General features: G+C 63.2%; 106 protein-coding genes, 2 tRNA genes and 1 pseudogene (1 of these 109 cut by a window edge). 68 read left to right on the top strand and 41 right to left on the bottom strand.

The genetic code is table 11. The features are described 5' to 3' along the window. Positions 1-532: the start of an ABC transporter substrate-binding protein gene (locus NKJ57_RS15375; RefSeq protein WP_023751596.1), read on the bottom strand. The gene continues 944 nt to the left of window position 1, outside the view; 532 of the gene's 1476 nt are visible here — the first part of the coding sequence; its start codon is at positions 530-532; its stop codon lies beyond the left edge, outside the window. A gap of 121 nt (positions 533-653) precedes the next feature. Then, positions 654-1934, bottom strand: coding sequence for an acetylornithine deacetylase/succinyl-diaminopimelate desuccinylase family protein (locus NKJ57_RS15370; RefSeq protein ID WP_023706064.1), 1281 nt, complete (start codon positions 1932-1934; stop codon positions 654-656). 222 nt (positions 1935-2156) lie between these two features. On the opposite strand from NKJ57_RS15370, the gene NKJ57_RS15365 reads away from it, so the two are divergent. Beyond that, a complete protein-coding gene (locus NKJ57_RS15365; protein WP_023681747.1) occupies positions 2157-2588 on the top strand; it encodes a L,D-transpeptidase in 432 nt (143 codons plus the stop codon). 13 nt (positions 2589-2601) lie between these two features. Here the strand turns inward: NKJ57_RS15365 and NKJ57_RS15360 are convergent, their stop codons facing one another. The 7 genes from NKJ57_RS15360 to NKJ57_RS15330 form a co-directional block, all read right to left on the bottom strand. Next, a complete protein-coding gene (locus NKJ57_RS15360) occupies positions 2602-3609 on the bottom strand; it encodes a lipid A biosynthesis lauroyl acyltransferase (protein ID WP_031196351.1) in 1008 nt (335 codons plus the stop codon). Positions 3610-3613: 4 nt separating this feature from the next. Further along, positions 3614-4642 carry a zinc-binding dehydrogenase gene (locus NKJ57_RS15355; RefSeq protein ID WP_023815478.1) on the bottom strand — a complete coding sequence of 343 codons (1029 nt, stop codon included), beginning with the start codon at positions 4640-4642 and terminating at the stop codon, positions 3614-3616. 36 nt (positions 4643-4678) lie between these two features. Then, positions 4679-5950, bottom strand: a complete 1272-nt coding sequence (locus tag NKJ57_RS15350) for a beta-ketoacyl-ACP synthase (protein ID WP_023696480.1) — start codon at positions 5948-5950, stop codon at positions 4679-4681. 42 nt (positions 5951-5992) lie between these two features. Beyond that, on the bottom strand, positions 5993-7186 hold the full coding sequence (locus NKJ57_RS15345) for a beta-ketoacyl-ACP synthase (RefSeq protein WP_352511764.1): 1194 nt from the start codon (positions 7184-7186) through the stop codon (positions 5993-5995). Between the two features lie 55 nt (positions 7187-7241). Continuing rightward, positions 7242-7523: an acyl carrier protein gene (locus NKJ57_RS15340; RefSeq protein WP_010909964.1), complete on the bottom strand. Its 282-nt coding sequence runs from the start codon at positions 7521-7523 to the stop codon at positions 7242-7244. Positions 7524-7732: 209 nt separating this feature from the next. Then, positions 7733-8281 carry a histidine phosphatase family protein gene (locus NKJ57_RS15335; RefSeq protein ID WP_023670442.1) on the bottom strand — a complete coding sequence of 183 codons (549 nt, stop codon included), beginning with the start codon at positions 8279-8281 and terminating at the stop codon, positions 7733-7735. Positions 8282-8380: 99 nt separating this feature from the next. Then, positions 8381-11431 carry a caspase family protein gene (locus NKJ57_RS15330; RefSeq protein WP_023735254.1) on the bottom strand — a complete coding sequence of 1017 codons (3051 nt, stop codon included), beginning with the start codon at positions 11429-11431 and terminating at the stop codon, positions 8381-8383. Positions 11432-11574: 143 nt separating this feature from the next. On the opposite strand from NKJ57_RS15330, the gene NKJ57_RS15325 reads away from it, so the two are divergent. The 3 genes from NKJ57_RS15325 (at position 11575) to NKJ57_RS15315 (ending at position 15453) form a co-directional block, all read left to right on the top strand. Continuing rightward, on the top strand, positions 11575-12525 hold the full coding sequence (locus NKJ57_RS15325; protein WP_023735255.1) for an AEC family transporter: 951 nt from the start codon (positions 11575-11577) through the stop codon (positions 12523-12525). A gap of 251 nt (positions 12526-12776) precedes the next feature. Next, complete coding sequence (locus tag NKJ57_RS15320; protein WP_023670445.1) at positions 12777-14234, top strand: NAD-dependent succinate-semialdehyde dehydrogenase; 1458 nt, start codon at positions 12777-12779, stop codon at positions 14232-14234. A 193-nt stretch (positions 14235-14427) separates the two neighbouring features. Beyond that, the gene (locus NKJ57_RS15315) at positions 14428-15453 is read left to right on the top strand and encodes an aldose epimerase family protein (RefSeq protein ID WP_023681740.1); all 1026 of its coding nucleotides are present in this window, start codon (positions 14428-14430) and stop codon (positions 15451-15453) included. 9 nt (positions 15454-15462) lie between these two features. Here NKJ57_RS15315 and NKJ57_RS15310 read toward each other — a convergent pair whose 3' ends face one another. Beyond that, a complete protein-coding gene (locus NKJ57_RS15310; protein WP_352511762.1) occupies positions 15463-16383 on the bottom strand; it encodes a sugar kinase in 921 nt (306 codons plus the stop codon). 152 nt (positions 16384-16535) lie between these two features. Here NKJ57_RS15310 and NKJ57_RS15305 point away from each other — a divergent pair, with 152 nt between their 5' ends. After that, positions 16536-16979 carry a FixH family protein gene (locus tag NKJ57_RS15305; RefSeq protein ID WP_023735257.1) on the top strand — a complete coding sequence of 148 codons (444 nt, stop codon included), beginning with the start codon at positions 16536-16538 and terminating at the stop codon, positions 16977-16979. Between the two features lie 4 nt (positions 16980-16983). Continuing rightward, positions 16984-18183 (top strand): cytochrome-c peroxidase, encoded by a 1200-nt coding sequence (locus NKJ57_RS15300; protein ID WP_023739070.1) that lies wholly within the window; start codon positions 16984-16986, stop codon positions 18181-18183. A 1-nt stretch (position 18184) separates the two neighbouring features. Here NKJ57_RS15300 and NKJ57_RS15295 read toward each other — a convergent pair whose 3' ends face one another. Then, on the bottom strand, positions 18185-18646 hold the full coding sequence (locus NKJ57_RS15295; RefSeq protein WP_023670450.1) for an Lrp/AsnC family transcriptional regulator: 462 nt from the start codon (positions 18644-18646) through the stop codon (positions 18185-18187). 156 nt (positions 18647-18802) lie between these two features. Between NKJ57_RS15295 and putA the strand changes: the two genes are divergently transcribed. Together putA and NKJ57_RS15285 are read left to right on the top strand one after the other, a co-directional pair. Next, positions 18803-22411, top strand: coding sequence for a bifunctional proline dehydrogenase/L-glutamate gamma-semialdehyde dehydrogenase PutA (gene putA / locus NKJ57_RS15290; RefSeq protein WP_023706055.1), 3609 nt, complete (start codon positions 18803-18805; stop codon positions 22409-22411). 87 nt (positions 22412-22498) lie between these two features. Then, positions 22499-23563 (top strand): glycosyltransferase, encoded by a 1065-nt coding sequence (locus NKJ57_RS15285; RefSeq protein WP_023706054.1) that lies wholly within the window; start codon positions 22499-22501, stop codon positions 23561-23563. A gap of 45 nt (positions 23564-23608) precedes the next feature. On the opposite strand, the gene hmuQ is transcribed toward NKJ57_RS15285, so the two are convergent. The 4 genes from hmuQ to NKJ57_RS15265 form a co-directional block, all read right to left on the bottom strand. Continuing rightward, on the bottom strand, positions 23609-23923 hold the full coding sequence (gene hmuQ, locus NKJ57_RS15280) for a heme-degrading protein HmuQ (protein WP_352511759.1): 315 nt from the start codon (positions 23921-23923) through the stop codon (positions 23609-23611). 50 nt (positions 23924-23973) lie between these two features. Next, positions 23974-24933 (bottom strand): energy transducer TonB family protein, encoded by a 960-nt coding sequence (locus NKJ57_RS15275; RefSeq protein ID WP_023706052.1) that lies wholly within the window; start codon positions 24931-24933, stop codon positions 23974-23976. A gap of 127 nt (positions 24934-25060) precedes the next feature. Continuing rightward, positions 25061-25495, bottom strand: coding sequence for a hypothetical protein (locus NKJ57_RS15270; protein ID WP_023706051.1), 435 nt, complete (start codon positions 25493-25495; stop codon positions 25061-25063). A 5-nt stretch (positions 25496-25500) separates the two neighbouring features. After that, positions 25501-27630: a TonB-dependent hemoglobin/transferrin/lactoferrin family receptor gene (locus NKJ57_RS15265; protein WP_352511758.1), complete on the bottom strand. Its 2130-nt coding sequence runs from the start codon at positions 27628-27630 to the stop codon at positions 25501-25503. Between the two features lie 273 nt (positions 27631-27903). On the opposite strand from NKJ57_RS15265, the gene hemP reads away from it, so the two are divergent. Genes hemP through NKJ57_RS15240 form a run of 5 tightly spaced genes read left to right on the top strand, consistent with a single transcriptional unit; the run spans position 27904 to position 32018 of the window. Beyond that, positions 27904-28110 carry a hemin uptake protein HemP gene (gene hemP / locus NKJ57_RS15260; RefSeq protein ID WP_023673860.1) on the top strand — a complete coding sequence of 69 codons (207 nt, stop codon included), beginning with the start codon at positions 27904-27906 and terminating at the stop codon, positions 28108-28110. A 36-nt stretch (positions 28111-28146) separates the two neighbouring features. Next, positions 28147-29208, top strand: a complete 1062-nt coding sequence (locus NKJ57_RS15255) for a hemin-degrading factor (RefSeq protein WP_023706049.1) — start codon at positions 28147-28149, stop codon at positions 29206-29208. An 11-nt stretch (positions 29209-29219) separates the two neighbouring features. Then, entirely contained in the window at positions 29220-30107 is an 888-nt protein-coding gene (locus tag NKJ57_RS15250; protein ID WP_031196346.1) for a heme/hemin ABC transporter substrate-binding protein, read from the top strand. A gap of 4 nt (positions 30108-30111) precedes the next feature. Next, positions 30112-31206, top strand: coding sequence for a FecCD family ABC transporter permease (locus NKJ57_RS15245; protein ID WP_286438808.1), 1095 nt, complete (start codon positions 30112-30114; stop codon positions 31204-31206). A gap of 23 nt (positions 31207-31229) precedes the next feature. Further along, positions 31230-32018 (top strand): heme ABC transporter ATP-binding protein, encoded by a 789-nt coding sequence (locus tag NKJ57_RS15240; RefSeq protein ID WP_023707864.1) that lies wholly within the window; start codon positions 31230-31232, stop codon positions 32016-32018. A 108-nt stretch (positions 32019-32126) separates the two neighbouring features. On the opposite strand, the gene rirA is transcribed toward NKJ57_RS15240, so the two are convergent. Then, positions 32127-32588: an iron-responsive transcriptional regulator RirA gene (rirA, locus tag NKJ57_RS15235; RefSeq protein WP_023672640.1), complete on the bottom strand. Its 462-nt coding sequence runs from the start codon at positions 32586-32588 to the stop codon at positions 32127-32129. Positions 32589-32883: 295 nt separating this feature from the next. Here rirA and NKJ57_RS15230 point away from each other — a divergent pair, with 295 nt between their 5' ends. The 3 genes from NKJ57_RS15230 to NKJ57_RS15220 all read left to right on the top strand — a co-directional run bounded on the left by NKJ57_RS15230 (position 32884) and on the right by NKJ57_RS15220 (position 35367). After that, positions 32884-34179, top strand: a complete 1296-nt coding sequence (locus tag NKJ57_RS15230; protein ID WP_023691056.1) for a DUF445 domain-containing protein — start codon at positions 32884-32886, stop codon at positions 34177-34179. Positions 34180-34286: 107 nt separating this feature from the next. Next, entirely contained in the window at positions 34287-34709 is a 423-nt protein-coding gene (locus NKJ57_RS15225; RefSeq protein WP_023672638.1) for a phasin family protein, read from the top strand. A gap of 160 nt (positions 34710-34869) precedes the next feature. Next, positions 34870-35367, top strand: coding sequence for a MaoC family dehydratase (locus NKJ57_RS15220; RefSeq protein WP_023681725.1), 498 nt, complete (start codon positions 34870-34872; stop codon positions 35365-35367). A gap of 15 nt (positions 35368-35382) precedes the next feature. Here the strand turns inward: NKJ57_RS15220 and NKJ57_RS15215 are convergent, their stop codons facing one another. Then, entirely contained in the window at positions 35383-36852 is a 1470-nt protein-coding gene (locus NKJ57_RS15215; RefSeq protein WP_352511756.1) for an MFS transporter, read from the bottom strand. 131 nt (positions 36853-36983) lie between these two features. Between NKJ57_RS15215 and NKJ57_RS15210 the strand changes: the two genes are divergently transcribed. After that, a complete protein-coding gene (locus tag NKJ57_RS15210; RefSeq protein WP_023833811.1) occupies positions 36984-37877 on the top strand; it encodes a LysR family transcriptional regulator in 894 nt (297 codons plus the stop codon). Between the two features lie 4 nt (positions 37878-37881). On the opposite strand, the gene NKJ57_RS15205 is transcribed toward NKJ57_RS15210, so the two are convergent. Continuing rightward, positions 37882-39300, bottom strand: a complete 1419-nt coding sequence (locus NKJ57_RS15205) for an aminotransferase-like domain-containing protein (protein WP_352511755.1) — start codon at positions 39298-39300, stop codon at positions 37882-37884. A gap of 106 nt (positions 39301-39406) precedes the next feature. Between NKJ57_RS15205 and NKJ57_RS15200 the strand changes: the two genes are divergently transcribed. Continuing rightward, on the top strand, positions 39407-40270 hold the full coding sequence (locus tag NKJ57_RS15200; protein ID WP_352573721.1) for a DMT family transporter: 864 nt from the start codon (positions 39407-39409) through the stop codon (positions 40268-40270). 28 nt (positions 40271-40298) lie between these two features. On the opposite strand, the gene NKJ57_RS15195 is transcribed toward NKJ57_RS15200, so the two are convergent. The 3 genes from NKJ57_RS15195 to NKJ57_RS15185 are packed head-to-tail and all read right to left on the bottom strand — an operon-like array spanning position 40299 to position 42750. Continuing rightward, entirely contained in the window at positions 40299-41339 is a 1041-nt protein-coding gene (locus NKJ57_RS15195; RefSeq protein ID WP_352511752.1) for a zinc-dependent alcohol dehydrogenase family protein, read from the bottom strand. Between the two features lie 33 nt (positions 41340-41372). Beyond that, positions 41373-42023: a maleylacetoacetate isomerase gene (gene maiA, locus NKJ57_RS15190; RefSeq protein WP_023688172.1), complete on the bottom strand. Its 651-nt coding sequence runs from the start codon at positions 42021-42023 to the stop codon at positions 41373-41375. A 4-nt stretch (positions 42024-42027) separates the two neighbouring features. After that, on the bottom strand, positions 42028-42750 hold the full coding sequence (locus tag NKJ57_RS15185; RefSeq protein ID WP_352511750.1) for a fumarylacetoacetate hydrolase family protein: 723 nt from the start codon (positions 42748-42750) through the stop codon (positions 42028-42030). Between the two features lie 205 nt (positions 42751-42955). Here NKJ57_RS15185 and NKJ57_RS15180 point away from each other — a divergent pair, with 205 nt between their 5' ends. Further along, complete coding sequence (locus NKJ57_RS15180) at positions 42956-43639, top strand: response regulator (protein WP_023805428.1); 684 nt, start codon at positions 42956-42958, stop codon at positions 43637-43639. A 123-nt stretch (positions 43640-43762) separates the two neighbouring features. Here the strand turns inward: NKJ57_RS15180 and NKJ57_RS15175 are convergent, their stop codons facing one another. Both NKJ57_RS15175 and NKJ57_RS15170 read right to left on the bottom strand, forming a co-directional pair. Further along, a complete protein-coding gene (locus tag NKJ57_RS15175) occupies positions 43763-45106 on the bottom strand; it encodes an ATP-binding response regulator (RefSeq protein WP_352511749.1) in 1344 nt (447 codons plus the stop codon). 3 nt (positions 45107-45109) lie between these two features. Beyond that, complete coding sequence (locus NKJ57_RS15170; RefSeq protein ID WP_352511776.1) at positions 45110-46201, bottom strand: FIST N-terminal domain-containing protein; 1092 nt, start codon at positions 46199-46201, stop codon at positions 45110-45112. A gap of 342 nt (positions 46202-46543) precedes the next feature. Here NKJ57_RS15170 and NKJ57_RS15165 point away from each other — a divergent pair, with 342 nt between their 5' ends. The 4 genes from NKJ57_RS15165 to NKJ57_RS15150 all read left to right on the top strand — a co-directional run bounded on the left by NKJ57_RS15165 (position 46544) and on the right by NKJ57_RS15150 (position 51732). Further along, positions 46544-47044, top strand: a complete 501-nt coding sequence (locus NKJ57_RS15165) for a (2Fe-2S)-binding protein (protein ID WP_023681712.1) — start codon at positions 46544-46546, stop codon at positions 47042-47044. 122 nt (positions 47045-47166) lie between these two features. Continuing rightward, positions 47167-49512, top strand: a complete 2346-nt coding sequence (locus tag NKJ57_RS15160) for a xanthine dehydrogenase family protein molybdopterin-binding subunit (protein WP_023688177.1) — start codon at positions 47167-47169, stop codon at positions 49510-49512. Between the two features lie 112 nt (positions 49513-49624). Further along, a complete protein-coding gene (locus NKJ57_RS15155) occupies positions 49625-50422 on the top strand; it encodes an FAD binding domain-containing protein (protein WP_352511747.1) in 798 nt (265 codons plus the stop codon). Between the two features lie 317 nt (positions 50423-50739). Beyond that, positions 50740-51732 (top strand): acyltransferase family protein, encoded by a 993-nt coding sequence (locus NKJ57_RS15150; RefSeq protein ID WP_352573719.1) that lies wholly within the window; start codon positions 50740-50742, stop codon positions 51730-51732. 66 nt (positions 51733-51798) lie between these two features. On the opposite strand, the pseudogene NKJ57_RS15145 reads toward NKJ57_RS15150, so the two are convergent. From NKJ57_RS15145 to NKJ57_RS15125, 5 genes and pseudogenes are all read right to left on the bottom strand, one after another. Next, a pseudogene (locus tag NKJ57_RS15145) lies at positions 51799-52306 on the bottom strand (GNAT family N-acetyltransferase). Further along, the gene (locus NKJ57_RS15140) at positions 52306-53076 is read right to left on the bottom strand and encodes a copper homeostasis protein CutC (protein WP_488377191.1); all 771 of its coding nucleotides are present in this window, start codon (positions 53074-53076) and stop codon (positions 52306-52308) included. The pseudogene NKJ57_RS15145 and the gene NKJ57_RS15140 overlap by 1 nt, the downstream one beginning before the upstream one ends. A gap of 109 nt (positions 53077-53185) precedes the next feature. Next, on the bottom strand, positions 53186-53620 hold the full coding sequence (locus NKJ57_RS15135; protein WP_352499603.1) for a cupin domain-containing protein: 435 nt from the start codon (positions 53618-53620) through the stop codon (positions 53186-53188). A 77-nt stretch (positions 53621-53697) separates the two neighbouring features. Continuing rightward, positions 53698-54084 carry a hypothetical protein gene (locus NKJ57_RS15130; protein WP_352499604.1) on the bottom strand — a complete coding sequence of 129 codons (387 nt, stop codon included), beginning with the start codon at positions 54082-54084 and terminating at the stop codon, positions 53698-53700. Positions 54085-54148: 64 nt separating this feature from the next. Next, positions 54149-54745, bottom strand: a complete 597-nt coding sequence (locus tag NKJ57_RS15125; RefSeq protein ID WP_352499605.1) for an alpha-ketoglutarate-dependent dioxygenase AlkB — start codon at positions 54743-54745, stop codon at positions 54149-54151. A 151-nt stretch (positions 54746-54896) separates the two neighbouring features. Here NKJ57_RS15125 and NKJ57_RS15120 point away from each other — a divergent pair, with 151 nt between their 5' ends. The 8 genes from NKJ57_RS15120 (at position 54897) to apnL (ending at position 63653) form a co-directional block, all read left to right on the top strand. Then, complete coding sequence (locus tag NKJ57_RS15120; RefSeq protein ID WP_023681706.1) at positions 54897-55124, top strand: KTSC domain-containing protein; 228 nt, start codon at positions 54897-54899, stop codon at positions 55122-55124. A 217-nt stretch (positions 55125-55341) separates the two neighbouring features. Continuing rightward, on the top strand, positions 55342-56169 hold the full coding sequence (locus tag NKJ57_RS15115) for a phosphogluconate dehydrogenase C-terminal domain-containing protein (RefSeq protein ID WP_023681705.1): 828 nt from the start codon (positions 55342-55344) through the stop codon (positions 56167-56169). Positions 56170-56498: 329 nt separating this feature from the next. Then, entirely contained in the window at positions 56499-57440 is a 942-nt protein-coding gene (locus tag NKJ57_RS15110) for a D-ribose ABC transporter substrate-binding protein (protein WP_023691074.1), read from the top strand. A gap of 91 nt (positions 57441-57531) precedes the next feature. Next, positions 57532-58176: a DUF2291 family protein gene (locus NKJ57_RS15105; RefSeq protein WP_352511743.1), complete on the top strand. Its 645-nt coding sequence runs from the start codon at positions 57532-57534 to the stop codon at positions 58174-58176. Then, positions 58173-59720 (top strand): sugar ABC transporter ATP-binding protein, encoded by a 1548-nt coding sequence (locus NKJ57_RS15100; protein ID WP_352511742.1) that lies wholly within the window; start codon positions 58173-58175, stop codon positions 59718-59720. The genes NKJ57_RS15105 and NKJ57_RS15100 overlap by 4 nt, the downstream gene beginning before the upstream one ends. Further along, positions 59717-60781, top strand: a complete 1065-nt coding sequence (locus tag NKJ57_RS15095) for an ABC transporter permease (RefSeq protein WP_352511740.1) — start codon at positions 59717-59719, stop codon at positions 60779-60781. The genes NKJ57_RS15100 and NKJ57_RS15095 overlap by 4 nt, the downstream gene beginning before the upstream one ends. A gap of 2 nt (positions 60782-60783) precedes the next feature. After that, entirely contained in the window at positions 60784-61818 is a 1035-nt protein-coding gene (locus tag NKJ57_RS15090; protein ID WP_023681700.1) for a Gfo/Idh/MocA family protein, read from the top strand. Further along, complete coding sequence (apnL, locus tag NKJ57_RS15085; protein ID WP_352511738.1) at positions 61815-63653, top strand: D-apionate lactonase; 1839 nt, start codon at positions 61815-61817, stop codon at positions 63651-63653. The genes NKJ57_RS15090 and apnL overlap by 4 nt, the downstream gene beginning before the upstream one ends. Before the next feature lie 2 nt (positions 63654-63655). Here apnL and NKJ57_RS15080 read toward each other — a convergent pair whose 3' ends face one another. Continuing rightward, positions 63656-64369 carry a transcriptional regulator NanR gene (locus NKJ57_RS15080; RefSeq protein ID WP_023672607.1) on the bottom strand — a complete coding sequence of 238 codons (714 nt, stop codon included), beginning with the start codon at positions 64367-64369 and terminating at the stop codon, positions 63656-63658. A gap of 187 nt (positions 64370-64556) precedes the next feature. On the opposite strand from NKJ57_RS15080, the gene oiaX reads away from it, so the two are divergent. From oiaX to derI, 15 genes are all read left to right on the top strand, one after another. Beyond that, on the top strand, positions 64557-65807 hold the full coding sequence (gene oiaX, locus NKJ57_RS15075; RefSeq protein WP_023681698.1) for a 3-oxo-isoapionate-4-phosphate decarboxylase OiaX: 1251 nt from the start codon (positions 64557-64559) through the stop codon (positions 65805-65807). 4 nt (positions 65808-65811) lie between these two features. Then, the gene (locus NKJ57_RS15070) at positions 65812-67146 is read left to right on the top strand and encodes a four-carbon acid sugar kinase family protein (protein WP_023681697.1); all 1335 of its coding nucleotides are present in this window, start codon (positions 65812-65814) and stop codon (positions 67144-67146) included. Positions 67147-67379: 233 nt separating this feature from the next. Beyond that, positions 67380-68903 (top strand): FGGY-family carbohydrate kinase, encoded by a 1524-nt coding sequence (locus NKJ57_RS15065; RefSeq protein ID WP_352511735.1) that lies wholly within the window; start codon positions 67380-67382, stop codon positions 68901-68903. Next, complete coding sequence (locus NKJ57_RS15060; protein WP_023672603.1) at positions 68900-69676, top strand: DeoR/GlpR family DNA-binding transcription regulator; 777 nt, start codon at positions 68900-68902, stop codon at positions 69674-69676. The genes NKJ57_RS15065 and NKJ57_RS15060 overlap by 4 nt, the downstream gene beginning before the upstream one ends. Beyond that, entirely contained in the window at positions 69673-71385 is a 1713-nt protein-coding gene (locus NKJ57_RS15055; RefSeq protein ID WP_023714400.1) for a glycerol-3-phosphate dehydrogenase/oxidase, read from the top strand. The genes NKJ57_RS15060 and NKJ57_RS15055 overlap by 4 nt, the downstream gene beginning before the upstream one ends. Before the next feature lie 318 nt (positions 71386-71703). Further along, positions 71704-72717: a sugar-binding transcriptional regulator gene (locus tag NKJ57_RS15050; protein ID WP_023739042.1), complete on the top strand. Its 1014-nt coding sequence runs from the start codon at positions 71704-71706 to the stop codon at positions 72715-72717. 33 nt (positions 72718-72750) lie between these two features. Then, complete coding sequence (locus NKJ57_RS15045; protein WP_502902042.1) at positions 72751-73398, top strand: DUF2291 family protein; 648 nt, start codon at positions 72751-72753, stop codon at positions 73396-73398. Beyond that, positions 73395-74933, top strand: coding sequence for a sugar ABC transporter ATP-binding protein (locus NKJ57_RS15040; protein WP_023815455.1), 1539 nt, complete (start codon positions 73395-73397; stop codon positions 74931-74933). The genes NKJ57_RS15045 and NKJ57_RS15040 overlap by 4 nt, the downstream gene beginning before the upstream one ends. A 25-nt stretch (positions 74934-74958) precedes the next feature. Continuing rightward, positions 74959-76092, top strand: a complete 1134-nt coding sequence (locus tag NKJ57_RS15035) for an ABC transporter permease (RefSeq protein ID WP_352511733.1) — start codon at positions 74959-74961, stop codon at positions 76090-76092. A gap of 39 nt (positions 76093-76131) precedes the next feature. After that, positions 76132-77073 (top strand): D-ribose ABC transporter substrate-binding protein, encoded by a 942-nt coding sequence (locus tag NKJ57_RS15030; RefSeq protein ID WP_081726801.1) that lies wholly within the window; start codon positions 76132-76134, stop codon positions 77071-77073. A 110-nt stretch (positions 77074-77183) separates the two neighbouring features. Continuing rightward, positions 77184-78743 carry an FGGY-family carbohydrate kinase gene (locus tag NKJ57_RS15025; protein WP_352511731.1) on the top strand — a complete coding sequence of 520 codons (1560 nt, stop codon included), beginning with the start codon at positions 77184-77186 and terminating at the stop codon, positions 78741-78743. Then, entirely contained in the window at positions 78740-80257 is a 1518-nt protein-coding gene (locus NKJ57_RS15020; RefSeq protein WP_352511729.1) for a glycerol-3-phosphate dehydrogenase, read from the top strand. Before NKJ57_RS15025 ends, NKJ57_RS15020 begins: the two co-directional genes overlap by 4 nt. Next, positions 80257-81195 (top strand): sugar phosphate isomerase/epimerase family protein, encoded by a 939-nt coding sequence (locus NKJ57_RS15015; protein WP_352511728.1) that lies wholly within the window; start codon positions 80257-80259, stop codon positions 81193-81195. Before NKJ57_RS15020 ends, NKJ57_RS15015 begins: the two co-directional genes overlap by 1 nt. A gap of 65 nt (positions 81196-81260) precedes the next feature. Continuing rightward, on the top strand, positions 81261-82028 hold the full coding sequence (locus tag NKJ57_RS15010; protein ID WP_023725672.1) for a triose-phosphate isomerase: 768 nt from the start codon (positions 81261-81263) through the stop codon (positions 82026-82028). A 26-nt stretch (positions 82029-82054) separates the two neighbouring features. Beyond that, positions 82055-82492 (top strand): D-erythrulose-4-phosphate isomerase, encoded by a 438-nt coding sequence (gene derI / locus NKJ57_RS15005; protein WP_023672592.1) that lies wholly within the window; start codon positions 82055-82057, stop codon positions 82490-82492. 15 nt (positions 82493-82507) lie between these two features. On the opposite strand, the gene dhaL is transcribed toward derI, so the two are convergent. After that, on the bottom strand, positions 82508-83149 hold the full coding sequence (gene dhaL / locus NKJ57_RS15000) for a dihydroxyacetone kinase subunit DhaL (RefSeq protein ID WP_023706016.1): 642 nt from the start codon (positions 83147-83149) through the stop codon (positions 82508-82510). 26 nt (positions 83150-83175) lie between these two features. Continuing rightward, on the bottom strand, positions 83176-84183 hold the full coding sequence (locus tag NKJ57_RS14995) for a dihydroxyacetone kinase subunit DhaK (protein ID WP_352511727.1): 1008 nt from the start codon (positions 84181-84183) through the stop codon (positions 83176-83178). A gap of 397 nt (positions 84184-84580) precedes the next feature. Between NKJ57_RS14995 and NKJ57_RS14990 the strand changes: the two genes are divergently transcribed. From NKJ57_RS14990 to NKJ57_RS14945, 10 genes are all read left to right on the top strand, one after another. Beyond that, positions 84581-85351: an integrase arm-type DNA-binding domain-containing protein gene (locus NKJ57_RS14990; RefSeq protein ID WP_352511726.1), complete on the top strand. Its 771-nt coding sequence runs from the start codon at positions 84581-84583 to the stop codon at positions 85349-85351. Next, complete coding sequence (locus tag NKJ57_RS14985) at positions 85339-85884, top strand: tyrosine-type recombinase/integrase (protein ID WP_352511772.1); 546 nt, start codon at positions 85339-85341, stop codon at positions 85882-85884. Before NKJ57_RS14990 ends, NKJ57_RS14985 begins: the two co-directional genes overlap by 13 nt. After that, on the top strand, positions 85881-86447 hold the full coding sequence (locus NKJ57_RS14980; RefSeq protein WP_352511725.1) for a hypothetical protein: 567 nt from the start codon (positions 85881-85883) through the stop codon (positions 86445-86447). Before NKJ57_RS14985 ends, NKJ57_RS14980 begins: the two co-directional genes overlap by 4 nt. A gap of 317 nt (positions 86448-86764) precedes the next feature. Then, positions 86765-86911, top strand: coding sequence for a helix-turn-helix transcriptional regulator (locus NKJ57_RS14975; RefSeq protein WP_352511724.1), 147 nt, complete (start codon positions 86765-86767; stop codon positions 86909-86911). Then, positions 86911-87093, top strand: a complete 183-nt coding sequence (locus tag NKJ57_RS14970; protein ID WP_031197728.1) for a hypothetical protein — start codon at positions 86911-86913, stop codon at positions 87091-87093. Before NKJ57_RS14975 ends, NKJ57_RS14970 begins: the two co-directional genes overlap by 1 nt. Then, entirely contained in the window at positions 87090-88010 is a 921-nt protein-coding gene (locus NKJ57_RS14965) for a hypothetical protein (protein ID WP_352511723.1), read from the top strand. The genes NKJ57_RS14970 and NKJ57_RS14965 overlap by 4 nt, the downstream gene beginning before the upstream one ends. After that, the gene (locus tag NKJ57_RS14960) at positions 88007-88468 is read left to right on the top strand and encodes a hypothetical protein (RefSeq protein ID WP_352511721.1); all 462 of its coding nucleotides are present in this window, start codon (positions 88007-88009) and stop codon (positions 88466-88468) included. Before NKJ57_RS14965 ends, NKJ57_RS14960 begins: the two co-directional genes overlap by 4 nt. A gap of 18 nt (positions 88469-88486) precedes the next feature. Then, positions 88487-88900 (top strand): DUF6074 family protein, encoded by a 414-nt coding sequence (locus tag NKJ57_RS14955; protein WP_352511720.1) that lies wholly within the window; start codon positions 88487-88489, stop codon positions 88898-88900. 313 nt (positions 88901-89213) lie between these two features. Next, entirely contained in the window at positions 89214-89570 is a 357-nt protein-coding gene (locus tag NKJ57_RS14950; RefSeq protein WP_352511718.1) for a hypothetical protein, read from the top strand. Between the two features lie 77 nt (positions 89571-89647). Then, entirely contained in the window at positions 89648-89803 is a 156-nt protein-coding gene (locus tag NKJ57_RS14945; protein ID WP_352511717.1) for a hypothetical protein, read from the top strand. Positions 89804-90002: 199 nt separating this feature from the next. On the opposite strand, the gene NKJ57_RS14940 is transcribed toward NKJ57_RS14945, so the two are convergent. From NKJ57_RS14940 to NKJ57_RS14920, 5 genes are all read right to left on the bottom strand, one after another. Further along, positions 90003-91025 carry an acyltransferase family protein gene (locus NKJ57_RS14940; RefSeq protein WP_352511716.1) on the bottom strand — a complete coding sequence of 341 codons (1023 nt, stop codon included), beginning with the start codon at positions 91023-91025 and terminating at the stop codon, positions 90003-90005. Beyond that, the gene (locus NKJ57_RS14935) at positions 91025-92116 is read right to left on the bottom strand and encodes an acyltransferase family protein (protein WP_352511715.1); all 1092 of its coding nucleotides are present in this window, start codon (positions 92114-92116) and stop codon (positions 91025-91027) included. Before NKJ57_RS14935 ends, NKJ57_RS14940 begins: the two co-directional genes overlap by 1 nt. Then, positions 92107-92406, bottom strand: a complete 300-nt coding sequence (locus tag NKJ57_RS14930; RefSeq protein ID WP_352511713.1) for a hypothetical protein — start codon at positions 92404-92406, stop codon at positions 92107-92109. The genes NKJ57_RS14935 and NKJ57_RS14930 overlap by 10 nt, the downstream gene beginning before the upstream one ends. A gap of 1076 nt (positions 92407-93482) precedes the next feature. Next, on the bottom strand, positions 93483-94424 hold the full coding sequence (locus NKJ57_RS14925; protein WP_352511712.1) for a hypothetical protein: 942 nt from the start codon (positions 94422-94424) through the stop codon (positions 93483-93485). A gap of 45 nt (positions 94425-94469) precedes the next feature. Continuing rightward, positions 94470-94544 (bottom strand) — tRNA-Asn (locus tag NKJ57_RS14920). A 231-nt stretch (positions 94545-94775) separates the two neighbouring features. Here NKJ57_RS14920 and NKJ57_RS14915 point away from each other — a divergent pair. From NKJ57_RS14915 to NKJ57_RS14890, 6 genes are all read left to right on the top strand, one after another. Then, positions 94776-95036 (top strand): PGPGW domain-containing protein, encoded by a 261-nt coding sequence (locus NKJ57_RS14915; RefSeq protein ID WP_027050334.1) that lies wholly within the window; start codon positions 94776-94778, stop codon positions 95034-95036. A gap of 336 nt (positions 95037-95372) precedes the next feature. Then, a tRNA-Cys gene (locus NKJ57_RS14910) sits at positions 95373-95446 on the top strand. Positions 95447-95555: 109 nt separating this feature from the next. Next, positions 95556-96230 carry a protein-L-isoaspartate O-methyltransferase family protein gene (locus tag NKJ57_RS14905; protein ID WP_023667707.1) on the top strand — a complete coding sequence of 225 codons (675 nt, stop codon included), beginning with the start codon at positions 95556-95558 and terminating at the stop codon, positions 96228-96230. Positions 96231-96414: 184 nt separating this feature from the next. After that, positions 96415-97800, top strand: a complete 1386-nt coding sequence (locus tag NKJ57_RS14900) for a TolC family outer membrane protein (protein WP_023691095.1) — start codon at positions 96415-96417, stop codon at positions 97798-97800. Positions 97801-98130: 330 nt separating this feature from the next. After that, positions 98131-99027 (top strand): PopZ family protein, encoded by an 897-nt coding sequence (locus NKJ57_RS14895; protein WP_352511711.1) that lies wholly within the window; start codon positions 98131-98133, stop codon positions 99025-99027. Between the two features lie 266 nt (positions 99028-99293). Further along, on the top strand, positions 99294-102077 hold the full coding sequence (locus tag NKJ57_RS14890; protein WP_023706012.1) for a valine--tRNA ligase: 2784 nt from the start codon (positions 99294-99296) through the stop codon (positions 102075-102077). Here the strand turns inward: NKJ57_RS14890 and NKJ57_RS14885 are convergent. Next, positions 102026-102355 (bottom strand): hypothetical protein, encoded by a 330-nt coding sequence (locus NKJ57_RS14885; RefSeq protein WP_156932363.1) that lies wholly within the window; start codon positions 102353-102355, stop codon positions 102026-102028. The genes NKJ57_RS14890 and NKJ57_RS14885 overlap by 52 nt on opposite strands. A gap of 81 nt (positions 102356-102436) precedes the next feature. Here NKJ57_RS14885 and NKJ57_RS14880 point away from each other — a divergent pair, with 81 nt between their 5' ends. From NKJ57_RS14880 to NKJ57_RS14870, 3 genes are all read left to right on the top strand, one after another. Beyond that, positions 102437-103696 (top strand): OmpP1/FadL family transporter, encoded by a 1260-nt coding sequence (locus NKJ57_RS14880; protein ID WP_023706011.1) that lies wholly within the window; start codon positions 102437-102439, stop codon positions 103694-103696. A gap of 290 nt (positions 103697-103986) precedes the next feature. Continuing rightward, positions 103987-105711, top strand: a complete 1725-nt coding sequence (gene ilvD, locus NKJ57_RS14875) for a dihydroxy-acid dehydratase (protein WP_023688211.1) — start codon at positions 103987-103989, stop codon at positions 105709-105711. Beyond that, a complete protein-coding gene (locus tag NKJ57_RS14870; RefSeq protein WP_023714413.1) occupies positions 105698-106522 on the top strand; it encodes a tetratricopeptide repeat protein in 825 nt (274 codons plus the stop codon). Before ilvD ends, NKJ57_RS14870 begins: the two co-directional genes overlap by 14 nt. A gap of 201 nt (positions 106523-106723) precedes the next feature. Here the strand turns inward: NKJ57_RS14870 and NKJ57_RS14865 are convergent, their stop codons facing one another. From NKJ57_RS14865 to erpA, 4 genes are all read right to left on the bottom strand, one after another. Further along, positions 106724-106978: a hypothetical protein gene (locus tag NKJ57_RS14865; RefSeq protein ID WP_245271807.1), complete on the bottom strand. Its 255-nt coding sequence runs from the start codon at positions 106976-106978 to the stop codon at positions 106724-106726. Positions 106979-107094: 116 nt separating this feature from the next. After that, positions 107095-107889, bottom strand: a complete 795-nt coding sequence (gene xth, locus NKJ57_RS14860) for an exodeoxyribonuclease III (RefSeq protein ID WP_023706008.1) — start codon at positions 107887-107889, stop codon at positions 107095-107097. An 8-nt stretch (positions 107890-107897) separates the two neighbouring features. Then, entirely contained in the window at positions 107898-108290 is a 393-nt protein-coding gene (locus NKJ57_RS14855) for a VOC family protein (protein ID WP_023667697.1), read from the bottom strand. Between the two features lie 4 nt (positions 108291-108294). Continuing rightward, positions 108295-108642, bottom strand: coding sequence for an iron-sulfur cluster insertion protein ErpA (gene erpA, locus NKJ57_RS14850; protein ID WP_031242581.1), 348 nt, complete (start codon positions 108640-108642; stop codon positions 108295-108297). A gap of 76 nt (positions 108643-108718) precedes the next feature. On the opposite strand from erpA, the gene NKJ57_RS14845 reads away from it, so the two are divergent. The 3 genes from NKJ57_RS14845 (at position 108719) to NKJ57_RS14835 (ending at position 115270) form a co-directional block, all read left to right on the top strand. After that, a complete protein-coding gene (locus NKJ57_RS14845; RefSeq protein ID WP_023821442.1) occupies positions 108719-109933 on the top strand; it encodes a deoxyguanosinetriphosphate triphosphohydrolase in 1215 nt (404 codons plus the stop codon). A gap of 62 nt (positions 109934-109995) precedes the next feature. After that, the gene (gene argS, locus NKJ57_RS14840; protein ID WP_023667694.1) at positions 109996-111759 is read left to right on the top strand and encodes an arginine--tRNA ligase; all 1764 of its coding nucleotides are present in this window, start codon (positions 109996-109998) and stop codon (positions 111757-111759) included. A 103-nt stretch (positions 111760-111862) separates the two neighbouring features. Beyond that, a complete protein-coding gene (locus NKJ57_RS14835) occupies positions 111863-115270 on the top strand; it encodes an SPOR domain-containing protein (RefSeq protein WP_352511709.1) in 3408 nt (1135 codons plus the stop codon). The last annotated feature ends 73 nt before the right edge of the window (positions 115271-115343 follow it).

Below are 115343 nucleotides of genomic sequence, written 5' to 3'. Positions count from 1 at the left end.
CGATGGGCTTTTCCTTGTTGGTGTCGGCGCTCTCGGGCGCCACAATCACCGCGTCGCCCCAGCCCAGATTGTAGAGGAACGACCCCTGCGGGTTCTTCAGCGTCACCTTGACCGTCGTCGGATCGACGACTTCGACCGTATCGATGGAGGCGAACAGGGCTTTTTGCGCGTTGACCGAATTGTCGGCGCGGGCGCGGTCGAGCGAGAACTTCACGTCGCCGGCGTCGAAATCGCTGCCGTCATGGAATTTGACGCCGGTGTGCAGCTTGAAGGTGTAGACCTTGCCATCGTCGGAAATGGCCCAGCTCTCGGCAAGGTCGGGCAGCACTTCGCCATTCGGACCGATGCGGGTCAGGCCCTCGAAGACGTTGGCGTAGAGCACTTCGTCGATCGCCGCGGCAGCACCGGCGGTCGGATCGAGATGTGGCGGCTCGAGCGTAATGCCGATCACCAGGTCGGTGCGTGCGGCAAATGCCTGACTGCCGGCCAGTGCCAGCACCGCGGCGGCAAGAATGGTTTTCCACAATTTCATCGTGCAACTCCCAAATGCTCGAACCCTGGTGCGATAGAAGCGTGATTTCGAGGTGGAGTAAATTGCGTTTCGTGCTCCGCAGCGGCGCGGGGAGGAATGTTTTTTCAGCGAAGTCGATGGTTCAGTCCGCGGCCGTGCCCCTGAGCAGCACATTCAGCCCGATCGCCATCACCTTGGCCGACTCCACCATATCAGAGATACCGACCCATTCGTCGGGCCGGTGGGCGAGGTCCAAAATGCCCGGGCCATAGGCGATGCAATCATAGATGTGGCCGATGCGGGCGATGTGCTTCTGGTCGTAAGTGCCTGGTGAAATGACATAATCCGGCTCACGGTCGAAGATCGCCATGATGCCTTGCGCCACCGCCTTGACCACCGGCGCGTCGCGCTCGGTCATCAGCGGCAGCACCTCCATCAGGTCGCGAATCTCGTAGTCGAACTTTTTGCGCTCGCGCTTCAGCCGGTCGAGGATATCGGTCACCTCGCTCTTGACCGTGGCAAGGTCCTCCTCGAGCAGGAAGCGGCGGTCGATGGTCAGCCGGCAGGCGTCGGGCACGTTGGGTGAGGGCAGGCCGGGGCGGAAATCCTCGGTCTGGCCGCCATGGATCGAGTTGATGTTCATGGTCGAGCGCTTTGCGCCTTGGGGCACGACAGGCATGCGCGTCACCTTGCGGTCGAGCGCCGGAAACAGTTCATCCTCGAAGGCCTGCAGCACGGCGCCCATGTGGCGCACCGCATTGTCGCCGAGGAACGGCATCGAGCCATGCGCGATCTCGCCCTTGGTCTCGATCTCCGCCCACCAGACGCCGCGATGGCCAAGACAGATGCGGTCCTTGTTCAGCGGCTCCGGGATGATGACGTGGTCGACCTTGGGTTTCGAGAAATAGCCAAGCTTCGCCAGATGGGCGACGCCGCCGAAGCCGCCGGACTCCTCATCGACCGTGCCCGAAATTTCGATGGCGCCGGGAAAGTCGGGGAATACCTCCATGAAGGCTTCCGCCGCGATGATCGAGGCGGCCATGCCCCCTTTCATGTCGCAGGCGCCGCGGCCGTAGACCTTGCCGTCCTTCACCACCCCGGCAAAGGGATCGACGCTCCAGCCTTCGCCGGCTTCGACCACATCGATGTGCGAGTTGAAATGGACACAGGCTCCAGGCGAGCGGCCGTCGAAGCGGGCGACGACATTGACGCGGGGATAGCGGTCGGTGTCGCCGGGCGTGCCTTCGGCGCGGATGAATTCGGTTTCGAAGCCAAGCCTGCCTAGGCGCGCACCGATATATTCGGCGCAGGGGCGATAGGCTTCGCCAGGCGGGTTGATGGTCGGGAAGCGGATCAGGTCGGCGGTCAGTGCGACCAGGTCATCAACACGGGCGTCTATCGCTTTGAAGAGTCGTTTGTTCATTCCCGGATTTGAGCAGGCAAGGGGGTGGTTTTGCAAGCATCGCGCCACTGGCGCCGAAACTTCGTGTCGCAGCGGCAACTATGGCGGAAAATCGTTCAAATTCGCTGCTTTAGATTGGCGAATTTATCAAGGAGTGTGTGTTAGATCACTCACCTGTCGTTAAAAAGATGAAAAACCGCGTGATGACAGGGCAGGCAAGGGGCATCAAAGGGGTTTGATCTCATGACTAAAATCGTTCTCATGGCAGCTGCTTTTGCGGCGATGCTGTTCGGCACGTCCATCGAAAGCAGGGCTGCCTCGCTGGTGGCCAGCATCGACGTCTCGTCGCAGACCATGACCGTCAGCCAATACGGCCAGGTGCTTTATCGCTGGAGCGTGTCGACCGCCCGCAGTGGCTATTTCACGCCGCGCGGCACCTATCGGCCGCAACGCACGGCGCGGATGTGGTATTCGAAGAAATACCACATGTCGCCAATGCCTTACTCGGTGTTCTTCCATGGCGGCTACGCCATCCACGGCACCGGCGCGGTCAGGCAGCTAGGGCGTCCGGCATCGCATGGCTGCGTGCGGCTGCACACCGCCAATGCCGCGATGTTCTATGCGATGGTGCGCGAAGTCGGCTTCGGCAATACGCGGATCGTTGTGACGAACTGAGGCTTTCGACGACTTAAGATTGACGCTGCCCCTGGCCGGTGGCGTTGGCCTGTCCGCGCCGGCGGCGACGCCGGCCTGAGATTTCCCACCTTTTGTGGAACCACATCCACTGTCCCGGATCTTCGCGCACCCAGCGCTCGACCACGTCGGCGAGCAGTTGGGTGGTGGCCGCGACATCGACGCTGCCGCTTTCATTGCGCGGCAAGGTCAGCTTGTCCTCGATCTCGAGGCGGAAGCGGTTGCCTGGCAGCCGCACACATCGCGCCGGATAGACGTCGCAATCATAGTGACGGGCGAGCATGCCCAGAACCGGATTGCTCTGGCATGGGCGATTAAAGAAGATCGTCTCCAGTCCGCTGGAGAATTTCTGGTCGACCAAAACGCCGATATTGCCGCCTTTCTCCAGAATCGACGCCAACGCGAAGGAGGCGCCGGTCGAAGACGGCAGCAAGGCGCCCATGCTCGAACGCCGCGTCGAATGGATATAATCGGCGAGGTAGGGATTGTTCGGCGGACGAAACAGCGCCGTGATCTTCATGCCGAACGTCGCGGCAGCCACCGGCAGCAATTCAAAATTGCCGAGATGGCCGGTGAACAGGATATGCGGTTTGTCCTCGCCAGCTATCTGATGGAAATGATCGGCGCCACCGACTTCGACGCGGCCGGGCGTCGCTGCGTTCGGATCATAGTCGAAGAGGGCGTCAAGAAAGATGTATTCGGCGGCGAGCCGGGCCATGTTGCCCCACATGTCGGAGGCGATGGCCTCGATCTCGACATCGCTCTTTTCGGGATAGGCAAGGCGCAGATTGTTGATGGCGACACGGTGGCGCCCGACCCACGGACCGATGCGCCGTGCCGCCCGGTCGGCGAAATTGAGCGCCCTGTCCGCGGGCAAGAGGCGCAGCAGCGAGATGATCGTCATCGCCACGCGCGCCACCAGCCAGTGCTCCATCTGGCGCAGTCTTCGGCCATAGCGGAACATGAAGTCCCGGCGGGCTTTCTTGAACACCTTGCCGACCATAGTCCTAAGAAACGCGCAGGATGATCTTGCCGAACACGTCGCGGCCTTCCATGCGCTTCAACGCGGCGTCGATGCCGTCGAAGCCGACTTCGGTGTCGATGACAGGTGCGACCTGTCCCGCCGCCATCTTCTGCATGGCGTTGGCCATGTTCTCCATGCGGCAGCCGAAGGACCCAAGCAGCTTCAGCTGCTGCTGGAACAGCTGCATCAGATTGATCTGCGTCGACACGCCGGAGGTCGAGCCGCAGGTGACCAGGCGGCCGCCGCGCTTGAGGCACAGCATCGAGGCGGCAAAGGTGTCGGCGCCGACATGTTCGAAGACGACGTCGACGCCCTTCTTCCTGGTGAGCTTGCGCACGACGCCTTCGAAACGATCGTCGCGGTAGTTGATGACATGGTCGGCGCCGAGCGCCTTGGCCTTGTCGATCTTGTCGTTGGAACCGACCGTGGTGATGATGGTGCAACCCATGCGCTTGGCCAGCTGGATCGCCGCCGAGCCGATGCCGGAGCCGCCGGCATGGATGAGGATGGTTTCGCCGGGCTGCAGCTTGGCATTGTCGAACAGCATGTGCTCGACGGTGCCGAAGGTGACGGGGGCGACAGCCGCGCCGACATCGGTCACGCCGGGAGGAGCAGGGACCAGCAGGCGCGCCGGCAGGTTGATCTTCTCCTGGGCAAAGCCGTCGAGATGGAAGCCGTGGACGCCCGAGACATGTTCGCAGAGATTGTCGCGGCCTTCGCGGCAGGCGCGGCAAAGGCCGCAGGTGCGCGCGCCGTAGATCGACAGCAATTGTCCGGGCAGCAGGCTGGAGACGCCGGGGCCGACAGCTTCGACCTCGCCGGAGGCTTCGGCGCCGACGACCAGCGGCAGCTTACGCTTGGCGAAGGCCATGCCACGCCAGCCCCAGACGTCGATATGGTTCAGCGCCACCGCCTTGATGCGCAGCGTGACTTCGCCCAATGCGGGGGGCGGCGGGGGCGGCAGGTCCACCGTTTCAAGACGGCGGTCCTCGATAAGTTGCAGTGCGCGCATGGAGCCTGTCAGTTCAGTCTGGCTGAAAAAGGTCGCTTAGACCGGTTCCCGCGCCATGACAAGGCAAGTGTTCTGGCCGCCGAAGCCGAACGAGTTCGAGAGCACGGTGCCGACTTCGGCATTGCGCTTCTTGTTGGGCACCACGTCGAGCACGATTGCCGGGTCGGGATTGTCGTAGTTGATGGTCGGCGGAATGACGCTTTCGCGCATGGTCATCAGCGAAAACGCCGCTTCGACAGCACCCGCCGCCGACAGCGTGTGGCCGATCATCGACTTGTTGGACGAGACCGGCATCGAGCCGATGCGATCGCCGAACACGGTCGACAGCGACAGATGCTCCATCTTGTCGTTTTCCGGCGTCGAGGTGCCGTGAGCGTTGACGTAGTCGATCTCGTCCTTGCTCAGGCCGGCATCCGCAAGGGCGGCGCGGACTGCTGCGATCGCCGGGGAACCGTCGGGCTTGGAACGGGTGCGATGGAAATCGTCGGCCTTTTCACCGCAGCCGCGCAGGATGCCGAGAACGCTGGCGCCCCGGGCAAGGGCTGCCTCAAGCGATTCCAGCACCAGAGCGCCGGAGCCTTCGGCCAGCACAAAGCCGTCGCGGTCCTTGGAGAAGGGTTTTGACGCCTTTTCAGGGATGTCATTGTGGGTCGACAGCGCCGAGAGCAACGAAAAGCGGATCAGCGCCTCGGCGGTTGCCGAACCGTCGGCGCCGATGGACAGCGCCCGGTCGCATTCGCCGCGGCGGATCGCTTCGACGCCGAGCTGGATGGCGGTGGCGCCCGAAGCGCAGGCCGTCGACAGTGTGATCGGCAGGCCGCGCGTGCCAAAGCGGTCGGCCAGCCGGTCGGCGATCGCGCCGAACTGCGTGCTTGCGAACGTATCTGTTTCCTTCAGCCCGCGCGCCACCCTGAGCAGCCTTTCGGCGCCGGCGCCTTTGCCGTCGGAATTGTAGAGCGCGAAGCGATCCTGCCAGTCGAGTTCGACCGGCGGCGAGGCGAGGAACAGAGGCCCGCCAAAATCAGAGGAATCGAGGCCGGATTCGGCCACCGCCTCATTCGCGGCGGTTTCGGCCAGTTCGTAGGTCAGCAGGCTGGCGCCTTTCGAGCTTGAGTCGAGGAAATCGACCATGCCGGAGATGCGGGTGTTGAGGTGGTCGACGGGAAAGCGGGTGATCGGGTGGATGCCCGATTTGCCGGAGGTCAGTGCCGCCCAGTTATCGGCCTTGCCGATGCCGAGCGACGTTACCACGCCGATGCCGGTGACGGCGACGATCGGCCTGCCCATGTGATCTCTGAGATTGGCCATCCGGAACCTCTTAACTTTGCAGCATGATCGCGCAGCGCTGCTTCAAGCAGCAGCGTTGACCAGAGCCATGCCCTCGAATTGGTGATAGCCGATCGCCGTTGCGAGCACGGTTTCGGGAATGCCTTCGAACGGCTTCTCGGCCGCGGCGTCGAAAACGGGGTAGGCGGCCTTGCGGTCGACGGCCAGGGCGGCGAGGGCGACCGCGAATGGAAACTGCGCTTCCTTCATATGTCCGGTCAGCGTCGCGAAGCCGCGCGCCGATATCGCCGGATTGGCATCCAGCGCTGCCTTTTCGGCTGACGTTGCGGTATGCGCCCCGGATGCGCCCGACAGGGCCAGCAACTTGCCGTTCGGGAGAGTTGCCTGTTTGAGCAGTGTCGCGATCTCGGCGTCAAGCTCGCCGCGCGAACGCCGGGCGCGGCCTGAGACGACCGGTCCGAGCTCGGCATAGATCTTGCGGCCACGGCTTTGCGCGTGTTCGCGCTGCTCCAGCACCAGGAAAGCGCCGCCGGAGCCGGAGACCAGGCCGCCGCCCTCGGCGCCCTGTCTCTGCCAGACCGGCATCCATGGGCCGCGATGCAGATAGCCGGCCAATTCATAGCCGAGCAGCATGTCGGAATGTTCGGTCTGGAAGGCGCCGCCGACCAGTATGTGCGTCGACTGTCCGGAGCGGATGCGCGCGGCGGCGGTCTCGACGGCGGCGACGCCGGCACCTTCCTCGCCCATGAAGGTCCTCGACGATCCCGTCACCTTGTGGACGATGGAGATGTTGCCGGCGAGCAGATTGGAGAGCTGGGCCAGGAAAAGCGTCGGCCGCAATTCGGTGGTCAGCTTCTCGTTGAGCAGCACGTCGCGGTCGTTGCGGCTCTCGGACGCGGCGAGGATGGCGGCATCGACCGCCTCGTCTCGCTCGCCGCCGCCGGCAGCGACAACCATGTCCATGGTCGTGCAGAGCTCGTCATTGCCCTTGATGCCGGCGTCGTCCAGCGCCATGCCGGCCGCATAGGTGCCGAGCCGCTGCCATGTTTCCATCTGCCGCTGGTCGCCTCGCTTGGCGATCTGCAGGTTCCAGTCGATCTCCGGCAGTGGATGCACGGTGTAGGGCGCAAAGCGCGCGGATTCGAGCACCGGCTGCAGGCCGGGCTGCGCCAGCTTCTGCCAGTGGGTATCCGGACCCTCTCCCAGCGAGGAGACAAGGCCGATACCGGTGATGACGACGTCGCGAGGGCTGCTCATGAGCGGCTTTGTGGGTCAGGCGGCGCAGCCCGTCAAGGCCGCGCGCCAGCCGATATCAGGCGGTCTTGGCGGCGACCAGCGCGTCGATCTTGGCGCACAGGTTCTTCATGACGAAGTAATCGTCGGTCGAAGCCTTGCCGTCATTGACTTCCTGGGTCCACTTTTCCAGCGGCACCTTGATGCCGAATTCCTTGTCGATGGCAAAGACGATATCGAGGAAATCGAGACTGTCGATGCCGAGATCGTCGATCGTGTGGCTCTCGGGAGTGATGGTATCGATGTCGATCTCGCTGGTGTCGGCAATGATCTTGGCGACTTTGTCGAACGTGGTGGACAAGGGCTCTTCCTTCGGTTGCGGGCGGAATCTGTCCGCATCTGGTTTGGGCGCTGTCTAATCGGTTTTTCCCGGCAGGAAAAGGCCTGATGCGCCGGGCGCAGATGGGATGGCCTTCCCATAAAGACAAGAAGGGCCGCCCGACAAGCCGGCGGCCCTCCCAGTTGACGTTACGTCAGCTCAGTTTTCACGGAGCTTGACCACTGGCTTTCTCAGAACGTGACGCGGCCGAGCACGCGCAAGCCATCGCCCTGCGGCTCGACCACCACCGCTTCGCCCTCGCGCGGCGAGACGCCGGTCAGCGCGACGATGTTTTCGAGATGCGTGACCATGACCAGATTGTCGGAACCGGTGTAGGCGCGGATTTCCTTCATCACCGCGTCGAGCTGCGCGGCCTTCTCGGTCGGATCGCTCCTCAGGAGGTCGAGCGGCGCAAAAAGCTCCGGCTCCGCCTCGAAGGCGATGCGGGCAGTGTCGAGGCAGCGGCAATAGCGGCTGGACAGCACCCGCTCGATGGGGGCGGCGCGGGCGCCGAACAAGGCGCCGATCTTGCTCGCCTGCTGCTTGCCGCGCGCCGATAGGTTGACCTGGGTGGCGCAGTTGTCGATGACGAAATTGGCGGGGTCGGTGGTGCCGGTGACCAGCGCGTGGCGAAGCAGCACGACATGGCCGCCGTCACGCAGCAGCGCCCAGCCGGCGTCGGTCGCGTGGGCGACGGCGGGAACAGCAAGCAGGAACAGCGACAGCACAAATCGAATCATCGAAACCTTTTCCGGGAGCCTGATGCCGCTCCGGTCATTCTGATATAGGGATCGGAAAGCCGGCACAAAGACAAGCGAAAGGCGAACCCTCGGTTCGCTTCACATTTTCGCCATTTGCTTCTTCGCCAGCTCGATCTTCTGATCGGTGAGCGGGATAGGGATCGTGTAGCCGGCTTCGGTGAAGCCCTGCTTGGCGTTCTCGAAGAATTCGATCGCCTTGAGATATTCCGGCTTGCCCGCGCCATAGCTGGCGCGGTTCCAGTGGACGTCGCCGATATTGTTCTGCTCGAAGGCCCACTGCAGCGGCTGACTTTCGCGCGTAAACACCTTCAGCGCCGCCGTGAACGCCGCTTCGGCGTCGTTGAGATATTTGTCGGTCCGCTGGAGATTGCCGAGATTGAGCAGGCTCATACCGATGCCATTTTGAGCGTTGGCCCAGTCGACCGGCGCGGCCTCGATGGTGAGTATTTCGAGCGCTGCCCGCCGCGCCGCAATCGAATCCTGCAGCGTCTTGGCATCGCCATTGCTCATGCTCAACCAGTGCAGCGTCGAGCCCAGGCCGGCCTGGGCCATTGCCCATTGCCGCGGGTTCGTCTCGCGCTTGTACTCGCGCAACGCATTGCCGTAGGCGTCGACCGCCTCGCTGTAATGCTCGGGCTTGTCGGTGACGCCGCCGAGAAGCTGCAGCGTGTTGCCGAGATTGTAGTAGCTCATCGCCCAGTCCTGCGGGAACTTCCGCCTGACATAGACCTGCCGTGCCGCCTGGAAGGCTGCCGCCGACTGTTCCAGCTTGGCCGCATCACGGGTGCGCTGACCAAGGGTCTGATAGATCGATCCAAGATTGTTCTGGGCTGACGCCCAGTCCATCGGGAAGCGCTTGCGGGTAAACACCGTCAGAGCGTCGTTGTAGGCAGCTGCAGCTTCTTCCAGCGTAGCCGTGCCCATATCGAAGCGGGCGATACCGCTCAGCGCATTGCCCAGGTTGAGGCGGCTGGTCGCCCAGGACACCGGGAAGGTTTCGCGGGTTCGCACTTCCAGCGCGGCGCGGAAAGCGTTGGCCGCCTCATTGATCTTGGCCTTATCGTTGAGCTGGATGCCAAGGGTGACCAGCGTGTTGCCGAGATTGTTCTCGATCATCGCCCATTCTACCGGCGCTTTTTCGCGCGTGTATTCCTCAAGCGCCAGCCGGTAGGCGGCTTCGGCCTGCTTAAGATGCTCGCCGGTGGGTTCGCGTTCGGAGAGCGCATAGAGGGCGAGGCCAAGATTGTTCTGCGAAGAGGCCCAGTCCAAAGGCAGCTTGTCGCGCGGGCGCCTCTCCAGCGTGGCGCGCATTGCCGCCACCGCATCGTTCAGGCGCTTGGGGTCGCTTTCGCGTTCCCCGATCTTCAGCAGCACATTGGCCAGGTTGTTCTGCGCAGCGGCCCAGTTGCGATCATCTTTCTCGCGCTCGAAAACGGCAAGCGAACCGCGGAAGATCTGCGCTGCCTCTTCCAGATGCGCGGTCTCGGTTTCGCGTTCGCCGATGGTTTGCAGCACGACCGCCATGTTGTTGCGAGTGATTGCCCAATCGCGGTTCTGTTCGCCATTGGGAATGAAGTTCAAGATGACATGATAGGCCTCGATGGACTGTTGTAGTGCATCGAGGTCGCCGGTGGCGTAGCCATAAGCGTTCAGCGCCTCGGCCTCCTGGTTCTTGTAGTTCCAGCGCAGCTTTTCGTCCCACTTCTCGACCAGCGAAAACGCCTTGGCGTAGTCGGTGGCGGCGGATTTGTAGTCGAAGACCAGCGCGGCGGCGTCGGCGCGTTTGGCATAGATGGCGGCGTCGGCGATGCGCTTTTGCCGGAGCAGGTCCTCGGCCTCATCCACCGCACCGCTGTTTTCCTCGATCCGGCCGACCGCGTCGTCGAGGAATTTGCGCGCCGTCACCATGGCGCCCTGGCCTATGGCCTTGTCGGCGGATGCGACCAGGCGACTGATCTCGGGATCGTCGGTGCGTAATGCGGCGCGCTCGGCCATCATCTTCTTCAGACGCTCGGCCTGGCTGTCCAGCACCTTCTGCAGGTCGTTGGGATCCTCAGGGATCTTTTCCGTGCCGAGCGCCTTGAGCACGCCGTAGAGCGCGTCAAGGGGCACGCCGTCCTGGAGAGAAGCCAACTCCACCTGAGCCCGTTTGGGATCGGGCAGGTCGGAAATGGTCAGCAGCAATTGCCGCCTCTCGCCGGTGATCAGCCCGTCGTCGCCGGTCGGTTCGGGCGGCGCGACGCCGAAATAGAGCAGGCGACGCAGGCTCTCGCTGACCCAGGGGCGCTGCTTTGCCTTGGTGTCGAGATAGACCTCCTCGGTTACCATGCGCATGACCGAGCCGAACTCGGTGCCTTTCATCGCGGTGAGGTGGCGCAGCAGGGCGGCGGCGTAGGGGCTGTTTTCGCCGGCGACGCCATCGAGCGCCGGTCGGCCCGGCTCGGCGGCGAAGCCGACCACGGTTCCCAGGCTGGCATCATCCACTGAGGCATCGGCGAGGGCTTTTGCGCCGCGCACCGGTTCCAGCCCGCCGGCGCCGACGGGCTCGGCGGAAGCCGTCGGCCCGCGTCGCACGACCGCGTCCGGCGGAAACGGGTTGGTGCGGCAGGCGTCAAGCAGCACGATCGTCACCGGCATGGTCTTTTTCAGCTCGTCCATGACGGCTGAAATCGGCACCAGCGCCTCACCAGCATTTTTCAACGACGAGACGTCGGCGTCGACCGGCACCAGATAGTTCTCGCCGCCGGCCTCGATGCCGTGGCCGGAATAATAGATGAAGGCTACGTCGGCGCCTTCGGCGTCCTCGACAAACCGATCGAGATCGCGCTTCAGCTTGGCGGCATCGCGATCGGTGACGTTGCGGGCGTCGAAGCCGAGGTCGGTCAGCATCTTGGCCATGTCGCGGGCGTCGTTGGCCGGGTTGGCAAGGGCTGCGATGTGTTCGTATTTCGACTGGCCGATGATCAGCGCCACGCCCTTGAGACTTTTGGTCTCGGCGGCCTGGGCCTCAGATACGCCAAGGCAAAGCAGTATAACGACGAAACCCGCCAGCCACCCCTGTCTGACCAGCCACCCCTGTCTGACCAGCCACTCCCGTCTGAAATGACGCTGTTTCGGCGTCGCGACCATTCTTTGTGTCCGCCCTAATGATCCCAAGCCTGTATAGCGCTGTCACCCGACCATGATCAAATTCAGGCGCCGGCCGGATCGAGGATCGATTTCTGAAGATCAGGGCGATTGCACTGCAATCCGGGCTCGCCTATCCCTGAAAAATGTCGCCGCTCACGGAAACCGTTCTTTTCGTCTTCAGCCTTGTCGCGCTCGGCTATCTCGCCGGGCTCACCGGCTATCTAAAGCCGGCGAGCGGCGAGGGTATCGCCGAGTTCGCCATCAACGTGGCGATGCCGCTGCTGCTGTTTCGGACGATGGTGAATTCGGATTTCCACGGCGTGGCGCCCTGGTCGCTGTGGGGTGCTTATTTCGCGGCGGTTGCAATGACATGGGCCGCCGGCCATCTGGTGACGACACGGATCTTCGGGCGGGACGCGCGCACCGGCATCGTCGGTGGAGTGTCGTCATCCTTCTCGAATGTGGTGTTGCTGGGCATTCCCTTCGTTCTCGGCGTATTCGGGTCCAGCGGATTCGAAGTGCTGTCGCTGCTCGTTTCCGTGCATCTGCCGACCATGATGATGGCTTCGATCATCATGTTCGAGATATTTGGCCGCGGCGGCAGCGAGCCCGTACACCCGCTGCGCATCATCCAGAGCTTTCTGAGAAGACTGTTCACCAATCCGTTGATCATCGGCATCCTGGCCGGGCTGGCATGGCGCCTCACCGGCGCGCCGCTGCCGAACCTTGCCATGCGACTGGCCGATGCGCTGGCTAACACCGCCGGGCCGGTGGCGCTGTTCGCCATGGGGCTCAGCCTGCGCCGTTTCGGCATTTCCGGTAACATCCGACCGGCGCTGGCGCTGTCGACGCTGAAACTGTTCCTGATGCCGGCGCTGGTGCTCGGCCTGGTCTGGCTGTTTGGCCTGCCGCCCTTGACGGCCAAAGTGGCGGTCGTGGTGGCGGCGCTGCCGTCCGGCATCAATTCCTATCTCATCGCCGTGCAGTTCAACACCGGCCAGGCGCTGGCGTCGAACCAGATGACCATCGCCACGGCAAGCGCGGTTGTTACAACCGCCTTTTGGCTGACGGTGGTGGTGCATGTCTTTGGGTAGGCTTGGTCTTCTGTAAGGCTGGTCTTTGGCAAGGCTGGTCTTTGACAAGGCTGCGGCCCAAACTAATTTACATGTGAATTTTCTCTGGCGTTGGGCTGGCCCAAAGCCTATATGCCATCTTGCAATTGCTTGCCGGGCTTGCCCTAGGTAAAGAGCAGTGGCTTCAGCGTGTCGGCTCCGCCGCCATTGTGCACGCTCGTTCAAGAGATCCAGGAAACCGGCCCGTCAGTGCGCCGAACGGAGGCTAGACCATGCTGCAGAAAACCAGCCATTTCATGCGCCAGGCCAATCTCATCAACGGCGAATGGGTGCAGGCCGACAGCGGCCAGACGGTCGACGTCAACAACCCGGCCACCGGTCTCAAGATCGGCACCGTGCCGAAGTCGGGCAAGGCGGAAACCCGCCGCGCCATCGAAGCCGCAAGCGAAGCCTTCAAGACCTGGCGCAAGACGACCGCGCTCGAGCGCTCGAAGCTGTTGCGCAAGCTGCATGACGCGATGATGGACAATCAGGATGTGCTGGCCGAACTGCTCACCATCGAGCAGGGCAAGTCGCTCGCCGAATCCAAGGGCGAGATCGGTTCGGCCGCCGCCTATATCATGTGGTTTGCCGAGGAAGGCCGCCGCACCTATGGCGATGTCGTGCCATCGCCATGGGGCGATCGCCGCATCCTGGTGACCAAGGAGCCGGTCGGCGTCATTGCCGCCATCACGCCGTGGAATTTCCCCTCCTCGATGCTTGCCCGCAAGCTTGGCCCCGCGCTTGCCGCCGGCTGCACCGCCGTGGTCAAGCCGGCCTCGCAGACGCCGTATTCCGGCCTTGCATGGGGCGCGCTCGCCGAGGAAGTCGGCTTCCCCAAGGGCGTCATCAACATCCTGACGGGTGCTGCCGGCGAAATCGGCGACGAGATCTGCGCCAATCCGCTGGTGTCGAAGATCACCTTCACCGGCTCGACCGAGATCGGCAAGCTGCTGATTCAGAAGTCGTCCGTCACCGTCAAGAAGGTCTCGATGGAACTCGGCGGCAATGCGCCGTTCCTGGTCTTCGACGATGCCGACCTCGATCGCGCCGTCGCCGGCGCCATCACCGCCAAATACCGCAATTCAGGCCAGACCTGCGTGTGCACCAACCGCTTCCTGGTGCAGGCCGGCATCTACGACAAGTTTGTCGAGAAGCTGGCCGCTGCCAGCAATGCGCTGAAGGTTGGCTCGGGCCTGGAAGAGGGCGTGCAGCAGGGACCGCTGATCGACGTGAAGGCGGTCGAGAAGGTCGAGGAATTCATCGCCGACGCCACGTCGAAGGGCGGCAAGGTCGTTGCCGGCGGCAAGCGCCACGCGCTTGGCGGCTCATTCTTCCAGCCGACCGTCATCGCCGATGCGAAGCCCGACATGCGCTTCATGAAGGAAGAGATTTTTGGCCCGATCGCCCCGGTGTTCAAGTTCGAGACCGAGGAGGAAGCCATTGCGCTCGCCAACGACACCGAGTTCGGCCTGGCCGCCTATTTCTACACCGGCGACCTCGGCCGCGCCTTCCGGGTCATGGAAGGCCTGAAATACGGCATGGTCGGCGTCAATGAAGGCCTGATCACCACGCCGGAAGCGCCGTTCGGCGGCGTCAAGGAATCGGGCCTCGGCAAGGAAGGCGGACATCAGGGCATCGAGGATTATCTCGACACCAAATATGTCTGCATCGGGGGTCTCGGCCTCTAAATCATTCACGGGCAGGGCAGGCCGCGCGCCTGCCCTTGCCAGACGACATTCAGCCGGACTGGAGCGGTTCAGCGTTTCACGGAAACGCCGAACCGCTCCAGTTCTTTGTTTTTTGCAATTCCGGACGGAAAACCGTTTCACACTTTTCCTGGAATTGCTCTAAGTCGACAGATCGATGAATTAGCATTTGGACATAGCGATGAAGGACGGCGAAGTCTTCGGCACGACGCAGGCAGGCGAACCCGTTCGCCGTTTCACCATCCGGGGCGGCGGCGTCAGCGCCAACATCATCGGGCTCGGCGCAATCATCCAGGATCTGCGGCTCGCCGGGCACGACGCGCCGCTGGTGCTGGGCTACGATCGCTTCGAGCCTTACGAGACTGACCGGGCCTTCTTCGGCGCGGTCGTCGGCCGCTATGCCAACCGCATCCGCGACGGCCGCTTCACCATTGCCGGCCAGCGCTACCAGACCGAGCGCAATTTCCTCGGCAAGCACACGCTGCATGGCGGCTCGGAGGGCTTCTTCCATCGGCCGTGGACGGTTTCGCTGCACGGCCGGGATTTTGTCACCCTGACCCTGCACGATCCTGAGGGCACGATGGGCTTTCCCGGCGCGCTCGACGTCACCTGCACCTACCGGCTGAAGATTCCCGGCACGCTCTCGATGGAACTGACCGCCACCTGCGAGGAGCCGACGCTGTGCAATCTGGCGCAGCATTCCTATTTCAATCTCGACGATGGCGGCGCCGGCGACATTCTCGACCACCGGCTGATGCTGAACGCCGGCGCCTATACGCCTGTCGATGGCGAGATGATCCCGACCGGCGTCGTCAAACCTGTCGACGGCACGCCCTTCGACTTCCGCCAGGCGCGGCCGCTGCGGATGGAAACGGAAGGCGAGCAGCTTCCCTACGACGTCAATTTCTGCCTGGCGTCAGCCCGGGGCCCGCTTCACCAGGTGGCGTGGGCGCAAGGCGCCAATTCCGGCGTCGAGATGGAAGTCTGGACCACCGAGCCGGGCCTGCAGCTTTACACCGGCCAGTATGTCGCGCCGACCTCGGGCGGCCTGGACGGACGGCGCTACAAGGCGTTTTCCGGCTTTTGCCTGGAAGCGCAGACCTGGCCCGACGCGCCGAACCGGCCCTATTTCCCGCAGGCCACGCTGTGGCCGGGCCAGATCTATCATCAGGTGACGGAATATCGTTTCAGGCTTCCCTAAGGTCTTAGACTAGCCCTCGAAAGCGGTTCTTAGAACCTCGAACGGCGCCAGCGCGCCTCGCACCTGCACGACAGCGGCGGCGACGCGATGCGCGCGCTGCACGGCATCCGCCGGGGCATGGCCGGCAAGCCGGGCGGCGAGATAGCCGCCATTGAAGGAATCGCCGGCGCCGGTGGTGTCGACCGGGGTGGCGACATGCTGGGCCGGAACCGGCTGCAGGGCTCCGCCAGTGGCGATCAGCGCGGGTTCCTCGCCATTCTTGACGACGACTTCGCCGACCAGTTTTCCGAACCGCTCGGCGGTCGCTTGCGGTGCCGAGTCGCCGAACAGCATCTGCTCGTCGGGAAAGGTCGGTAGCGCGATGTCGGCGACGGCAAGCGCGTCGAGGATCGCGGCTTGCGCCTCCTCGCGGCTCTGCCACAGGCGCGGCCGGTAGTTGGGGTCGAAGGCGACGAGCGAACCGGCAGCCCGCGCCTTGGACACTTCCGCCAGCAACGTCTTGCGCGCGGCGGCATCCAGAATTGCCAAGGTGATTCCGGAAAAATACACAAGAGCTTGGTTTTCAAGGCTTTTTGCCAAGGCGGGCGGGTCCGAGGCGAGCCGCCTGGCCGCCGCGTCGCTGCGCCAGTAGGTGAAGGCGCGTTCGGCGCCGGTCAAGGTGATGGCGTAGAGGCCGGGCCGCGCGCCTGGGATGACCGGGCTGGCGCCGATGTCAATGCCGTTTTCGGCGAAGAACGAAATCTGGCCCTGCGAGAAGGGATCGTCGCCGAAGGCCGAGACATAGGTCGCCGGCCGCTCGCCGCTCAGCGCATGCAGCGCCCACAGCGTGTTGAACGTGTCGCCGGCAAAGCCCATGCGCCAGTTCGGCCCGGCCTGGCCGGACAGTTCGAGCATGCATTCACCGATCGAAGCGACGCCGTCTGCTGCCATGTATCTGTCTCCGGATCAGTTCGCTGCTGTAGCTTTTTGCGGCCGGCAGCGCCATGCTTGGCGGCGGCGGTTTTTTGCGCCAGAAGCGTTTTCCCACAGAAGCGGGGACGCGAATTGCTTCCCGAGACGTTATGCCCAGAAGAGGAACCGGTTTGGCATCGATATGGCGTTATCTTCTTGCGGGCGTTGGTCTGGCCGCCTTGCTGGCTGGCATATTGGCGATCGTCTATCTGACCGCGCCGCAGTCGGCGCCGGGCCCCGATGTTTCGCGCTCGAAGAAGACGGCGAACGGCTTGTTTGTCGCCAGCATTCAGCCGGAACGCGGCGTTATCCGGCAAGGCGAACTGCAATCCTGGTTGCTGACCCTGAAGACGGTCAACGGCGATTCCGTGGAAGGTGCGGCGATCTCGGTGTCCGGCGGCATGCCGCAGCACAATCACGGCTTGCCGACCAGTCCGCAGGCGACCGATTATCTTGGCGAGGGGCGCTACAGGATCGAGGGGCTGAAATTCACCATGAGCGGCGTGTGGCAGTTGCGCTTCGCCATTTCGGCGGCGGCCGGTTCCGACACGGTCGTCTTCAACGTGGTGCTGTGAGCGGATGAACGGCCTGTTGCGCCTTCTGGCATTGGCGGCGGTCGTGCTCGTTGCCGGCTGCGGCAAACCGGATTTTTCCGATGCCGAGAAGAAGACCATCGCTTCGCTGGCGCTGAACACCTTGCCGGCGCTCAAACCCGACACCACCAACCGGTTCGCCGACGTGCCGGCCGCCGCCGCCTTGGGCTCCACTCTGTTCTTCGACCAGGGCATGAGCCGCGACGGTAACGTATCCTGCTCGACCTGCCACAAGATCGACCGGCAGTTCCAGGATGACCTGCCGCAATCCGTCGGCGTCGGCCGAACCAACAGGCGCTCGATGCCGCTGGCCGGCATTGCCCGCAATCCGTGGTTCTTCTGGGATGGACGGCGCGACAGCCTGTGGGCGCAGGCGCTGACGCCGCTGGAAAACCCGCTCGAGCAGGCGGGGAACCGCGCGGCCTTCGCGCATTACATCCAGAAGCGGTTCGGCGAGCGCTACGAGCGCATCTTCGGGCCACTGCCGGATCTTTCCGCCGTGCCGGCCAACGCCAGCCCGCTTGGCAACGAGGCCGAGCAGGCGGCGTGGAAGGCAATGACCGCGGCCCAAATGGACGACGTCAACCGCGTCTTTTCCAATATCGGCAAGGCGATCGCCGCCTTCGAACGGTCGATCGAACCGGCACAGACGCGCTTTGACCGCTTTGCCATCGATCTTGCGTCAGGCGCCAAGCCGAAAGCCGACGATGCCTTTTCGCCGGAGGAGATGCTCGGGCTGAAACTGTTCATCGGCAAGGCCAATTGCGTCACCTGCCATAACGGCCCGCGCTTCACCGACAACGCTTTCCACAACACCGGCGTGCGGCCGGTCAGGGATTTGCCATTGGATCGCGGCCGTTTCGATGCGGTGGCCCAGGTTCAGGCCGACCCATTCAACTGCTTCGGCGCCTTCCGCGATGGCGACGCCGGCGCCTGCGGAGAACTGCGCTTCATCGTCAAGGCAGCACCCGAACTGATGCGTGCCTACAAGACGCCGTCGCTGCGGGGCGCGGCGACACGGCCGCCCTATATGCATGCCGGACAGTTCTCCACGCTGGAGGAGGTGGTGGCGCACTACGCGAAGGCGGAGGCGGCCGTTGAAGGCACCTCCGAAGTGCACCCGTTGCAACTGTCGGACCGCGAACGCGCGGCGCTGGTGGCGTTTTTGAAGACGCTGTCGGAGTGAGCTAGCGATCCTTCACCGTCTCCATGGCCACGAAGGTCGAGGTCTGCGCAACATGCGGCAGTGCCGAGATGCGCTCGCCGAGCACGCGGCGATAGGCGGCGATGTCGGTGGTACGGACTTTCAGGAGATAATCGAAGCTCGACGCCATCATGTGGCACTGCTCGATCTCCGGCACGGCCTGCACCGCGCGATTGAAAGCATCGAGCGCGGCCGAGCGTGTGTCCGACAGTTTGACCTGGACGAAGGCGACATGGCCTTCGCCCATGCGCTCGCGATCGATGATCGCCTGATAGCCCCTGATATAGCCGTCCTTCTCCAGGCGCTTCACCCGCGCCTGCACCGGCGTCTTCGACAGGCCGACCTTGCCGGCCAGTCCAGACATGGATAGCCGCCCGTCGCGCGCCAGCGCCGACAGGATGTTTCTGTCGATGCGGTCCAATTGGTCTTCTGTCACGGATATCATAGTCCACCTGATAACGATTCAACCGTAATGATAGACCGATCGGCCTGCCATGTCGATTTCTTTGGACCGGCCGAAAATGCGGCTCTGTGCTAGCTTGCGCCATTCGGTCCGGCGACCGCCGGCCCGCTCCCAGATGCTTGCTCAGCAGGGACCGCCATGCCGCTCGACACCATTCGCCAGCAGATCCGCGCCAACTACCTGCCCGACGAAGACGCGGCTGTGAAGCGCCTGGCTGCGGCGACAGAACTTTCGGCCGATGACCGCAAAGCCGTCTCGGCCCGTGCCGCGGATCTGGTGCGCGCGGTGCGCGGCTCGTCCGACCCGCGGCTGATGGAGGTTTTTCTCTCGGCCTACGGCCTCTCCACCAAGGAAGGCGTGGCGCTGATGTGCCTGGCCGAGGCACTGCTGCGCGTGCCTGACACCGAGACCATGGACGACCTGATCGCCGACAAGATCGCACCGCATGACTGGTCGGCGCATTCGGGCGGTTCGAGCTCGATCTTCGTCAACGCCTCGACCTGGGCGCTGATGCTGACCGGCCGTGTGCTCGACGAAGGCGAGGGCGGCATTGAAGGCACGCTGCGCTCGATGGTTCGCCGGCTGGGCGAGCCGGTTATCCGCAAGGCGGTCGCCGCCGCCATGCGCGAAATGGGCGAGCAGTTCGTGCTCGGCCGCACCATTGCGGAAGCCGTCAAGCGCGGCAAGTCGATGATCCAGAAAGGTTATCTCTATTCCTTCGACATGCTGGGCGAGGCCGCCCGCACCGAGGCCGACGCGCTGCGCTACCTCAAAGCCTATGCCGATGCGATCTCCTCGCTCGATTCAGGCTCCAACGGTCCCGATATCCGCCAGAACCACGGCATCTCGGTCAAACTGTCGGCGCTGCATCCGCGCTACGAAGAGGCACAGAAGGAAAAGATGCTGCCGGTGATGGCCGAGCGGCTGCTGTCGCTGGCGCTGGCCGCACGCCATTCGCGCATGGGCCTCAATATCGACGCCGAGGAGGCCGACCGGCTCGACCTGTCGCTCGACGTCATCGAGCGTGTGTTGTCCGAGCCGGAGCTTGCCGGCTGGAATGGCTTTGGCGTCGTCGTCCAGGCCTACGGCCCGCGCGCGGCCTTCACCATCGACTGGCTCTATGCGCTGGCGAAAAAGTACGACCGCAACATCATGGTGCGGCTGGTCAAGGGCGCCTATTGGGACACCGAGATCAAGCGGGCACAGACGCTCGGGCTTTCCGGCTACCCTGTCTTCACCCGCAAGGCCAACACCGATGTTTCCTACATGGCCTGCGCCAGGAAGTTGCTGTCGATGACCGACCGCATCTATCCGCAATTCGCCACGCACAACGCCCATACAGTCGCTGCCGTCCTGTCGATGGCTGACAACCGTGACGCTTTCGAATTCCAGCGCCTGCACGGCATGGGCGAGGCGCTGCATGAGACGGTGCGCCAGGCCGAAGGCACGCGCTGCCGCATCTATGCGCCGGTCGGCGCGCACTCCGACCTCTTGGCTTATCTGGTGCGACGTCTGCTGGAGAATGGCGCCAACTCCTCCTTCGTTCATCAGCTCACCGATGAGGATGTCGAGCCGGAGGATATTGCGCGCGATCCGCTCGAGACGGTCGAGAGCCAGGGCTCCGCCGCCAATCCGGCAATCGCTCGTCCGGCGACGATCTTCGGCACTGGGCGGCGCAATTCGAAGGGATTCGACATCACCGACCCGGTGACGCTGGCGGCGATCGACAAGGCCAAGGCGGCCTTTGCCGGGCCCGAGCGCTGGCATGCCAAGCCGATCACGCGCGCCGCCGGCTACGGCAAGCAGCGCCCGGTGGTCAATCCGGCAAAGCCTGCCGAGATCGTCGGCACGGTCGCCGAAGCCGCTGCCAAGCAGGTAGCGACCGCGGTGCGCTTCGCGGTGGAGGCGCAGCCGGCCTGGGCAAAACGCCCCGTCGCCGAGCGCGCCGCCATCATCAACCGCGCGGCCGACCTCTATGAGGCCAACGCGGTCGAGTTCTTTGCGCTGGCTACCAGGGAAGCCGGCAAGTCGCTGGCCGACGGCGTGGCCGAAGTGCGCGAAGCTGTCGACTTCCTGCGCTACTACGCTGCCCAAGCGGCCAACAACGAAGCGGGCACCGAGGCACGCGGCGCGATCGTGTGCATTTCGCCGTGGAATTTCCCGCTCGCCATCTTCACCGGCCAGATCGCGGCAGCGCTCGTCACCGGCAATTCGGTCATCGCCAAGCCAGCCGAACAGACCCCGCTGATCGCCTTCCGCGCCGTCGAGCTGCTGCGCGAGGCCGGCGTGCCGGAAGATGTCATCCAGCTTCTGCCGGGCGACGGTCCGTCGGTCGGCGGACCGCTAACTGCGGATCCGCGCATTGCCGGCGTCTGCTTCACCGGCTCGACCGAGGTTGCAAAGCTGATCGAGAAGCAACTGGCCGAGACGGCCGCGCCGGACGCCATGCTGATCGCCGAGACCGGCGGTCTCAATGCCATGATCGTCGATTCCACAGCACTGCCCGAACAGGCGGTGCGCGACATACTGGCATCGGCTTTCCAGAGTGCAGGCCAGCGCTGTTCGGCGCTTCGCGTGCTCTACGTGCAAAAGGATGTCGAGAAGAAGATGCTGGAGATGCTGAAGGGCGCCATGGAAGCGCTCACCATCGGCGATCCCTGGCAGATTTCGACCGATGTCGGGCCGGTCATCGATGACGAGGCGCAGAACTCGATCCGCGAGTATTGCACCAAAATGGGGCTGCAGGGCCGGCTGATCGCCAAGCTCGAAGCACCCAAAGATGGCCGCTTCGTTGCGCCGCATGTGTTCCGGGTCAAAGGCATCGAGGAGATGGAGCGCGAAGTGTTCGGTCCGGTGCTGCATGTCGCCAGCTTCGACGCCGACGGGATCGACGCCGTCATCGCCGCCATCAACCGCAAAGGCTATGGCCTGACCTTCGGCCTGCACACCCGCATCGAAGGCCGCGTCCAGCATTTCGTCGACGGCATCCATGCCGGCAACATCTATGTCAACCGCAACCAGATCGGCGCCGTCGTCGGCTCGCAGCCCTTTGGCGGCGAGGGGCTTTCGGGCACCGGGCCGAAGGCCGGCGGGCCGCATTATCTCCGGCGGTTCCGCAAGGGGCCGGAGGCGGGCACGGAGATTGCCGAGGGCCACAAGGTGACGGCGACCGAACTGGCCGACAATCTGCCCGATCCGACGCTTGGCGGCTGGTCGACGCGGCCGGACCGCATCGCCATTTTGAGAAAGCATCTGCGCGGCAAGGGCGCTGCAGCGATCGGCGCTGCAGCCGCCATCGATTTCGGCCAGGTCGACCTGCCGGGACCGACCGGCGAGGCCAACACGCTGTCGCTGTCGCCGCGCGGCCGGGTGCTGTGCCTCGGTCCGGACGCCGAAACGCTGCTTGCCCAGACGATCCAGGCGCTGGCCGCCGGCAATGCGGTGCTGGCCGTGGCGCCGGGCGCGCCGGCAGCACTGTCGGCGCTGACCGGCAAGGGGTTGCCGCTGGCGGCCATAGACGGTCGGCCAGACCCAGTCGAAGCGCGTTCGCTGCGCGTCGATGTCGTCGCCTTCTCGGGCAGGCCCGAGGCGGCGCGGATCGTGCGCAAGGTCATTGCCGACCGCGGCGGGCCGATCGTGCCGCTGGTCAGCGAGGTGCTCAACCCGGCGGCCTATGCGCATGAACGCGCTGTCTGCGTCGACACCACGGCTGCCGGCGGCAATGCCAGCCTGCTCGCGGCGGCCTAGGGGGCTTTTCGCGGCTCGCTTGCCTGCGTCGGGTTGCAAGGGTATGCGCAAGGGATAGAGAGCAACTCGAGCGGGGCAGCCGAACAGATGGAAGACACGTCCCGACCGTTTGAGCTGCCGCGCGTGGCGGTGGTCATCACTTGCTTCAACTATCGGCCGTACGTCGAACAGGCGATCCGCTCGGTGCTTGCGCAGACCTACCGGAATTGGGAATGCGTCATCGTCGACGATGCCTCGACGGACGGCTCGGCCGACCATGTCCGACAGCTTCTAAGGGATATAGACGACCCGCGCCTGCGCCTGTTGGCGCGCACGGAGAATGGCGGCCAGACCGCGGGATTCCGCGACGGCTTTGCCGCAACCGACGCGCCCTTCGTCGCGTTTCTCGACGCCGATGACGTGTGGCTGCCGGATTTTCTCCTCGCGCATCTGTCCGCCCACCTCAACACGACGCATTCGGCCGCACTGTCGAGTTCCGATGTGTTCCTTGTCGATGGCGACGGCACCTTGCTGGGCGGTACCTTCCTTGCCTTGCGCAAACCGCGGTCCGGAGCGGATCGCAGTGGCGTCGCCATCGCGCCCGGTGGCCGGCTTGCCGGCATGGCGCCCGGGATCGCCTACGCATCGGAGCATCCGGTAACCTATTTCACACCTGCGGTGACGGGCTGGCTGTGGTCGCAATGCTCGGCGATCATGTACCGGCGTGGCGCGCTGGAACCGGTATTGTCCTTCCCGTTCAAGGCCAAGGTCGGGACGGATTATCTGACGGCGACACTCGCGCACCAGGCCGGCGGCAGCCTCATCCTGTCAGAAGGTCTCGGCCTCTATCGCCTGCATGGCTCCAACCTGTCCACCGGAACTGCCTTTGCTGGCGGCAATGTGCGGCAAACGCCTGCATACAGGAGCTACAGGAGCGTGTTGGCGGCGGATGCCGCAGACTATTTGCTGGCGAATTCTGCCTGGCTCAGCGATCTCAACGGGCGCAATTTCATACCTGCATTCCTGACGCAGCATGTGCGCCAGTTCCCGGAGTTGGCCGGTGATCCGCGGTTGGCGCGCTACCTGACACGCGGACAGCCCTGGCGGCGGCTGCGCCTGCACATTGCCCAGTGGCTTCGGCGACTGGGCGGCCGGAATTCAACCGGAACCTGACGGCATCTGCCCGTCGTCAGATCTCGTCGACGGGTGAAATCTCAATCAGGCGCCTTCGACGACCGAAAAGCCTTCGAACTGCGGATGGCCGAGATAGTGCACCTTCGACGTGCCGGCGTTGCGGTGGGCGGCGCGAAAATTCTCGGATTTGGTCCAGCCGACGAAATCCTCATGGCTTGCCCACACCGTGTGCGAGGCAAACAGCGTGTAACCCTCGGCCTCGTTGACCGGGCCGCGCAGCAAGTGGAATTCTCTGAAGCCTTTCATCTCCGAGAGGCTCGAATCGCGGTTCTTCCAGACATCCTCGAAAGCGGTCTCCGAGCCGTTCTGGACCTTGAAGCGGTTCATGGCGATGTACATTGGGCTTCCTCTTGAATTGATGGACGATTTGGCGAAGGTCTGCGAGCTGGTTAAAACGGACCGATCCGCGCCCTGAACACCCAACTTGATAATCCGGTCTCGGGTGGAATGGGCGGGAACGGGGCTTGCTGGCGCACCAGTTTCAAAGCGAATTGGTCTAGTTCGGCAGACCCTGAACTTTCGACAAGCTGCAAGTCGCTGACGCTGCCGTCGGCCATGACGACGAAATAGACCCTGGCATTGTTGCGAGCCTTGGCTTGAATTTCCTTCGAAACGCGCCGGTTAGCGCGGGCAAGCTTCTTTTGAATTTCACCGCCGTAACGAGATTCCATCGCATTGCCAGCCGCGTCCTGGTTTTTACCCTTGCTGGCAACCGCCGGTGCGTCGCGTTCTTCGCCATCTGCCGCACCGCGGGTATCTCCAGATCCGGCTGGAGGGGTCGGCCGCGGGCTCGGGACTGGTGGTTTGGCAGCAGGCAAATCAACGGCGGGCTCGTCGGCGGGCGGTGCCTCTGAACTTTGCGTTTGAACCCCTGGCGGAGTCGACGTCTCAGCGCTTGGGGCGACAGTTTGATCATTCGGGATGGCGGCCGTCAGTGTATCTGGCGCGGCGGTCGCCTGTTCGGCGGCTTCCGGCGCAGGCTTGGGCGCCGCCGGCTCCTTTACCGGTTGAGGCGCCTCGGTCGGCGGCACGGGTCGAACGGCCTCGGGCTTGGCCGGCCGCGGATCGGTTACCAAGGTAACATCGACCGCGTCGGGAGCCTGGCTGTCCAAGGCGCTGCCGACCACCTCGGCGCCCGATTGCTCGGTGCCTTCGGATTGTATCGCGTTACTGGAATCGAATGTCCCTGCGGGTCCGATGAAGAACGCCGCTGCGGCAGCGGCATGGAGCAGGCAGGACGCGACGATCGCCACAGTCCATTTGCGGTCCGCGGCTGCCGGCTGTGCGAGCTCGTCCATCGTAATCGCCGGTTCGTTGCCGGCGTCGGGGAGGGGGGTGATGTCCTGCATGGTTCGCGGCGAGACCTGCCGCGAGCGGGGTGGGATTGTCAAATCAAGATCGGTTGCCGGCCATGACGGCGGAGCTGCGACGGGTCGTGTCGCATTGTCGTGCAGGAAGGCGGGATGCAGGCCCACCTCAGACGCCGAATGCGATACCGGTCTTGGTCTGCGTCTTCAGGCCGCGCATGCAGGCGCCCGGTTTGACGCCGGCGCATTCGGTGGCGCTGTTGATCAGCACGCGGCTGAGTTTGGTGCACTCGGTGCCGGCGAGGTCGAAGCGGATCACCTTGGTCTTGCCGGCCGGCAGGTCCTTGAAGTCGAGCACGCTCAGGCGGTCGACAATGCCGGCCTCGTTGAACAGCGCGATTTCGAATGCCGCCTTGGAAAGATCGGCGCCGAGCGCATTGTTGACCACGAAGGTCAGCCGGCAACCCTTGTCCGAGGGCTGCACGGCATTGAGCTCGAGGCTGAGTTGCGGAGCCGGCGCGGACTGAGCCCACGCCGGCATCAAGCCAAGCGACATCGCCAGCGTCGAGGTCAGGAGGCGAAGCGATGCCGTCAAACTTGTCATCGGTGTCAGCCTCCAAAGCGCATGGTTGCGGCGAGCTTCAGCGTGATGCCGGGTTCATAGATGACGGCGGTGGTGCCGCCGTTCAGCGGGTTGGTGTATTTGACGTCGAACAAATTGTCGGCGCGGAAGTCCACCTTCAGATTGTCGGTGGCCTGGTAACTGGCGAAGGCGTTGACCAGAGTATAATCCTTGGCTACGGGGTTGCCCTTCGGCTTGCCGTTGTACTGCACCTCGCCGCCGACGGTCAGCTTGTCCTGAAGGAAGCGGAAGCCGAGCTGCCCGGTGACCTGCGAGGACGGCATGGTGGCAAGGTCGGCGCGCTCACCTTCATCGGAGATGGTGTGGCCGTTGGTGATCGAGGCGGAGAGCCCGGCATAACCCCAGGCGGCATCGTAGACGCTTTCCAGTTCGAAGCCGTTTATCTTGGCCTGGGCGACGTTCTGGTACTGGAAGCAGATCGGAATGCCGGGGCCGAACGGGCAGCCGCTGGTCGGGTCGAATGCCGACAGTGTGACGCCTTCTATGTAGTCGTCGACATCGTTGTGGAAGTAGGCGGCCTTGAGCCGGAACGCGTCGCCGGCCTCGATAAGGTCGTTCAGCTTGTAGTTGACGCCGAACTCGGTGGTCTTGCCGGTTTCAGGCCGCAGGTTTGGGTTGGGCAGGAACGGGAAGGTGACGCCTGCCGGATGGTTGCCGCTGATCAGCGTTTCGGTCAGCGACGGCGAGCGGTAGCCTTCCGCGTAGGTGCCATAGAACTGCAGGCCCGCCAGGCTGGCGCTTTCGAAAGGCGTGACACCAACGGTGATGCGCGGCGACAGACGATCACCTGACGTTTCGTGGGTGCTGTCTTCGAGGCTGTAATTGTCGTAACGCAGCCCGGCAATGACCTCGAGCCAGTCCCAGGTGAGCTTGTCCTGGATGTAGGCGCCCGAAACACTACGCTTGCCCGATGGGGTGTAGAAGCTGTCGCCGCCGGCGGTGCCGCCGGTCTCGACATCGTCACCCACCCAGTCGCCGCCATAGGTCAATTCGTGCGCAACACCGGCTGTTTCGAAGCGCGACGTGTTCCAGATGTCGACGCCGGCCGTGCCAACGTCGAAGGTCGAGGTCGAACCGACGGGCAGCAGCACGGGAAGGCCGGTCGACGGATCGAAGCGGTTCTGCGGGACCAGCGTGGTGAGGTCGAGATTGGTCTTGTTGTAGGAGGCGTTGATGTGGAGATCGAGCCAGCTCCTGGCGTCGTCGGTGATGTTGTAGCGGGCGGTGAAGGTGTTCGACTTCAGGTCGACGTCGTTGGCCGGCACGCCGCCGCTGGTTTCCGTCCAGCCGTCGCTCGAGCCGACCCAGCCGAGCTTCAATTCGCTGTCTTCGCTGGGGCGGATTGTGGTCTTGAGCAGGCCGCTCAGCAGGTCGAAGCCGGTGCCGTCGACGGTGTCGCCGCTGCCATTCTTGTAGTCGCCGTAGTCGCGGTAGACGATGTTGCCCAGCACATCCAAATCGTCGTTGAATTTGTAGGCGCCGCTGGCACTGGCGGTCCAGCCCTTGCCGTTGCTTTCATAGCGCCCGGTGACGGAGCCGGCCCAGGTTTCGCCCGGTCTGAGGAAATCCACCGCATCCTTGGTGTCGAAGAAGACGACGCCGCCAATGGCGCCGGAGCCGTAGGTGTTGGCGGTCGGTCCGCGAATGACGTCAACGGATTTGATGAGCTCGGGATCGACATAGAAGGTCGACTGCGTGCCGTGGTCTGAGCGCTGGAAATTCTGCCTGGCACCGTCGACGATGACCGCGACGCGACCGAAATCCTGCAGGCCGCGGATGTTGATGCTGGAGCTGACGCGTCGCGCATCGGCCTGCACGGCGACACCAGGCACACCGAGCAGCATTTCGTTCGGCGTCGTCGCCATGCGGCGGTCGAGCTGATCCTGGTCAACATGGCTGGCCGAAGCCAGCGATTCGATTGCCGTCTCGCCGGTGCGGCTGATGACGAGGATCTTGTCCAGCAGGGTCGCGCCGGCGGGCGCCGGCTTGGTGTCCTCGGTTTTCCTGGTCTGGTCGGCCTGGTCAGCGGCCGGTTGAGCGCTGGCCGGCGATGTCAGCAGCGCGATCGTCGCTGCCCCCGCAAGCAAGGCTGCCATTGCCTTTGCCATAGGCCGATGCACCGGATCGGCGTTCGCCAGACCCAGTCGTCCACAATTTCCCAAGCCCATGCCCCAACTCCAAAATTCCAGGTTCGATGCTGGCTGGCTTGGTGCTCGCTGGCATTTTTCATTCTGTCCGGCGTCTTAAATGTTGACTCATTTGGTCCGGTATTGCACTGACTAATAAACATGATAATCCGAGTCAAGAAATGAATCGGCATTTTTGCAACGCCTAGCCAGTTGCCCGGCACAGGAAAGGGATCGAAAGAGATGAACACCCACAATCCCAACGACTTCCGTTACCGCGTCCGCCGTTCCGAGGAGACGCCGACCCGCTTCGACCGGGTGCCGCTGGCGGTGCGGACGCTGTCCTCCAACACGCTGTTCCAGGGCGAGCACGAGATCGGCATCGAGCACCATGGCGCGCTCTATCGGCTGAAGATCACCCGCCAGGGCAAGCTCATCCTCAACAAGTGACGAAACGACCAAACACGGCAGACAGGTAAGCAGGACATGGACCAGCGCGCAAAACCCGCCCCGCATGAAATCCGGCGGGCGCGGGCAGACAATCCGAAAGCGCGCGAGCGCGATCTTGCCGCCGAGCTCGGTATTTCCGAGGCCGAGCTGGTGGCCGCGCATTGCGGCGACGGCGTCGTGCGCGTCGAGCCCAGGGTCAACGATCTTCTGACCGGCCTCGACGCCGTCGGCGAAGTGATGGCGCTGACCCGCAACGAAAGCGCGGTGCACGAGAAGATCGGCGTCTACGACAAGGTTGTCACAGGCACGCACAACGCCATGGTGCTGGGCGAAAACATCGACCTGCGCATTTTTCCCAAAGTCTGGGCGCATGGCTTTGCCGTGGAAAAGCGCGACGGCGGCGACATCCGCCGCAGCCTGCAATTCTTCGACGCGGCCGGCGATGCGGTGCACAAGGTGCATCTGCGGCCGGCGTCCAATCTCTATGCCTACCAGAAGCTCGTGGCCGCACTCGAATCGCCGAACCAGGAGGCGACCGTGTCTATCGCAGGCTTGGCCGACGACGACGCGGAGACGTCGGGCGTTGCCGCAGACATCGATGACCTGCGCGACCGCTGGAGCCGGCTGACCGACGTCCACCAGTTCTTCGGCATGTTGAAAGAGCTGAAGCTCAGCCGCCGCCAGGCCGTGCGCATGGTCGGCCAGGACTATGCCTGGCTGCTCGACAATGACGCCGTCAGCGCCATGTTCCATCATGCCGCCGCCGACGGCATGCCGATCATGTGTTTTGTCGGAAACCGCGGCTGCATCCAGATCCATTCGGGTCCCGTCAAGTCGATCAAGCCGATGGGTCCGTGGATCAACGTCATGGACGAGACCTTCCACCTGCATCTGCGCACCGATCACATCCAGGAGGTGTGGGCGGTGCGCAAGCCGACCAAGGACGGTCATGTGACGTCGCTCGAAGCCTATGGCGCCGACGACGGCAAGATGATCATCCAGTTCTTTGGCAAGCGCCATGAAGGCGAGGGCGAGCGTGACGACTGGCGGTTCCTCGCCGAAAACCTGCCGCGCATTCCAAGCCCGACCGCAGCCTGAGGATCACGACGATGATTTCACTGTTCAGGCGCCCGACGCTTGCCGCAGCCATGGGCCTGTCGCTGGCTCTTGCCGCGCCCGCGCCAGCCAGCGAAAACCTCGCCGTCTTTGACGACACGTCGCGGATCGCGGCGATCGGCGGCTCGATCACCGAGATCGTTTACGCGCTTGGCGAAGAAGGCCATCTCGTCGCCCGCGATTCGACCAGCCGCTACCCCGCGGCCGCGGTCGCGCTGCCCGATGTCGGCTATATGCGCCAGCTGTCGCCGGAAGGTGTGCTTTCGGTCAATCCGTCGGGCATCCTGGCGCTGCATGGCAGCGGCCCTAGGGAAGCGGTCGACGTGCTGAAAAAGTCGAGCGTTCCGTTCATCGACGTGCCCGAGCACTACAGCCATGACGGCATCCTGGAAAAGATCCGCATCGTCGGCAAGGCGCTTGGCGTCGACGCCAAGGCCGAGACGCTGGTGGCTGAGACCGACGCCAAGCTGAAGGCGGCCGAGAAGCAGACGGCGTCGATCAAGCAGCGCAAGCGCATCCTGTTCGTGCTGTCGATCCAGGGCGGCAAGATCCTGGCCGCCGGCACCGACACCGCCGGTGACGGCATCATCAAGCTCGCCGGTGCGGTCAACGCCGTCGAAGGTTTTTCCGGCTACAAGCAGATGTCCGACGAGGCCGTCGTAACCGCCAGGCCGGACGTGATCCTGGCCATGAAGAATGCCGGCCCGCCGATTGCGGAGGCCGAGCTTTTCGCCATCCCGTCGATCACCTCGACGCCGGCGGGTGAAGGCCGCAAACTGACCCTGATGGATGGCAGCTATCTCCTCGGCTTCGGACCGCGCACGGCCGATGCCATCCACGATCTGGCCGCCTCGCTCTATGGCAGCCAGGTCACGGACTGAGCCGATGGTGGATCAGTCGATCGCCGGCGCGGCGGGCAAGGTGGCCGAGGGCGATCGCTCCGGGCGCGCTCGCCTGGTTATTGTGCTCCTGTGTGTGGCGCTTGCCCTTTCGATGTTCCTGTCGCTGAGGACGGGCGCTTCCGATGCATCGGCCGTTGGTGTCATTCGTGACTGGCTGACCGGCGCCATGCCGGACGACGCCGCGCTTGGTGCCCGCGACCGGTTGATCGTCTACGATATCCGCATGCCGCGCGTACTGCTCGGTGTGCTGATCGGGGCGGCACTGGCCGTATCGGGTGCGGTCATGCAAGGCCTGTTTCGCAACCCGCTCGCCGATCCCGGCCTGATCGGCGTTTCCGCCGGGTCGAGCCTCGGCGCGGTCGCCGTCATCGTGCTCGGCACGACGTGGCTGGCGCCGCTCACTCTGGCGCTCGGCGGGCTGGCCTTGCCGCTCGCCGCTTTCTGCGGCGGCCTTGCGGTCACGCTGGTGCTCTACCGCGTCGCCACGCGGCAGGGGCGCACCTCGGTCGCCACCATGCTGCTTGCCGGCATTGCGCTCGCAGCCCTTGCCATGGCGCTGACCGGTATCCTGATTTTCATGGCCGACGACCGGCAGTTGCGCGACCTGACCTTCTGGCAGCTGGGCTCGCTTGGCGGCGCGACCTGGCCGAAGATCGCTTCCGTCGGGCCGATCATCGTGCTGGCGCTTGCGGTAATGCCGTTCCTGGCCAAAGGCCTCAACGCCCTGGCGCTCGGCGAGGCGACGGCCGGACATCTCGGCATCCCGGTACAGCGGCTGAAATACACCGCGATCGTCGGCGTCTCGGCAGCGGTCGGCGCCTCTGTCGCAGTCAGCGGAGGCATCGGTTTTGTCGGCATCGTCGTGCCGCATCTCTTGCGGCTGCTGATCGGTCCGGACAATCGCTATCTCTTGCCGGCATCGGCGCTGCTCGGCGCCTCGATGCTGCTGATCGCCGATGCCGTTGCCCGCGTGGTCGTGGCCCCGGCCGAACTGCCGATCGGCATCGTCACCGCGATCGCCGGCGCACCGTTCTTCCTCTGGATCCTGCTGCGCAAGCGCGGCGTAATCGACTTGTGAGATTTGAAACCTATGAGGCCGGCATGATCGAAGCACGCGATGTCTCGGTAGCGATCGGCGGCAAGCGCATTGTTGCCAATGTCGATTTCGTCGCGCGGCCGGGCGAAATTGCGGCAGTCGTCGGACCCAACGGCTCGGGCAAGACGACGTTTTTGAAGGCGTTGTCGGGCGATCTGGCGTTTGTGGGGACAGTGGCCGTCAACGGGCGCGATCTCACGGCGATGAGGCCGGTGGAGGCCGCCACCGTGCGTGCCGTGCTGCCGCAGGCCGCGACGCTGTCCTTTCCCTTCACGGTGCACGAAGTGGTCAGGCTCGGCCTTATCGGCGGCCGTTCCGGCGTTCTGCCGGGCGAAGATGATCGTCTGCCCGAGCGGGCGCTGGCGCGGGTCGACCTCGACGGCTTTGCCGGCCGCTTCTATCAGGAGCTTTCGGGCGGCGAACAACAGCGTGTGCAGCTGGCGCGCGTGCTGTGCCAGGTCTGGGCGCCGGTGCTGGACGGCAAGCCGCGCTATCTCTATCTCGACGAGCCGGTCTCCAGCCTTGATATCAAGCACCAGCTGATCATCATGAACATCGCCCGCGATTTCGCCCGGCGCGGCGGCGGTGTGATCGCCATCCTGCACGACCTCAATCTGACGGCCATGTATGCCGACCGGATTTTCGTGATGCATCGCGGCCGGCTCGCCGCCGACGGTTCACCGCAGGAGGTGCTGAGCGACGATCTGATCGAAAAGGTGTTCGATTGTCGGCTAAGGGTCGGTGTGTTGCCGGCGGCGAACATGCCGTTTGTCTTGCCGCAGTCAGCCGCCTAAAGCGCGTCGCGTTTGAACGAACTCAGGCGACGCGCTTTAGGTCTTTGTCTTTATGCATGTCGTTGTCTCAAAACCGGGGCCACTTTTGAGCGACATGCACTAGAAAACTCAGGCGGCCGGTGCTCGCTGGACCAGCATGTCGATGCCGAGCAAATGACGCACATTCGGGCGCGCCGCCACCATATCGGCGATGGTGTAGCGGGAGAGTACGGCAAAGAAGGCGTTGAGCGCCTCGCGCAGCGCCGAATTCAGCTGGCAGCTGTCGACCAGCGGGCATTCGGCGGCGTCGTTTTCGAAGCACTCGGCCATGGCGAAGCTCTCTTCGGTCACCCGTACGACGTCGAACAGGCTGATCTGCTCGGCGGGGCGGCCGATCCTCACGCCGCCATTCCTGCCGCGCACCGTCTCGACCAGGCCATGCTCGACCAGCGGCTGCAGGATCTTGAACAGGAAAAGCTCCGACACCGAATAGGCGGCCGCAATCTCGGGGATGCGGCTCAGGCGATCGTTGTTGGCGGCGCAATACATCAGGATGCGCATGGCGTAGTTGGTCTGGCGCGTCAGCCGCATTTAATTCCTCACCCGAGTGCTGGCGCGCTGGAACTGCACCAGATTTTAGATTGTGCTGGTGCGGCTTTCTCACCCGGAGTTTCGGATTCGCCCACACTGGCCTGATCGGAATATGGCCTATACCTTGGAACAATTCCAGACTGGGATTGCATGATAGATGAACATTCTTGTCAACTTTGCGTGCGAAACCGGCAATCCCCGGACGAAATCGGCCCATCCGATCATGCTACGGGCCCAAACACCCCCTAAATAGCCCATGCCAGATAGCCAAGAGATCGATGAGGAGCGGCGTATCATGTCCCAATCGGCTTCGTCCCTGGCGCCTGGCGGTTTTGATGCCGAGACGGGCGCCAAGCTTTTCGCGTTGCGGCGGACAAAGTTCCTCGCCACGGCTGCGCTGGTGCTTTGCGTCGTGGTTTTTGCCGTGGCCAAATCGTCCGAGGCCAAGTATCCGTGGCTGGGCTTCGTGGCGGCCTTCGCCGAGGCGGCGACCATTGGCGGCCTGGCCGACTGGTACGCGGTGGTGGCGCTGTTCAAGCGGCCGCTGGGCCTGCCGATCCCGCACACCGCCATCATCCCAGCGAACCAGAACCGCATCGCCGATAATCTGGGCCGCTTCATCGAGGTCAATTTTCTGGCGCCGGAGCCGGTGCGGGAAAAGCTGGCCGAGGTCGATTTTGCAGCACTCGTCGCCGACTGGCTGACTGACGCCGAACGCTCTGCCGGCCTGTCACGCTTCGTCGTACGGCTGGTCCCGCAGACGCTTGCGGCGATCGAGCAATCCGGCCTGCGCGGCTTCGTCACCAGCCGCATGCTGGAGCAGATCGACAAGGTGCCGCTGGCGCCGCTCGCGGCCGAATTGCTGTCGGCACTGACCGACGACCGCCGCCACCAGAAACTCTTCGACGAATTCACCAGGGTGATCGGCCGGTTCCTGAACGATGAAGAGGCGCTGGCGACCATGCGCGAGAAAATCCGCGAGGAATTGCCGTCGCTGTTCAACCTGTTCAGAGCCGACGCCTATCTGCTGAAGAAGATAGTCGCTTCCGCCGGTTCGCTGCTTGACGAGGTGCGGGCCGACCCCGACCATCCGATGCGCGCCGAATTCGACCGTTTCGCGCACAGCTTCATCGAGCGGCTCAGAACCTCGAAGCAATACGCCAAACGGGCCGAGAAGCTGAAACGCGATTTCCTGGCGCGGCCGGAAGTGAAGTCGCTCGCCGGCGACATGTGGCAGAGCCTCAGCCTGTTCATCGAACAGGACGCCAAGGCGGAGAATTCGATTGTTCGCGCGCATCTCGCCAACATGTTCGTCGAGGTCGGCCGCCATCTCTCAGGCGATCCGCAGATCAGGGCCGACATGAACCAGGGCTTTGTCGTGGCGCTGTCGTCGTTCGTCGAGAGCCAGAAGAGCGGTGTGTCGACATTCATCGCCGACCAGGTCAAGCGCTGGGACCTTGCCCAACTGACGAGGCTGATCGAGATGAACATCGGCAAGGACCTGCAATATATCCGCTTCAACGGCATGATTATCGGCGGATTGGCGGGTATCGTGCTCTACACGGCGGAGAGGCTGTTTCTCGCTGGCTGATGCTGCATTTGCCGCTGAATTGCTTGGGCGTCCGAATGGACACACGGCGCGCGAGTGCTATTGTCCAGAACAGGGTTCAGCATTTGCGACACTGGGGAGCACGAGCAATGGCCAAACAACCCGACTCCGATTCGTTCCTTGACATGTTCAGCCGGTTCGGCCGTGACCTGAAGGTGCCGAATGTCGAGGCGATCCTCGCGCATCATCGCAAGAACCTCGAGGCCCTGGAAAGATCGGCGCGGGCGGGAGCTGCCGGCGCGACCTCATTGTTGTCCAGACAGCGCGAGATGCTGCAGGACACGCTGCGTGAAGTCAGCGACATGGCGCAGAGCTACAAGGCGCCGGGCAATCCCCAGGAACTGATGACAAAACAGGCGGAGTTCGCCAGGAAATCCTTCGAAGCCGCCCTGAAAAATGCCGGCGAAGTGGCCGAGCTGGTCAAGAAATCCGGCACCGAATCGATCGAAATCCTGCGCAGCCGCATCAAGGAAGCGATGGAGGAAATCCGCTCGGGCTATGACAAGAAGTGACTCTCAACGCAACCATGAGAGGAGCGGGCCGGTTGCGGCGCATGAGCATGGACGAGGGACGCTGTTTGGCGGAAAATGGCGGAACGGAATCGCAACGGGCGAATTGACAGGAGCCGTCCGTTCGTGGTCCGAGGCACTGGGAGCCACCGGGAAAGCAGGAATGACGGAACTACGGCCGAAAACGCCGCCGACCTTCGAGCAGTTAAGGGCGATGGCCGGGCAGGAGCTCGGCGTGTCGGAATGGACGACCGTCGACCAGAACCGCATCAACCAGTTTGCCGAATGCACAGGCGACCATCAGTGGATCCACGTCGATCCGGAGCGGGCGAAGCGGCAGAGCCCATTTCGCACCACGATCGCGCATGGCTATCTGACGCTGTCGATCATCGGCGCGCTGGCGCTGGGCATGGGCATCGTCCCCGAAAACACGCAAGCCGCCTTCAATTACGGCTTCGACAAGGTGCGGTTCCTGGCGCCCGTCAGGGTCGGCGCACGCATCCGGCTGCGCACGACGCTGTTGTCGGTGGAGGACAAGGGGCCGGGCCAGTATCTGATGAAGGCCGCCAATACGGTCGAGATCGAGGGCGAACAGAGGCCGGCGCTGACCGCCGAAACGCTGGTCATGCTTTATGAGCGGCGCAAGCGGGCGGGAGCGTAAGCTCCCTATCTTCGGTCATGATGGCTGTTGCCGCACCGACAGCCTGCCGCCGGCGCGGGTCGAGAGCAGTGCCAGCAACAGCGCAGCCACCGCCAGGACCGTTGCCGTCTGAAAGGTAACCTGCATGCCGTGCGCGGCTGCCGCTGAGGTCAGCATGTCCTGGCTTTGCCGTTCTCCCGTCGAGGCAGCCGCAAAAATGGCGCCCATAAGCGATGCGCCGGTGATCAGGCCGAGATTGCGCGACAGATTGAGCAGGCCGGACACCACGCCGCGCTCGCCGGCAGCGACACCGCTCATGACGGCGGCATTGTTGGATGTCTGGAACAGGGCGTACCCGAAGCAGGTGACGGCGATCGGCACGATATAGCTGGCAATGCCGAGTTTTGTTGCGGCGAGCGACAAAAGCAAGGTGCCGTTGACCAGGCCGAATAGTCCGGCGATCATCATCCTGTTGGTACCGAAGCGATCGGTGAGGCGGCCGGCGATAAGTGCCGAGAGCGCGGAGACCAGCGGACCTGTCGACAGGACCACGCCGACCATCGCAGCATTGAGCCCCAGCCCTCGCGACAAATAGAACGGAGCGACCACCAGGGTCGCCATCATCACTGTGGCGACAACGAGGTTCGTGGCGAGGCTGGCGCTGAGCCGGATGTCGTACAACCGGGCAAGCCGGATCAAGGGATTCTTCGCCATCTTCTGCGCGACGCCGAACAGAACGACGCCGATGCCGGCGGCAACCAGCAGGCCGGTGTTGAGGGCGCCGAAATGGCCGTGGCCGAGCGTCATGGCCAGTGCATAGGCGGCGAGCGTCAGGCCTAGCAAGACCGTCCCGATCGCGTCGAACCCGCCTTGAACGCCCGCAGCCTTGCCGCGGGCAGGCAGGGCCAGCCAGGCGAGGGCAAAGGTCAGGAGGCCGAGCGGCACATTGACGAGGAAGAGCGCCCGCCAGCCAAAGCCGGCGATCAGCAAGCCGCCGAGCGAGGGTCCGAGCGTCGTGCCGATCGCCGACATGGCGCCGAGCAGGCCCATGGCGCTGCCGGTTCTCTCCTTGGTCACGGTCTCCGCGACAAAGGCCAGCGTCAACGCCATCATCAGCGCGGCACCCAGCCCTTGCACGGCGCGCGCCGCAATCAGCAGCCAGAGCGTCGGCGCCAGGCCGCAGAGCACCGAGGCCAGTGTGAACAGCGCGATGCCGCCGAGCAGCAACGGCCGGCGGCCAACCATATCGGCCAGCCGGCCGGCGCTGACGATCAGGGCGGTGATGGCGAGCAGATAGGCGAGAACCACCCATTGCACGGACTGGAAGGACGCACCGAACGCCTGCATGAGGGAAGGCAGTCCAACGCTGGCAATGCTGGTTCCAAGCGAGGACAGCAGCGTGGCGAGCGACAGGCTGGCCAATGCCAAGACAGGAGAGTGGGCCAGGCCTGCGGACCGGGTGTTGTGCGGCGCCGATGCGCACTCGTTCTGCTCAGCAATTGCCATGGCGATTTCCTCCTTGTCAGTCCCGCAACCGGACCTGTCGGAGATCTAGTCGTCAGGATGGAATGGCGGAAGGCGCAGCATTTGCATCTTATTCGTGCGCCAAACGCCATGGCATGTGCTACAATCCGCCGATGGCATCGCCCGATCTCAATCTGCTGTTCGCGCTCGACGTTTTGCTCGCCGAAGGCAGCGTGGCGCGCGCCGCCAGCCGGCTACGGCTCAGCCCGTCGGCGATGAGCCGCACGCTGGCGCGGCTGCGGGAAGCGACCGGTGATCCGCTGCTGGTCCGCGCCGGCCGCGGCCTGGTCCCGACGCCGCGCGCGGAGGCATTGCGGCAGCAGGCCGGCCGTGTCGTCCACGATGCGGAAACGCTATTGCGTCCCGCCAGGCTGCTCGATCTGGCAAAGCTGAACCAGATCTTCACGCTGCGCACCAATGAAGGGTTCGTCGAGGAATTCGGGCCGCGTCTTGTCGCCCGCATCCAGGCCGAGGCGCCGGGCGCGCGGCTGCGCTTTAGGCCCAAATCCGACAAGGATGTCGCCTCGCTGCGCGACGCGGACATCGACCTCGAAATCGGCGTTGACGGCGAGGCCGGACCTGAAGTGCTGATACAGGCGCTGTTTCGCGACCGCTTCGTCGGTGCTGTGCGAGCCGGCCACCCTTTGAGTGAAGGCGCGGTAACGCCTGAACGCTACGCGGCCGGCCGCCACATCAGCGTTTCACGGCGGGGTCGGGAAAGAGGGCCGATCGATCAGACTTTGGCGCTGCTCGGCCTGCAGCGAACCGTGGCGTGCATGGTCTCCGGCTTTTCGGCTGCACTCTCCATGGCGCGCGCTTCGGACCTTATTGCCAGCGTGCCCGAACGGCACACGCAAGGCGCACGCGCCGGCATGGTCAGCTTTCTGCTGCCGGTCGCCACGGTGGAGGTCACCATCTCGATGCTCTGGCATCCACGGCTCGATGCCGATCCGGCGCAACGCTGGCTGCGAGATTGCGTTCGGGAGGTCTGCGCGGCCTCCCGCTGAGCCCTCAGCGCGCCATTGCCCCCTTGAGCACCCTGAAAATCCGCTCGTCCTGGCACTGGGCAACGTTGAAGCGCAGGAAGCGGCTGGCGGTTCCCGACAGGCTGAATGCGTTGCCGGGCGCCAATACGATGTTGTCGGCCAGCGCGCGGCGGGCGATTTCGGCTGCGTCCACGCCATCGGGCAGGCCGCACCACAGGAACAGTCCGGCGGGCTGGTCGATCCAGGGCGCGATGCCGATCGCCTTCAGGCGCGCGCTCGTGTCGCCCATGGCGCGGGAAAGGCGCGCGCGCAGCAGATCCATGTGCTTGCGGTAGCTGCCATCCCTAAGCAGCGTCAGCACCAGTTCGGCCGCCAGCCTGCCCCCGCCGAAGGTGGTGGCGATCTTGAGGTCGGTGAGCTGTTCGATCCAGTCGCGGGGTGCGGCGATAAAGCCGCAGCGCACCGAGGCCGACAGCGTCTTGGAGAAGCTGCCGATATGGACGACGCGGTTGAGGCCGTCGAACGCCGCCAGCCGAGGCGCTGGGCTGTGCTCGAAATCGGCGAAGATATCGTCCTCGATGATGGTCAGGTCCGACTGGTCGGCGAGTTTCAGCAGCCGGTGCGCAGTGACCGGCGACAGGATCGCGCCGGTCGGGTTGTGGATGGCGGAATTGGTGATGTAGAGGCGCGGCCTGTGCTCGGCGAGCGCCTGCGCGAACATCTCGATGTCCGGCCCCGATGGCGTGTAGGGCACGCTGACGACCTTGGCGCGGTGGGCGCGCAGCAGTGCGTGGAAATTGAAATAGCAGGGGTCGTCGACCAGCACGGTATCGCCGGGTTCGATCAGGAAGCGGCACAGAAGATCGATGGCCTGCGTGCCCGATTCGGTCAGCATGATCTGTTCGGGCGAGACCTCGATGCCGTGGCCGGCCATGCGCCGCGCGAGCAATTGCCTGAGCGGCGGCAGGCCGAGCGGCGTGCCGTAATCGGCTAGGTCGACATCGTCGGCGCGCGCCACGGTGCGCAGCGCCCGGCGCAAGGCCGATTGCGGCATCCACGAGGCCGGCATCCAGCCGCAGCCTGGTTTCAGCATCTCGTCGCCGGCTTCCAGCGACTGGCGCGAGACCCACAGCGGATCGATGGCGCGATCGAGCCGGGGTCCAATCTCGGCCAGCGACAGTGGCGCCAGCGATCCGGCGGCATAAAAACCCGAACCCGGCCGGGAGCGAATCGCGCCTTCGGCGGCAAGCCGTTCATAAGCTTCGACGACGGTGGATTTCGACACCTGCATGGCCTTGGCGAAGGCGCGGATCGAGGGCAGCCGCGCGCCCGGCGTCAGGCTGCGCGCCGATATCCGCTGGCGGATGGTCGCCATCACAGTTTCGACCAGAGTGGTCGCGAGAACGGTGGGCGCGCCGTCCGCTTCCAAAGCGAGTTCCTTCATCCGTACTGCTCGACCTGCCATTACAGTTTTGCGGAATTGTACTGCATTGTCTCTGGCTGCACCATAGGCACTTGCCCGATAGAGGTCGAAAGCAATGGAGCCTGGAATGGACAAGACCGCGAGCGGCTGGCTGAACGGATTCGTCGGCGTGCTGATCTTCTCAGGCTCGCTGCCGGGGGCGCGCGTCGCCGTGGCGGAGTTCGATCCGACGTTCCTGACCTCGGCCCGCGCCGCGATTGCCGGGCTGCTTGGTCTCGCGATGCTCGTCCTGTTCCAGCAGAAGCGCCCGGCGCGCAGCGATTTTCTGTCGCTGGTGATCGTCGCCCTTGGGGTGGTTGTCGGCTTTCCCTTGCTCACCGCTCTGGCGCTCAAGCACGTCACCTCTGCCAACTCCATCATCTTCGTCGGCCTGCTGCCGCTGGCCACCGCGATCTTCGGCGTGCTGCGCGGTGGCGAGCGTCCGCGCCCGGCCTTCTGGCTGTTTTCCTGCATCGGCAGCGCGCTGGTCGCCGGTTTTGCCCTGATGCAAGGCGTGACGGCCTCACCTGTCGGCGACGGCCTGATGCTGGCCGCCATCATCGTCTGCGGCCTGGGCTATGCCGAGGGGGCGGCATTGTCGCGCAGGCTGGGCGGCTGGCAGGTGATCTGCTGGGCGCTGGCGATCTCGCTGCCGATCATGCTGGTTCTGACGTTCGCGACGCTGCCGTCGTCCTTCGCCGGCGTCGGCTCCGGCGCCTGGATGGGTCTCGCCTATGTCTCGCTGTTCAGCATGCTGATCGGCTTCGTGTTCTGGTACCGCGGCCTCGCCCAAGGCGGCATCGCTGCCGTCGGGCAGTTGCAGCTACTGCAGCCCTTTTTCGGCCTGGCGCTGGCAGCGTCGCTGCTGCACGAGCAGGTCAGTCCGCTGATGATTGTTGTCACGCTCGGCGTGGTGGCCTGCGTGTTCGGGGCGAAGAAATTTGCACGCTAGGAGTTTGGTGGTGGAGGGCGACTCCGCCCTAGAACTTCGTCACCACCCCAATGCCAATCCCCTCGAACCCGCCCATCGCCATCAGCGCCGCAGGCGCCTCATCAAGGCTGATCTTCTTGCCGACCAGCAGTTCGGGCTTGAGCTTGCCGGTGCGGATCATCTCCATCATGGCGGGGTAGCGGTAGGCCTGCATGCCGTGGCTGCCGAGGATTTCGAGCTCGAAGGCGATCACCTTGTCCATCGGCACTTGCGGGCGGGCATGTTCGCCCAGCATCAGGCCGACCTGCACGTGGCGGCCGCGCCGGCGCAGATTGGCAATCGAGTTGAACGATGTCGTGGGGTGGCCGAGCGCGTCCATCGACATATGCGCGCCGCCATTGGTGATCTGCTTGACCGCCTTGACCACGTTCGGCGTGGTCGAGGCGTTGATGGTCGCCACGGCGCCGATCTTTTTGGCCAATTCCAGTTTCTCGTCGGTGAGGTCGATGGCGATGACATTGGCGCCCATGGAACTGGCGATCATGATCGCCGACAGGCCGACGCCGCCGCAGCCATGCACCGCCACCCATTCGCCCGGCGTCACCCGGCCCTGGTCGACAATGGCGCGAAACGAGGTGACGAAGCGGCATCCGAGGCTGGCGGCGGTGGCGAACTCCATCTCCTCGGGCAGGCGCACGAGATTGGTGTCGGCATGCTCGATGGCGACATATTCGGCAAACGAGCCCCAGGCGGTGAAACCGGGCTGCGTCTGATGCTCGCAGACCTGATGATTGCCCGAATTGCATTCGAAGCAGCGGCCGCAGCCGACGCAGAATGGAACGGTAACGCGTTCGCCGGCCTTCCAGCGGGTCACCTGCTTGCCGACGGCGACGACGATGCCGGCCAGTTCATGGCCCGGCACATGCGGCAGCGTGATGCCGTTATCATGACCCATCCAGCCATGCCAGTCGCTGCGGCACAGCCCCGTCGCCTCGACCTTGATGACGACGCCATCGGCGGCCGGCTTCGGATCCGGCACGGTCTGGATCGTCGGCGCTTGGCCGAATTTCTCGAAGACGACGGCTTTCATCGGGTGGTCCTCATGCTCTGCGCCAGTGCGCTTCTATTCCGCATCTATCTGATTCTCCGGTGCTGCCTTCTGAAAGGCCGGCAGCGCCATGCAGGCGGCGTGGATGCGCGAGATCTCGGGGTAGGGTGTCAGGTCGACGCCGAAGCGGGCGTTGCTGGCGATCTGGGCGACCAGGCAGATGTCGGCGAGGCCCGGTGCGTCGCCATGGCAAAATGTGCCGGTCTCATCCGATGAAGCCAGAATCTTTTCAAGCGGCTGGAACCCTTCGTTCACCCAGTGGCGAAACCAGTGGATGACATCCTGGTCGCCGGCGCCGAACAAAGTGCGCAGCGAGGTCAGCACCCGCAGATTGTTCACCGGGTGGATGTCGCAGGCGATCATCTGCGCCAGCATTCGCACACGCGCCCGGCCGAGCGCGTCCTTCGGCAACAGCGGCGGTTCGGGATGGGTCTCGTCGAGATATTCGATGATCGCCAGCGACTGCGTCAAAAGCGTGCCGTCGCCCAGGATCAGCGCCGGCACCAGCCCCTGCGGATTGACCGCCAGGTAAGCCGGCTCCAGATGGTCGCCATGACGCAGATGATGCGGCACGTAATCGTAGGTCAGGCCCTTCATCTCGAGCGCAATGCGTGCGCGATAGGAGGTGGAGGAGCGATAATAGTTATGGAGGACCAGATCGCTCATCGGATCACGGCTTGTCGGTGGAATTTTGGCCGATGGGATCTTGGCCGATGGTGATCTCGATGGTGCCGATGCTGTCGACACCGCCGGTCACCGTCTGTCCCGGCGCTACCGCGCCGACGCCGGCCGGCGTGCCGGTGAAGATCAGGTCGCCCGGTTGTAGTACAACCGCACCGCTGCAGATCGAAACGATATCTGCGATCGGCCAGATCAGTTCGGCGAGGTCGCCCTCCTGCTTCACCGCGCCGTCGACGGCGAGCCAAATGCGGCCCTTTTGCGGATGGCCGGATTTGGCGGCCGGCACCAGCGGACCGCAGGGCGCCGAGCGGTCGAAGGCCTTCGACCAGTCCCACGGCCGCGCCGCTTTCTTGGCCTCGTCCTGCAGGTCGCGGCGAGTGAGGTCGATACCGGCGCCGTAGCCCCAGACATGGTCGAGGGCTTCGGCGCGGGGGATGCGGAAGCCGGCCTTGCCGATCGCCGCCACCAGCTCGATCTCATGGTGCAGGTTCTTGGTCAGCGGCGGGTAGGGGATCGTGGTGCCGGAATCGACCACCGCATCGGCCGGCTTGGTGAAAAAGAAGGGCGGGTCGCGCTCGTCATTGCCGAGTTCGCGGGCGTGCGCGGCGTAGTTGCGGCCGACGCAGAAGATGCGGCGCACCGCAAAGCGCTCGGCAGAGCCTTGTATGGCGACCGATGGTGTTGCGGGCAAGGGAAGGACGAAGTCTGTCATGCGGGGTCTCTGCTTCAACTGGGGCACATTTGACCGATTTGAACCGCCGGGCAAGGCAGGAGCCTCCGCAAAAGCATCGGCTGCGCCTTGATTGTCGGATAAAGTCGGCTTCGCCTCCGGGGGTTAAGATGGCGATAGACTATTTGCCAATAAGCTGGCCATACCAGCGGGAGTATCGTGCCCACGGAGAACTGAAACGAACACCATGACCGCAATCAACGATCGCGCCCGGTTTCTGATCATCGACGACCATCCGCTGTTTCGCGAGGCGCTGCACAGCGCCGTGCAGATGGCGTACCCGGAAGTCGACACGGTGGAGGCGCGCTCGATCGCCGAAGCGCTCGATCTTCTGGGTGGGATAAAGCCATTCGATCTGGCGCTGCTCGATCTCAACATGCCCGATGTCCATGGCTTTGAGGGGTTGCTGCAGCTCAGGACCCGCCATCCGCGGCTGCCGGTGGTCGTCGTCTCGGGTTATGAGGAGCCGAAGATCATTTCCGAGGCACTGTCCTATGGCGCTGCCGGCTTCATCCCGAAATCGGCGCGCAAGAGCGATCTCGCCGCCGCCATCCGCTCGGTGATGGAGGGCGCGATCTATGTGCCGGAGACATATGAGGGACAGCCACCCGACGCCGACAGCGCCGACCGCGCCGATATGGTGCAGCGGCTGGCCAAACTGACGCCGCAGCAGCTGCGCGTGCTGCAGATGCTGCGCCAGGGCCTGCTCAACAAGCAGATTGCCTACGAGCTGCAGGTCGGCGAGACCACGGTGAAGGCGCACGTCTCGGAGATCCTGCGGAAACTAAACGTCTACAGCCGCACTCAAGCGGTGATCGAGGTGTCGAAGCTGGACAATGCGGAGCTGTTTCGCGATCAGGCCGGGTTTTGATCTTTACCCTCCCCCTTGTGGGGAGGGTCGATCCGCGAAGCGGAGCGGGGTGGGGGAGCTTGGCGCTGCACCCCGCCCCGGCGCTGCGCGCCGACCCTCCCCATCGAGGGGAGGGTATGGGGCTCAAGCCAGCAGATGCGCCAGCAGCGCCCTTAGCTGCGCCGGCTTTAGCGGCTTGCGCATCAGTTCGATGCCGGCGCCGCGGGCGGCTTTGGCGACGGCCTCCGATCCGTCGGCGGTGACGATCAGCGCCGGCACGGCGCGGCCGAGATAATCGCGGACTTCGGCGATGGTGGCGGTGCCGAGGTCGCCGTCGTCGAGATGCTGGTCGGCAATGACGATGTCGGGCACCCAGTCGGTGTCGCCAAGCAGGCTGACCGCAGCCTCGGTCGAGGTCGCGGCGCGGACCAGGCACTGCCAGCGCTCGAGCAGGAAAGTCATCGCCTGCAGCACGTCGGCGTCGTTTTCGACCAGCAGCACCTTGGTGCCGAACAGGCCGTAGCCGCGCGGCCGCTCCATTTCGGCAAGGCTGGCGATGGCGTCGGCGCTGGCGCCGATGCCGACCGGCACGTCGATGTGGAAGATGGTGCCGCGCCCAACCCTCGAGGAGAACGTCACGGGATGACCGAGCGCGGCGGCCATGCGCCGCACGATGGCAAGGCCCAGCCCCAGCCCGCCGCCGGAAATTCCGGTATCGGCCGGAATGGCGGAGCCGCGATGGAATTCCTCGAACACCGCCTCGCGCTGGTCGTCGGGAATGCCGCAGCCGGTGTCGGCGACATCGATGCGGATGGTGTCGCCGCGATGCCTGGTGCCGACCAGCACGCCGCCCGAGCGGGTATAGCGCAGCGCATTGGACAGGATGTTTTGCAGGATGCGGCGCAAGAGCGTGCGGTCCGAACGCACCACGGCGCTGACCGGGCGGAATTTCAGTGTCAGCCCCTTCAGCTTGGCAACCGGCTTGAAATCCGAGCGCAGCGACGAAAACAACGTCTCCAGATTGACGTCGCCAATGTCGGGCTGGACCACGCCGGCGTCGAGCTTGGAAATGTCGAGCAGCGTGCGCAACAGGTCTTCCATCGTCTCCAGCGAGCGCTCGACCTGACGGACGAGTTTCTTGCCCTCGTCGCTGGTCTGCACTTCGGCCAGTGCCGAGACCGAGAGGTGGGCGGCGTTCAGCGGCTGCAGCACGTCATGGCTGGCGGCGGCCAGGAACCTGGTCTTGGACAGGTTCGCCAGCTCGGCGTTTTCCTTGGCGGCGCTGAGGTCGATGTTCGACTGTTCCAGCCGGCGCAAGGTCGAGTGCAGTTCCTCGGTGCGCATGCGCACCCGGTTTTCCAGTGAAATTGCAGTCTGGAACAGCGAGAAGGCATTGCCCTGCTGGTCCATCGAGCGCTCGACGCGGCTGACCAGAGCGGCGTTGATCTTCTTCAGCCTGTCGACGTCGTTGATGTCCCTGAGCGGCATGGGCTATTCCGCCGCCTGGCGTTCGCCGAAAGCGATGCCGGTGAAGGTTTGGTTCAGATGCATCGAACGGTACTGTTCGCCATAGGTGCCGAAGCCGATGACATTGTTGACCCGGTAGAGCTCCGAAATGTCGCGGAAGACTTGGCGGTTGCGCGCATCGAGCCGGCGCAGCACGCAATCGAAGCCGAGGATCATGTCGATGCCGCCGAGCCGTTGCTCGACGTCGCGCAGTGCGGCGCGCGTCGATTCCACCATGTCCTTGGGCTGGGCGATGGACAGCACGACGCCGTCGTCTATGGCGCAAAAGAAAGACAGGGAACCGTCGGCATGCATCTTCTGGATCGAGCGGCAGTAATATTCGCCGCCCACTTTCACCACCACCGGGTGCGAGGCGAAGCTCATCGGCGTCAGGTTCTGCGCAACGATGCCGACCGAGGCTGCATATTCCTCAGCCGCGTTGGTGGCGTTGAATTCGCGCACGGTGCGGTGGTCTGGATCGGATGCCGTCACCACCAGCTTCTCGTCGGTTGGGATGAAATTGTCGGTCTTGAAGACATGGAACGGTATCTCGGTGGCGACCAGCACAATGATGGCGCTGTCGGACGCAACCTTGCCGTTTGAAATCAGCCTTGTGGTTTCGAATTTCAAATCGTCGCCCGCCGAACCGCCGATCAGCGGGATGTCGTCGAGCCCCCAATGGATGGCCGAGGTCACCGCTTCCTCTGCAAAGGACAGCCCGTCGATGAAGCAGAGCGCGAAAGTGCTTTTGGCATGGCAACTGCCGGTGCGTCCGCGCAGCAACCGCCGCAAGCCCTCGACTTCATCAGTGATCCTGTCCATTCCCGACGAGGAGAGATTGTCGACCATGGTGCTGACCGCCGAAAACGACGCGGAGGGAAAGAGCAGCGCCAGCACATGGCCTTCCTCCAGGCCCTGGGGGGTAATCTCGCCGGCGGTCGAGCAGGCGGCGTAGGCCAGCGTCGGCGCGTGGGTCTTCAGCCCTTGCGAAAGGACGCTCGCGTCAAACAGGCTCTGGGAGAAGAACAGCAGGGCAAAGCCGGCATCGATGGCTGCGGCCTCGACGGCGACCGCCAGGGCGAATGCATCGGCGTCGGGCTCGTCGGTGGTGAGCGCCGACAGACCGGATGCATAGCTCGTCCGTGAACTGGCCAGAGGCTTCCTCCCGATATCCTCCGACGCTTCCTGCGCGCGCCCGTTTTTATGTCTCTCGGCGCGCTGGCGTCGAGGGCATTGTTGCCCCCTATTCGCTCTTTAGCAATGGGGCGGACAGGCCCATGATTTTCGTTTTCTCCATGACCGAAAGTACAATGAGCGCCGTGTGTTTTTTGCGCTTTGTGCAGTGTACCAATAGCGCATGGCCGAGCGCCAAAGCCGCATCGGCAGCATGACTACCAAGGTCATACCCAGGGAGGATGCATGTCGGACGTTTCGTTTGTCGTGAACGGAAAACGGATCAGCGGCGCTGCCGAGGACCGAACGCTTCTGGTTCATTTCCTGCGCGAAAATCTTGGTCTCACCGGAACGCATGTCGGTTGTGACACCTCTCAATGCGGCGCCTGCGTCGTGCATGTCGACGGCAAGGCGGTGAAGTCCTGTTCGATGCTGGCCGTGCAGGCCTCCGGGTCGACCGTGGTGACGATCGAAGGGCTTGCCAATGGCGGCGACCTGCATCCGATGCAGGCCGCGTTCAAGGAACATCATGGGCTGCAATGCGGCTTCTGCACGCCGGGCATGATCATGACGGCGACCGACATGATCGCGCGCCATCCCGAAGGCCTTGACGAGGCGACGGTGCGCGCCGAGCTCGAAGGCAACATCTGCCGCTGCACCGGCTACCACAACATCGTCAAGGCGATCCTCGCCGCATCGCAGACGATGGCGAAGGTGCCGAAGGGCAGGGCGAAACAGGCAGCGTAAGAAAGAAGCGAATAGCGAATAGGGAGTAGCGAGTAGTCGGTTTAGCCGAACCGCTCCGAGCACAATTCCTACTCACTAATCACTATTCGCCACTCACTATTCGCTATTCCGGAGGAATTCCTATGGGCATTGAAGGTATCGGCGCTCGGGTCGTGCGCAAGGAAGACAAACGCTTCATCACCGGCGCCGGCCGCTATGTCGACGACATGGTGGTTCCCGGCATGAAGCATGCCGCTTTCGTGCGCAGCCCGCACGCGCATGCTCAGATCAAGAAGATCGACGTCAGACGAGCGCAGGCGATGCCCGGCGTCATCGGCGTCTTGACCGGCAAGGAGCTCAAGGCCGACGGCATCGGCAACCTGATCTGCGGCTGGATGATCCATTCCAAGGACGGCTCGCCGATGAAGATGGGCGCGTGGTCGCCGCTGGCCGTCGACAAGGTGCGCTATGTCGGCGACGCGGTCGTCATCGTGGTGGCGGAAACCAAGGGCCAGGCCCGCGACGCGGCCGAAGCGGTCGAGATCACCTACAAGGAATTGAAGGCGGTGGTCGATGCCACCAAGGCGCTGCAAAAAGGTGCGCCGCAGGTCCATGCCGAAGCCGAGGACAATCTTATCTTCGACTGGGAGATCGGCGATGCCAAGGCGACCGACGCGGCGATCCAGGCGGCGGCCCATGTCACCCGCATGAAGATCGTCAACAACCGGCTGGTTCCCAACGCCATGGAGCCGCGCGCGGCCCTTGGCCATTACGACAAGGCCGAGGACCATTTTACCTGCTGGACGACGTCGCAGAACCCGCATGTCGCGCGGCTAGTGATGAGCGCCTTCTACAATGTCGCGCCGGAAAACAAGCTGCGCGTCATTGCGCCCGATGTCGGCGGCGGCTTCGGCTCGAAGATCTACATCTATCCCGAAGAGATCGTCTGCCTGTGGGCGTCCAAGAAAACCGGCGTCCCGGTCAAATGGGTCGCCGACCGCACCGAAAGCTTCCTCACCGACGCACATGGCCGCGACCATGTCTCGACGGTCGAAATGGCGTTCGACAAGAACAACAAGATCACCGGCTTCAAAGTCGACACCATCGCCAATCTCGGCGCCTACATGTCGCTGTTCTCGTCTTGCGTGCCGACCTATCTCTACGCGACGCTGCTGTCGGGCCAGTACAACATCCCGACGATCCACGCCAATGTGCGCACCGTCTACACCAACACGGCACCCGTCGATGCCTATCGCGGGGCAGGGCGGCCGGAAGCCACGTATCTGCTCGAACGGACAATGGAGACCGCCGCGCGTGAACTCGGGGTCTCTCCGGCGGAGTTGCGGCGCATCAATTTCATCACCGAGTTTCCGCACCAGACGCCGGTCATCATGAACTATGACGCCGGCGACTATGGAGCTTCACTCGATGCGGCGACACAGGCGTCCGACTATGCCGGCTTTGCCAAGCGCAAAGCGGCGGCCGCCAGCCAGGGCAGACTGCGCGGCATCGGCATGAGCTGTTACATCGAGGCCTGCGGCATCGCGCCGTCGGCGGCGGTCGGCTCGCTCGGCGCCGGCGTCGGCCTGTGGGAATCGGCCGAAGTGCGGGTCAATGCCGTCGGCACGATCGAGGTGCTGACCGGCTCGCACAGTCATGGCCAGGGCCATGAGACGACCTTCGCGCAACTCGTCAACCAGCGTTTTGGCGTGCCACTGGACTCGGTGTCGATCGTCCATGGCGACACCGACAAGGTGCAGATGGGTATGGGCACCTACGGTTCGCGCTCGGGCGCGGTCGGCATGTCGGCAATCGCCAAGGCGCTCGACAAGGTCGAGGCCAAGGCCAAGAAAATCGCCGCCCATCTGCTCGAGGCCGACGAGGGCGACATCGTCATCGAGAATGGCGAGGTCAAGGTTGCCGGCACCGACAAGAGCCTGCCCTGGTTCCAGGTGGCGCTTGCCGCCTACACCGCCCACAATCTGCCGGCAGGCATGGAGCCGGGACTGAAGGAAACCGCCTTCTACGATCCGGCGAACTTCACTTTCCCAGCCGGCTGCTACATCTGCGAGGTCGAGATCGATCCGGAAACCGGCACGACCGAGATCGTCCAGTTCGTCGCCGCGGACGATTTCGGCAACATCATCAACCCGATGATCGTCGAGGGCCAGGTGCATGGCGGCATCGCCCAGGGCATCGGCCAGGCGCTGCTGGAAGGCGCTCACTATGACGATAGCGGGCAGCTTTTGACGGCGAGCTACATGGACTACACCATGCCCCGCGCGGACGACCTGCCGTCATTCAAGGTGTCGACCTCGAACACGCCGTGTCCGAGCAATCCGCTCGGCATCAAGGGCTGTGGCGAGGCCGGCGCCATCGGCTCGCCGCCAGCGGTCATCAACGCCATCACCGACGCTTTGGGGATTGTGGACATCGCCATGCCGGCCTCGCCGTCGACGGTGTGGGCGGCGATTAGGGCGAAGAAATGAGTGAGTAGGGAGTAGTGAGTAGGGAATTGGCATTACCGGAGATGACAGCGTCCTTATTCCCTACTCCCTACTCACTACTCACTACTGCCTAACCACTTCAGGGGAGGATCCCATGTACGCAGTCAACTACCACCGCGCCGCCTCGGTCGTCGACGCCGCCAAGCTGGTGAAGAGCGGCGACGCCACGCTTTTGTCAGGCGGCATGACGCTGATCCCGGCGATGAAGACGCGGCTCGCCGCACCGTCCGACCTGATCGACCTGTCGCGGATCAGGGAGCTGCAAGGCGTCAAGGTGTCGGGCAAGACCGTCACCATCGGCGCCGCCACAACCCATTACGACGTCGCCAATGACGAGAAGCTGCGGAAGGCCTGTCCGGCGCTTGCGCACCTTGCGTCGCTGATTGGCGATCCGGCGGTGCGCCACAAGGGCACGATCGGCGGCTCGGTCGCCAACAACGACCCAGCCGCCGATTATCCGGCGGCGCTCTTGGCGCTGGGCGCCACCATCGTCACCAACAAGCGCGAGATTTCAGCCGCGAAATTCTTCACCGGCCTGTTCGAAACGGCGCTGAAAGAAGGCGAGATCATCACCGCGGTGAGTTTTACCGCGCCGGCCAAGGCTGCTTACGAAAAATTCCGCAACCCGGCCTCGCGCTATGCGATTGTCGGCGTGTTCGTGGCCAAGGGCAAGGACGGGGTCAGCGTTGCCGTTACCGGTGCCGGCGATGACGGCGTGTTCCGCTCGAAGGAGATCGAAGCCGCACTGGCGAAAAATTTTGCCGCATCGGCGCTCGACGGCGTGAAAGTGCCGGCGAAGAATTTGATGACCGACCTCCACGCTTCGGCCGAATACCGTGCCAATTTGATCGCCGTGATGGCGAAGCGCGCGGTGGCGGCAGCCAACGCCTGACATCATAAGCTACTGACAAGGAAAGGGGCCATCGCGGCCCCTTTGTTCGTCTGCGGCGGGCTGTAACTGCCAGGCCTTGCGGGTTCGCTGCCACGCGCAAATCCGTTGTTTCAGGTAATTCCCGTGCAAGAACAGGCGCATACTTCCCAAGGGACTGCCCAGCCCCATTCTCGCACTTGCACAATCTGATATTGCACTGCAATATGTATAGCTAGGCGGAACACGGGGTGGATTCTGCGCGCGGCGGTGTGAGCTGCGCCAAGATCTTGCGTCGTAGAGGATCGGCATGGCCGACATTTCCGCAGCGTCCGTTGCCCTTGCCGCGGACGGCAGCCGACCAGAATGCTAGAGCAAGACTGGCCTATCTCGACGGCTGGCGCGGGCTTTCGATCGCATTGGTGCTGATCGGCCATTTCTTCCCCGTTCCCGGGATCAATCTCGGCGTGCTCGGCGTCGAGTTCTTCTTCGTGCTCTCAGGCCGGCTGATGGGCGAGATCCTTTTCATCGAACGCTTTCCGCTGAAAAAATTCTTCAAGCGCCGCTTTTCGCGCATCTATCCCGCGCTGCTGGTGTTCGTGATATCAGCCATGATCGGGCTCTCCGGCACCTTCATCGCCTTCAGATGGAAGGCGGCGCTGACGGCGCTGACATTCACCTACAACTATGCCGGAATTCTCATCACCCGCGCCGGCGCGCTCGACCACATCTGGTCGCTATGCGTGGAAGAGCATGCCTACATCATCCTGGCGCTGATCAGCGTGGTGGTGACCGGGCGGGGCAGTGTCGTTCGGCTGCTGGTGACGCTGTCGCTGCTGGCGATGGCCAATGGCGCCATTTCGTACTGGGTACTCGGCATGGATTACGAGCACAGCTATTGGCGCACCGACGTGCATATCGCCTCGATCCTGCTGTCGGCATCGATCTGCCTGCTCAGGCACGATGACCGGCTGCCGGCATTCCTGAAGGGTCCCTATGTCAGTCTGGTGTCGGCGGCCGCCGCCATTCTGCTGTTCCTCGATCCGGTGCCGACGCCGGTCCACTATCTCCTGGCGGTGCCCTTGCTGGCGCTTGCCGTCAATACGCTGGACACCAGCAGCTGGCATCTGACCGGCCTGCTTTCATCCAGGCCGATGGTGATGATCGGGCTGTGGTCGTACTCGCTCTATCTCTGGCAACAGGCCTTCTACAAATTCGTCGCCGAGCAGGGCAGTGCGCCGATCCCGATGCTGGCGGCTGTCTTCGCCTGTGCATTATGCAGCTACTATCTGGTCGAGAAGCCCGCGCGGGCCTGGCTGAACCGGAATTGGTGAGGGCTACGGACTCCTAATCTTATGCCGCCGTGGCGATCTGCTTGCCGATCATCAGCCAGCGACCCATCAGCCGGCGATCTCCTTGAGGTAGTAGCGCACCGCCTTCTTGCCGCCATGGATCACCGCGTCACCGACCTCGGCAAAGCCAAGCGCCGCATGGAAGGCGTCCGAAGCCGGATTGGGAGGTTCGACATTGACCTCGCAGGTGACGATGCTGTGGCCCGCGCGTGCGACTTCCCCGAACAGATCCTCGTAGAGCCGGCGGGCATGGCCGCGGCCGCGCGCTTGCGCCGCGACGACGACGCGGTCGACATAGACGAAGCGTGGAATAGCGCTCGCGGAACCAGAGGAAATTCGGGCTGTCGTAGGCCGCATTCTGGTCGAAGGTCATGATGAAGGCTTCGAGCGTGCCGATGCGCCTGACGTAAAACGCTTCGCCAAGCAGGAAAGACAGCCGTTCGGGCTCGAGCCATGACAGTTCGGCGGCGTGCTCATTGTTGAGTGCGAGGATGGCCGCTTCGTCCTGAGGCGAGACACGGCTGATCGGCGACGGCCCAGTCACGGCTTCGCTCATCATGCTCTGGCCGCCGCAATCGTCGCGGCAACCAGCGCCCCATCGGTGACTGTGGTGCGGTATTCGCGGTCCAGATCGCCGCCGCCCATGCCGACTTGCGGGTTGCGGTAGGCCATGGCGCTCGGTACGTCCTTGAGCGCGGCGAAATGCAGTTCCGTCAGCCCGGTTGATGCCAGCACCCCGGCGATGTTTTCGGGGTCCAGCGCGCCGCAGCCGAGGATGATGATGCGGCCGTCGGCCTGGCGGACGAGATCCGCCAACAGGCCGGCGCCTTCCACCGCGGTGTCCCTCTGGCCGCTGGTCAGCACCCGGCCGACCTTGCAGCGGATCAGCGCTTCCAGCGCCTCGGCCGGGTCGCGCGTCATGTCGAAGGCGCGGTGGCAGGTGACGGCGAGCGGACCGGCGGCATCGACCAGCGCGCCCATGCGGGTTTCATCGATGGTGCCGTCGGCATTGAGGCAACCGACGACGACACCGGCGACGCCGAGGTCACGAAGCGCTGCGACATCGGCGAGCATCGAGCTGTATTCGGCCTCGCTGTAGAGGAAATCGCCGCCGCGCGGCCGCACGATGACATGGAAGGGAATGGTCGCGCTCTCGAGTGCGGCGCGCACCGTGCCGAGGCTGGGCGTGATGCCGCCTTCGACCAGGCTGGCGCAGAGCTCGACCCGGTCGGCGCCGGCGGCCTGCGCGGCCAGCAGTCCATCGATGCCTTCGACGCAGATTTCGATCAGGGGGCGAGCATTTCCTGCCAAGGGGCGATCCTTCATGATTGCATGACGGCCAGCCCTAGCATCGGCTCGGTTGGTGGGGAAGCCGGAACAGCCAGTCGCTGCTTGGGCCAGCCCGGCAACCCTGCCTAGGTCCGTAGCGAGAGATCTATTGTTTCTGCAGCACCGTGTTCTTGGCGCCTTGTTCGACCTGGTCGATGACCAGCAGCTTGACCGGGGCGTCGCCGATGTTGGTGGCCTGGTGCCATTGGCCGATCATCTCGATGATGAAATCGCCCGTCTTGTAGGTGTTGCTGTTGCCGGTCTCGACATTCGTCACTTTGAGTGTCCCGGCCTCGACATAGGCGTAGCGGGCAAACGGGTGCTTGTGCACCGGCAGAGTGGCGCCGACCGCAATGTCATAGGTTGAAACCAGGACCTGGACATTTTTCTGCGGCAGCACGATCGGCTGACCGGACGCCGTCTGGCTGCGATCGGCAAGCGGTGTGACGACAACCGGCGGGATGGTACTGTCCAGCGCCCGAGCGGGGTTTGCAGATAGCGCTGCCGCGAACAGCAGCATCGATGCCAGGATCTTTCGCATGGTTCCTCCAGGTTTTACCGCCACCGCGCGGCGCGACGCCAAAGTTCGAACTCTCGTCAGTTACTGGAGACACAACGTCATCCGCCGGTGCCGTCGTCCATCATCGTATTCGTGAGCGCTTCATAGATGTTGCTGCATACCTGAGACCGCGGACAGTGTTTTACGATGAATGCCGGCACGACAGTCAGTGCGGCGGCGATCAGGATTTGCAGGAAGAGAGGAGCAGGCTCGAAGCGTTTGCCAAGCAAGGCTCGGCAAGCGAAGTAGAGACTTTGAGCCAGGCATGCCCAGACAAGGACATGCAACAGCGTGCTCGTTGCTCGGGCATAGGGCGTTATGTATCCGTCGGGAAAGCCGACCATGCCGAGGTCGACGAGCCACTGCAGAGCCAGAACGCAGGACAGGCATGCCCACAGAAAGAGCGCCACGCGGATGGCCGGGATTTTGCTGCGATCAACGCTCATATGCAATCGAAGCACAACTGCGTGCTGCCTTCCAGAGCGGCTGCTGCGTGGCTTGGAGTATCGCCTATTTCAGAGTGCGCAGCGTGATCGAATAGCGGTGCCCGGCGACCGGCGGAATGCTGTGCTCCCACTCGTGGCGCGCCGGACCGTCCATGAGATAGAGGGACCTCGGTTCGACCTCGATCGTCTCGCGATCCCATTTCGAGCCTTTTTTGCGGCGCAGCCGAAAGCTGCAGGGCGCCAGCAGCGAGACGCCGGCGACGAGATCGAAATGCGGCTTGTCGCGATGCCAACCTATGCCCGCGCCCGGCCGATACTCGTTGATGAGCACTTGCGCGAATTCCGTGGCCTGCCTGCCGGCAAAATCCGCGACCTTGTCGCGAAGCGGCAGCAGGAATTTCGGGATGGGCGGCGCTTCGACGACCTGTCGCCGGTCATAGTCGTAGCGCCAGCCGAAGCCGGCGACCAGCCGGTTGGCAATATGGCCATGGAAATCGAACGGCTTGAAGGACAGTTCATTGAGGTGACGGACCAGTTCCGCCTCTTCGTCCGTTGTGATCAGGCTAGGCCGGTAAGAAAATCCTTCCGGCAGCGTGTCGGCCGCGCCGAAGAGATCGCCCTGGCTGGCATACGCTGTTGTACTGGATTTCGTCTGTGACATCTGACGGAGAGATAGGAAGCCTCGCGGCCCGGGCAAGATTTTCGGCGTTGTGGTGCGCCTCCCTGACGGAACCTCCGCATCGTTGCGGCATTACGCATGTTCGAAGCAGGATTTGGGGCGAAAGATTTGGGGACGAAGCAGGATTTTCGACATGCCGTCCACTGCCATTCGCAACACCCACTACGACCCGTCGACGAAAATCCTCTCGGTCTGGTTCGTCCCGAGCGGAGCCCGCTACGACTATGAAGAGGTCGAGCCCGAGACCTATGCGGCGTTCCGCGCCGCCTTCTCGAAAGGGCAATTTTTCAACGAGTTCATACGCGATCGCTACCGGTTTCACCTGGTTGAAGAAGGACGCCGGCGCGTGACTGGATCCTGAAGGCGCTACGAGAACTCGCGGCGCAGGGATAGTTTTCGGGCTGGGAAGGAAGACCAGGGACCCAGGCAGGCCCGCCACGTGCGAGCGGAATGCCAAACAGACGACCGCATGGCCGCATCAAAGCCCTGTTCAACTCCTCAATCCGTGGTAAGGTGATTATACCAGTCAATAACATGACGATCGGCGCGGCCGTCGTTTAAAGCGGGAGTAGGGATAGATGACGACGATTGCGCTGCTCGGTGCCGGCGGCAAAATGGGCTACCGACTGTCGACCAATTTTCGCGGATCGCCCTACACGGTACGCCATGTCGAGGTCAGCGAGGCCGGCCGCGAGCGGCTGAAGACCGGACTGGGCTTCGACGCGGTCAGTGCCGATGCGGCGCTCGACGGGGCGGATATCGTCATCCTGGCCGTTCCCGACACGCATATCGGCAAGGTGGCGGCTGATATCGAGAGCAAACTGGCGCCAGGCACAATGGTGATAGTGCTCGATGCGGCCGCACCCTTCGCCGGCCATCTGCCCAACCGGCCGGACCTGACCTATTTCGTCACCCATCCCTGTCATCCGCCGATCTTCAACGACGAGACCGACATGGCGGCCAAGAAGGATTATTTTGGCGGCGTCAAGGCCAAGCAGCATATGGTCAGCGCGCTGATGCAGGGGCCGGAAGCGGACTACGCCAAGGGCGAGGCGGTCGCAAAAATCATCTGGGCGCCGGTCATGCGCTCGCACCGTGTCACCGTCGAACAGATGGCGCTGCTGGAGCCCGGTCTATCGGAGACGGTGTGCGCGTCACTGCTTGTCGTCATGAAGGAAGCCGTCGACGAGGTCGTCGCGCGAGGCGTCGACCAACAGGCGGCGCTCGACTTCCTGCTCGGCCACATGAACGTGCTCGGCGCCGTGATTTTCGGCGAGACCAAGGGCGTATTCTCGGATGCCTGCAACAAGGCGATCGAATTCGGCAAGCCGGTGCTGATGCGCGACGACTGGAAGCGGGTGTTCGAACCGGAAGAGATCGCCGCGAGCATTCGGCGCATTACCTGAGAAAGGCCGAGTCGGGCGCTTGCCGGAGTGCCTCGGTGGCTCGACACACCCGCCATGACACCCAACTGTTTTTGCTCAGTGGGCACATGTCACCTCGATTAGTGATTGACTCATCATACCAGTTGGCTTAGCTGTTGATGGCTTGGGCAAGGGTTCGCGGGAAGTACGAAGCCTGGACGAGTGGAGGGACGGCGGGGGCGCAACGATCCGTCAGGTGGGAAGCCGGCAACGGCATTTCAGCCCGAACCGATCAGCGGCCCGCGCTGCGCGACGAATTCGAATGCAGGGGCCTTGATTGATCAAGGCAATTTTTCAAACGGGAGGACATCATGAAACTCACACGCAGAATGACACTTGCGGCGTTCGCCGGCATGCTGGCGCTTGGCACGGCGGCGCCCGCCTATGCGGCCGACCTCATTGCCATCATCACGCCCTCGCATGACAATCCGTTCTTCAAGGCGGAAGCCGTCGGCGCCGAAGCCAAGGCCAAGGAACTCGGCTACGAAGCGCTTGTGCTCGTCCATGACGACGACGCCAACAAGCAATCCGAATTGATCGATACGGCGATCGGTCGCGGCGCCAAGGCGATCATCCTCGACAATGCCGGCGCCGACGCCACCGTCGCTGCCGTGCAGAAGGCCAAGGACGCAGGCGTGCCGTCGTTCCTGATCGATCGCGAGATCAACGCCACCGGCGTCGCCGTGGCTCAGATCGTCTCCAACAACTACCAGGGCGCCCAGCTCGGCGCGCAGGAGTTCGTCAAGCTGATGGGCGAGAAGGGCAATTTCGTCGAGCTGGTCGGCAAGGAATCCGATACCAATGCCGGCATTCGCTCGAAGGGCTATCATGACGTCATCGACGATTATCCGGACCTGAAGATGGTCGCCCAGCAATCGGCCAACTGGAGCCAGACGGAAGCCTATTCCAAGATGGAATCGATCCTGCAGGCCAACCCGGATATCAAGGGCGTCATCTCCGGCAACGACACGATGGCCATGGGCGCGTATGCGGCGCTGGTTGCGGCGAACCGCAAGGACGTCATCGTCGTCGGTTTCGACGGATCCAACGACGTGCGCGATTCGATCACCGCGGGCGGCATCAAGGCAACCGTCCTGCAGCCGGCCTATGCGCAGGCGCAGATGGCGGTCGAGCAGGCCAACGACTTCATCAAGAACAAGAAGTCGCCGGCCAAGGAAAAGCAGCTGATGGACTGCGTTCTGGTCAATGGTGACAATGCTGCCAAGCTGGAAACGTTTGCGCTGACCAACTGAGCCGGCGTGACATGAACAGCGAGGGGCGACCCAAGGGTCGTCCCTCGTCGGCATTTTCCGTGGGTATTGATCACATGCTCAACAAGCCATCATGCTGAACAACAAGCCGACCTGGCCGATCCTTGCCGTGATACTCGGCATCAGCTTGACCGCCTGCAAGATCCTCCCGACCCCTTCGGGGGGCAGCGGCAATGCCGCCGTCTTCAATCCGGACAAGATGGTCGAGGAGATCTGGGCCGCGAAGGTCGTGCCTTACCTCCAGCAGAAGGCCGGGCCGTTTGCCGAGGTCCACGCTCTGGCGAAAACCGATCCTGCTTCCGCTGGCGCCAAATATGGCAATCCGAACAAGCAGGCGAATTCGCCGTGGACCTTCGCGGTTCGCGTCGAGGGCAAGATCATCGCAGCCAACACGGCGTCACGCGCGGCAACGATGGATATCGATGTCGACGGCGACGGCAAGGCCGATGCGCGTGTGCAAATCGGACCGGCGATGCGGGGAACCGCGCTGCGCGACAGTCTCGATTTCATCCAGTTCAACGACTTTACCAACCAGATCGACTTCGCCCAGTTCGGCAAGGCGTTCAACGCCTATGCCGTCAAGGCCGTGCTTGCCAAACTGCCGCGTGACGCGCTGGAAGGCCGGACCGCCAAGGTCCTCGGCGCCTATACGCTCGAAAACGGCCAGGACCTGCCGCTGGTGACGCCGGCGGAGGCAGAAATCGGGCCGAAGCCATGAGCGCTGCGGTTGCTCACGATGTCGTCTTGAAGCTGGAGGACGTCTCCAAGGTCTATTCCGGCACCGTCGCGGTCAAGCGCGCGAATTTCGAGGTGCGCAAGGGCGCCGTCAATGTGCTGGTCGGCGAAAACGGCGCCGGCAAATCGACGCTGATGAAGATTATCGCCGGCGTCGAACAGCCGACGCTCGGCCGGATCCTCCTGGAAGGGGAGGAGGTCTCCTTCTCGTCATCGGGCGACGCGGTGAACCGCGGCATCGGCATGGTGTTCCAAGAGCTGAACCTGTTTGGCAATATGACCGTCGCCGAGAACATCTTCGCCACGCGCGAGATCACCAACCGGTTTCGCAAGATCGACCGCAAGGAGCAGGAGCGCCGTGCGGCCCAATTTCTCGAACGCCTGCAGGCCGGGATAAGGCCCGACATGCTGGTCGAGGATCTGCGCATCGGCCAGCAGCAGCTGGTCGAGATCGCCAAGGCGGTTTCGCTCGATGCACGCATCCTGATCATGGACGAGCCGACCTCGGCGCTGAGTGCGGCGGAAGTCGAGATCCTGTTCAAGGTGATCGCCGACCTCAAGGCGCGCGGCGTGGCCATCGTCTACATCTCGCACCGGCTGGAAGAACTGATCCGCATCGGCGACTACATCACCGTGCTGCGCGATGGACACATCACCGGCCAGGAAGAGATGAAAAACGTCGACACGCGGTGGATCGTGCGGCAGATGATCGGCTCCGACGCCAAGGATTTCGCCAAGGCCGACGGCCATGTTCCCGGCGGAGAGATATTCCGCGCCGAGGACATCTGCCTGCCGCGCGCGACCGGCGGACTGGCGGTCGATCACGTTTCGCTGTCGCTGCGCGCCGGCGAGATACTCGGCATATACGGCCTGATGGGCGCCGGGCGAAGCGAGCTGTTCGACTGCATCATGGGCCGCCATGGCCAGGCGACCGGCGCGATCTTCATCGCCGGCAAGAAGGTCAAGGAGCGGGACACGACGCGGCGCATCCGGCGCGGGCTGGCGCTGATCCCCGAAGACCGCCAACGCGAAGGGCTGGTGTCGATCCTCTCCGTCGCCAGCAATCTGACGCTGGCCAGCCTGTCGCGCTTTGTCCGCCTGTTCCACATCAGTGGCGGCCAGGAGAAGCAGGCGGTGACGCAGATGGTGCGGGAACTGGCGATCAAGGTTGCCGACCCGGCGCAGGAGGTCTCGTCGCTGTCGGGCGGCAACCAGCAAAAGGTGGTGATCGGCAAGGCGCTGCTCACCGGGCCGAAGGTGCTGCTGATGGACGAGCCGAGCCGTGGCATCGATGTCGGCGCCAAGGCCGACGTCTTCCGCACCATGCGCAAACTGTCGCGCGATGGGCTCGGTATTCTGTTCGCCACCTCCGATCTCGATGAGGTGATGGCGCTGTCCGACCGGATCGCGGTGATGAGCAATGGAAAACTGACCGGCATGTTCGATCGCGCCGAGGCGACGGAGGCAGCCCTTGTCGCCGCCTCGGCACTTGGCCACGGACCGGCTCCGCACACGGAGAACCCATGACTGACATCCCGGCCAAGGCGGCTGTCTCCTCCGTTTCGAGCGGCTCGCTGCTGCTGACGCTGATGAAGGCGAGGACCTTCATCGCGCTGATCGCCGTCTTGGTCTTCTTCTCGATCGCGGCGCCGAATTTCCTGTCGACCGCCAACCTGATCCTGATGTCGAAACATGTGGCGCTGAACGCCTTCCTCGCCATGGGCATGACCTTCGTCATCATCACCGGCGGCATCGATCTCTCAGTCGGCTCGATCGTCGGCCTGTGCGGCATGGTCGCCGGCTATCTCGTGCTCAACGGCATCGACCTGCAATTCGGCTACACCATCTATTTCAACGTCGTCGAGATCGCGCTGATCACGCTGGCGGTTGGCATATTGATCGGCGCCGTCAACGGATTGCTGATCACCAGGCTGAACGTCGCGCCGTTCATCGCCACACTCGGCGTGCTCTATGTCGCGCGCGGCCTGGCGTTGCTGTCGTCGGACGGCCGCACCTTCCCCAACCTCGTCGGCAAGCCGGAGCTTGGCACCACCGGGTTTGGTTTCCTCGGCGCCGGGCGGCTGCTCGGCCTGCCGGTGGCGATCTGGATCCTGATCGTTGTTGCGCTGGTTGCGGCATATCTCGCCAAATACACGCCGCTCGGCCGCCACATCTTCGCCGTCGGCGGCAATGAACGGGCGTCGCGAATTTCGGGCGTTCGTGTCAACGTGGTGAAAATGTTCGTCTACATGTTCTCCGGCTTTTGCGCGGCGATCGTCGGTCTGATCATCTCGTCCGAACTGATGGCTTCGCACCCGGCAACGGGCGAAAGTTTCGAGCTCAACGCCATCGCGGCGGCAGTGCTCGGCGGCACCTCGATGTCAGGTGGGCGCGGCACGATCGGCGGCACCATTGTCGGCGCCTTCGTCATCGGCATTCTTTCGGACGGGTTGGTGATGATGGGCGTGAGTTCCTTCTGGCAGATGGTGATCAAGGGCCTTGTCATCATCGTCGCCGTCGTCGTCGACCAGGCGCAGCGCCGGCTGCAGAGCCGGGTGACGTTGATGCAGATGGCTAAGGCAGGCTGAGCATGGCGGAGTTGCGGGGAGGGCTCATCGGCTGCGGCTTCTTTGCCATCAACCAGATGCATGCCTGGCGCGACATTGAAGGCGCCGCGATGGTCGCCATTTGCGACCGCGACCCGGAGCGGCTGCGCATCATCGGCGACCAGTTCGGCATTGCGAAGCGCTACACCGACGCGGCAGAGATGTTTGCAAGCGAAAGCCTCGACTTCGTCGATATCGCCACTACCGTTCCCAGCCATCGTCCGCTGGTCGAGATGGCGGCGCTGCACCGTGTGCCGGTGATTTGCCAAAAGCCGTTCGCGCCGACGCTTGCCGACGCCAAGGCGATGGTGAGGGCCTGCGTGGAAGCCGGCGTACCGCTGATGGTGCATGAGAATTTTCGCTGGCAGTCGGCGATCCAGGCGGTGCGTGCCGTGCTCGACAGCGGCGAGATCGGCACGCCGTTCTTCGGGCGCATCTCCTTCCGCTCTGCCTATGACGTGTTTTCCGGCCAGCCCTATCTCGCCAAGGGAAAGCGCTTCATCATCGAGGACCTCGGTATCCACAGTCTCGACATCGCCCGTTTTCTACTGGGCGACGTGTCGACGATCACGACGCGAACCGCGCGCATCAACCCCGGCATCGCGGGCGAAGATGTCGCGACGATGCTGATGGACCACAAGAGCGGGGCGACGTCAGTGGTCGACTGTAGCTACGCGACGAAGCTCGCCACCGAACCGTTTCCCGAAACGCTTATCGAGATCGACGGCAGCGACGGCACGATCCGCTTGGCGCAGGGATATCGGCTCACCGTCACCGGCAGGAGCGGCACGAAGATCACCGACGTTTCGCCGCCCGTACTCGCCTGGGCATCGCGCCCATGGCACAACATCCAGGAGAGCGTCGTCGCCATCCAGCAGCACTGGGTCGACTGCCTGGCAAAGGGAACCGAGCCGGCGACCTCGGGCGCCGACAATCTCAAGACATTCGCGCTGGTCGAGGCGGCCTATCTGGGCGCCGCGAGCCACGAACCTGTCCACCTGGATGGCTTGCTGACATGACAGCCGACGCCTTCCTCCTATACGGCACACGCGTGGTCGAGGCCGAGCCGGTTAGGCTGAGTGCGGGCTTGCTCAGCGCCGACTTTGTCAACGGCAGCCTGCGCACCATCCGTTACGGCGGCATCGAAGTGCTGCGCGCCATCGCCTACATCGTGCGCGACCGCGACTGGGGCACCTATGAACCGGCGCTGGCGGACCTTGCCGTCGATCAGGACGCCGACAGCTTCTCCGTCAGCTACTCCGCAACTTGCTTAGCACCGGGCGGAAGCCGGCTCGACTTTCGCGCTACGATCAAGGGCTCCGCCAACGGTCACCTAGTGTTCGACGTTAGCGCGGTCCCTGAAAGCGATTTCGAGACCAATCGCTGCGGTTTTTGCGTCCTGCATCCGATCGCCGGCCTCGCCGGCAGCCCGGTCACGGTCGAGCATACTGACGGAAGCGTGGTGGCGACGAAACTGCCGCTGTTGATCGATCCCTGGCAGCCTTTCAAGGATTTGCGCGCGATCACCCATGAGGTCCGGCCGGGCATCACTGCCGAATGCCGGATGGAGGGCGACACTTTCGAGATGGAGGACCAGCGCAACTGGTCGGACGCGTCCTACAAGACCTATGTGCGGCCACTGGCGCTGCCTTGGCCCTATGTGCTGCCGGCCGGCCAAACTGTAAGCCAGACGGTCAGCCTGCGCATCACCGGCGAGGGGGGAATGCCGGCCGCAGCATCTGCCGCCGAACCGGTCAGCGTCGAACTCGGCGAGACCGGGCAGAGGCTGCCGGATCTCGGCGTGATCATCTACCCGGATGAGGTCGAAGCAGCGCTCGCAAATCTTTCGACATTGACCGAACTCGGCCCGCAGCAACTTGTCTTCCACTACGATCCGACGCGCGGCCACGGTCTCGAAGCATTGCAGTCTTATGCAAGGCTCACCGCCGCCTATCCGGTGCAGACGACGCTGGAATGCGTTGTTGCCTGCGCGGGCGACCTCGATGCCGAGCTGTCAGGCGTTGCCGACATGGTGCGTCAAGCCGGGTTGAAGCTTTCGGCCATTGCCGTCTCGCCTTCGGTTGACCGGCAGTCGACACCGCCGGGCAGCGCGTGGCCGGACTGTCCGCCGCTCGAAGACGTCTATGCCGCGGCCTGTCGCGCCTTTCCCGATATCCGGCTCGGCGGCGGCATGTTCAGCTATTTCACCGAGCTCAACCGCAAGCGCGTGCCGGCGGGCCAACTCGATTTCGTCACCCACTGCACGTGCCCGATCGTGCACGCCGCCGACGATCTCAGCGTCATGCAGTCGCTGGAGGCGCTGCCCTTCATCACCGCGTCGGCGCGGGCGATCTTCGGGGAAAAGCCTTACCGCATCGGTCCATCGACGATCGCCATGCGCCAGAACCCCTATGGCGGCGCGACCAAGGGCAATCCCGGGGGCCAGCGCATCGCCATGGCCGATCGCGACCCTCGCCATGCCGGCCTGTTCGCAGCCGCATGGGCGATCGGCTATGCCGCGCGTGTCGCGCCGGCCGGGCTGGAACTGCTCACGCTGTCCGGCTTCGCCGGGCCTTTCGGCGTGCTCGCAGCATCCGGCGAACCCGTCGCGGAAGGATCGCCTCGGCCGATCTTCGATGCCATCAAGGGGCTTTGCGAACTGGCCGGCCTTACGTATGTGGCGACGAAAACGAGCGACGAGACCAAGGTGCTGGCGCTGGCCGGCCGCTCCGCTTCGGGCAAGACCGTGGCGTGGCTGGCGAACCTGACGGCGGACGACGTGACGGTCGACATCTCAGCGTTTGGCCGAGGCCAACTGGTGATGACCCCTTACGCGATCACGCGGATCGGCTGAAATCAGTTGCCGGAGTTCATCACATAAAGCGCGCGCGAGCGCTCGAGGTGCTTGATCATCGCCTTCTCGGCGCCGTCGGCATCCTTCTTCTCGATGCGGCCGATGATCTCTTCATGCTCGGTCAGCGTGAACTGTTCCTTGCCGGTCCAGATCAGCATTTCGGTGTGATATTCCTTCAGCCAACCGAGCATCGCCTCGCTGACGGCGATATAGATCGGGTTGCCTGAAATGGCCGCGATCTGGGTGTGAAACTTCATGTCGGCTGAAATGAAAGCCTCGGAATCGCCGCGAAAGCCACGCTGTTCGGCAATTGTGGCCCGCAGCTGCTCAACGTCCTCGGCAGTGGCGTTTTCGGCGGCTTCCCTGACCATACCGCGCTCGAAGAAGATGCGCGCCGTTTTCAGGTGTTCCAACGTGTCCTTCGACGACGACAGGATGATCTTGGCTGCGCCATCGACCTGCTTGATGATCGACTTGGCGGTCAGCTGCAGCACCTTGGCGCGTTCCCCATGCGAGATCGCGACGAGGCCCATATTGCTCAGCGCCTGCATCGCCTCGCGGATCGCGGGACGGCCGACCTCGAAGCGCTCCATCAACTCGCGCTCCGACGGCATGTCGTCGCCCGGCGTCAATTCTCCGCTGGTGATCAGGCGCTTCAGCCGCAAAAACACTTCGTCGGAAAGTTTGCGCCGGACGATCGGCTCCGAACGGTTCATCGTCGCGAATCACTCCCTTGACCTGTGTCTATCTAACACTGCCGCAGCTGTTCCCGGAATGGCTGTCGCCCCGATCGCCCATAGCCGCCAGACAGGATATTGCTTGCAAAGCTTATGTGCTCATTATACCAGATTCCGACGATCAAGGAACTCTTTTCGAACCCCCTGCGGCCTCAGACAACGAACCATGATCACGCTCACCTACCGCATCGAGACATCAGGCAGCATCGAGACGCTGGCAGCCAAGATCGCCAGCGACCAGTCGTCTGGAACCTTCGTCGCGCTGCCCGGCGAGACCGAGGAACTGAAAGCCCGGGTGGCCGCGCGTGTCCTGGCCATTCGGCACCTGCCGGACGCACTTCGCCCCTCCATTCCCGAGGCCGGTAACGGGCCGTTCAAGCGCGCGGATGTCGACATCGCCTTTCCATTCGATGCCATCGGCCACGACCTGTCGGCTCTGATGACCATTGCCATCGGCGGCGCCTATTCGATCAAGGGCCTAACCGGCATTCGCGTTGTCGACATGAAGCTGCCGGAGCAATTCCGCGGCGCGCATCCAGGTCCGCAATTCGGCGTCGCCGGCAGCCGCAGGCTGACAGGTGTCACGGATCGGCCGATCATCGGCACCATCGTCAAGCCGGCGCTGGGGCTGCGGCCCCCCGAGACCGCCGCGATGGTGGGCGAGCTGATCGCCGCCGGTGTCGATTTCATCAAGGACGATGAGAAGCTGATGAGCCCAGCCTATTCGCCGCTGGCGGAGCGGGTAAAGGCAATCATGCCGCTGATCCTCGACCACGAGCAGAGGACCGGCAAGAAGGTGATGTACGCCTTCGGCATCTCGCATGCCGACCCGGACGAGATGATGCGCAATCACGATCTGGTGGCCAAGGCCGGCGGAAATTGCGCCGTGGTCAACATCAACTCCGTCGGTTTCGGTGGCCTGGCCTTCTTGAGAAAACGCTCCAGCCTGGTGCTTCACGCTCATCGCAACGGCTGGGACATCCTCACCCGCCATCCCGGCCTCGGTATGAACTTCAAGGTCTGGCAACAGTTCTGGCGGCTGCTCGGCGTCGACCAGTTCCAGATCAACGGCATCCAATCGAAATACTGGGAGCCGGACGCGTCTTTCGTCGAGTCCTTCAAGGCGGTGACGACGCCGATTTTTGCCCCTGAGGATTGCGCCTTGCCTGTGGCGGGCTCCGGCCAATGGGGCGGGCAAGCGCCCGAGACCTATGAACGGACCGGCCGGACGGTCGATCTGCTCTATCTGTGCGGCGGCGGCATCGTCAGCCATCCGGATGGACCGGGCGCCGGGGTGCGTGCCGTGCAGCAAGCCTGGCAGGCGGCGGTCGACGGCATTCCGCTGGCGGATTTCGCCTTGAGCCATCCGGAGCTGGCGCGGTCGATCGAAAAATTCGGCGACGGCAAAGCGGCCTGAAGCAATGCAAGACCTGCTTCTCAGCTATTATGGCGACGACCTCACCGGCTCGACCGACGTCATGGAAGCGCTCGAACTCGGCGGCGTGCCGACCGTGCTATTTATGCGCCAGCCGGACGCGGCCATGGTTGAGCAGTTCAGCCATTGCCGCGCCATTGGCCTAGCCGGCACCAGCCGCAGCGAGACGCCGCAATGGATGAACACGCATCTGAGCGATGCCTTCGCTTGGCTGAAGACGCTGAATGCCGCGATCTGTCACTACAAGGTCTGCTCCACCTTCGATTCCAGCCCGACCATCGGCAGCATCGGTCGCGCCATCGAGATCGGCCGTTCGGTCTTCGCGCAGGACAGCGTGCCGCTGCTGGTCGGGGCGCCGCAGCTCAAGCGTTACACGGCCTTCGGTCATTTGTTCGCGGCCTATCGTGAAAAGTATTTCCGCATCGACCGCCATCCGGTGATGAGCCGCCACCCGACGACGCCGATGGATGAATCCGACCTGCTGATCCATCTGTCGCGGCAGACGGAGCTCACATCGGGGCTGGTCGACCTCGCGACGTTGCAGTCGGCGGCGCGCTCGGAGGCCTTCGATCGCTTGCTCGCCGAGGGCACCGACATCGTACTTGTCGATGTCGACAGCCTCGAGACGCAGGCGCTTGCCGGCAAGGAGATATGGCGCGCCCGCAAGCCGGGCGGTTCGTTCGTCGTCGGCTCGTCGGGGATCGAATATGCGCTGCTGGCCGAATGGGTGTCGAACGGGACAGTCAGAGCTGAACCAGAATTTTCGCCGCCGGGTGCCGCCGACCGGATCGCGGTCGTCTCGGGCAGTTGTTCGCCGACGACCGAACGACAGATCCGGCACGCTTTGACCGACGGCTTCGATGGCATCGAGGTCGATCCCGTCGAACTGATCTCCGAAGCTTCCGGAGATGCGATCGCACGCGCGACGGCAGCCGGTCGCGCCAGTCTGGAAGCCGGGCGCAGCGTCGTTCTCTACACGGCCCTTGGACCCGCGGCCGATAGGGGGGGCGAAATCGACCGCCAGGAAGGCGCCCGCCACAAGCTCGGGCGGGGCCTCGGCGAACTGCTTCGCGCGCTGACCATCGAGCAGAAGTTGCAGCGCGTGGTCGTTGCCGGCGGCGATACGTCGAGCCACGCGCTCGGCCAGATGGGTGTCGATGCGCTGACCGTGCGGATGCCGTTGCCGGTGTCGCCGGGCTCGCCGCTTTGCGTCGCTCACTCGCGCGTCAAGGCGATCGATGGGCTGGAGGTGGCACTCAAGGGCGGGCAGGTCGGAACCGACCGCTATTTCAGCGCCATCCGTGACGGCCTTAGCAGCTGATTACGCGTCGCCTGGCAACCGCGAGATCCATCCGTGGCTCCCTGGCGCCGAAGCCTTTTTGTCGCGTATGTTGACGTTAAATTCACATAAAGATATGAGTTCTTTGTTGCGGCGAGGTGCTTTTGCCGTTTGTCCCCCTTGCTCAATCGGGGTTGTCGCCATGTGTTTCGCCCTTGCATCAGACTGCAGGATCGCCCTGTAGCAATCGCCAGTTGCTGAAAGAGGCGGTGATCATGCCCAGCCTGCTCGGAATCGATAACGGCCTCACGGTCACCAAGGCGGTCATCTTCGATGCCGACGGCACGCAATTGTCCGTGGCCCGTCGCCGGGTGCCGCAATCGATGCCCCACGCGCGCTGGGTGGAGCGCGACATGTCAGGCCTGTGGCAAGCAACAGCCGACGCCATCAAGGAGGCGATCGCGCTCTCCGGCAGGCCGGCGGAAGACATCAAGGCGGTGGCGGCGACCGCGCATGGCGATGGTCTCTATCTGCTCGATCATGATCGTCAGCCTTTGGGACCAGGCATCCTGTCGCTCGACAGCCGCGCCGGCGACATTGTCGAAAGGTGGTCCGCCGGTACCGTTTTCACCGATGCACTGGCGACGACAGGCCAGACGCCGCATGTTTCGGCGCCGTCGGCGCTGCTGGCGTGGCTTAAGCAGAACGATCCTGATCGCTATGGCCGCATCGGCCATGTGCTGGCCTGCAAGGACTGGCTGCGCTTTTGCCTGACCGGCACGATCGGGACCGACCGCACGGAGGCCAGCACTTCATTCACGGATTTTCGCACGCAAGCCTATGCGCCTGAAGCGCTGCGCATCTTCGGGTTGGAGGATCTGTTCAACGCGCTGCCGCCGGTGGCGCATTCCGCTGACATCGCCGGTCAAGTCACAGCCGATGCCGCCGAAAGGACCGGCCTTCGCAGGGGAACACCGGTCGCCTGCGGCCTGCACGACGTGGCCGCCTCGGCGCTTGGCATGGGCGGCCATGAAGACGGCGTGCTCGCCATCGTCGCCGGCACGTATTCCATCAACGAAGTCGTCTCTTCGCAACCGCGCGTCGACCGACGTTGGTTCTGCCGCAACGCCATCGATGCGGGGCGTTGGAACAACATGTCGATCTCGCCGGCCTCGACCGCGAACTACGACTGGTTTCTCGACACTTTCTGTCGCTTGGAGCAAGACAGGACAAACGCGGATGGCGGCTCGCTCCACGAATTGCTGGCGGGAGAGATCGACGCGGCGTTGAAGAAGCCTTCGACCATCCTGTTTCATCCCTATCTGTTCGGCTCTCCCTATGGCGATTTGGCCAGCGGCAGCTTTGTCGGCCTGCATGGCTGGCACAATCGCGGCGACATGCTGAAGGCGGTTCTGGAAGGCATCGCCTTCAATCACCGCACCCATGTCGAGGCTTTGCGCGACGGCTTTGCCGTCAGCGAGATCCGCCTGACCGGCGGCGGTTCGCGCAATCCTGCTTTCGTCCAGATGTTTGCCGACGTGCTGAACGCCCCGGTCACCGTCACCTCGACGGATGAGACCGCGGCCCTCGGTGCCGCGCTTTGCGCAGGTGCTGCGGTCGGCTTGTTCAAGACGCCGCAAGAGGGCGCCAGGCAGGTCGGCATGACGGAGCGGACGTACCAAACCGTGCCCGCCTCCAGTGCTGTGTTCAATGAGCGGTTTTCGCTCTACTGCCGCATAGCCGAGCAGCTGAAGTCGCATTGGCCTGATATCGAAAGGCTGGCGGGGGTAAACGCATGATCAAGGCCGACGAACGACGCGAAGAGATCGCCGATTATGTGATCAAGCTCGGCCAGGTGCGCATCGATGATCTGGTCGAGCATTTCGGCGTGTCGCGCATGACCATCCACCGGCATATCGACCGGCTGGCGCAGCAGGGCGTGCTGCGCAAGCTGCACGGTGCGGTGACGGTCCAGCCTTCCGGCCTCTACGAGAGCGCTTTCCGCTACCGGGTGACCGTCAATCGAGCCGAGAAGGATGCACTGGCGCGGGCGGCACTGGATTATATCGAGGCCGGCCAGGTGGTGATGCTGGACGATTCATCGACGGCAAACGCGGTCGCGACGCTGCTGCTCGACGTCAAGCCGCTGACCGTCATTTCCAACAGCGTCTCGACGGCGGGCCAATTGATCAATGTGGACGATATCGATTTCATCTGCCTCGGCGGCCAGTATCATCCCACTTACAATGCCTATATCGGCATTGTCTGCGAGAACGCCGTGGCGCAGTTGCGCGCCAATGTGCTGATCTGTTCGGCTTCGGCCGTCACCGGAACCACTGCTTTCATCCAGGATCCGAATGTCGTGCGGGTCAAGCAGGCGATGATGACCGCCTCCGTGAAGCGCATCCTTTTGGTCGACCACGCAAAATTCGACCGGATCGCGCTGCATGTCTTCGACGATCTGACCAGTTTCGACGCCGTGCTGGTGACCGAGGGCCTGGGCGATGCGCAGGCGCAGAGCCTCGAACGGGCGGGGGTGAAGTTGCGCATCGTCAAGACGAAGGCGCCATGAACCCAGCAGATGGAGCCGGGGCGGACAATCCCGCAGGGCGTCTCGCCGCGATGGCCGGGACCGGCGAAGTCGACGTCGTCATTCTTGGCGCCGGCATCAACGGGGCTGGGCTGTTTCGCGATCTGTGCGCGCAAGGTGTCAGCTGCCTGATCGTCGAAAAGGCGGATTTCGGCTCGGGCACCAGTGCCGCGCCGTCGAGGCTCATCCACGGCGGCTTGAAATATCTCGAGACCGGCGAGTTCGGGCTGGTGGCGCAGTCGACGCTCGAACGCAATCTGCTTCTTCAAAACGCGCCGCACTATGTCAGCCCGCTGCCGACCGTCATCCCGATCTTCTCGTGGAGCAAGGGCATGCTCGCGGCGTTGCGAACGCTGTTCGGCTCGACCAGCGCGCCGCGCAGCCGCGGCGCCATACTGATCAAGATCGGCTTGATGATCTACGATTTCTACGGTTCACGAAACCAGGTCATGCCGCGCCACCGCATGGTCGGGCGGCGGCAGGCGCTTGTTGAGATGCCGGCGCTCAATCCGGCGATCGTCGCCACCGGCACCTACTACGACGCCAAGATAAGTCACCCGGAAAGGCTGGTGCTGGAACTGATCCTCGACGGCTTGCAGGCTCACGCAGCGTCTGCCGGTGCCAACTACACGACACTGGCGGCTTCAGCCAATGGCGTGCTCACCTTCCAGCCGGAAAACGGCGCGGCCTTTTCGGTGCGGCCGAAGCTGGTGGTGAACGCCGCCGGTCCGTGGATCGACGACGTCAACGCGCTGCTTGGTGCTCCATCGAAGATGATCGGCGGCACCAAGGGCTCGCATATCCTGTTAAGGCATGACGAACTGGTCAAAAGCCTCGCCGGGCGCATGCTCTATTTCGAGGCCGATGACGGCCGCATCTGCCTGGTCTACGACTATCTCGGCCTGGCGCTGGTCGGCTCGACCGACATCAAGGCCGACAATCCGGACGCGGTGCGCTGCGAACCCGAAGAAGTCGACTATCTGCTCGACAGCGTGCGAACGCTGCTGCCGGGCATGGCGTTCGAGCGCGACCAGATCGTCTACGCCTATAGCGGCATCCGGCCGCTGCCGACGTCTGAAGCAGCGACGCCCGGACTGATCAGCCGCGATCATTCGGCGCCCGTTGCCGAGCCGGACGGCAACAGGCCCTTTGCAGTCATTTCGCTGGTCGGCGGCAAATGGACGACGTTCCGCGGCTTTGCCGAGGAAGTCACTGATACCGTACTCAAGCGCTTGCAGCGCAGCCGCAAGATGTCGACTCAGTCGATGCCGATCGGCGGTGGGCGGGATTTTCCGGCCAATGCCGCCGCGCGCGCGGACTGGCTGGCTGAGGCACAGCAGGCAACGGGCGCCGGGGAAGGGCGCCTTGATCAATTGCTGTCGCGCTACGGGACCAGAGCCGTTGAGATCGCCAGGCACGGGTCGGATGATGAGGGTTGCCTGCCGGACTCCGGCGGCTACGGCAAGGCGGAAATCGACTACATCGCGCGCAACGAGTTCGTCGAACATCTGGCCGATGTCGTTATGCGCCGCAGCACGTTGGCGATAGGCGGCTCGTTGACGAGCCGCGACCTGCAGGAGATTGCCGCGATCGCGGGGCGGGCGTTGGCGTGGAGCACCGAGCGCCTCACGCGGGAGGTCGAAGCCGCTGTTGTCGAGCTCGAGGGCAGGAACCTGATGCGGCTGGACTGATCGCTTGATCGCTGACGCCGATAGCTTTTCCTGAGGCAACCCATCGGTTTGCCCTCGTTGGGCCGTGTTGCTCCAAACTTCCCATCTTACACCCAGGATTTTGCCCGCGCCTACGGGTGCCACCACCAGGATGGATAACACAAATTGACGTTAATATAACGCTGCCATATGGTCATATTATATGCTTACCTTCTAATAGGCGCGTTGGCTGCCGAACGTCGGCTGGAGGCTACCATCTGCGGAGGGATTGACAGCGATGCAAAGGTATGAAAATTTTTGCACACAAAGATAATATTATCACCTTGGGGAGGGAATGGCTTGAATTCCGGCGGATCCGCGAACCGCGGCCATGAGTCCAGCCTCGCCACGCGCGCGGCCTGGCTGCACTATGCCGGTGGTCTGACCCAGGCCCAGGTGGCCAAGCGGCTTGGCCTGACCAGTCTCAAGGCGCATAGGCTGATCACCAAGGCCAACCAGGAAGGTCTGGTCAGGGTCTTCATCGACGGCGACGTCGCCGAATGCGTCGACCTGGAACAGCGCCTGATCGCCGCCTATGGGCTCCACTATTGCGAGGTGGTTCCCGATCTCGATCAGGACGAACTGCCGCTCAAGGGGCTGGGCATTGCCGGCGCCCAGTTCCTGAAGCGCGAAATCGATCGCGGCGAAGACATGCTGATCGGCGTCGGCCATGGCCGCACGCTTGCCGCCAGCGTCGAATATCTGACGCGCGCAACTGCTGCTCACATCCGTTTCGTCTCGCTGCTTGGCGGCGTGACGCGCAAATTCGCCGCCAACCCGCACGACGTCATGCATCGCCTGGCAGAGCGGACCGGCGCGCAGGCTTTCGTCATGCCGGTGCCTTTTGTCGCCAATACCGCCGAGGACCGCGAAGTGCTGCTTGGCCAGCGCGGCATCAGCGATGTGTTCGCTCTCGCCAGCCGGTCCGACCTGATGTTCGTCGGAATAGGCACGGCCGAGCGGGAGGCGTCTCTGGTCGCCACCGGCATGATCGAGCCTTCCGAAATCGACGAGGTCAAGCGTGACGGCGGCGTTGGTGAATTGCTGGCGCATTTCTTCGACGACAAGGGGCGTCCGGTCGAAACGGCGCTGTCGGAAAGAATACTGGCGCTTCCGCGCGATCAGTTGAAGGGCCGCAGGATCGTTGCCGTCGCCGGCGGCAAGGTGAAGGTGCGCGCCATCAAGGCAGTACTCGAAAGCCGTTATCTCAGCGGCCTGATCACCGACGAATGCACCGCCCGCGCCCTGGTCGAGCTCGACGATGCAGCCGGGGCCGCGAAGCGCCGCGTGAACGGAGGAACTTCGAATGCGTGACAACGGACAATCCGCACCGCTGGTGGTTGCATCATGAGCGCGAAGGCCACCGCCCGGCAAGCTTCGCCCGGCCTGCGCCGGGTGCTTGCCGGCGCCGCGGTTGTGGTTCTGCTCGGCGCTATGGCGCTCGACACCAAGGTGATCAAGATCGGCTCGGCCGGCGATGTTCGCAACGCCGTGTTTTCGGCCGCCGACTATGGCAAGTCTGAATTTCCCAAGGTGCAAGCCGATGTCGAAGCGCGTGCCGCCGACGCCGCGACGGTGGCGACGGCGATCGCCAAGGACAGGGCGACGGCCGAAAAGGAATATGGCGTGCCGGCGGGAGTCGGACCGGTCATCTCGGTCAAGTTCACCGGCCTCGTCGGCGAGGGAAAATCGGGCATCTACAAGGTCGCCGTCGACGGTTTGCCGGACACGTTGACCGTCCGCGTACAGACTGGGCCGGCGATCAACGGCACCGAGCTTCGCGACGCCACCGGCAAGATCACCTTTGGTCAGTTCACCAACCAGATCGAGTATCAGGACGCCGGCTCGGCGCTGAACAACGAGATGAAGAAGGAGGTGCTGGCGAAAGTCGACACCAGCGCCTTGACCGGCAAGACAATAGCGGTGGTCGGCGTCTTCAAGCTGGTCAATCCGAAGAGCTGGCTGGTCACACCGGTGAGGCTGGACGTCAAATGACAATGGCTGCCGGCACAGAACCCGCGACTGGCGATGCCGTGCTTTCGGCGCGCAATGTCGTCATGTCGTATGGCGGCGTCCACGCGCTCAAGGGCGTCAATTTCGACATCCATCGCGGCAAGGTCACCACCCTGTTCGGAGAGAATGGCGCCGGCAAATCGACGCTGATGAAGATCCTGTCCGGCGTGGTGACGCCGACATCCGGCGACATCGTGCTCGACGGCAATCTCGTCAGCTTCTCCTCGTCGTCGGACGCGCGCGATCGCGGCATTTCGATCATCCACCAGGAGCTCAGCCTGGCGCCAAATCTAAGCGTTCGCGACAACATCTTCATGGGCCGCGAACTGCGCACCAGAACCGGCCTCGACTTCGCCGAGGAGTCGCGCCAGGCGCGGGCGCTGATGGCCGACCTCGAAGAAGACATCGATCCGATGACCCTGGTCGAGGACCTGCGCCTGGGGCAGCAGCAGATCGTCGAGATCGCACGCGCGCTGTCAGTCGATTCCCGCATCCTGATCATGGACGAGCCGACCTCCGCGCTGAGCGCCACGGAGGTCGAAGTGCTGTTCAAGGTGATCCGCGATCTGACCAGCCGCGGCGTCTCCATCGTCTACATCTCGCATCACCTCGAAGAGGCGCTGCAGATCACCGACTACGCCGTTGTGCTGCGTGACGGGGCGATCACGGCGACGGCCGAAGCCAAGGACATCGATCTCGAATGGATCGTCCGCAACATGGTGGGCGAGAATTTCGACCTCGGCTCGCCGCCGACCGGCCACGAGTTCGGCGCGGTGGCGCTGTCGATCGAGGATGTCAGCGTCACCGACGCTTCGGGTTCAGGATATGTGGTCGATCATCTGTCGCTGGATGTCAAAGCGGGCGAGATCGTCTGCATCTATGGGCTGATGGGCGCGGGCCGCACGGAATTGCTGGAGGCCGTCGCCGGCCGTGTGCCCATGGCGGGCGGGCGGGCGCTGCTCGAAGGCGAGGACGTCTCGGGGCTGACCATTGCGCAGCGTATCGCCAGAGGTCTGGTGCTGGTGCCCGAGGATCGCCAGCGCGACGGCCTGGTTCAGACCATGACCGTCGGCCGCAATCTGTCGCTTGCCAGCATCGAGGCGTTCGCGAAAGGCCTGTTCCTCTCCCGGCCGAGGGAACGCGCACTGATCGACGATTCGATCCGCAAGGTGACCATCAAGACCGCGGGCGGCAACGCCATGATCGGATCGCTGTCGGGCGGCAACCAGCAGAAGGTCGTCATCGGCAAGATGCTGACGACAGATCCCAAGGTCATCCTTCTCGACGAGCCGAGCCGCGGCATCGATGTCGGCGCCAAGGCCGAAGTCTTTCGCTTGCTCAGCGAGCGCGCCGCGCAAGGCTTGGCGGTCGTCTTCTCGACTTCGGAGGTCAATGAGTGCCTCAGCATCGCCCATCGCATCGTCGTGATGCGGCGCGGCAAGATTTCAGCCGAATTCGGCGCCAACGCCACCAAAGAGCAGATCATGGCCGCCTCCGGCGAAGCCGTGGTCGCCTGACCATAGAATTTCGGAGCCCCGACCCATGAGCGATGTCAGCCAGGCCAGCAAACAGTCCAGCCCCAATGCGGGCGGCGAGGGCTTCGACGTGGCCAAGCTGCTGCTCGAAGGCCGGGCCTTCTTTGCCCTGATCGTTATCATCGTCGTCTTCTCGATCCTGTCGCCCTACTACCTCTCGGTGGCGAATTTCCTGACCATGGCCTCGCATGTCGCCATCTTCGGGATTCTCGCCGTCGGCATGCTGCTCGTCATTCTCAATGGCGGCATCGACCTGTCGGTCGGCTCGACGCTCGGGCTTGCCGGCGTCGTCGCCGGGTTTCTGATGCAGGGCGTGACGCTGACCTGGCTGGGCGTCGTTCTCTATCCGCCCGTCTGGGTGGTCGCGGTGCTGGCCTGCATGCTGGGCGCCGCCGTCGGGCTGATCAACGGCGTGCTGATCGCGCGGTTCAAGGTTCCGGCCTTCGTCGCCACGCTCGGCGTCATGTACATGGCGCGCGGCCTGGCGCTGCTGATGACCAGCGGCCTGACCTACAACAATCTCGGCGGCAAGCCGGAGTTGGGCAACACCGGTTTCGACGCGCTTGGCTTCAACCGTCTGTTCGGCGTGCCGACCGGCGTGGTGGTGCTGGCGGTCATCGCGCTGATCGGCAGCATCGTCTTGAACCGCACCGCGTTCGGGCGCTGGCTCTACGCCTCGGGCGGCAATGAGCGCGCCGCCGAACTCTCCGGCGTTCCGGTCAAGACCGTGCAGATTTCGGTATATGTGCTTTCAGGCATCTGTGCCGCCATTGCCGGCCTGATCCTGTCCTCGCAGTTGACCTCGGCCGGGCCGACCGCGGGCACCACCTACGAATTGACGGCCATCGCCGCCGTCGTTATCGGCGGCGCCGCACTGACTGGCGGCCGCGGCAATATTCGTGGCACTCTGCTCGGGGCCTTCGTCATCGGCTTCCTGTCCGACGGTCTGGTGATCATCGGCATCTCATCCTACTGGCAGACAGTGTTCACCGGCGCCGTCATCGTGCTCGCCGTGCTCCTCAATGCCGTTCAGTATCGCCGCCGTAGCAAGCTTCCAGCTTCGCCGGGCGGCCAACCGACTTCTCAGAAACGGGGGAAGGCCGAACCGGCCAATCCTGCCCAAGGGAAGACTGCCAGCTGACTGGCAGCAAGACCGCGTAAAATCATTGGAGGAATGTACATGAAAATCGTGCTTAGAAGTTTGCTTGCCGCCGCGATGGTGGTCGGGTTTAGCGCAGCCGCATCGGCCGCAGGCCTGATCTCGATCATCGTCAACGATCCGGCCAACCCCTACTGGCTGACCGAAGGCAACGTCGCCAAGGCCGAAGCCGAAAAGCTTGGCTATACAGCCAACGTCGCCGCCCACAAGGGCGACACCAATACCGAAAGCAATCTGATCGACACCGCCATCACCAACAAGTCGGTGGCGATCATCCTTGACCCGGCCAATGCCGATGGTTCGGTCGGCGCGGTGAAGAAGGCGATTGCCGCCAACATCCCGGTTTTCCTCGTCAATGCCGAGATCAACCAGGAAGGTCTTGCCAAGGGACAGCTCGTCTCCAACAACGCCCAGGGTGCGGCTCTCGGTGCCCAGCAGTGGGTGCAGGCGGTCGGTGAAAAGGGCAAGTATGTCGAACTGCTCGGCGCCCCGTCGGACAACAACGCGGCCACGCGCTCGAACGGCTACGCGACCGTGCTGAGCCAGTATCCGGATCTCGAAAAGGCCGCTTCGCAGGTCGCCAACTGGGATCGTACCCAGGGACACGACAAGATGCAGAGCATGCTGCAAGCCAATCCCGACATCATCGCCGTGATTAGCGGCAACGATGAAATGGCGCTTGGCGCGGTTGCGGCGCTGAAGGAAGCTGGCAAGCTCGCCGGCATCAAGGTCGGCGGCTTTGACGGTTCCCCGGATGCGGTTGCGGCCATCAAGTCCGGCGAACTGCAGTACACCGTGCTTCAGCCGGTGGCCATCTTCTCGGCCAAGGCCGTGCAGCAGGCCGACTCGTTCATCAAGACGGGCGCTACCGGCGCCACCAGCGAGAAGCAGCTGTTCGATTGCCTGCTCATCACCAAGGACAATGTGGACAAGTACACCGCACCCTTCGTGCTGTCGGAGTAAAACCTGCTCAGGGGGTGTCCTTCGCGGACACTCCCTGGCTCTTCCATGGGTTCGAGACAACAAAGACTGCTCCTTGTGAATTGCCTTCATAAACATCCGGAACTTGCGGCATGAAAGACCTGCTGATCGGGATCGACGCGGGAACGTCCGTGATCAAATCGGTCGCTTTCGATCTGTCGGGGCGGCAGCTCGCCATGGCATCGGTGACCAACAGCTTCGTCACGCTGGAAGGCGGCGGCGCCGAACAGGACCTTAATCAGACCTGGCGCGACATGGTGCTGACCGTTCTCGATCTGGCGACGAAAATTCCAGACCTCGCGCGGCGAACCGCGGCCGTCGCGGTCACCGGGCAGGGCGACGGCACCTGGCTGATCGATGGCGACGGCATGCCGGTCGGGCGCGCGTGGCTCTGGCTCGATGCGCGCGCCGGACATCTGGTGGACGAGATGCGCGGCGATCCCCGGGATCGCACGCGGTTCGAGATCACCGGCACCGGGCTCAACGCCTGCCAGCAGGGCGCTCAGCTCAGCTGGCTGAAGAAAAACAGCCCGGAAATCCTGGAGCGCGCCGCCACTGCCTTTCACTGCAAGGACTGGCTCTATTTCAAGATGACCGGCGAGCGCGCCACCGATCCTTCGGAGGGAACATTCACCTTCGGCGATTTCCGCGCGCGCAGCTATTCCGACGAGGTGCTCGACATTCTGGGTCTGACGTCGCACCGCCGCCTGCTGCCCCCCATGCTCGAAGGCACGACCGACCATCATCCGCTTTCTGCGTCGGCAGCAGGCGAGACCGGCCTGCTTGCGGGCACGCCGGTGGTGCTGGGCTACGTCGACATGGTCAGCACCGCGCTCGGCGCCGGCCTCTATGATCCAAGCGGCAATGTTGGCTGCACGGTCATCGGCTCGACCGGCATCCACACGCGCCTGGCGCGCACTCCTGATGATGTCATCCTCAACGACAACGCGTCCGGCTACACGATCGCCATGCCGGTTCCCGGCGCCTACGCGCAACTGCAATCCAATATGGCGGCGACGCTCAACATCGACTGGCTGCTTGGCCTGGCGCGCGACGTGCTGACCGCCAGCGGCGCAAAACCTTCGCGCGACGAGCTGCTGAAAGCGCTCGATGTCTGGGTCGAAGGATCGGAGCCGGGATCGCTGATCTATCAGCCCTATATCTCGCTCGCCGGCGAACGCGGACCGTTCGTTGACCCCGACGCACGCGCGGGCTTCATCGGCCTCTCGGTCAAGCACGGTTTTGGCGATCTGGCGCGCGCCGTTCTCGAGGGATTGGCCTTCGCGGCCCGCGATTGCTACCAGGCCATGGGCAGCATGCCCAGCGAGATCCGCCTGTCTGGCGGCGCGGCGCGCAGTCCGTCGCTGCGCCGTATTATCGCCGCGGCAACCCGCGCGCAGGTCAGAACCAGCAGCCGCCAAGAAGCAGGTGCTGCGGGTGCGGCGATGATGGCCGCGGTCGGGCTTGGCGTCTATCGCTCGATGGATGATTGCTGCACCGAATGGGTGACGCCGCTTCTGGGCGAATGCGACGCCTATGACGAGGCGCTTTCCCAAACCTACGATGCGCTGTTTCCATCCTTCGTCGCGGCGCGCCAGGCGCTGCGGCCGGTGTGGAAGGGCATGGCGCACCGCACAGGAGCAAAGCCTTGAGTGATACGTCAGATATTGTCGATCTCTTCGTGATCGGCGGCGGCGTCAACGGCGCCGGCATAGCGCGTGATGCTGCCGGTCGCGGGCTGTCGGTCATCCTGTGCGAGAAGGACGATCTTGCACAAGGCACCAGCTCGCGCTCCGGCAAGCTGGTGCATGGCGGTCTGCGCTATCTCGAATATTACGAGTTCCGGCTGGTGCGCGAAGCGCTGATCGAACGCGAGGTGCTGCTTGAGGCGGCGCCGCACATCATCTGGCCGATGCGCTTCGTGCTGCCGCACAGCCCCGAAGACAGGCCGGCATGGCTGGTTCGGCTCGGGCTGTTTCTCTACGACCATCTTGGCGGCCGCAAGCGGTTGCCGGGAACGAGGACGCTGAACCTGAGGACCGCGCCGGAAGGGGAGCCGATCAAGGACGAATTCAAGCGCGGCTTCGAATATTCCGACTGCTGGGTCGATGACGCCAGGCTGGTGCTGCTCAATGCGCTCGACGCCAGTCAGCGCGGCGCAAAAGTCTTCACCCGCACCGCCTGTATTGCTGCCCGGCGCGAAGGCGGCATGTGGTCCATCGACATGCAGGATGGCCGCACCGGTGCGGTGACGAAGGTCCGCGCACGCGGGCTGGTCAATGCGGCTGGGCCGTGGGTGAATGACATCGTCAGCCGCGTCGCCGGGCAGAATTCCACCCGCAACGTTCGCCTGGTGAAGGGCAGCCATATCGTCGTGCCGAAATTCTGGGAGGGGCGGCAGGCCTATCTGATCCAGAACAACGACAAGCGGGTGATCTTCGTCAACCCGTATGAGAACGATCTGGCGCTGATCGGCACGACGGACATTCCCTACGAGGGCCGGCCCGAAGAAGTGGCGGCCGAGGCCAGCGAAATCGATTATCTGATCAAGGTGGTCAATCGCTATTTCAAGCGACAGCTGACCGCGAAAGACGTGGTTTACAGTTTCTCGGGCGTGCGTCCGCTCTATGACGACAATGCCGACAACCCGAGCGCGGTGACGCGCGACTACATCTTCGAACTCGACGCCCCGAACGGTGGCGCGCCGCTGCTTTCTGTGTTCGGCGGCAAGATCACCACCTTCCGCAAACTGTCCGAACATGCGCTGGAAAAGATCCAGCCCTTCTTTCCGACCATGAAGAAGGCCTGGACGGCCAAAATTCCCCTGCCGGGAGGCGACCTGCCCAACGCGGATTTCGAGCAGTTCCTGGGCGATCTGCATGCCGAGTTCTCGTGGCTTAGCCCGTCGCTGGTGAAGCACTATGCTCGAAGCTACGGCACGCGCACGCGCGCTCTGCTGAAAGGGGTAAAAGGCGAAGCCGATCTCGGCCGGCGTTTCGGCCCGGATTTCTATGAGCGGGAAGTTGTCTTCCTGTTCGAGACCGAATGGGCGATGACCGCCGCCGACGTTCTCGAACGCCGGACCAAACACGGGCTGCATATCAATGCGGCCGAGCGGAAGACATTCGAAGACTGGTGCACAAAGACCATGGCGGCGGTGAACTGATGGCCTTCACGCTTTCGCTGAACACCAACCCGCTGGTCAATCGCTTCGCCGATCCCGACGATCTGATCGACGCCATTGCCTATGGCATCGGCATCCGCGACGTGCAGCTGACGCATGAATTCGTCAATCCGGGTTGGCCGGCGGCAACGATCGTCAAGTTCGTTCGCCTGTTCAACAGCGCGCTGGCGCGGACTGGCGTGCGGATCACCTCCGGCATGACCGGTCCCTATGGCCGGCTCAACCATTTCGGCCATCCGGACGCGGATGTGCGCCGCTATTATGTCGACTGGTTCAAGACCTTTGCCGACATTTCCGCCGAGCTTGGCGCGTCGGGCATGGGCACGCAGTTCGCCATATTCACCTACAAGGATTTTGACGATCCGCAGCGGCGCGCGGCGCTTCTCGACATCGCGCTCGAATGCTGGCGCGAAGTGGCCGAGCACGCCAAGGCGGCGGGCCTGACCTATTTGTTCTGGGAACCGATGTCGGTGGGGCGGGAGTTCGGCCACACGATCGAAAGCTGCGTCGAATTGCAGGGCGCCATCGATACGGCCAAGCTGCCGATCCCGATGCAGATGATGGTCGACATCGACCATGGCGACGTGACCTCGCCCAATCCTGACGACACTGATCCCTATGCCTGGGCGAAAGCGTTCCCGTTGCAATCGCCGATCATCCACATCAAGCAATCGTCGATGAACAAGGGCGGGCACTGGCCGTTCACCGCCGCCTACAACAAGGATGGCCGGATCATCCCGCAGAAGCTGCTCGATGCCGTGCGGGCGGGTGGCGGAACCGACAATGAGATCTGCCTTGAACTTTCCTTCCGGGAGAGGGAACCGGTCGATCATCAAGTTATTGCAATGATCCGCGAGTCGGTGGATTTCTGGGCGCCTTACATCGACAGCGGCCGCAACGATCTCAAGCCTCGCGCCTGACGCAAAACGCCGGCGCACAAGTCGGGAAATACGCATCATCCGAATTCGGATCGAAGGAGAAAAGAATGACCCCATATTGGGTCGGCACCAGCTGGAAGATGAACAAGACGCTGGCGGAGGCGCTGCAGTTCGCCGAGGCATTGGCTGCCTTCGTGCCCGGCTTCGATCCGGCGATACAGCCTTTCGTCATTCCGCCCTTCACCGCGGTGCGGCAGGTCAAGGCGGCGCTCGCCAAAACCCGCGTCAAGGTTGGCGCCCAGAACATGCATTGGGCCGATGCCGGTGCCTGGACGGGCGAGATTTCGCCGGTGATGCTGAGGGATTGCGGGCTCGACCTGATCGAACTAGGCCATAGCGAACGCCGCGAGCATTTTGGTGAGACGGACAGGACCGTAGGACTGAAAACGGCGGCGGCGGTCAGGCACGGCTTTGTGCCGCTGATCTGTGTCGGCGAGACGCTGGCCGAGCGCGAGGGCGGCCGCGCCGACGAAATTCTGACCGCGCAGGTTTTGGGCGCGCTGCAGGGTCTCGCAAGCAATGAGTTGTCGGCAGAGATACTCTTTGCCTATGAACCGGTGTGGGCGATCGGCGAGAAAGGCATTCCGGCCAGCGCCGACTATGCCGACAAGCAGCAGGCGCTGATCAAGCAGATCGCAGCAACCCGGTTGCCGACCGCCCCGCTTGTGCTCTACGGCGGCAGCGTCAATCCCGGCAACGCGGCCGAACTGATCGGCCAGCCGCATATCGATGGGCTGTTCATCGGCCGCTCGGCATGGCAAGCGGAAGGCTATATCGACATTCTCAAAAAGGCGTCGGCCGCCATCGCGCGCTGACCACGAAAACGAAGGAGTTAATTGCCATGAAGATCGCACTCGGAGCCGACAGCGCCGGCAAGCCGCTGCTCGATGTCATCGCCAAGCATCTCGCCACCAAGCCAGAACTGCAGGTCGTCGATCTCAGCCAGGCCGGATTCTACGCCGATATTGCCGCTGCGGTCGGCCACGAAATTGTCGACGGCAATTACGACCGCGCCATCCTGTTTTGCGGCACCGGCATCGGCGTCAGCATCTCGGCCAACAAGGTGCCCGGAATCCGTGCCGCGCTAACCCACGACACCTATTCGGCGGAACGCGCTGCGAAATCCAACAATGCCCAGATCATCACCATGGGTGCGCGCGTCATCGGCCCCGAACTGGCCAAATCGATCGCCGACGCCTGGCTGGCCTCGGAGTTCGATCCGAACGGTCCCTCTGCCGCCAATGTGCAGGCTGTCGACAAGCTCGACGCGAAGCGCTGAGGATTCGCTCCCGACCTAGCCGGTCAAGGCGATCCGCATCGCCTCGATGACGGTTACGGCGGACGCCGCGCCTGGATCCATATGGCCAAGCGAGCGTTCGCCGAGGCGGGAGGCCCGGCCCTTGGTGGCGATCATCGCCTTGGTCGCCTCCGCGCCGGCCTTTGCCGCCTCGGCTGCAGCCGCGAGGCTGCCGGCCAGCCCCTTGCCGGCGGCCAGTGCCTCGCCCGCAGCCGTCGCGGCCGGCGCCCACGCATCGATCATCGTCTTTTCGCCAGGCTCGGCCTTGCCGCGATCCTGAATGCCTCTGGCCATCGCTTGGAACATAGCGACCGCGTCGGCGTCGTCGAGCGTCGCCTTGCCCTTGACGGCGGCCGCGCCGCGCATGAATGCCGTGGCATAGAGCGGGCCCGAGGAGGCGCCGACGGCGTTGAGGAACGACTTCGCCGCCGTGTTCAGCAAGATGGTCGGATCGGTGGTGCCGGTATCCAATGCGGCCACCGCATCGCGTGCCGCGGAAAATCCAAGCTCCATCGCAATGCCGTGGTCGGCATCGCCGATCACCCCGTCAAGCGCGCACAACCGATCCCGGTCGGCTGACATGGCGTCGGCGATGGCCGCGAACATCGCGGCAAGGCGGGTGGTGTCGATTGTCGTCATCTCTTGTTCCTTGCCGTTCACCAAGTTTACCCGGCGCGAAACATGGCGCAGTCGCAAGGGTGGTCGAGCATCGTTTGCAACTCGTCGTCGAGGTGGTGCAGCGTAATCGAAGCGCCGGCCATTTCGAGCGAGGTGCAGTAATTGCCGACCCAGCTTGCGTGAATGGATACACCGATATCGTCAAGCCTCTGCTTCACGCGCCGGTTCATGATGTAGAGTTCCATCAGCGGCGTCGAACCCAGCGAATTGACCAGCACGGCGACCTTCTCGCCGCGTGCCGGCGCCATCTCGGCGAGAATCCTGTCCAGCATTTCGTCGGTGATCTCGTCGGCTGTTTTGAGTTTTCCGCGTGCGATGCCGGGTTCGCCATGGATGCCCATGCCGATCTCCATCTCGTCGGGTCCGATCTCGAAATTCGGCCGGCGGGTTTGCGGCAACGAACAGGGCGCCAATGCGACGCCCATGGTAAAGGTGTGGTCGTTGGCTTTCCCGGCAATGCGTTCGCATTCATCGAAAGACAACATGCGGTCGCAGGCGGCGCCTGTCGCCTTGAAGATGAAGAAGTTCCCTGCGACACCGCGCCGCTTGTGCCTGTCGCCAACGGGCGCGGAAGCGACGTCGTCGGTGCTCAGCACCGTACGCACCTCGATGTCGTCCATCGCGGCCATCTCGGCCGCCATGTCGAAATTCATGACGTCGCCGGCATAGTTGCCGTACATGAACAGCACACCGGCGCCGCCGCTCGCCGCCTTGGCGCATTCGAGGATCGGGTCGGGCGGCGGAGAGGCGAAGACATTGCCGATCGCCGCCGCGTCGGCCAGCCCCTTGCCGACGAAGCCGAGAAAACTCGGCTCGTGGCCCGAGCCGCCACCAATGACGAGGCCTACCTTGCCGTGGCGCGGTCCATCGCGGGCGATGATCGAGCGCGGGCTTCCGTCAACGGCTTTGAGATGGCGGGGATGCGCAGCCAGGATGCCTTCCAGCATCTCGTCGACGGCGCGATTGCCGTCATTGATGATCTTCTTGGTTTGCACCAACGTCCTCCCGATTTGGTATTTTCATAGAGCTGCCTTCGGGCGAGGGCAGGGGCGCGATGCCCGCCAAACTGCCTCGATCGGCTTCGTAGCTGTTACCAGCCGTTCGGGCAGAAGCTAAGCGGACCGAAGTGCGCGGACAATGGCGCTGTAGTGTACAAGATCGCACCACGGCTTAGAAAAGGCGGTGGCTCCCCGGGGCCGGATTCGAACCAGAGACCAACCGGTTAACAGCCGCTCTCGGGATAGCCCACCAGCGCCATATACCGGTTGTTCCACTCCTGAAAAACCCCTTGTTTCATAACGATTTCAGCTTTCCTGTTGCACATTAGAGCACACATGGCAACATAGGCAGCAGTTGCATCCTGTTGCCCCGACGTTGCCCCGGAGAGCCCTAATGCCCCGCGAGAACCTGACCGACAACCGCCTGAAGGCTTTGAAGCCGGCTGCTCCTGGCAAGCGATACGTGATCATGGATGCCCAAGTCCCGAGCATGGGCGTCCGCGTAACCGACAAGGAGCCGTCCAACGGTTCAAAGCTTAAGGCCGGACAAGTCAGCTTTGTCTACATCGCCCGTTTCGGTGTTGCAACTCAGCCAGCCCGCCGCGCGCTGGGAGAGTACGACGTCATGTCGCTTGAAGCGGCACGCACCAAGGCGAGGCAGTGGGCAGCGCTCATTGATCGCGGCATTGACCCGAAGGTCCAGGCTGACGAGGAGCGGCAGGCGGCGGCGAGGGCAGCGACAGAGAGCCGTGACCGGTCTTTCGAAACCATCCTTGAACGGTTCATCAAAGCCCGGCGCCGCGATGGCATCCGCAAGGCCGACGAGGACGAGCGCGACCTCAACCGGGAATGCCTGCCGAAGTGGAAGGGCAGGGACGTCGCCACCCTCACCAATGCCGACATCATGGAAGTGGTCGAACCGATCTATGCGCGCGGCGCGCAGCGGCAGGCGCTCAACATCGCCCAGAAGATCGGGACGTTCTTCGGCTGGTGTGTCGATGACGACCTGATCACCGCCTCACCCTTCCGGGCAAAGAAGGTGCGCACCACCATCGGCGAGAAGGGATCAAGGGACCGCGTCCTGACCGATGCTGAGATTGGGCGCTCTGGACTGCCACGGCCGCTGGCGACGTCTACAGCGCCGTCTATCGGCTGCTGCTGCTGACCGGCCAGCGCCTCAACGATATCGCCCAGGCGTCATGGACCGAAGTCGACGTTGACCGCAAGACGCTGACTGTGCCGGCGGCGCGCTTCAAGTCCGGCCGCGATCACGTTGTGCCTCTCACTGACGAAGCGCTCGGCATCATCGCCAAGTTGCCGCGGTTAAAGAAATGCAACTGGCTTTGCTCGCTCGACGGCGCGGGACCGGTGACGATCGGCCATAAGGTCAAGCTGCGGATTGACGCCGCCATGCTCGCAGCGCTTCGGAAAGACGATCAAGAGGCCAAGCTGCCGGCGTGGGTCAATCATGACATCCGCCGGACGGTTCGCACCCGGCTGTCCGAGCTCGACGTGATGGACGAGGTTGCCGAGGCTGTCATCGGGCATGTGCCTACGGCGCTAGTCAGGACGTACAACCAGTCTGACCGCCTCAAGGTGAAGCGAGACGCCCTGACGCGCTGGGAGGGCGCGCTTGTGGCGCTGACAGGCCGCAAGACGGCCAACAATGTCATCCAGATAAAGGCGGCCGGTCAATGACCCTCAATTTCAACTATCAGCACGATTTCTCGGAGCGAGCCGAACGAGAGATCCTTTCAATGCTGGAATCCCAAGGGTTTTCCATGCCTCATGGCGATTGGCTGAGAACGAAGCTGCACGACATTGCAAATACGTTTCATTGGTCGGCTGAGCGGCGGAAAAAGGACACACATCAAGGGACCGTCGATGAATGGAAAAGGCTCCAGGAGGCGGTGTCGTCCACCGTGCAGTATTCGGATAGCCAAAAGCTCGAGTTGTCGACGGCTACCGAGTTTGGGGCGGGTGTGCGCGTGCCTGATAGTTGGGACGACGCAGCTCCGGTCCCCATGTCGGAAGAAGAACTAAACGCATGCCTCGTTCCGGCTGAGTTCACCGAGGGTGACGTCGAGATCGCTAAACGGGTGCTTCACCGCCTGCTTGCGAGCGTGACCGCTATGGCTGACGGCATGGAAAAATGGTTGAAGGTCGACCGACGAAAAACGAGCAGCCCGAGATCGATGGGCTCATACGTGGCCTTGCTCGGCTCTGGTGCGCGGCGTTTAAAGTGCCGATTGCTCATATAAAGATATCGGAGAGCGCCGGCAGCCCTACTGCCAATTTCATTGAGACCGGTGCCAAGCTATTCCTTGGCGCCGCGCCGCCTCGCAAGTCGATCGTCACTCGCATCATCGCTTATAGGGATGAAGAGAAAAGCAAGCTATCCTGATTTGCCAGTGCTGATTGCGCTCTAAACCAGCACGCGGGTTTGTTCGCACAAAATTTCTTCAAAGAAGTGTATTTCCCGACGCTGAAATGACTACGCTATGAGGCCTTCGATAGCAACGTAAGGCACTCCAATGCAAACTCTTGTCGCCTTCAGTGAACGCCCCTCAAAGGGATCGTGTACTCTCGAAATTACATCGACCGCATGATCAAGGAGCACCGGTTTAAGCCGGTGTTCCTTTCGCCCCGTCGGCGCGCCTTTGTCGAGGCTGAGTTAGATGCTTGGGTGAAGGCCCGCGTCGACCAGCGAGACGCGGTGGCCTAATGACCACTGATCACGAACATAGCGCCGCTATCGATGAGGCTGCAGCCTGGCTGCGATCTGACAGCCGGGAGCGCATCAGCCGGCCAATTATCCCCCACCTGAAGCAGGCGTTCGGCCTGACCGCTGCTGAAGCGATCGAAGCGATCAGGGAAGCGAACCTGCGGCGGGCCCGCGCCACATGAGCGAAATTACGCCTAGCCGTAAAACTGGCCGACCGAAGGGCTACATCGCCAACTACCAGCCGCAGACCAAGACGCTGCTCGATGCGGTCGACATGGTTCTCACCGAATACCGGGAACACTGGCCGCTCACGATCCGCCATGTCTTTTATCGGCTGGTCGGCGCCTACGGTTATCCGAAGGATGAGTCGTTTTACTCGAAGCTGATCGACCATATCGGCAACGCGCGCCGCGGCCGGGTGATCCCGTTCAATGCGATCCGCGACGATGGCGTGGTCACGCTCCGCATGGACCATTTTGACGACCAGAACCATTTCCTGCGCCATGTGCGGGTGCTCGGCGAAAACTACCATCGGAACATGCTCGCCAATCAAAACCTGCACGTCGAGGTCTGGTGCGACGCCGCCGGCATGCTGTCGCAGCTCTTCAAGGTCAGCCGAGAATTCTCGGTGCAAGCCTATTCCTCAGGCGGCTTCGACAGTCTCACTGCGAAGAAGGATCTGGCCGATCGAATATGCGAGATCGCAAAGCCGACGGTGATCTTGCACCTGGGCGACTATGACCCGAGCGGCAAATCGATGTTCGATGTCATCGCCGAGGACGTCTCTGCCTTCGTCATCGCCGATCGCCCATGGAGTTCGGTGACAGTCGACTTCAAACGCATCGCCCTGACCGCCGACCAGGTGTTTCGCTATTCGCTGCCTACCGTGCCGCCCAAGAAGACCGACAGCCGCACCGCGCGATGGGAGGGTGAGACATGCCAACTCGAGGCGCTGTCGCCCGACAACATCGCTCATATCTTGCGGTCACATATCATCGACCTGTTCGACGTTCACCAGTTCCATGAAGACCGCGATATACAGGCACGCGAGCGGCAGTTGATCACTGCAGCCTTGCCGGCCCCGAGGGGGGATGCGTGACCGTCCAGCCCAGCCCATTCATCCCCGGCGCCGACGCCAGCAATCCGCGGTGGAGCGGCAAGCGGAAGAAGATCCAGCGCAGCGCTGCCATCCACATGAGGTGGGGATCCACGTTCAAGGAATGCGAGGAGGCTTTCGCCGACTGGCACCACTGCGCCCTGCAAATCGTTCACGCCGAGAACATCAGCTTCCGGTTGCTGGCCTTCGTCCGACAGCACCTCAACATGAAGGCCGGGACCATCAGCGGCACGAATTTCGAATTTGCCAAGATGGGAGGAGGCTGCTCAATCAAAACGATATCCCGCGAGATAGGCCTGTACGAGCGGCTCGGCCTGTTCATCGTGAGCCGGTGTCGGCACAAAATCCCGGGTGGTGGCATCAACGAAGTGCGGACGCTTCGGTTGGCGCTGCCGACGCCCTTCAATCCAAAATTTACAGCGAGAGGTGAGGAGCCATGAGGACCACAATGGTCCCGCATGCCGGCGCTGGTCTCCTGGACCACAGTGGTCCCGCATGGACCTTTCCCGCACCCCTCCGCAGGCGAGACCACAGTGGTCCCGCTAATACAGCCATCTCTTGCTCGGGTGACGCATGACACAACTCGACCTTTTCAAGCAGCCAGCAAGGAAGACCGGCCAGATAGTGGCATTCCCCGCCGATCGCCGCGTCGTCCTTATCCGCGCCATCGCACACGAACTCTGCACCCTCGACTATACGCCGGCCGCAAGTTCTGGAGCGAGCACGTCAAAGGCCTCCGAGCCCAGCTTCGCGCCGTCGGTATTCCCTGCCGCCAAGTCGATATGGAAATCCGTCGATACTCGGCAGCCGTTGCCAGCACTATCGACCATTCCATGCCCAATCATGGAGCGCCGCCGCCAACGGCAGCATAATGTCCGCGAAGCGGAACGAGTGGGGGTGTGGGGCCTCAGGCCCCGCGTCTTCCTGTCAGCGCTAAACGCCGCGCGCGCGAGGCTCCTCATTGCCCCTGTTTGCATTGAAACTGAGTTCTGAGAAAATCGCCCAATGCTCGTGCTCGGAACGCGACTTTTTCTCACCCGCTGCTAAGCGTCAAAAAAGAGCGCACACTAGCGCCCATCCGGCTTCAAACCGGTTGTTCTCACCCGTCGAACCCTTGCAAATCAGCCATTCTTGCCGCATCGTCTGCGTCGATAATTTATCTGGGGCAACGCAAGGGCAACGAAAGTGCTAGCCATCAACCCCGCTCAAGCGCCTGACATCGCCCGCAAGTATGGCGGCCTTGCTCAAGGCATGCTGGACCGCCGCACGCGCGAGTGGCGCCGCCGGCAGGAGCTTGTCGACATGTTCGCCCAAGCGCTCGGCGGTGCCGACACGCTGACCCCTGTGACGCTCTCCAAGGTCCAGACCGCGGCCGAGCTTTCCGTGGCCGCTGAACTCACCCGAGTGCGCTTCATAGTAATCAGGCGGCGGGCGCGTTCTACGACGTCGACCTTGGCGCGTCACCCTACGCCGACGTTCGGCTTTTCGGTAAGAACGTGCTCGGCACGGCGGGCGTCAATGCAACCGGCCAGCGCCTGGTGAATGGCGTTAGCTCGGACATGGTGTCGGCTAACGTCACGCCGGCTTCCACGACAGCCGTCACGACCGCTGAAGACCTGATGACCTACAGCATCCCCGCTGCTGCGCTTAAGGTTGGTCAGCGCGTTCGCATCAGGTCCTGGGGCACGACTGCCGCCAATGCGAACACCAAGACCGGCCGGCTATGGTTCGGCGCGACCAACATGGGCGGCTCAACGCCATCGGGTGGGAGGTGAGCGCCGAGCTGCTCGTGACTGGCGCTTCGGCAGAGACCTACAGGCGCACGACAGTCGGAGGAAGCAGCATCTCGCAGGTCGTATGAGGCACAGGTGCCGAGGCCACCAGAGGAGCGATCGTCGTCAAGTTCCAAGGGCAGAACGGAGTGGCGAGCGCTGGCGATATCACCTGCCAGGGCCAGACGGTTGAGATAGTGGACTAGGCCACTGTGGGCACGGGCCTCGGCGCTGCAAGCAGGCGCCGGATCCTCTCGCCTAGGGCCATGCCGGGGACTTCGACAGCAAGGTGAGTGATCCACGCGAGGGCGATGGCTATGGCGATCGACGTGACGCTGTAGACTGCAAAGAGCGAAAAGGGGTCGAGGTCTAGCGACCTTACCCCAAGCTTTGCGACGATCAGCGCGCCCGCAAGGTGAAGTAGGTAAAACGGGTAGCTTATCCGCCCGAGGAAATGGGCGAAGCGATTCGCCGTCAGCCAGGTCGAATTGCGTGAAATGTAGGCAACTACACAAACCGCTCCCGCCATCTGCCAACAACGCATTGCAAAGCCCTGGCCGAGCATGAAGTCAGCCGTCATTAGGGCGACAAGCCCGAGCACAGCGGCAACGCGGGTGATCACGGTGGCCGGCAGATCGTCGATGATCGCGCCAAGGGCGAAGGCGCTCATGAACAGCGGAACCGGGCGATGGTCGAAGTAGGAAACTGCGATTGTGGCGGCTACAAAGGCATAGAAGATTGCCGGGTGTATTCGCCTGCCTGTCGCTGCGGCGTAGACCCAAAGGCTTCCCCAGACCTCGATCTGCAGTGTCCACAGCACCCCGTTTAGAGAGGTGTCGTACAAGATCGAAGCGCCTAGGATCTGCGACCAGGTGCTTGCCGGCGTCAGATAGCCAATGATGAGTGCTGAGGCGGCCGCCACCGGGAAAAGGCGGAAAGTTCTTTGGACGATGTAGGCCACAATGCCATCGTCTCGGCTCCTAAGCGACCGGGAAAGCACCAGACCCGACAGAACAAAGAACACGATAACCGCAGCGTCGGCATGAAAGACGATGTGCAGGAGCCGAAAAACGCCATCCTGCAGCGTCGCGTCCGGTGCTGTTTCGATGGTCATACGCAACGCAGGGCCAACGCCACCGATAGCGGTAGCGCAATGCCCGACCGCCACGCTGAGCGCTGCCAGCCCGCGAAGCGCGTCCAGATCGTAATTTCGCTGCGCCGCCATTAACTGGCTTGAGCCTGAGCTACGGGACTAACCAAATATGCCCATTTGGCGATTGGCCGCCAGTATCTCACATAGAGCCATTGCTCCAGGCGGCCAAACATCAAGCCGCCTCCCAGCCCTGCGCACAGCATAGTGACCACCATCGCCCAAAGCGGCCAGCCTGGCGCCAAGGTATAGATCGCGGAGATGATCGACAGATGGGCGAGATAGAGCCCGTAGGAATAGTCCCCTGCCTTTGCCAACCATTTCGGCACTAAGCCGGCTTCGATTTTGAGGGCGACGAATACCGCCGAAGCACTCAGGACAGCGAGCCCGAGGTAAGTTCCGCTCCAGGCATTTGCGTACACACTCATGATCGAAGTCAGCACCAGCAGGATAAAAAACGGTCGCCAGTCCTTTGTCATCATGCCCGACGCCATCACATAGCCGATGACGAAAAATAAATTCACTCCGACAAGCGGTATCTGTGTGGCAGTTGGGTTTGCAACGGGCACCGCCACTCTCGCAGCGCCTGCAGCCAAGATGACTACAGCCCAACCGACAGCCAGCCACATCCTCTGCTGGTGAGAAGTCCGGCAAAGCATGGCCAGCCAAAGCAGGAAATAGAACTGCATCTCGTAAATCAGCGTCCAATAGGGGATATTGAACGTGGAATTGAGATCACCGGTCGGAAGCAGAAGCAGGGAAGCATCCGGTCCGACGTGGGGGCGTGTCCCTGCGATCCACAGTACGACATAGGCGAAGACGAGGGCGAGGAAGAAGGCAGGGTATATTCGTGTCAGGCGCGCAAGAGCAAAGGCCGTCGGCCCTTCCTTGGACTCCAGTGCCATGACTGCGCCGGAAATGACGAAGAAGATGAAAACACCAGTGGTGCCAAGCTGGAGATGCCGAAAGCCGAGCGTATCAGATCCTGTCACAAGGCCGGAAAAATAGCCCGCATGTTGAATCACAACCAATAGGGCAGCGATAGCTCGTAAAGCCTGCAGACCGGTGTAACGTTGCTCTTTGTTGTTGCCTCCCATCTTTTGCCGATACCACAGAGAAACGCCTGCAGCCAGCAGCCAAGGGTAGTAGCTAGGCCTTATCGACAAGTGGATTCTTCCGCTTTGGCGCGACGTAGCTCTCGACCAGGCGAACATGCTCGACGTCGACAGTCACCAATGGCCGGAGGCTGACGGTCACCGGTGTCGCCGTCAACGCGCGTGACCTTGCCGGTGAGCTCCATATGCTGGCCAATCACAGCCTTCGAAGTCGAATCGACAACAGAATGCGGGAAGTCATAGGAGGGGATCGTCACGCTGATGCGATCGGGTGTCACCCGGCCGCGCACAACCGCCGTGACGGCGACCTCATCGCCAACTTTGATATTGCCCCGAGCCATGTCCCAGATTCTGGAGCAGCCGGCGCTGGCGTCAAGGTGAGCGGGAGCTAATAGATGTCAGCCAGACGGCTGTGCCGGGCCTGTGCGCCATTCCACTGGAAGCCTCCCCCGTTGGTTGTTCTTCCGCCTATGTTGCGCGCGCAAGCTTCGCCCCCGCAAGGGCGTGCTTGAGTTTTTAAAGGTGTCGGCGCATCATCACCGGCGGAGCGTGAGAACTCCCGCAGATGGCCCTGCCGGGCCATCTGCACCCAGAGCGTTAGCGGGGCGATCCCTCCAAGGATCGATATTGCCAACGGGTAGAACGAGCCGACTTAGCCGTCGGAGCGAACGGCAGCACTATGCCGGGAGAGCGGCGGCTATACAAGACCCGAAAGGGAAAGGCCGTTCGCGCATGGTCTCTGGCCATGTTCTCACCCTCCCGGCGCCAGTGCTGTCCACTGGCAACCGGCCGTGAGAAGCCGAAACCAGAGAGCCTACATCATGACCATCCATCAACCTGAAATGCGCCGTGAAGACGGGGCAATCTTCCTCACCGTGGCGGAAAACGACCGCCTGGGGATAGCAACCTGCTCGACGCAATGAGCCCGGATCCTGATCTCGAGGAAAGCCTCGGATGGGGATATGGCAGCCAATTGGAATTGCACGCCCAGGACGGCGAGCGCGAGGAGGAGAACGAGCACGGTGGCGACGTCCAAGACGACACGATTCGCAGGACGAAGGGGACTACGAGCCGAGCCTTGGCTGGGGCAACCGTACGGGGCAAAGCGGCGTCGGGCTGGAAGCCTGGAGCCTTGAGGATGCCTGCGACATCAGCGGCCTCGGCGGGCCCGCGCTCTTCTCAGGCACGGGCTATGCGATCGGGAAGGCAATCCTACGAGAGTTTGCGCAGCGCCGCCCTGATGTGACGCAGGCCTATGTGAAGACGTCGTGCGCGATTGGGGGCGCTGGCGAAGCGGCGAGATCGGCGACTTACCTCTGCTGAAGATCATACCGGGGGTGACGCGCATCCTTCGCGACTGACCTTTCGCCAATTGGCGATAAATGGCCCGCGGCCCCGCGGTGCCGGGCTGGGCGCGCTAGATCATTCCGTGCCGAAACAACCAGCCCCCTGTCTTGCTATGGCGGGCTGCTTTTAAGAATTTCCGCTGCGGTCGATCGTCAATGGACCGAGTAATTGCATTCAGTTCTTCCTGCGATGGCACAGGGGGAGCTTCACCGGTCTTCCACCCCGTCGCCATCTGCCGTTGAACATGTTCCCAGAGTGGCCCGAGCACTTGGTTCATCGGGAAGCCTTTCGAGATCAATGGCAGCATGCCTGTATTGTTGATTCGACGGCCATCGGCATCATAAGCTGAATGCGCCCCGCCGCCTTCGCGGTAAGCCCATGCGCAAAGTGCTTGCGGTCCACGGTCGCCGGCTCCTTCGCGCTGATCTCCCTGTTCATTCGCACGAACCATGCGCAGAGACGGTCGGCTGCACGCTCCTTGGGGAGCGCCTGAGCCGAGAGCGATGCCAAAGCTATAAGCACGCGGCCCGAGCTTGAAGTCCATCACCCGAAATTTGGTTTGGCCTTTCGTATCGATTGTCGAGGCACCCGTCTCCAGCCTCATTTGCATCTGGTCCAGCGACGTAATAGCCGCAACTCGGGCCTTCCCGTCGATGAAGCCCACATACCCGAACGTGTGGCCGGGGGCGTGTTTATCGAAGCCTTGCTCTTCGGCAGCAGCGGCAATTTCCCGCAAGGTCTGATCGAGCGTCCGGTTCGCTCCGCGCAGAACGCCCTCGATCCACTCGCTGACTTCGAAAGGCTTGCTACCTGATCTCGCGCCGGCGCCAGCATAGGTGATGAAGCCGTGACCGTCGACGGTTTCCAGCCTGGCCATCTTGGTGGCCGCGAACGACTTCATGCTGTCCACGCCGCTGTATAGACGGTCTGCGCCGACGAACCACGCGAGCAGTAACCATTTGCAAGGGCGAAGGTCATCGTTGCCCCAGATGTTGCCCTGTCCGGAACTCAAGCAAACGGTCAGGAAAGGGAAAGCGGGCTAAATGTTTGGAAATGTTGGCTCCCCGGGCCGGATTCGAACCAGCGACCAACCGGTTAACAGCCGGTTGCTCTACCACTGAGCTACCGGGGAATAGAGGCTCTCATGTGAGTGGCGCAGCCTATAGCAAACCCTTTTCAGCTTTGCAAAGAAGCATTTCGCATTTTTTAGCGCATTTTCACCCAATGGTTTCTGGCAATCGCCGGATGACACCACATATGAGCCGTCTTGGGCGCCGTCGGACCTTGGTCGGCGGAACCTGAAAGGCGATTGCAGCCTTTAGCGCATATGGCTTTATCGAAGGCAACCGGATCGACTTTCGACATGACTGCAGCAGACGAAAACCAGGCACCGGCGCGGAAAATCTCGGTGTTCGGGCGCGAGTTCACCATGCCGCGCTCGCGCGGGCTGAGGATCGCCATCGGTATCGTGCTGGTGTTTTTCGGCCTTCTCGGTTTCCTGCCGATTCTCGGCTTCTGGATGATTCCGCTCGGCCTTTTGGTGCTTTCCTACGAATTTGCCGCGGTGCGCCGCCTGCGGCGCCGGTTCGTCGTCTGGTGGGAACGGCGTCGCCGGCCAAATTGAAAGCGATGGCGCGCGGTCCCGGAGCGGCCGCTTCGCTTTTCCAGCCCGTCGCAGATTTCCCCCTCAAGATCTCCTTGAGAACGGCAACTGCTGGTGCCAGCCGCGCGCGATATGCGGTGAAAGCCGGTTTGCACCCGCTGCGTAAAGCCGCGGGTTCGAGTTTCGCCGGTCGCGCAGCCATGCTTGAGGAGCGGCCAATATGCCGGTGCGCCAAGCGCTGAAACCGCTCGGGAACCACGTTGCGGCGGCTGATGAGGAAAGCGCGCCGGAATGCCGCGCTGACGCTTGACGACCTTTCGCTGCCACCATATTGAGTTCGCTCGCTGGGAGCGATGAGGCCTCGTGGCGGAGTGGTTACGCAGAGGACTGCAAATCCTTGCACCCCGGTTCGATTCCGGGCGAGGCCTCCAATCGCTTCAACTCCCGCATGCCGGGGGCTTGAGTTCCGGTCGAATGCGCCGCAGTGTCGGCGCGACAAGCGCATTTCAGCGCATTGGCTTTTGACGGATTGGTTGGGACATGAGCGCTGATTTCTCCGAACTTCGCGTCAAGATGGTCGACGGCCAGGTCCGCACCACCGATGTGACCGACGCAGCATTGCTCGACGCCATGCTTGCCGTGCCGCGCGAGGCCTTTGTCGGGGCCGGCCAACAGGCTCTCGCCTATATTGACGAGGATATCCGCATCTCCGACGGCGCCGATGGCAGCGGTGCGCGCTACCTCATGGAGCCGTCGCCGTTGGCCAAGCTTTTGCAGTTGGCCGAGATCGACGCCGGCGATTCGGTGCTCGATGTCGGCTGCGGCACCGGTTATTCCGCGGCGCTGCTGTCCAGGCTGGCCAAATCCGTCGTGGCGCTGGAAAGCGATACCACACTGGCGGAAGCAGCCAAAGCGGCGCTTTCGGCGCAGGGCTGCGATAACGTCACCGTGGTCACCGGCCCACTGCCGCAAGGTCATGCCGCCAAGGCGCCTTACAATGTGATTCTCATCGGCGGCAGCGTCGAGAAAGTGCCTGCGGCGCTGCTTGACCAGCTTGCCGAAGGCGGCCGGCTGGTGGCTGTGGAAGGGCAGGGCAATGCGGGCGTAGCCCGGCTCTTTTTCAACGCAGGGGGGGTTGTAACCGGAAGACGGGCATTTAATGCGGCAATTAAGCCACTACCCGGATTTGAACGCATTCATGCCTTCGAGTTCTAAGTGATTTTGCCTTGCAGCAAAGACTCTGTCATGTTGGCTTACGATTGAACAATCGTTGCTGATTGGTTAACCGGGGTTTCGGGAGCTGTCAGCGGGGGAACGATAGATCGACGCGGCGCTGGCCGATCCCTAGGGATGGGCTGGCGTGGCGTGGTTCCCGTGCAAAACGAATGAGGGATATAAAGTGCCGTCCTTAGCCAAGAGTCTGTTTGTTACCGTCCTCATTTCCGCGACAGCGCTTTCGCCGATAGCCGCCTCGGCGGAAACCATTCTCGGCGCGCTTTCCAAGGCCTACCAGAACAATTCCTCGCTGAATTCGGCCCGTGCCGGCGTGCGCGTCACCGATGAGGGCGTGGCGATCGCCAAGTCGGGCTATCGCCCGGTGATCACTGGTTCGGCTGATATCGATTACACCTCCAGGCACCTAAACGGCAGGAACGCGAGCCTGGCATTGACCACCGGCAGCTTCGGCGTTCGGATTGACCAGACGCTGTTCGACGGCTTCCAGACCAAGAACAGGGTCGCGTCGGCCGCTGCACAGGTGAGGGCCTCGGTCGAGGGCCTGCGCAACACCGAAGAGAACACGCTGTTCAACGCGGCGAGCGCCTATATGGACGTGATTCGCGACCGCCAGGTGGCGGTGCTGACCGAACAGAATCTGCAGTTCCTGACCGAGCAGGCGCGCGCGGCACGCTCGCGCTTCGAGGTCGGCGAGGGCACGCGCACCGATGTGGCGCAGGCCGACGCGTCGCGTTCGGCCGCGGTGGCGCAATTGAGTGCCGCCCGTGCGCAGGCTCTGGCCAGTGCGGCAACCTATCATCAGATCGTCGGTGACGAGCCGGGCAAGCTCAAGGCCGCGTCGCCGTTGGCGAAGCTGTTGCCGAGGAGTCTCGAGGCGGCGATCGGCATTGCATCGAACGAGCATCCGGCCATCCTGGCCGCCCTACATTCCGTCGATGCAGCCGGATTTGATGTAAAGACGCAGGAGGGTGCGTTGCTGCCGCAGTTGACTGCCAGTGCCGGCCTTTCCCATGTCTATCAAAATACCGTACCTGGCGCGGGGGATTCGGACGGCGATTCCAATGCCGCCACCGTCGGCGCGACGCTGACCGTTCCGATCTATTCGGGCGGCCGTACCTCCGCACTCGTTCGTCAGTCGAAGGAATCGCTCAGCCAGGCTCGCATCGAGGTGGATGTCAGCCGTGACTCGGTGCGCCAGGCCGTGACCTCGGCATGGACGCAATACATCGCAGCGCGTGAAAGCGTCGACGCTAATCGGCAGGTGATCGCGGCCGCACAGTTGGCGCTCAACGGCGTCATCGAGGAGCGCAATGTCGGACAGCGCACCACGCTCGACGTGTTGAATGCCCAGAACGCCGTCATCTCGGCAAAGATCGACCTCGCCAGCTCCGAGCGCGATGTGGTTGTAGCGAGCTACGCCATCCTGTCGGCCATGGGCCGCCTGTCGGCCGATCGCCTGGCGTTGAATGTGGTGAAGTACAAGCCTGAAGAGCACTACAGAGCCGTCAAGGACAAATGGATCGGGCTGCGTACGCCGGACGGTCGTTGATCGCGACTGAGCGGTTCAAATCCCGCCAAGATTGAAAGTATCGTAGCGCCGCGCTTCCCAAGGATGCGCGGCGTTTGTCTTTTGTAGCCTAAATTGTTGAAATCCGGCGTCTTCCGAGATTGGGGATTCTCGGATGGCGATCCGTCGGCTACGCTGTCGCCATGATTCGTATCCGGCTTTGCCGGACAGGAATCCAGGAACGGTTCACTACAGCGCCACGCGTCCGATGGATGCGCAAAGGAGGCTGTAGAACTTTGATTTTGCGCCTGATCCTCTTCGAAAATCGAAGATCGATTTTCGGGATCATGCGCGGGGGCGGCGGATGTGACGATGGCGACGGCAAGCAGCGCACAGCGCGAACCTTCCATGGAAGAAATACTGGCTTCCATCAGGAGGATCATCGAAGACAGCGACACCGGCCGCAAGCTGCCGGGCGACGCCGATGAGTTGCGCCAGGACCTTGTGCCGGCCGCCGGGCCTGTTTCGGATGTTGAGGCCTTCCGCAGCGAATTGCACAGCTCGACCGAAAGCAAGAAGCCGGTGACGCTGGCCGAGGTGCAGGCCCAACTGGCCGAGCCGGTGGTTGCGCGGCTGGAGCCGCGGTCCGAGCCGTCGCCAGTGAAGCCTGCCATTGCGGCAAATGCCACGACCGCCGCGCCACCCGCGCATGCTCCGATGACATTGGCGGAAGTAAGCGCCAGGATAGCCAGTGAGCCAGCTCCCGCCGTCGGGGCAGAAGCTGCAGTGCGGGCAAAGGCGGAAACCACCGACTCGATCATCACGGATTGGCGCCGCGAAATCGCGGCCGTTGGCAATCAGGCAAAACCGGCTGACACAGTACGGCGGCCCGAGATCAGGCAGCCGAAGATCAGGCAGCCGGAGACTGAAAATCGGCAGGCAGCAATCGCGGAGGTCGAGGCTTTCGAGGACGATCTCGCTGCCGAGCCGGCTTTCGAGCCTCGTCCTTCGCGCAGCGAGCACGCGCGCCCGGCCGATACAACCCCGGCCCGTCCGGCGATCGTTTCGGAACATACGGGACGGCAGGTCGCAGCCGCCTTCGGCGAGCTCTCCGACGCCTTCGCCAGCCGCAGCAAGAAGACCTTCGACGAGATGGCCGAGGAGATGCTGCGGCCGATGTTGCAGGACTGGCTGGACAACAATCTGCCGACGCTGGTCGAGCGCCTGGTACGCGAAGAAATCGAGCGCGTCGCGCGCGGCGCGCAATAGACATCACCATAGCCCGTTCCGGATTAAGGCGCCGCCTTCGGGCGACGCTTTCGCTGCAGGTCAGCTTCCGGCCGATGTCGCGAACACGATCAGCTTACCGTCGGGATCGCTGACGATGAAGGTGCAGGCATGGCCTTCCCGTTGAAATGACCAGGGCCCCGCCTATTTGCGTTGAAGGACTGAGGCCGCCCTCGCGGTTGACTTGGCCAAAACCTTCCGATTTACACCGGGTCAGCAAAACTCCCGACCGCGCGGACCATTTTCCCATGCTTGAAAAGACCTACGACGCCAAGACCGTCGAGCCCAGGATCGCCAAAATCTGGGAAGAGGCGGACGCATTTCGCGCCGGCGCCGGCGCCGAGGAGGGGGCGGAGGCCTTCACCATCGTCATCCCGCCGCCCAACGTCACCGGCTCGCTGCATATGGGCCATGCACTCAACAACACGCTGCAGGACATACTCGTGCGCTTCGAGCGCATGCGCGGCAAAAACGTGCTGTGGCAGCCCGGCATGGATCATGCCGGCATCGCCACGCAGATGGTGGTCGAACGCCAGCTGATGGAAAAGCAGATACATCGCCGCGATCTCACCCGCGAACAGTTCATCGACAAGGTCTGGGAGTGGAAGGCCGAGTCCGGCGGCGCCATCTTCAACCAGCTGAAGCGGCTCGGCGCCTCGGCGGACTGGTCGCGCGAACGCTTCACCATGGATGAAGGCCTGTCCAAGGCCGTGCTCGAAGTTTTTGTCAGCCTCTACAAGGAAGGGCTGATCTACAAGGACAAGCGCCTTGTGAACTGGGACCCGAAGCTGTTGACGGCGATCTCCGACCTGGAGGTCGAGCCGCAGGAGGTCAATGGCAATCTCTGGCACTTCCGCTATCCGATCGAGGGCGAGATTTTCGATCCGGAAAATCCTGGGACATTCATCACCGTGGCGACGACACGGCCCGAGACGATGCTGGGCGATACGGCAGTCGCCGTGCACCCGGACGACGAGCGCTACTGGCATCTGGTCGGCAAGAATGTCGTGTTGCCGATCGTCGGCCGGAAAATTCCGGTTGTGGCTGACGAGTATTCCGACCCGGAAAAGGGTTCCGGCGCCGTCAAGATCACGCCGGCGCACGACTTCAACGATTTCGAGGTTGGCAAGCGCCACAAGCTGCCGGCGATCAACATCCTGACCATCGAGGCGGCAATAACGCTCAGGGATAACGAGGATTTTCTCGCCGGGCTCGACGTGACGCCGGAGCGCCAGGCCGTCTGGGACGAGCTCGACGGTCTCGACCGTTTCGTCGCGCGCAAGAAAATCGTCGAGCTGATGGAGGCCGGCGGCTTCCTCGACAAGATCGAGCCGCATCGCCACGCCGTGCCGCATGGCGACCGCGGCGGCGTGCCGATCGAGCCGTTTCTGACCGAGCAGTGGTATGCAAACGCCGCCGAGCTGGCCAAGCCGGCGATCGCATCGGTGCGCGAAGGCCGTACCAACTTCGTGCCGAAGAACTGGGAAAAGACCTATTTTGACTGGATGGAGAACATTCAGCCCTGGTGTATTTCACGCCAGCTGTGGTGGGGTCATCAGATCCCGGCCTGGTACGGGCCGGACGGCCGCGTCTTCGTCGAGAAATCAGAGGAAGAGGCGTTGGCTGCAGCGATTGAATATTATCTGGCGCTGGAAGGTCCATGGAAGGCCTGGGTCGAGGACAAACTCGAGAATTTCAAGCCGGGCGAGATCCTGAGCCGCGACGAGGACGTGCTCGACACCTGGTTCTCGTCTGCACTGTGGCCGTTCTCGACGCTCGGCTGGCCGGATCAAACGCCGGAGCTCAAGACCTATTACCAGACCGACGTGCTGGTGACCGGTTTCGACATCATCTTCTTCTGGGTCGCGCGAATGATGATGATGGGCCTGCATTTCATGCACGAGGAGCCGTTCCACACCATCTATGTGCACGCGCTGGTGCGCGACAAGAACGGGCAGAAGATGTCGAAGTCGAAAGGCAACGTCATCGATCCGCTCGACCTCATCGACGAGTTTGGCGCCGACGCACTGCGCTTCACGCTGACGGTGATGGCGGCGCAGGGGCGCGACGTGAAGCTCGATCCGGCGCGCATCGCCGGCTACCGCAATTTCGGCACCAAGCTGTGGAACGCGACACGCTTTGCCGAGATGAACGAGGTCGCGCGCAATGACGATTTCTGGCTGAACGACGCCAAGCTGCCGGTCAACCGCTGGATCCTGACCGAGCTGACCAGGGCGTCGCACGCGATGACCGAGGGCATCACCGGCTACCGCTTCAACGAAGCAGCGGGCGCTGCCTACCGCTTCGTCTGGAACCTGTTTTGCGACTGGTATCTGGAACTGCTGAAGCCGGTGTTCATGGGCGCCGACGAGGCGGCCAAAGCCGAAAGCCGCGCCTGCGTCGCCTTCGTGCTCGACGAGATCTACAAGCTGCTTCACCCCATGATGCCGTTCATGACGGAGGAGCTGTGGGCGCAGACGGCAGGTGGGGGCAGGCCGCGCGCAACGCTGCTGTGCCACGCCGCCTGGCCGTCGCCCGACTTCGAGGACGCCGATGCAGCCGCCGACATCAACTGGCTGGTCGATCTGGTCTCCGGTATTCGCTCCGTGCGCTCTGAAATGAACGTGCCGCCGGCGGCGATCGCGCCGCTGGTGGTGGTCGGCGCCAGCGCCGAGACTCACCAGAGGCTGGAACGCCATGCGTCCGCCATCAAGCGGCTGGCGCGGGTCGGCGACATCTCGCTGCAGGACGCCGCACCCAAGGGCTCGGCCCAGATCGTGCTCAACGAGGCGACGATCTGCCTGCCGCTCGGCAGCCTGATCGATCTGTCCGCCGAGGCGGCGCGGCTGCAGAAGGAACTGGCCAAGGTGACCGAGGAAATCGCGCGGTTGCACAAGAAGCTGTCGAACGAACGGTTCGTCGCCAGCGCGCCGGAAGAGATCGTCGCGGCCGAGCGCGAAAAACTCGACGAATACCGCGATCAGCAGGAGAAGCTTTCGGTGGCGCTGACCAGGGTGCGCGACGCCGGTTGACGGCCGGATTCGCGAGACGCTTGCAGCGCTTCGCGAAGGTTCTTTTGCTCGAAAAATAGGCGTTCCGTAACGTTAATATTGACGTAAACGGAAAGTTTCGACCTCATTGTTGCCATAATGTAACAATGGGGCAGAATGCCGGCAAAATAGCTGGTTTTGGGTGCTGTTTTCAGCGGTTTTACCTGATTTGTTCCCCAGTCTGCCGCCCAAATGGTCATTTTCGAACCTACCGGCCAGGCCGCCACTGTGTTCGAAATGCGGTCCGCTAGAGTGTACATGTACGCTATTCGAATTCATTGTTGCGCCGTTAACCCGAATTGGTTCTAGCTTGACGCACTAGTATTTCGGGGAGGACATCCATGAGCAATTTGCGTTTGAAAGCACTGCTGGGGGCAGGGTGTTTTTCGCTGGGTCTGATCGGTTCCGTGCATGCCGGCGGCCTGGAGCGCGGCGGCTATGACATCGATCTGCTGTTCGATCCCGCGCAGGTCACGGGCGAGGTTACCGGCACCTATGTGATGCCGCAGCGCGACCTCAAGAATGTGGTGGACGCGAATCCGGCTGACGGCCCCCTTAACGCGTTGGGCCTTTCCAACAGCGCCCGCGATACCGCAAGTTATTGGGTGCCGAGCGTGGGCATCAAGGCTGGTATGGGCCCGGTCGATTGTCTTGTCGACTATGGCCAACCGATCGGTGCGTACAGCAATCCCGGCGTTAACTGGGCCGGCGCGAACGGCAATATCGTAACCAAGGTCAAGAGCGAGGCCGTGGGCGGAACCTGCTCGTACAAAATGGACGTCGGCAAAGGCCAGTTTCGTTTCATCGGCGGCGTGTTCCATGAGGACGTCTCGGGCTTCAAGGAACAGCTGGTCGCTCCGCTTCCCGTATTTTTGGGTACAGGCATCGGGCGCCTTGATCTCAAGGGAGACGGCTGGGGATGGCGCGTCGGTGCCGCCTATGAAATTCCTGATATCGCGCTGCGCGCCAGCCTGGTCTACAATTCAGCCGTCAAGCTCGACAACCTCTCGGGGACCCTTGATCTGACCCAGGTTCCCGGATTCCTCGACCCAACTAATCCGATTTTGGGTCGCATAACCGACGTAAGCGGTTCTTCGGAGGTGCCTGAGTCTTTGGAACTCAAGCTCCAGTCAGGTATTGCTCCTGGTTGGCTCGCGTTTGGATCCATAAAGTGGGTCAATTGGAGCGTGTTGCAGAGCATACCATTCTGCCCGACCGGCGCCCCGGGGGCTTGCACCACGACCGGCCCCACCCGCGCTACATCGCTTGATCTGCTCTACCGGGATGGCTGGACGGTCTCAGGCGGTATCGGTCACAAGTTCAACGATCAGTGGAGCGGCGCCGCCATTCTGACCTGGGATCGCGGAACCTCCACCGGTCTGAGCGCCCAGACGGACACCTGGACGGTTGGCGGTGGCGTGGCTTACACGCCGACCCAGAACATCGAGGTTCGTCTTGGTGGGGCGCTGGGCGTGCTTACCAGCGGGTCGATCCATCCAGTCGTAGGCGACGATGGCGTCACCTATGGTACGGACTACACCGCTGACTTCGGCAACGATCTTGTGTCGGCCATTTCAACTTCGTTGAAGGTGAAGTGGTAAGCCTTTCAAATTGAAAAGAAAAAGGCCGGTCATCCCCGGTCTTTTTCTTATGCGGGCACCGCGTCGAGCCTTGTCGGCGAGAGTTGGCGTTGCAGATACGCCGCACGGGCGTCGCCTCTCGCGATTGTGACGTTTTGGCAACAGTTTCTGAACAACCCCCGCGCTAGACTTCCGCCCGACCAAATTGCCCATTTCCCGCCATAAACCCGGCGCACCTCGAATTTGTCTCGGGACACGCGCCAAAAGGCTCGGCGATGAGGCAGGCCGCGCCGCCCGCGGCAAGGAAGAGAATGGACGCCAAAGTCATCTCCAAGGCCAAGCTGCCTAGCCGCCATGTGACCGTCGGTCCGGCGCGTGCGCCGCACCGTTCGTATCTCTATGCCATGGGGTTGTCGGCGGCCGAGATCGCGCAGCCGCTGGTCGGCGTTGCCTCCTGCTGGAACGAAGCGGCGCCTTGCAACATCTCGCTGATGCGCCAGGCGCAAGTGGTCAAGAAAGGCGTCGCGGCCGCCAACGGCACGCCGCGCGAATTCTGCACCATCACCGTCACCGACGGCATCGCCATGGGCCACCAGGGCATGAAGTCGTCGCTGGTGTCGCGCGATGTCATCGCCGATTCGGTCGAACTCACCATGCGCGGCCATTGCTACGATGCGCTGGTCGGCCTTGCCGGCTGCGACAAGTCGCTGCCCGGCATGATGATGGCCATGGTGCGGCTCAACGTGCCGTCGATCTTCATCTATGGCGGCTCGATCCTGCCGGGCTCTTATCGCGGCCGCCAGATCACCGTGCAGGACGTGTTCGAGGCGGTCGGCCAGCATTCGGTCGGCACGGTCAGTGATGCCGAACTGCTCGAGATCGAGCAGGCGGCGTGTCCGTCCGCCGGCTCCTGCGGGGCCCAGTTCACCGCCAACACCATGGCCACCGTCGCCGAGGCGATCGGCCTGGCGCTGCCCTATTCCTGCGGCGCGCCGGCGCCTTACGAGATGCGCGACCGCTTCAATTTCGCCTCCGGCGAAAAGATCATGGAGCTGATCGCCAAGAACATCCGGCCGCGCGACATCGTCACGCTGAAGGCGCTGGAGAATGCGGCGACCGTGGTCTCGGCCACCGGCGGCTCGACCAATGCGGCTTTGCACCTGCCGGCGATCGCGCATGAGGCAGGCATCAAGTTCGACCTGTTCGACGTTGCCGCGATTTTCGAGAAGACGCCCTACATCGCCGACCTCAAGCCGGGCGGCAAATATGTCGCCAAGGACATGTTCGAGGCCGGCGGCATTCCGCTGTTGATGAAGACGCTGCTCGACCATGGCTATCTGCATGGCGACTGCATGACCGTGACTGGCCGTACTTTGGCCGAAAACATGGAGCATGTTGCCTGGAATGATAGCCAGGATGTGGTCCGTCCCGCCAACCGACCAATCACCCAAACCGGCGGTGTCGTGGGCTTGAAGGGCAACCTTGCCCCCGAAGGCGCGATCGTGAAGGTCGCGGGCATGACGGAGCTGAAATTCTCAGGTCCGGCACGGTGTTTCGATTCGGAAGAGGAATGTTTCGAGGCGGTCACGCACCGCAACTACCGGGAAGGCGAGGTTCTCGTCATCCGTTACGAAGGTCCGCGCGGCGGCCCGGGCATGCGCGAGATGCTGTCGACGACGGCGGCGCTCTACGGCCAGGGCATGGGCGGCAAGGTCGCCCTCATCACCGACGGTCGTTTTTCGGGCGCGACGCGCGGTTTCTGCATCGGCCATGTCGGGCCAGAAGCTGCCGTTGGCGGCCCGATCGGACTGCTGAAGGATGGCGACGTGATCTCGATCGACGCAACCAAAGGCACGATCGAGGTCGACCTGTCCGAGGCTGAACTGGCAACGAGGGCGAAGGCCTGGAAGGCGCGCACGACCGACTATCAGTCGGGCGCGATCTGGAAATATGCACAGACGGTAGGGCCAGCCCGCGACGGCGCGGTCACCCATCCCGGCGGTGCCAAAGAAACACATTGCTATGCGGATATCTGAGTTGTTGAGGTCGTCTGTCCTTCCGGCACTGGTCGCTGTTGCGATCTTTGGCGCCGTGGGCCAGGCCATGGCCTTCGACGACAAGGTGTTCGACGACAAGACCGGCGTGAAGCCGCAATCGAGCCCATGGGCCGTGTTCCAGTTCGGCTTCTCCGCCTACAAGAGCGGCCACAAGGAACAGGCGGTCGAGGCCTATAAATACGCCGCCGAAAACGGCCAGATCGGCGCCACCTGGAAGCTCGCGCGCATGTATGCCGAAGGCGACGGCGTGACGCGCGACGACTATGCGGCGTTCAAGTTCTTCTCCGAGATCGTCGATCAGGATGTCGAGCCGGGGTCGCCGGAGGAAAGCTATGTCTCCGACGCGCTGGTGGCGTTGGGCGACTATCTCAGGACAGGCATTCCCGGTAGCCCGGTCGAGGAAAACGAGGTCGCGGCGCAGGAATATTACATGCGTGCGGCCGCCAACTACCGCAATCCGAACGCCCAGTTCGAGATGGGCCAGATGTTCCTGAAGGGCGAGGGCGGCGTGAAGGCCAGCGTCAAGCAGGCCGGTCGCTGGTTCCAGCTCGCTGCCGAAAAGGGCCATGCCGGCGCCCAGGCGACGCTCGGCAATCTTCTGTTCCAGAGCGGCAAGATCGTGCGCGGGCTGGCCATGATGACCGCCGCGCTCGAACGCGCCTCGCCGAGCGACCAGCCGTGGATCCGCGGCATGCAGGAAGAGGCATTTGCCGCCGCCGGCGAAGCCGACCGCCGCACGGCGATTTCGCTTGCCGACGATCTTCTCACCAAGGGTGGTGACGACCAGTGAAATTGCCAATCTCCCCCCTTGTGGGGGAGATGCCCGGCAGGGCAGAGGGGGGCGCTGTCCCGCTGGCATTTCAGTTGACTAAAGTTTGCCCGGGTTGGACTGAGAGGGTGAGCTTGTTTGACCGAAAGGTCGCCTTTCTTCGCGCTCCCCCCTGGCCTGCCGGCCATCTCCCCCTCAAGGGGGGAGATTAGCTCACATCCATCAGTTCTCGGTGAGTTCCGCCGGCATCGCTCTGTACACCGGCATCGAGATCGGCGTGACGTGAAGATGCGGCTTAATCGTGCTGTCGGGACAGGTATCGCCGATCTTGGTCCATGAGGTGTTGTTGAGCACCAGGTCGCAGCGGGCCATATGGCTCTTGTCTGAAACCGTCAGGCAGGTGACCTGGCCGACTTGGTAGGACTTGCCATTGGCCAGGCACTGCTGGTCGGCAAGTGCCGCTGCAGGGGAGGCCATGGCAAATGCCAGGCCGATTGGACAAAGGAGGAATCGTAGTGCCATGGAACCCCAGCCGCCATGCTGATCTCTGACTGAATGGCGCGATTGTGGCGATATCAGGGTTTCGGCTGATATCAAGCCGGCAGCAGCGCCAGATCGATCGCCACCGGCACGTGGTCGGAAGGTTTTTCCCAGGCGCGCACGTGCTTTTCAATCGAGGCCGAGGAAAAGCGGTTGGCGGCTTCGGGCGACAACAGCAGATGGTCGATGCGGATGCCGTTGTTCTTCTGCCAGGCACCGGCCTGGTAATCCCAGAAGGTATAGACATCGGCCGCATCGGTGACGGCGCGCACTGCCTCGGTGAAGCCGAGATTCTTCAGCCGCCGGAAGGCCTGCCGGGTCTGCGGCTGGAACAGCGCATCGCCAAGCCAGTTCTCGGGGAAGCGCGCATCGACCGGCTCGGGGATGACATTGTAGTCGCCGGCCAGCACCAGCGCCTCCTCCAGAAGCAGGCGCTGCTCGGCCCAGCGATGCAGCCGTTCCATCCAGGCCAGCTTGTAGGGAAACTTCTTCTCGTCATCGACCGGGTTGCCGTTGGGCAGATAGAGCGAGGCGACGCGCAGCGCGCCCTGGTCGGTCGAGAACACGCCCTCGATGAAGCGCGCCTGCTCGTCGGTGTCATCACCGGGCAGGCCTCGGATAACCTCGTCGAACGGAAGCTTCGACAGCAGGGCGACGCCGTTAAAGCCCTTCTGGCCATGGGTTTCCACGTTGTAGCCAAGCGCCTCGATCTCGGCGCGCGGGAACTGCTCGTCGACCGACTTGATCTCCTGCAGGCAGACGATGTCGGGCTGGCTTTCGCTCAGCCAGTGGGTGAGGTTGCCGATGCGGGCGCGAATGCCGTTAATGTTCCAGGTGACGATTTTCATGGGCGGCCTCAGGGATGTTCGGGCGAAAGACGTTCGACAAGCCCGATCGTATTGCCTGCCGGGTCCTTTAGAAAGGCCATCCACTCGCTTTCCCCCGCCGTTCCGAACGTGCCTTCGGTGTCGTTGTGGACGAGCGCCGGCGGTGCGGTGAAGGGAACGCCGGACGCTTTCGCCTCGGCGTGGAAGGCTTCGAGCCCGGCTATATCGAGATAGACGGTGCCGGCCGGAACGCCATCGGTGAACAGCAACCTGATATCACCGGCCATGATGAAGGCAATGCCCGGCGGATCGTAGCGGGCGTGAACGTTGAGGCCGAGCACATCGCGCCAGAAGGCCAGCGTCACGTCGAGATCGCGCCCGGCCGACAGTGCGACCTGACGGACCGGGCCGACGCCGGACATCTGCCTAGATGGAGAAACTGGTGCCGCAGCCGCAGGAGGCGACTGCATTGGGGTTGCGGATCTGGAACGACTGGCCCATCAGATCGTCGACGAAGTCGATCACCGAGCCGCCCATATAGACCAGCGACAAATCGTCGATCAGCACGGTGGCGCCGTCCTTTTCGATGGCGACGTCGTCGTCATTGCGCGTATCGACCAGGTCGAACCTGTAGGAAAAGCCGGAGCAACCGCCGCCCTCTACGGAGACGCGCAGCGCCGTCTTGCCGGTCTCGCCAGAGACGATTTTCGCGATCCGCCTGGCGGCGGACTCGGTCATCTCGACTTTCATGGCAGTCTTGGCATCAGCGCCCATGGGCGTCACCTTGCTTTCGGTTTCACATGATAGGTATGAAGCGCGAAGGGGCAAGTCAACTGCGGCGGCATCAGCCATGACAAATGAGCTTGGCGACATTGGGTTCGGCTATCGGCCGCGCGCGGCCTATGCCAGCGACCCAGCCAGGTCGCGCGGGCGGCTCTATGACGAGGTCGAGAGCCCGACTCGCACGCCATTCCAGCGCGACCGCGACCGCATCATCCATTCCACCGCCTTCCGCCGCCTGAAGCACAAGACGCAGGTGTTCGTCGCCCATGAAGGCGACCACTATCGCACCCGGCTGACGCATTCGATCGAGGTCGCGCAGATTGCGCGGGCTCTGGCGCGAGCGCTGCGCGGCGACGAGGATCTGGCCGAGGCGGTCGCCTTGGTGCACGATTTCGGTCACACGCCGTTCGGCCATACCGGCGAGGACGCGCTGAACGAGCGGATGGCCCAATGGGGCGGCTTCGACCACAATGCGCAGTCGCTGCGCGTGGTGACGCGGCTGGAGCGGCGCTATGCCGAGTTCGACGGGCTAAACCTGACCTGGGAAACGCTGGAAGGGCTGGTCAAGCACAATGGGCCGCTGACAGATGCCAAGGGAAAAGGGCTCAAAGGCCCGGTGCCGCAGGCGATCCGCGACTATTCCGAGCTGCACGACCTCGAACTCGACCATTTCGCCGGCATCGAGGCGCAATGTGCTGCGATCGCCGACGATATCGCCTACAACACCCATGACATCGACGACGGCCTGCGCTCCGGCTTCCTGACCTTGGACATGCTGGAAACGGTGGCGCTGCCGGGATCGATCCTGGCAAGCGTGCGCGCGCGCTATCCGGGCCTGGACGATGTGCGCACCGGCCATGAGCTGATGCGCCGGCAGATCACGATGATGGTCGAGGACGTCATTGTTTCCACCACCGCCAATCTGGAGCGCATCAAGCCTGACAGCGCCGAAGCGGTGCGGGCGGCGGGCGAGACGATGGTGACCTTTTCCGCAGACATGGCGGCGACCGAGAAGGATTTGAAGACCTTTCTTTACAAGCATCTCTACCGGCATGACGAGGTGATGCGCGTTCGCACTGAGGCCGAGCAGATCGTGCGCGACCTGTTCGATGTCTATTTCGCCGATCCGCGCGCCATGCCGGACGGCTGGCGGGAGGGGCTCGACCGGGCGGAGGACCGCATCAAGGCGCGCAGCGTCGCCGATTTCCTGGCGGGGATGACGGATACCTACGCCTTGAAGGAACACCGCCGTCTGTTTGACCATACGCCCGATTTAAGCTAGGGCGGGCGCGATTTGCCGGCCAATGAGCCGGTTCCCCTGCACAGTCCGCCAGAGCAAGACCCATGAACATCTTCGCCGATTTCAGCGCGCGAATCACAAAAGCCGTCGAAGCGCTTGATTTGAAAGACAGTAATGGCGTTTCGCCCGACCTGTCGCGCATCGCCGTCGAGCCGCCGCGCGACGCCAGCCATGGCGATCTCGCCACCAATGCGGCGATGGTACTGGCCAAGCCGACAGGGCACAACCCGCGGGCGCTGGCCGAGCGGCTGGTGGAAGTGCTGCGCAGCGACGCCGATGTTGCCGAAGCCGACGTCGCCGGTCCCGGCTTCGTCAATCTCCGGCTCAAGGACGCTTTCTGGCAGGCACATCTGACCGCGGTGCTCGGCGAGGGGCAAAACTACGGCCGCTCGACCATTGGTGGCGGCAAGAAGACCAATGTCGAATATGTTTCGGCCAATCCGACCGGGCCGATGCATGTCGGCCATTGCCGGGGCGCGGTTGTCGGCGACACGCTCGCCAATCTGATGGCCTTCGCCGGCTATGACGTCACCAAGGAATACATCATCAACGACGCCGGCGCGCAGATCGACGTGCTCGGGCGTTCGGCCTTCCTGCGCTACCGCGAAGCGCTGGGCGACGACATTGGCGAGATACCGGCCGGCCTCTATCCCGGCGATTACCTTGTGCCGGTCGGTCAGGCGCTGGCTGCCGAATTTGGCCGCAAGCTCTTGCAGATGCCCGACGATGAGTCGCTGGCAATCGTCAAGGACCGCACGATCGACGCCATGATGGTGATGATCCGCGAGGATCTGGCGTTGCTCAATGTGCATCACGACGTTTTCTTCTCCGAGCGCACGCTGCATGCCGACAATGCCAAAAAAATCCGCTCGGCGATCAACGATCTGACGCTGAAAGGCCATATCTACAAGGGCAAGCTACCGCCGCCCAAGGGCGAGAAGCCGGACGACTGGGAAGACCGCGAGCAGACGCTGTTTCGCTCGACGGCGGTCGGCGACGACATGGACCGGGCGCTGGTCAAGTCCGACGGCTCGTTCACCTATTTCGCCGCCGACGTCGCCTATCTCAAGGACAAGGTCGACCGCGGTTTCGTCGGCCTGATCTATGTGCTGGGCGCCGACCATGGCGGCTACGTCAAGCGGCTGGAAGCGCTGGCGCGGGCGATTGCAGGCGATGATCTGAAGCTGCAACTCACGGTGCTGCTGTGCAATCTGGTGAAGCTGTTTCGCGATGGCGAACCGATTCGGATGTCGAAGCGGTCGGGCGACTTCGTGACTTTGCGCGAAGCGGTGGAGGAGGTGGGCCGCGATGCGATCCGCTTCATGATGCTCTACCGCAAGAGCGATGCGCCGCTCGACTTCGATTTCGCCAAGGTCACCGAACAGTCCAAGGACAATCCCGTGTTCTACGTGCAGTACGCTTCGGCGCGCTGTCATTCGGTGTTCCGGCAGGCGAGCGAGCAACTGGGCGAGGCCAATTTCGACCGCAACAGCCTGGCCGCGGCCTCGGCGTCGCTCACCGATGAGGGCGAGATCGGCCTGATCCGGAAGCTGGCTGAATATCCCCGGCTGGTCGAATCTGCGGCCCTTGCGCTGGAGCCGCACCGGCTGGCATTCTACCTCTACGATCTGGCTTCCAGCTTCCATGGACACTGGAATCGGGGCACCGAGAATGCCGACTTACGTTTTGTTAAGGTTAACGACCGACAATTGACTCATGCCAGACTAGGGCTGGTGCAGGCTGTTTCGGATGTTTTGACCTCCGGCCTGACGCTGATTGGGGCTGATGCGCCCACTGAGATGCGTTAGGTTTAACTAAAACACCTGTCACCATTTGCCCACATTGCGCTGGTAAGGGCCAACCCTACGCGACGTCCATGGCGTCCGAATGAGTGCGAGTTCGGGAACAATAATGGCAGACAGAACCCAGCTGAGAGTAGCCGACAACAACGACATCGCCGAAGATGATCCGTTCGCTGAACTGACCAGGATCATGGGTTTCGATCCGCGCCAGCCGGTCAAGCCGCAGGCGCCAGCCGTCGAGACGGCTGCGGACGAGGGCGATTTCGACATCGACCTCGAGAAGGAGTTGATGGGCGAATTCGGCGATGAAGTCGGTTCCATGGAAGCCAGCCAGCCAGCTCCCGAGGTTCACCAGCCTGCCGCTGAGCCCTACGAACCTGCTGCCGAGATTCGCGAGCCGGCTTTCGAAACCACGGATGCCGCGATGGACGATGCGCTGGCTGCTTCGCTGGAATATGATTTCGTCTTCGACGATGCCGCCGATCTGGATTTCGGCGCTGCCCCGCAGGCTGCGGCTGCTCCCGTTGAACCCTCGTTTGCCGAACCTTCGTTTGCCGAGCCCGCATTCGACGAAGCTGCATTCGACGATGATTTCGACAATGCCGTGGCCAGCTCGCTGGAAAACGTATCGCCGCTCGAAGACGACCTGCCGATGGACGACGACCTTGCCGCTTCGCTCGAGCAGGGGTTGCTGCTCGATGACGATGCGACCGTCGCCCGTGCCGCAGATGTCGCCCAGGTTGCTGCTGCGCCCGCCGACGATGTCGCGTTCGACGATGATTTCGACAATGCCGTCTCGATGTCGCTGGAAGACGAGCTGACGCTGGACGGTCCTGCGCCGGCGCAGGACCAGTATGCCGCGCCAGTAGCCGAGGCGCCGGTCGTCGGAGTCGCCGACCACACTGTTGCCGACGAGGATTTTGCGGGTCATTTCGATGACGCGATGGCCGATGTCGACATGGACTTTGCGGCCCAGGATTTTGCGGCCGAGGATTTCGAGCCGCAGGCTTTCGAGGCTCAGCCTGTTGAGGCCGAGGATCCGGAAGAGCGCGATCTGGATGTCAGCGATCTGCAGGCCAGCGCGCCGGTTGAGATGGATGCGCCGGAAGTGGACGAGACGCCAGCCTGGACCGTGGAGGCCAGCCCCTCTCATGAGACTGCGCACGAAGCATTCGACGATTTCGATCTGAGCATCGATGATGCGCTTGCCGATCACGAGCCGGTGGCCGAGACCGCACCCGCTCCGGTTCAGCCAACTCCGGTCGCACCAGCCTATGTGGCGCCTACCAATATGGCGACCCCGGCCGCTCCGGTCGCTGACGAACGGACGTTGGAAGATGAACTCAACGCGTTGCTTGGCGCCATGACCACACCACGCCCGGCGCCAGTCGCGCCGATTCCGGTCGTCACCGAGCCCACCAGGGCTGCCGCCATCGAGCCCACCAGGACTTATGAGTCGGTTGCCCCGGTGCAGCGGTCCGTCGCAACGCCGGTCGCTCCGGTCGATAATCTCGACTGGGACCTGGACGAACACGCGCCGGCTCCTCAGGAGGCCCAGGCGGACGATGCCGATTTCGACGATCTGCTTGCCGGCGAACTCGAGGGCCATGAGCCCGAGATCGAGTTCGATGATCATGCCTTCGATGCGGCGCTCGCCAAGGGCATCGATCTCGGTAAGGACACGGCAGCACCGGTCGCTGGCGATTGGCGCTCGACGCCGCCGGAGCCGGCGCGTTCGTGGAGCCGCGTGACTCCCACCCCGGCCCAGCCTTCCTTTGCAGCGCAGCCGCAACCTTCTTTTGCAGCGCAGCCGCAAGCTTCTTTTGCAGAAAAGCCGTCCATGCCGCCAGCGGCAGCGCCAAGCTATCGCGACCAGCCGGTTGCCGCTGCTGCCTATGTGGCGCCGACGCCATCGCGCCAGGCGCCGCCTCAGGCCTATGACGAGATGCCGGATGTCGAGACGGTCGATGTGCCGGAGCGTGTCGTGGCGATTGCCGACGACCTCGACATTCCAGAACTCAGCTTCGAGCAAGACGAGCCCGCCGCCTATGACGACATCGACGCCGAATTCGCCGGCATGCTCAACGAGATGAACGCGGTGGAAGTGGCGCCGCCCACTGCCGCACGCAGTGCCGGCTATGATGACGATTCCTACAGTTCCGGCTTCGGTTCGGGCCACGAGCTCGACCAGCGCGCCTATGCGGCGCGGCCAGCCGAAGTGCTTGCAGCCACGCAAGCTCACCACGCCGATGCCGCCGGCGGCTTCGACATGGACGATCTGCCCGGCAGCCAGCCGGTTTCGCAGGCCGACGATTTCGCGGTCGACGAACTCGACTACGATCCGGATCTGGACGAGGCAATGGCGGTGCCGGGCCTCGCCGAGCAGGAAGCCGCACGGCCGCGCAGGAGCGGCCTGCTGGTCGCGGGCGTCGTTGCTGCGGTTGCGATTGCCGGCGGCCTTGGCGCCTTCGCCTTGTCGTTCGGCGGCAAGGGCGGCAGCGATGCGCCGGTCATTGTCAAAGCCGACAACAGGCCGATCAAGGTCAAGCCCGAAAATCCGGGCGGCGCCGTGGTGCCGAACCAGGACAACAAGGTTTATGATGCGGTCGCCAAGGGCACCAAGCCGGCCGAGCCGGTTCAGGAGAAGCTGGTCACCAACACCGAAGAGCCGGTCGATGTGAAGGCGCAGGAGCCTGAAAGCCGCGTCGTCGATCTGTCGCCCGACGATACTGCCCCAGGCCCGGACGCTGCCGGCAACCCCGAAGCTGCCGTCAACCCCGACGCTGCCGGCAACCCCGACGCGGCTGTCGCGCCGGCGCCAAAATCCGAGGACCGCATTGCGCAGGTGCTGCAGGAAGCCGAGAAGAACCCCGATACGGTCGCCGTTGCCCCGCGCAAGGTGCGGACCATGGTGGTCAAGCCCGACGGCTCGTTGGTGGCACGCGAGGACTCGACGCCGGCCGCGCCGCAGGTTGCGGCGACTGAGCCGCTTGACCCGGCGCCGCAGCACGTCGCCCCTTCGGCCGATGCCGAGCAGACCGGCACCGTGGCGCCTGCCGATCAGGCAAATAGCGACCAGGCAAGTGCCGAGACCGCCAAGCCGGTCAAGCCGGTAAAGCCGGCGGCTGCGCCGAAGGCTGAGACCCAGTCCGCCAACACGCCGCAGACGGTTGCCGTAGCGCCGCAGCGCCCGTCCGACCAGCCGGTCGACGTGGTCGGCGAGGTCAAGCCCGACCAGGTTGCCTCCATCCCGGCGACGGCTTCGACATCGGGCGGTTCGTGGTCGATGCAGATCGCTTCGCAGCCGACGGTCGAAAGCGCCCAGGCCAACTACGCCGACCTGCAGCGCCGCTATGGAAATGTGCTCGCCGGTCGCACCGCCAACATCGTCAAGGCGGAGATCGCCGGCAAGGGCACCTTCTACCGTGTCCGGGTGCCTGCGCAATCGCGCAACGATGCGATCAATCTGTGCACCAGCTACAAGGCTGCCGGCGGCAACTGCTTCGTGTCGCGGTAAGGCCGGATCCAATTATCAGAGCCGGTGCGTTCCCAAGGGTCGCGCCGGCTTTTTCATGTGGATGGGCGAGAGG

Source organism: Mesorhizobium sp. M0077, assembly GCF_040322955.1.
Classification (GTDB): domain Bacteria; phylum Pseudomonadota; class Alphaproteobacteria; order Rhizobiales; family Rhizobiaceae; genus Mesorhizobium.
Note: the sequence above shows the minus strand (reverse complement) of the source record. Positions and strands in the feature narration are given on the sequence as shown.

Coding starts and splice junctions, on each gene's coding strand:
- NKJ57_RS15370 (WP_023706064.1), bottom strand. CDS start 1,934: ATGAACAAACGACTCTTCAAAGCGATAGACGCCCGTGTTGATGACCTG.
- NKJ57_RS15365 (WP_023681747.1), top strand. CDS start 2,157: ATGACTAAAATCGTTCTCATGGCAGCTGCTTTTGCGGCGATGCTGTTC.
- NKJ57_RS15360 (WP_031196351.1), bottom strand. CDS start 3,609: ATGGTCGGCAAGGTGTTCAAGAAAGCCCGCCGGGACTTCATGTTCCGC.
- NKJ57_RS15355 (WP_023815478.1), bottom strand. CDS start 4,642: ATGCGCGCACTGCAACTTATCGAGGACCGCCGTCTTGAAACGGTGGAC.
- NKJ57_RS15350 (WP_023696480.1), bottom strand. CDS start 5,950: ATGGCCAATCTCAGAGATCACATGGGCAGGCCGATCGTCGCCGTCACC.
- NKJ57_RS15345 (WP_352511764.1), bottom strand. CDS start 7,186: ATGAGCAGCCCTCGCGACGTCGTCATCACCGGTATCGGCCTTGTCTCC.
- NKJ57_RS15335 (WP_023670442.1), bottom strand. CDS start 8,281: ATGATTCGATTTGTGCTGTCGCTGTTCCTGCTTGCTGTTCCCGCCGTC.
- NKJ57_RS15330 (WP_023735254.1), bottom strand. CDS start 11,431: ATGGTCGCGACGCCGAAACAGCGTCATTTCAGACGGGAGTGGCTGGTC.
- NKJ57_RS15325 (WP_023735255.1), top strand. CDS start 11,575: ATGTCGCCGCTCACGGAAACCGTTCTTTTCGTCTTCAGCCTTGTCGCG.
- NKJ57_RS15320 (WP_023670445.1), top strand. CDS start 12,777: ATGCTGCAGAAAACCAGCCATTTCATGCGCCAGGCCAATCTCATCAAC.
- NKJ57_RS15310 (WP_352511762.1), bottom strand. CDS start 16,383: ATGGCAGCAGACGGCGTCGCTTCGATCGGTGAATGCATGCTCGAACTG.
- NKJ57_RS15300 (WP_023739070.1), top strand. CDS start 16,984: ATGAACGGCCTGTTGCGCCTTCTGGCATTGGCGGCGGTCGTGCTCGTT.
- NKJ57_RS15295 (WP_023670450.1), bottom strand. CDS start 18,646: ATGATATCCGTGACAGAAGACCAATTGGACCGCATCGACAGAAACATC.
- putA (WP_023706055.1), top strand. CDS start 18,803: ATGCCGCTCGACACCATTCGCCAGCAGATCCGCGCCAACTACCTGCCC.
- NKJ57_RS15285 (WP_023706054.1), top strand. CDS start 22,499: ATGGAAGACACGTCCCGACCGTTTGAGCTGCCGCGCGTGGCGGTGGTC.
- hmuQ (WP_352511759.1), bottom strand. CDS start 23,923: ATGTACATCGCCATGAACCGCTTCAAGGTCCAGAACGGCTCGGAGACC.
- NKJ57_RS15275 (WP_023706052.1), bottom strand. CDS start 24,933: ATGCAGGACATCACCCCCCTCCCCGACGCCGGCAACGAACCGGCGATT.
- NKJ57_RS15270 (WP_023706051.1), bottom strand. CDS start 25,495: ATGACAAGTTTGACGGCATCGCTTCGCCTCCTGACCTCGACGCTGGCG.
- NKJ57_RS15265 (WP_352511758.1), bottom strand. CDS start 27,630: ATGGCAGCCTTGCTTGCGGGGGCAGCGACGATCGCGCTGCTGACATCG.
- hemP (WP_023673860.1), top strand. CDS start 27,904: ATGAACACCCACAATCCCAACGACTTCCGTTACCGCGTCCGCCGTTCC.
- NKJ57_RS15255 (WP_023706049.1), top strand. CDS start 28,147: ATGGACCAGCGCGCAAAACCCGCCCCGCATGAAATCCGGCGGGCGCGG.
- NKJ57_RS15250 (WP_031196346.1), top strand. CDS start 29,220: ATGATTTCACTGTTCAGGCGCCCGACGCTTGCCGCAGCCATGGGCCTG.
- NKJ57_RS15245 (WP_286438808.1), top strand. CDS start 30,112: ATGGTGGATCAGTCGATCGCCGGCGCGGCGGGCAAGGTGGCCGAGGGC.
- NKJ57_RS15240 (WP_023707864.1), top strand. CDS start 31,230: ATGATCGAAGCACGCGATGTCTCGGTAGCGATCGGCGGCAAGCGCATT.
- rirA (WP_023672640.1), bottom strand. CDS start 32,588: ATGCGGCTGACGCGCCAGACCAACTACGCCATGCGCATCCTGATGTAT.
- NKJ57_RS15230 (WP_023691056.1), top strand. CDS start 32,884: ATGTCCCAATCGGCTTCGTCCCTGGCGCCTGGCGGTTTTGATGCCGAG.
- NKJ57_RS15225 (WP_023672638.1), top strand. CDS start 34,287: ATGGCCAAACAACCCGACTCCGATTCGTTCCTTGACATGTTCAGCCGG.
- NKJ57_RS15220 (WP_023681725.1), top strand. CDS start 34,870: ATGACGGAACTACGGCCGAAAACGCCGCCGACCTTCGAGCAGTTAAGG.
- NKJ57_RS15215 (WP_352511756.1), bottom strand. CDS start 36,852: ATGGCAATTGCTGAGCAGAACGAGTGCGCATCGGCGCCGCACAACACC.
- NKJ57_RS15210 (WP_023833811.1), top strand. CDS start 36,984: ATGGCATCGCCCGATCTCAATCTGCTGTTCGCGCTCGACGTTTTGCTC.
- NKJ57_RS15205 (WP_352511755.1), bottom strand. CDS start 39,300: ATGAAGGAACTCGCTTTGGAAGCGGACGGCGCGCCCACCGTTCTCGCG.
- NKJ57_RS15200 (WP_352573721.1), top strand. CDS start 39,407: ATGGACAAGACCGCGAGCGGCTGGCTGAACGGATTCGTCGGCGTGCTG.
- NKJ57_RS15195 (WP_352511752.1), bottom strand. CDS start 41,339: ATGAAAGCCGTCGTCTTCGAGAAATTCGGCCAAGCGCCGACGATCCAG.
- maiA (WP_023688172.1), bottom strand. CDS start 42,023: ATGAGCGATCTGGTCCTCCATAACTATTATCGCTCCTCCACCTCCTAT.
- NKJ57_RS15185 (WP_352511750.1), bottom strand. CDS start 42,750: ATGACAGACTTCGTCCTTCCCTTGCCCGCAACACCATCGGTCGCCATA.
- NKJ57_RS15180 (WP_023805428.1), top strand. CDS start 42,956: ATGACCGCAATCAACGATCGCGCCCGGTTTCTGATCATCGACGACCAT.
- NKJ57_RS15175 (WP_352511749.1), bottom strand. CDS start 45,106: ATGCCGCTCAGGGACATCAACGACGTCGACAGGCTGAAGAAGATCAAC.
- NKJ57_RS15165 (WP_023681712.1), top strand. CDS start 46,544: ATGTCGGACGTTTCGTTTGTCGTGAACGGAAAACGGATCAGCGGCGCT.
- NKJ57_RS15160 (WP_023688177.1), top strand. CDS start 47,167: ATGGGCATTGAAGGTATCGGCGCTCGGGTCGTGCGCAAGGAAGACAAA.
- NKJ57_RS15155 (WP_352511747.1), top strand. CDS start 49,625: ATGTACGCAGTCAACTACCACCGCGCCGCCTCGGTCGTCGACGCCGCC.
- NKJ57_RS15140 (WP_488377191.1), bottom strand. CDS start 53,076: ATGAAGGATCGCCCCTTGGCAGGAAATGCTCGCCCCCTGATCGAAATC.
- NKJ57_RS15135 (WP_352499603.1), bottom strand. CDS start 53,620: ATGCGAAAGATCCTGGCATCGATGCTGCTGTTCGCGGCAGCGCTATCT.
- NKJ57_RS15130 (WP_352499604.1), bottom strand. CDS start 54,084: ATGAGCGTTGATCGCAGCAAAATCCCGGCCATCCGCGTGGCGCTCTTT.
- NKJ57_RS15125 (WP_352499605.1), bottom strand. CDS start 54,745: ATGTCACAGACGAAATCCAGTACAACAGCGTATGCCAGCCAGGGCGAT.
- NKJ57_RS15120 (WP_023681706.1), top strand. CDS start 54,897: ATGCCGTCCACTGCCATTCGCAACACCCACTACGACCCGTCGACGAAA.
- NKJ57_RS15115 (WP_023681705.1), top strand. CDS start 55,342: ATGACGACGATTGCGCTGCTCGGTGCCGGCGGCAAAATGGGCTACCGA.
- NKJ57_RS15110 (WP_023691074.1), top strand. CDS start 56,499: ATGAAACTCACACGCAGAATGACACTTGCGGCGTTCGCCGGCATGCTG.
- NKJ57_RS15105 (WP_352511743.1), top strand. CDS start 57,532: ATGCTGAACAACAAGCCGACCTGGCCGATCCTTGCCGTGATACTCGGC.
- NKJ57_RS15100 (WP_352511742.1), top strand. CDS start 58,173: ATGAGCGCTGCGGTTGCTCACGATGTCGTCTTGAAGCTGGAGGACGTC.
- NKJ57_RS15095 (WP_352511740.1), top strand. CDS start 59,717: ATGACTGACATCCCGGCCAAGGCGGCTGTCTCCTCCGTTTCGAGCGGC.
- NKJ57_RS15090 (WP_023681700.1), top strand. CDS start 60,784: ATGGCGGAGTTGCGGGGAGGGCTCATCGGCTGCGGCTTCTTTGCCATC.
- apnL (WP_352511738.1), top strand. CDS start 61,815: ATGACAGCCGACGCCTTCCTCCTATACGGCACACGCGTGGTCGAGGCC.
- NKJ57_RS15080 (WP_023672607.1), bottom strand. CDS start 64,369: ATGAACCGTTCGGAGCCGATCGTCCGGCGCAAACTTTCCGACGAAGTG.
- oiaX (WP_023681698.1), top strand. CDS start 64,557: ATGATCACGCTCACCTACCGCATCGAGACATCAGGCAGCATCGAGACG.
- NKJ57_RS15070 (WP_023681697.1), top strand. CDS start 65,812: ATGCAAGACCTGCTTCTCAGCTATTATGGCGACGACCTCACCGGCTCG.
- NKJ57_RS15065 (WP_352511735.1), top strand. CDS start 67,380: ATGCCCAGCCTGCTCGGAATCGATAACGGCCTCACGGTCACCAAGGCG.
- NKJ57_RS15060 (WP_023672603.1), top strand. CDS start 68,900: ATGATCAAGGCCGACGAACGACGCGAAGAGATCGCCGATTATGTGATC.
- NKJ57_RS15055 (WP_023714400.1), top strand. CDS start 69,673: ATGAACCCAGCAGATGGAGCCGGGGCGGACAATCCCGCAGGGCGTCTC.
- NKJ57_RS15045 (WP_502902042.1), top strand. CDS start 72,751: ATGAGCGCGAAGGCCACCGCCCGGCAAGCTTCGCCCGGCCTGCGCCGG.
- NKJ57_RS15040 (WP_023815455.1), top strand. CDS start 73,395: ATGACAATGGCTGCCGGCACAGAACCCGCGACTGGCGATGCCGTGCTT.
- NKJ57_RS15035 (WP_352511733.1), top strand. CDS start 74,959: ATGAGCGATGTCAGCCAGGCCAGCAAACAGTCCAGCCCCAATGCGGGC.
- NKJ57_RS15030 (WP_081726801.1), top strand. CDS start 76,132: ATGAAAATCGTGCTTAGAAGTTTGCTTGCCGCCGCGATGGTGGTCGGG.
- NKJ57_RS15025 (WP_352511731.1), top strand. CDS start 77,184: ATGAAAGACCTGCTGATCGGGATCGACGCGGGAACGTCCGTGATCAAA.
- NKJ57_RS15015 (WP_352511728.1), top strand. CDS start 80,257: ATGGCCTTCACGCTTTCGCTGAACACCAACCCGCTGGTCAATCGCTTC.
- NKJ57_RS15010 (WP_023725672.1), top strand. CDS start 81,261: ATGACCCCATATTGGGTCGGCACCAGCTGGAAGATGAACAAGACGCTG.
- derI (WP_023672592.1), top strand. CDS start 82,055: ATGAAGATCGCACTCGGAGCCGACAGCGCCGGCAAGCCGCTGCTCGAT.
- dhaL (WP_023706016.1), bottom strand. CDS start 83,149: ATGACGACAATCGACACCACCCGCCTTGCCGCGATGTTCGCGGCCATC.
- NKJ57_RS14990 (WP_352511726.1), top strand. CDS start 84,581: ATGCCCCGCGAGAACCTGACCGACAACCGCCTGAAGGCTTTGAAGCCG.
- NKJ57_RS14980 (WP_352511725.1), top strand. CDS start 85,881: ATGACCCTCAATTTCAACTATCAGCACGATTTCTCGGAGCGAGCCGAA.
- NKJ57_RS14970 (WP_031197728.1), top strand. CDS start 86,911: ATGACCACTGATCACGAACATAGCGCCGCTATCGATGAGGCTGCAGCC.
- NKJ57_RS14965 (WP_352511723.1), top strand. CDS start 87,090: ATGAGCGAAATTACGCCTAGCCGTAAAACTGGCCGACCGAAGGGCTAC.
- NKJ57_RS14955 (WP_352511720.1), top strand. CDS start 88,487: ATGCCGGCGCTGGTCTCCTGGACCACAGTGGTCCCGCATGGACCTTTC.
- NKJ57_RS14945 (WP_352511717.1), top strand. CDS start 89,648: ATGACCTACAGCATCCCCGCTGCTGCGCTTAAGGTTGGTCAGCGCGTT.
- NKJ57_RS14940 (WP_352511716.1), bottom strand. CDS start 91,025: ATGGCGGCGCAGCGAAATTACGATCTGGACGCGCTTCGCGGGCTGGCA.
- NKJ57_RS14930 (WP_352511713.1), bottom strand. CDS start 92,406: ATGGCTCGGGGCAATATCAAAGTTGGCGATGAGGTCGCCGTCACGGCG.
- NKJ57_RS14915 (WP_027050334.1), top strand. CDS start 94,776: ATGACTGCAGCAGACGAAAACCAGGCACCGGCGCGGAAAATCTCGGTG.
- NKJ57_RS14905 (WP_023667707.1), top strand. CDS start 95,556: ATGAGCGCTGATTTCTCCGAACTTCGCGTCAAGATGGTCGACGGCCAG.
- NKJ57_RS14895 (WP_352511711.1), top strand. CDS start 98,131: ATGGCGACGGCAAGCAGCGCACAGCGCGAACCTTCCATGGAAGAAATA.
- NKJ57_RS14890 (WP_023706012.1), top strand. CDS start 99,294: ATGCTTGAAAAGACCTACGACGCCAAGACCGTCGAGCCCAGGATCGCC.
- NKJ57_RS14885 (WP_156932363.1), bottom strand. CDS start 102,355: ATGTACACTCTAGCGGACCGCATTTCGAACACAGTGGCGGCCTGGCCG.
- NKJ57_RS14880 (WP_023706011.1), top strand. CDS start 102,437: ATGAGCAATTTGCGTTTGAAAGCACTGCTGGGGGCAGGGTGTTTTTCG.
- ilvD (WP_023688211.1), top strand. CDS start 103,987: ATGGACGCCAAAGTCATCTCCAAGGCCAAGCTGCCTAGCCGCCATGTG.
- NKJ57_RS14870 (WP_023714413.1), top strand. CDS start 105,698: ATGCGGATATCTGAGTTGTTGAGGTCGTCTGTCCTTCCGGCACTGGTC.
- NKJ57_RS14865 (WP_245271807.1), bottom strand. CDS start 106,978: ATGGCCTCCCCTGCAGCGGCACTTGCCGACCAGCAGTGCCTGGCCAAT.
- xth (WP_023706008.1), bottom strand. CDS start 107,889: ATGAAAATCGTCACCTGGAACATTAACGGCATTCGCGCCCGCATCGGC.
- NKJ57_RS14855 (WP_023667697.1), bottom strand. CDS start 108,290: ATGTCCGGCGTCGGCCCGGTCCGTCAGGTCGCACTGTCGGCCGGGCGC.
- erpA (WP_031242581.1), bottom strand. CDS start 108,642: ATGGGCGCTGATGCCAAGACTGCCATGAAAGTCGAGATGACCGAGTCC.
- NKJ57_RS14845 (WP_023821442.1), top strand. CDS start 108,719: ATGACAAATGAGCTTGGCGACATTGGGTTCGGCTATCGGCCGCGCGCG.
- argS (WP_023667694.1), top strand. CDS start 109,996: ATGAACATCTTCGCCGATTTCAGCGCGCGAATCACAAAAGCCGTCGAA.
- NKJ57_RS14835 (WP_352511709.1), top strand. CDS start 111,863: ATGGCAGACAGAACCCAGCTGAGAGTAGCCGACAACAACGACATCGCC.